At 47.3% G+C, this 89,863-nt stretch carries 77 protein-coding genes and 2 riboswitches; of the genes, 24 read left to right on the forward strand and 53 right to left on the reverse strand.

Annotated elements, in window-relative coordinates; genetic code table 11:
* Nucleotides 1–720: 720 nt before the first annotated feature.
* Entirely contained in the window at nucleotides 721–2,097 is a 1,377-nt protein-coding gene (locus tag H7T88_RS26740) for an NCS2 family permease (protein WP_221791389.1), read from the reverse strand.
* Nucleotides 2,098–2,284: 187 nt separating this feature from the next.
* A riboswitch (purine riboswitch) is annotated at nucleotides 2,285–2,384 on the reverse strand.
* Between the two features lie 347 nt (nucleotides 2,385–2,731).
* On the opposite strand from H7T88_RS26740, the gene H7T88_RS26745 reads away from it, so the two are divergent.
* Complete coding sequence (locus H7T88_RS26745; RefSeq protein WP_221791391.1) at nucleotides 2,732–4,000, forward strand: Ig-like domain-containing protein; 1,269 nt, start codon at nucleotides 2,732–2,734, stop codon at nucleotides 3,998–4,000.
* A gap of 178 nt (nucleotides 4,001–4,178) precedes the next feature.
* Here H7T88_RS26745 and guaA read toward each other — a convergent pair whose 3' ends face one another.
* The 5 genes from guaA to H7T88_RS26770 all read right to left on the reverse strand — a co-directional run bounded on the left by guaA (nucleotide 4,179) and on the right by H7T88_RS26770 (nucleotide 12,651).
* Nucleotides 4,179–5,717, reverse strand: a complete 1,539-nt coding sequence (gene guaA / locus H7T88_RS26750) for a glutamine-hydrolyzing GMP synthase (protein ID WP_090924524.1) — start codon at nucleotides 5,715–5,717, stop codon at nucleotides 4,179–4,181.
* A gap of 545 nt (nucleotides 5,718–6,262) precedes the next feature.
* Nucleotides 6,263–8,926 carry a DUF4129 domain-containing transglutaminase family protein gene (locus tag H7T88_RS26755; protein ID WP_221791392.1) on the reverse strand — a complete coding sequence of 888 codons (2,664 nt, stop codon included), beginning with the start codon at nucleotides 8,924–8,926 and terminating at the stop codon, nucleotides 6,263–6,265.
* Entirely contained in the window at nucleotides 8,868–10,253 is a 1,386-nt protein-coding gene (locus H7T88_RS26760; protein ID WP_221791393.1) for a DUF58 domain-containing protein, read from the reverse strand. Before H7T88_RS26760 ends, H7T88_RS26755 begins: the two co-directional genes overlap by 59 nt.
* Nucleotides 10,250–11,242 (reverse strand): AAA family ATPase, encoded by a 993-nt coding sequence (locus H7T88_RS26765; protein WP_221791395.1) that lies wholly within the window; start codon nucleotides 11,240–11,242, stop codon nucleotides 10,250–10,252. Before H7T88_RS26765 ends, H7T88_RS26760 begins: the two co-directional genes overlap by 4 nt.
* Before the next feature lie 104 nt (nucleotides 11,243–11,346).
* On the reverse strand, nucleotides 11,347–12,651 hold the full coding sequence (locus H7T88_RS26770) for a polysaccharide deacetylase family protein (RefSeq protein WP_221791398.1): 1,305 nt from the start codon (nucleotides 12,649–12,651) through the stop codon (nucleotides 11,347–11,349).
* 252 nt (nucleotides 12,652–12,903) lie between these two features.
* On the opposite strand from H7T88_RS26770, the gene H7T88_RS26775 reads away from it, so the two are divergent.
* From H7T88_RS26775 to H7T88_RS26800, 6 genes are all read left to right on the forward strand, one after another.
* Nucleotides 12,904–13,560, forward strand: coding sequence for a DedA family protein (locus H7T88_RS26775; protein ID WP_154960367.1), 657 nt, complete (start codon nucleotides 12,904–12,906; stop codon nucleotides 13,558–13,560).
* A gap of 174 nt (nucleotides 13,561–13,734) precedes the next feature.
* On the forward strand, nucleotides 13,735–15,249 hold the full coding sequence (locus H7T88_RS26780) for a spore germination protein (RefSeq protein ID WP_221791400.1): 1,515 nt from the start codon (nucleotides 13,735–13,737) through the stop codon (nucleotides 15,247–15,249).
* A 20-nt stretch (nucleotides 15,250–15,269) separates the two neighbouring features.
* The gene (locus H7T88_RS26785; protein WP_221791401.1) at nucleotides 15,270–16,469 is read left to right on the forward strand and encodes a Ger(x)C family spore germination protein; all 1,200 of its coding nucleotides are present in this window, start codon (nucleotides 15,270–15,272) and stop codon (nucleotides 16,467–16,469) included.
* Nucleotides 16,470–16,475: 6 nt separating this feature from the next.
* Entirely contained in the window at nucleotides 16,476–16,712 is a 237-nt protein-coding gene (locus H7T88_RS26790; RefSeq protein ID WP_221791403.1) for a hypothetical protein, read from the forward strand.
* A gap of 19 nt (nucleotides 16,713–16,731) precedes the next feature.
* Nucleotides 16,732–17,841: a GerAB/ArcD/ProY family transporter gene (locus H7T88_RS26795; protein ID WP_154891947.1), complete on the forward strand. Its 1,110-nt coding sequence runs from the start codon at nucleotides 16,732–16,734 to the stop codon at nucleotides 17,839–17,841.
* 25 nt (nucleotides 17,842–17,866) lie between these two features.
* On the forward strand, nucleotides 17,867–18,991 hold the full coding sequence (locus H7T88_RS26800; RefSeq protein ID WP_221791405.1) for a GerAB/ArcD/ProY family transporter: 1,125 nt from the start codon (nucleotides 17,867–17,869) through the stop codon (nucleotides 18,989–18,991).
* A 113-nt stretch (nucleotides 18,992–19,104) separates the two neighbouring features.
* Here the strand turns inward: H7T88_RS26800 and bcp are convergent, their stop codons facing one another.
* The 4 genes from bcp to H7T88_RS26820 form a co-directional block, all read right to left on the reverse strand.
* Entirely contained in the window at nucleotides 19,105–19,575 is a 471-nt protein-coding gene (gene bcp, locus H7T88_RS26805; RefSeq protein WP_423246160.1) for a thioredoxin-dependent thiol peroxidase, read from the reverse strand.
* A 64-nt stretch (nucleotides 19,576–19,639) separates the two neighbouring features.
* On the reverse strand, nucleotides 19,640–20,425 hold the full coding sequence (locus H7T88_RS26810) for an ABC transporter permease (protein ID WP_090924536.1): 786 nt from the start codon (nucleotides 20,423–20,425) through the stop codon (nucleotides 19,640–19,642).
* Nucleotides 20,426–20,429: 4 nt separating this feature from the next.
* Nucleotides 20,430–21,224, reverse strand: coding sequence for an ABC transporter permease (locus H7T88_RS26815; protein WP_090924537.1), 795 nt, complete (start codon nucleotides 21,222–21,224; stop codon nucleotides 20,430–20,432).
* A gap of 1 nt (nucleotide 21,225) precedes the next feature.
* Complete coding sequence (locus H7T88_RS26820) at nucleotides 21,226–22,272, reverse strand: ABC transporter ATP-binding protein (RefSeq protein WP_154891940.1); 1,047 nt, start codon at nucleotides 22,270–22,272, stop codon at nucleotides 21,226–21,228.
* A 227-nt stretch (nucleotides 22,273–22,499) separates the two neighbouring features.
* Between H7T88_RS26820 and H7T88_RS26825 the strand changes: the two genes are divergently transcribed.
* The gene (locus H7T88_RS26825) at nucleotides 22,500–23,540 is read left to right on the forward strand and encodes an LCP family protein (protein WP_221791408.1); all 1,041 of its coding nucleotides are present in this window, start codon (nucleotides 22,500–22,502) and stop codon (nucleotides 23,538–23,540) included.
* A gap of 336 nt (nucleotides 23,541–23,876) precedes the next feature.
* Nucleotides 23,877–25,193: a glutamate-1-semialdehyde 2,1-aminomutase gene (locus tag H7T88_RS26830; protein ID WP_145336195.1), complete on the forward strand. Its 1,317-nt coding sequence runs from the start codon at nucleotides 23,877–23,879 to the stop codon at nucleotides 25,191–25,193.
* Between the two features lie 893 nt (nucleotides 25,194–26,086).
* Here the strand turns inward: H7T88_RS26830 and H7T88_RS26835 are convergent.
* Nucleotides 26,087–27,478, reverse strand: coding sequence for an aminotransferase-like domain-containing protein (locus tag H7T88_RS26835; protein WP_312027663.1), 1,392 nt, complete (start codon nucleotides 27,476–27,478; stop codon nucleotides 26,087–26,089).
* 159 nt (nucleotides 27,479–27,637) lie between these two features.
* On the opposite strand from H7T88_RS26835, the gene H7T88_RS26840 reads away from it, so the two are divergent.
* From H7T88_RS26840 to H7T88_RS26855, 4 genes are all read left to right on the forward strand, one after another.
* On the forward strand, nucleotides 27,638–28,573 hold the full coding sequence (locus tag H7T88_RS26840) for a DMT family transporter (protein WP_221791410.1): 936 nt from the start codon (nucleotides 27,638–27,640) through the stop codon (nucleotides 28,571–28,573).
* 129 nt (nucleotides 28,574–28,702) lie between these two features.
* Entirely contained in the window at nucleotides 28,703–29,818 is a 1,116-nt protein-coding gene (locus H7T88_RS26845) for a GerAB/ArcD/ProY family transporter (protein WP_221791412.1), read from the forward strand.
* Nucleotides 29,793–31,268: a spore germination protein gene (locus H7T88_RS26850; protein ID WP_090924543.1), complete on the forward strand. Its 1,476-nt coding sequence runs from the start codon at nucleotides 29,793–29,795 to the stop codon at nucleotides 31,266–31,268. Before H7T88_RS26845 ends, H7T88_RS26850 begins: the two co-directional genes overlap by 26 nt.
* Entirely contained in the window at nucleotides 31,268–32,422 is a 1,155-nt protein-coding gene (locus tag H7T88_RS26855) for a Ger(x)C family spore germination protein (protein ID WP_260511172.1), read from the forward strand. Before H7T88_RS26850 ends, H7T88_RS26855 begins: the two co-directional genes overlap by 1 nt.
* A gap of 141 nt (nucleotides 32,423–32,563) precedes the next feature.
* Here the strand turns inward: H7T88_RS26855 and H7T88_RS26860 are convergent, their stop codons facing one another.
* The 14 genes from H7T88_RS26860 to H7T88_RS26925 form a co-directional block, all read right to left on the reverse strand.
* The gene (locus H7T88_RS26860) at nucleotides 32,564–32,959 is read right to left on the reverse strand and encodes a sensory rhodopsin transducer (RefSeq protein ID WP_221791415.1); all 396 of its coding nucleotides are present in this window, start codon (nucleotides 32,957–32,959) and stop codon (nucleotides 32,564–32,566) included.
* 659 nt (nucleotides 32,960–33,618) lie between these two features.
* Nucleotides 33,619–34,803, reverse strand: a complete 1,185-nt coding sequence (locus H7T88_RS26865) for a rhamnogalacturonan acetylesterase (protein WP_221791463.1) — start codon at nucleotides 34,801–34,803, stop codon at nucleotides 33,619–33,621.
* A 191-nt stretch (nucleotides 34,804–34,994) separates the two neighbouring features.
* Nucleotides 34,995–35,834: a carbohydrate ABC transporter permease gene (locus tag H7T88_RS26870; RefSeq protein ID WP_090924547.1), complete on the reverse strand. Its 840-nt coding sequence runs from the start codon at nucleotides 35,832–35,834 to the stop codon at nucleotides 34,995–34,997.
* A gap of 2 nt (nucleotides 35,835–35,836) precedes the next feature.
* Nucleotides 35,837–36,739, reverse strand: coding sequence for a carbohydrate ABC transporter permease (locus tag H7T88_RS26875; protein WP_090924548.1), 903 nt, complete (start codon nucleotides 36,737–36,739; stop codon nucleotides 35,837–35,839).
* A gap of 139 nt (nucleotides 36,740–36,878) precedes the next feature.
* Nucleotides 36,879–38,168 carry an ABC transporter substrate-binding protein gene (locus H7T88_RS26880; protein WP_154985754.1) on the reverse strand — a complete coding sequence of 430 codons (1,290 nt, stop codon included), beginning with the start codon at nucleotides 38,166–38,168 and terminating at the stop codon, nucleotides 36,879–36,881.
* A gap of 256 nt (nucleotides 38,169–38,424) precedes the next feature.
* The gene (locus H7T88_RS26885; RefSeq protein ID WP_154985755.1) at nucleotides 38,425–39,978 is read right to left on the reverse strand and encodes a response regulator transcription factor; all 1,554 of its coding nucleotides are present in this window, start codon (nucleotides 39,976–39,978) and stop codon (nucleotides 38,425–38,427) included.
* Entirely contained in the window at nucleotides 39,953–41,740 is a 1,788-nt protein-coding gene (locus H7T88_RS26890) for a sensor histidine kinase (protein ID WP_312027664.1), read from the reverse strand. Before H7T88_RS26890 ends, H7T88_RS26885 begins: the two co-directional genes overlap by 26 nt.
* Nucleotides 41,741–42,177: 437 nt before the next feature.
* Nucleotides 42,178–43,503, reverse strand: coding sequence for an SGNH/GDSL hydrolase family protein (locus H7T88_RS26895; RefSeq protein WP_221791417.1), 1,326 nt, complete (start codon nucleotides 43,501–43,503; stop codon nucleotides 42,178–42,180).
* 269 nt (nucleotides 43,504–43,772) lie between these two features.
* On the reverse strand, nucleotides 43,773–44,090 hold the full coding sequence (locus tag H7T88_RS26900; protein ID WP_154985757.1) for a hypothetical protein: 318 nt from the start codon (nucleotides 44,088–44,090) through the stop codon (nucleotides 43,773–43,775).
* 33 nt (nucleotides 44,091–44,123) lie between these two features.
* Entirely contained in the window at nucleotides 44,124–44,987 is an 864-nt protein-coding gene (locus tag H7T88_RS26905; RefSeq protein ID WP_221791419.1) for an inositol monophosphatase family protein, read from the reverse strand.
* A gap of 109 nt (nucleotides 44,988–45,096) precedes the next feature.
* Entirely contained in the window at nucleotides 45,097–46,098 is a 1,002-nt protein-coding gene (gene uvsE, locus H7T88_RS26910) for a UV DNA damage repair endonuclease UvsE (RefSeq protein ID WP_221791421.1), read from the reverse strand.
* Nucleotides 46,099–46,291: 193 nt separating this feature from the next.
* On the reverse strand, nucleotides 46,292–46,615 hold the full coding sequence (locus tag H7T88_RS26915; protein ID WP_090924555.1) for a hypothetical protein: 324 nt from the start codon (nucleotides 46,613–46,615) through the stop codon (nucleotides 46,292–46,294).
* Nucleotides 46,616–46,674: 59 nt separating this feature from the next.
* A complete protein-coding gene (locus H7T88_RS26920) occupies nucleotides 46,675–47,775 on the reverse strand; it encodes a D-alanine--D-alanine ligase (protein WP_154891913.1) in 1,101 nt (366 codons plus the stop codon).
* A gap of 138 nt (nucleotides 47,776–47,913) precedes the next feature.
* Nucleotides 47,914–48,912 (reverse strand): amidase domain-containing protein, encoded by a 999-nt coding sequence (locus H7T88_RS26925; RefSeq protein ID WP_418792677.1) that lies wholly within the window; start codon nucleotides 48,910–48,912, stop codon nucleotides 47,914–47,916.
* Between the two features lie 362 nt (nucleotides 48,913–49,274).
* Between H7T88_RS26925 and acnA the strand changes: the two genes are divergently transcribed.
* Nucleotides 49,275–51,989: an aconitate hydratase AcnA gene (gene acnA, locus H7T88_RS26930; protein ID WP_154891911.1), complete on the forward strand. Its 2,715-nt coding sequence runs from the start codon at nucleotides 49,275–49,277 to the stop codon at nucleotides 51,987–51,989.
* A 194-nt stretch (nucleotides 51,990–52,183) separates the two neighbouring features.
* On the opposite strand, the gene H7T88_RS26935 is transcribed toward acnA, so the two are convergent.
* The 7 genes from H7T88_RS26935 to H7T88_RS26965 all read right to left on the reverse strand — a co-directional run bounded on the left by H7T88_RS26935 (nucleotide 52,184) and on the right by H7T88_RS26965 (nucleotide 57,378).
* The gene (locus tag H7T88_RS26935; protein ID WP_221791423.1) at nucleotides 52,184–52,498 is read right to left on the reverse strand and encodes a hypothetical protein; all 315 of its coding nucleotides are present in this window, start codon (nucleotides 52,496–52,498) and stop codon (nucleotides 52,184–52,186) included.
* 12 nt (nucleotides 52,499–52,510) lie between these two features.
* Nucleotides 52,511–52,918, reverse strand: a complete 408-nt coding sequence (locus tag H7T88_RS26940) for a hypothetical protein (RefSeq protein WP_221791425.1) — start codon at nucleotides 52,916–52,918, stop codon at nucleotides 52,511–52,513.
* Nucleotides 52,919–53,586: 668 nt separating this feature from the next.
* Nucleotides 53,587–53,781, reverse strand: a complete 195-nt coding sequence (locus H7T88_RS26945; RefSeq protein ID WP_221791428.1) for a hypothetical protein — start codon at nucleotides 53,779–53,781, stop codon at nucleotides 53,587–53,589.
* Nucleotides 53,782–53,936: 155 nt separating this feature from the next.
* A complete protein-coding gene (locus H7T88_RS26950; protein ID WP_221791430.1) occupies nucleotides 53,937–54,578 on the reverse strand; it encodes a VanZ family protein in 642 nt (213 codons plus the stop codon).
* A 53-nt stretch (nucleotides 54,579–54,631) separates the two neighbouring features.
* On the reverse strand, nucleotides 54,632–55,501 hold the full coding sequence (locus tag H7T88_RS26955) for a M15 family metallopeptidase (protein WP_221791432.1): 870 nt from the start codon (nucleotides 55,499–55,501) through the stop codon (nucleotides 54,632–54,634).
* A 79-nt stretch (nucleotides 55,502–55,580) separates the two neighbouring features.
* Nucleotides 55,581–56,687, reverse strand: coding sequence for a HAMP domain-containing sensor histidine kinase (locus H7T88_RS26960; protein ID WP_221791434.1), 1,107 nt, complete (start codon nucleotides 56,685–56,687; stop codon nucleotides 55,581–55,583).
* On the reverse strand, nucleotides 56,680–57,378 hold the full coding sequence (locus H7T88_RS26965) for a response regulator transcription factor (protein WP_090924565.1): 699 nt from the start codon (nucleotides 57,376–57,378) through the stop codon (nucleotides 56,680–56,682). The genes H7T88_RS26960 and H7T88_RS26965 overlap by 8 nt, the downstream gene beginning before the upstream one ends.
* Before the next feature lie 304 nt (nucleotides 57,379–57,682).
* Here H7T88_RS26965 and H7T88_RS26970 point away from each other — a divergent pair, with 304 nt between their 5' ends.
* The 5 genes from H7T88_RS26970 to H7T88_RS26990 all read left to right on the forward strand — a co-directional run bounded on the left by H7T88_RS26970 (nucleotide 57,683) and on the right by H7T88_RS26990 (nucleotide 61,585).
* Nucleotides 57,683–58,633, forward strand: a complete 951-nt coding sequence (locus tag H7T88_RS26970; RefSeq protein ID WP_090924566.1) for a helix-turn-helix transcriptional regulator — start codon at nucleotides 57,683–57,685, stop codon at nucleotides 58,631–58,633.
* Nucleotides 58,634–58,714: 81 nt separating this feature from the next.
* The gene (locus tag H7T88_RS26975; RefSeq protein ID WP_221791437.1) at nucleotides 58,715–59,557 is read left to right on the forward strand and encodes a zinc ribbon domain-containing protein; all 843 of its coding nucleotides are present in this window, start codon (nucleotides 58,715–58,717) and stop codon (nucleotides 59,555–59,557) included.
* A gap of 498 nt (nucleotides 59,558–60,055) precedes the next feature.
* Complete coding sequence (locus tag H7T88_RS26980) at nucleotides 60,056–60,223, forward strand: hypothetical protein (RefSeq protein WP_186809853.1); 168 nt, start codon at nucleotides 60,056–60,058, stop codon at nucleotides 60,221–60,223.
* Nucleotides 60,224–60,362: 139 nt separating this feature from the next.
* The gene (locus tag H7T88_RS26985) at nucleotides 60,363–61,037 is read left to right on the forward strand and encodes an aspartate/glutamate racemase family protein (RefSeq protein ID WP_221791439.1); all 675 of its coding nucleotides are present in this window, start codon (nucleotides 60,363–60,365) and stop codon (nucleotides 61,035–61,037) included.
* 104 nt (nucleotides 61,038–61,141) lie between these two features.
* Nucleotides 61,142–61,585, forward strand: a complete 444-nt coding sequence (locus H7T88_RS26990; protein WP_221791441.1) for a hypothetical protein — start codon at nucleotides 61,142–61,144, stop codon at nucleotides 61,583–61,585.
* Nucleotides 61,586–61,663: 78 nt separating this feature from the next.
* Here H7T88_RS26990 and thiC read toward each other — a convergent pair whose 3' ends face one another.
* On the reverse strand, nucleotides 61,664–63,457 hold the full coding sequence (gene thiC / locus H7T88_RS26995) for a phosphomethylpyrimidine synthase ThiC (protein WP_423246161.1): 1,794 nt from the start codon (nucleotides 63,455–63,457) through the stop codon (nucleotides 61,664–61,666).
* 426 nt (nucleotides 63,458–63,883) lie between these two features.
* A riboswitch (TPP riboswitch) is annotated at nucleotides 63,884–63,997 on the reverse strand.
* A gap of 161 nt (nucleotides 63,998–64,158) precedes the next feature.
* A complete protein-coding gene (locus H7T88_RS27000) occupies nucleotides 64,159–64,902 on the reverse strand; it encodes an IclR family transcriptional regulator (protein WP_090924571.1) in 744 nt (247 codons plus the stop codon).
* 428 nt (nucleotides 64,903–65,330) lie between these two features.
* Here H7T88_RS27000 and H7T88_RS27005 point away from each other — a divergent pair, with 428 nt between their 5' ends.
* Complete coding sequence (locus H7T88_RS27005; protein WP_221791442.1) at nucleotides 65,331–66,353, forward strand: alpha/beta hydrolase; 1,023 nt, start codon at nucleotides 65,331–65,333, stop codon at nucleotides 66,351–66,353.
* A gap of 253 nt (nucleotides 66,354–66,606) precedes the next feature.
* The gene (locus tag H7T88_RS27010; protein WP_221791445.1) at nucleotides 66,607–67,911 is read left to right on the forward strand and encodes a Fe-Mn family superoxide dismutase; all 1,305 of its coding nucleotides are present in this window, start codon (nucleotides 66,607–66,609) and stop codon (nucleotides 67,909–67,911) included.
* Between the two features lie 80 nt (nucleotides 67,912–67,991).
* Here the strand turns inward: H7T88_RS27010 and H7T88_RS27015 are convergent, their stop codons facing one another.
* The 9 genes from H7T88_RS27015 to H7T88_RS27055 all read right to left on the reverse strand — a co-directional run bounded on the left by H7T88_RS27015 (nucleotide 67,992) and on the right by H7T88_RS27055 (nucleotide 77,447).
* The gene (locus tag H7T88_RS27015) at nucleotides 67,992–70,388 is read right to left on the reverse strand and encodes an S-layer homology domain-containing protein (RefSeq protein ID WP_221791446.1); all 2,397 of its coding nucleotides are present in this window, start codon (nucleotides 70,386–70,388) and stop codon (nucleotides 67,992–67,994) included.
* Between the two features lie 207 nt (nucleotides 70,389–70,595).
* Nucleotides 70,596–70,820 carry a hypothetical protein gene (locus tag H7T88_RS27020; RefSeq protein WP_090924575.1) on the reverse strand — a complete coding sequence of 75 codons (225 nt, stop codon included), beginning with the start codon at nucleotides 70,818–70,820 and terminating at the stop codon, nucleotides 70,596–70,598.
* Nucleotides 70,821–70,892: 72 nt separating this feature from the next.
* The gene (locus H7T88_RS27025) at nucleotides 70,893–71,645 is read right to left on the reverse strand and encodes a lipoate--protein ligase family protein (RefSeq protein WP_418792772.1); all 753 of its coding nucleotides are present in this window, start codon (nucleotides 71,643–71,645) and stop codon (nucleotides 70,893–70,895) included.
* 236 nt (nucleotides 71,646–71,881) lie between these two features.
* Complete coding sequence (gene folE / locus H7T88_RS27030; protein WP_090924577.1) at nucleotides 71,882–72,475, reverse strand: GTP cyclohydrolase I FolE; 594 nt, start codon at nucleotides 72,473–72,475, stop codon at nucleotides 71,882–71,884.
* Between the two features lie 56 nt (nucleotides 72,476–72,531).
* Entirely contained in the window at nucleotides 72,532–72,795 is a 264-nt protein-coding gene (locus tag H7T88_RS27035; protein ID WP_123066848.1) for a YneF family protein, read from the reverse strand.
* A 178-nt stretch (nucleotides 72,796–72,973) separates the two neighbouring features.
* Nucleotides 72,974–73,999 (reverse strand): HD-GYP domain-containing protein, encoded by a 1,026-nt coding sequence (locus H7T88_RS27040; RefSeq protein ID WP_154960399.1) that lies wholly within the window; start codon nucleotides 73,997–73,999, stop codon nucleotides 72,974–72,976.
* A 15-nt stretch (nucleotides 74,000–74,014) separates the two neighbouring features.
* Nucleotides 74,015–75,937 (reverse strand): tRNA epoxyqueuosine(34) reductase QueG, encoded by a 1,923-nt coding sequence (gene queG, locus H7T88_RS27045; protein ID WP_221791450.1) that lies wholly within the window; start codon nucleotides 75,935–75,937, stop codon nucleotides 74,015–74,017.
* Nucleotides 75,938–76,121: 184 nt separating this feature from the next.
* Nucleotides 76,122–76,706, reverse strand: a complete 585-nt coding sequence (lepB, locus tag H7T88_RS27050; protein WP_221791467.1) for a signal peptidase I — start codon at nucleotides 76,704–76,706, stop codon at nucleotides 76,122–76,124.
* A 315-nt stretch (nucleotides 76,707–77,021) separates the two neighbouring features.
* Nucleotides 77,022–77,447, reverse strand: a complete 426-nt coding sequence (locus tag H7T88_RS27055; RefSeq protein WP_090924581.1) for a GNAT family N-acetyltransferase — start codon at nucleotides 77,445–77,447, stop codon at nucleotides 77,022–77,024.
* Between the two features lie 418 nt (nucleotides 77,448–77,865).
* On the opposite strand from H7T88_RS27055, the gene H7T88_RS27060 reads away from it, so the two are divergent.
* Entirely contained in the window at nucleotides 77,866–78,477 is a 612-nt protein-coding gene (locus tag H7T88_RS27060) for a superoxide dismutase (protein WP_123066845.1), read from the forward strand.
* Nucleotides 78,478–78,538: 61 nt separating this feature from the next.
* On the opposite strand, the gene mutY is transcribed toward H7T88_RS27060, so the two are convergent.
* Both mutY and acpS read right to left on the reverse strand, forming a co-directional pair.
* The gene (mutY, locus tag H7T88_RS27065; protein ID WP_221791452.1) at nucleotides 78,539–79,810 is read right to left on the reverse strand and encodes an A/G-specific adenine glycosylase; all 1,272 of its coding nucleotides are present in this window, start codon (nucleotides 79,808–79,810) and stop codon (nucleotides 78,539–78,541) included.
* A gap of 89 nt (nucleotides 79,811–79,899) precedes the next feature.
* A complete protein-coding gene (acpS, locus tag H7T88_RS27070; RefSeq protein ID WP_221791454.1) occupies nucleotides 79,900–80,310 on the reverse strand; it encodes a holo-ACP synthase in 411 nt (136 codons plus the stop codon).
* Nucleotides 80,311–80,415: 105 nt separating this feature from the next.
* Between acpS and H7T88_RS27075 the strand changes: the two genes are divergently transcribed.
* On the forward strand, nucleotides 80,416–80,553 hold the full coding sequence (locus H7T88_RS27075) for a hypothetical protein (protein WP_221791456.1): 138 nt from the start codon (nucleotides 80,416–80,418) through the stop codon (nucleotides 80,551–80,553).
* Nucleotides 80,554–80,589: 36 nt separating this feature from the next.
* Here the strand turns inward: H7T88_RS27075 and nadE are convergent, their stop codons facing one another.
* The 3 genes from nadE to H7T88_RS27090 all read right to left on the reverse strand — a co-directional run bounded on the left by nadE (nucleotide 80,590) and on the right by H7T88_RS27090 (nucleotide 83,912).
* The gene (gene nadE, locus H7T88_RS27080) at nucleotides 80,590–81,399 is read right to left on the reverse strand and encodes an NAD(+) synthase (protein WP_090924930.1); all 810 of its coding nucleotides are present in this window, start codon (nucleotides 81,397–81,399) and stop codon (nucleotides 80,590–80,592) included.
* Between the two features lie 162 nt (nucleotides 81,400–81,561).
* Nucleotides 81,562–81,996, reverse strand: coding sequence for a BrxA/BrxB family bacilliredoxin (locus tag H7T88_RS27085; protein ID WP_090924929.1), 435 nt, complete (start codon nucleotides 81,994–81,996; stop codon nucleotides 81,562–81,564).
* Nucleotides 81,997–82,217: 221 nt separating this feature from the next.
* Nucleotides 82,218–83,912, reverse strand: coding sequence for a two-component system sensor histidine kinase NtrB (locus H7T88_RS27090; protein ID WP_312027665.1), 1,695 nt, complete (start codon nucleotides 83,910–83,912; stop codon nucleotides 82,218–82,220).
* 194 nt (nucleotides 83,913–84,106) lie between these two features.
* Here H7T88_RS27090 and H7T88_RS27095 point away from each other — a divergent pair, with 194 nt between their 5' ends.
* On the forward strand, nucleotides 84,107–85,375 hold the full coding sequence (locus tag H7T88_RS27095) for a BaiN/RdsA family NAD(P)/FAD-dependent oxidoreductase (RefSeq protein WP_154985869.1): 1,269 nt from the start codon (nucleotides 84,107–84,109) through the stop codon (nucleotides 85,373–85,375).
* Between the two features lie 730 nt (nucleotides 85,376–86,105).
* On the opposite strand, the gene H7T88_RS27100 is transcribed toward H7T88_RS27095, so the two are convergent.
* The 5 genes from H7T88_RS27100 to H7T88_RS27120 all read right to left on the reverse strand — a co-directional run bounded on the left by H7T88_RS27100 (nucleotide 86,106) and on the right by H7T88_RS27120 (nucleotide 89,550).
* On the reverse strand, nucleotides 86,106–86,516 hold the full coding sequence (locus tag H7T88_RS27100) for a hypothetical protein (RefSeq protein ID WP_154985868.1): 411 nt from the start codon (nucleotides 86,514–86,516) through the stop codon (nucleotides 86,106–86,108).
* Between the two features lie 209 nt (nucleotides 86,517–86,725).
* Nucleotides 86,726–87,982: an ABC transporter permease gene (locus H7T88_RS27105; RefSeq protein ID WP_221791458.1), complete on the reverse strand. Its 1,257-nt coding sequence runs from the start codon at nucleotides 87,980–87,982 to the stop codon at nucleotides 86,726–86,728.
* 16 nt (nucleotides 87,983–87,998) lie between these two features.
* Nucleotides 87,999–88,736 (reverse strand): ABC transporter ATP-binding protein, encoded by a 738-nt coding sequence (locus H7T88_RS27110; RefSeq protein ID WP_253497657.1) that lies wholly within the window; start codon nucleotides 88,734–88,736, stop codon nucleotides 87,999–88,001.
* Between the two features lie 164 nt (nucleotides 88,737–88,900).
* Complete coding sequence (locus tag H7T88_RS27115; RefSeq protein WP_221791460.1) at nucleotides 88,901–89,308, reverse strand: type II toxin-antitoxin system death-on-curing family toxin; 408 nt, start codon at nucleotides 89,306–89,308, stop codon at nucleotides 88,901–88,903.
* Nucleotides 89,305–89,550 (reverse strand): AbrB/MazE/SpoVT family DNA-binding domain-containing protein, encoded by a 246-nt coding sequence (locus H7T88_RS27120; RefSeq protein WP_260511177.1) that lies wholly within the window; start codon nucleotides 89,548–89,550, stop codon nucleotides 89,305–89,307. The genes H7T88_RS27115 and H7T88_RS27120 overlap by 4 nt, the downstream gene beginning before the upstream one ends.
* Nucleotides 89,551–89,863: the final 313 nt, after the last annotated feature.

The raw sequence follows: 89,863 nt of genomic DNA on the forward strand, positions 1-89,863 counted from the left end.
TCCTGAGCCAGGATCAAACTCTCCAATAAAGTATTGAAAAGAGCGATAAGCTCATTTTGAATCTGACGAGATTAAACATCTCATTTGTGTTCCGGTTTTCATACAGCCAGATGACATGTACCAAAACCTTCACGTCATTCTGCAAGCAGAATGTTTACTCACTCGTTGTTCAGTTTTCAAAGATCAAACTTGTTCTCGCTGCTGTAACCAGTTCGTTCCATCAACTCTTATATAATATCATGTCCAAACCAACTTTGCAAGCTCTTTTTTTCAAGTTTCTTTCGAAGCTTGTTTTCAATTGCTTGCCGCACCGTGTAAGCTGTGTTTTCTTGGCCGGAATAAGAATATACCACGTATCACCACCACATGTAAAGCATTATTTTAAAAACATCTGAATAATTCATCATTTTCACGAGAATATGCATTTCAGGTTAACTTTACAGCACTTTTATTCTAATTCGGAAATGTAGTGTAGCAACAATGACCACTTCTTCCGTATACGTTTCTACTTAATCTCGCTGATGTTCCTGAATTATCTTTTCCATTTTAATGACCATATCATTTCATACACGACTCTTTAGCCTTGAGTTCGAGCAATTAAAAGGTTCTGAACTGATCCACTTTTCATCTCACGTTACAGACTCTTATTATAGAAGAAACAAAAAAAGCGAAGCTCGATGTGATATCGTAGCTCCGCTTTCTTCATATATAAATCAAAATTTATTCTCCGCCGATAAACACGTAACGGCATATAACGATAATGGCTAGCACCCACATTAACCAATGCACTTTCACTTTACGCTCAGTAACCAAGTTACTGAACACAGCCAAAATAACATAGGATACGATCCCTGCAGAGATCCCGTTCGCAATCCCGCCTGTAAATGGCATCAGTACAATAGTAAGGAATGCAGGGAAAGCCTGCAGAAAATCATCCCACTCAATACTACGAACTTGGCTCATCATAAGTACCCCAACAATGATCAGAGCCGGAGCCGTTGCAGCAGAAGGAACAACCAAAGCAAGTGGCGCGATAAACAAAGCAAGAATGAACAACAGACCTGTCGTTACCGAGGTTAACCCTGTACGCCCACCAGCTTCAACACCCGAAGCACTTTCAACATAAGCCGTAATCGTACTTGTACCCAGTGCCGCACCTGCGCTGACACCGACAGCATCGACGAGCATGGCTTTACCAATCGTTTTCTCACCTTTAGCTTTATCCTTCATAATCCCCATACGTGTTGCCGTTCCAACCATCGTACCGAAGGTATCAAACAGTTCAACGAATGTGAAAATGAAGATGATTTCGAACAACCCAAGGCTAATTGCACCTTTCAGATCAAGTTGCCCGACAGCCAGGTCACTGAAGTTAGGCAGCCAGCTTGCACTGGACAGACCACTTAAATTGGTTACCCCCATTGGAATACCAATCAGCGTCGTTGCTACGATACCAATCAATAAAGCACCTTTAACACGCATTACCATAAGGACCGCAATCAGTAGCAAACCAATCAACGCGAGTAATGCATCATGATGTGTAATAAAGTTCCCAAGAGACAAGTTGAAGCTGCTACCTGGGATCGGCTGGCTCAAATCTGCATCCGGTGCAACATTCACGGTTACTGCCACCAGATTGGCGAGTTTAAAACCGATAATCGTAATAAAAAGACCGATACCTACGGTGATTGCCATTTTAATGGATTGTGGAACCGCAACAAGAAGCATTTGCCGAACTCGGGTCACGGTCAGAATAATGAACACGATACCCGAAAGGAATACAGCACCGAGGGCTGCCTGCCAGCTGATCGCACCATTGGAGCTCAAAACCACGGTCATAAAGTATGCATTCAAACCCATACCCGGAGCAAGTGCAATCGGAACGTTCACGAACAATCCCATAATAATTGTCATCAATCCAGCGCCGACGGCTGTTGCAAAGAATACTGCATTGTCGGACATCCCTGCCCCATTTTGTCCTAAGAACAATGTGTTTACAAAAAGAATGTAAGCCATTGTCATAAAGGTGGTCAGACCCGCAACAATCTCCGTTCTAACATTCGTTCCGTTTTCTTTGAGTTTAAAGAAACGATCCATAATTCACTAACTCCTCCTTAGAGATGTTGAAGCCATAAGTTATATTGAAAAACGACAAATGACCCTGAGAAGTACTTTCCCCAGAGTTCAGCTTGACCAGAAGCAGGCACACGGCCCGTTAACCAAGAACAAAAAAAATTCTAATGTGCGCGGGTGATGTCCCACCGCAGTCATGTAGAATTCATGTGCTTAGCCTGCTCCTCTTCGTAGCCAGATCATTAGGGTGATCTCGTAGAGACTCCCGGGCCAATCCCCAGGATTATACGAATTAGTATGCGCTATTTGTTTGTTTCCCATCATCATTTTAGGAGGGAGCTTCTATTTTGTCAATGATAAAAACGAATGTTATATCTATATCATACAATTAACGTTCGTATTATTTAACAAATCAAACCAGTTTAGCGATTTACATACCAGATAAATATGCAATTGATAACGGATTCAAGGCCGGATATGTTCATATTTTCATTTTCATTCAAGGAAGATAATCTTTCTTCAATTAGCTACCCATTGCAATTCAGTTACAGTTCTAAATTAAGGCTTATTGCTTTTCCGGCACCTACGCTGCGCTTCATTTTGTTACATCTTATACCGATATATTAGGGGATAAATCACTTATACTGGAGGTTAAGAAATGTTTTTCTCAAAAAAGATAATTTTAGGGTTTCTTGGAATTACCCTTGCAATGGCAGGCATAGCGAACGCTGCCTCCGCCGCTGAGTCAGGAGAATTATCCGTAACCCTGACAGGCAGTTCTACCATAGTTCCTGGTGATGTCGAGTGGGTAGATCTTGCAATCTCTAACAGCCTAGATACTCCAAAAATTAAATCGGCAACTATCGTTTTGAGCTATGATGAAAACATGTTTACCCTTAATGAAGAGGATGAAGAAGACGGATTACTCCGATTTGATGAGAAGTTAAAAAAATACATATGGAGAGATGATACCTTTTACATCCCAACCCGTCAGTATGAAAACAAAGACAACTATACCATTCAAAATCCTTATCCTGAGGACCTTGTCCCAAATGATGGAAAACGGGAGATTGTATTTTCAATTACAGCCAAGGATGGTCATTTTCTGGATTCCGCAGCAGGCGATCCTATTGTATCCTTCACGCTTATTACTAAGGAAAGTAGTTTGAATATGCAATCTTCCATTCAGGTTCTTAGGGATAAGACGGTATTGACTGATGTTGCAGGAAACATAGTAAAAGATTATAAAACAGCCTCAGTAGATGTTTTGATAGCTTTACCTAAAGAAATTTTTATCGTAGAGGGAACAATGCGGCCCAGCTTCTTACCATTCATCTTCCCTATTAAAACAGGGCAAGAATTGAATGCACTCGCCTACTTCGAGAATGGAGATGTATTCTACATAACAGATGCTGCAAAATGGGAGTCAAGTAATCCCGCAGTGTTAAAACCACATGGAACTGGCAATGTTCAAGCTGTCGGTCTCGGTACAGCGAATTTAAAAGTCACTTATGGTTCCGTCACTGGTGAACATGAAGTTAAAGTGGTGACTGCTGCGACAGCAGCCAAATTAAATGAAGAACCCCAGCCCTATGCTTCGATCATTAGATCTGATGTCAAACCGGAAAAAATCAAAATTATCATTAATGACAAATTAACGCACACCGGCCTTCTCTACACTGGAACAGTGTATATTCCAATTCGTTCTGTGAGTGAAGCATTCAATGTTTTCATAGGATATGACCCTGTTAAAAAATTACCGCTTCTCTTTGGGAGTCCAATCACACAATCCAGAAATTTTGCAGGCACAGCTTATGTTGAGGCCAAAAATCTTCCTTCATTACTTGGCGCCAAAGTAGTCAAATGGGATAACAAGAATAAAACCCTATATCTCGAGTACAATCCAAAGAAAGAAGCTTTCAAATAACAGATTTTAAATTTAATGATATCTCTGAAAACTCCCTTTGATTGCATCTTATTGCAGACGAAAGGGAGTTTTTCACCTTTCAATCTATGAAATCCATGCGATAAAAAAATGCCGAAAAACTTGGATAACCAAGCCCTTCGGCATTTCATGATATTAAGTTTTAACGTGCTGTACTAATCTATTCCCACTCAATCGTTGCAGGCGGTTTGGAAGTTACATCATAGACGATACGGTTTACGTTGTCCACTTCGTTAACGATCCGTACGGAGATTTTCTCCAGTACATCCCAAGGGATACGTGCCCAGTCGGCCGTCATACCGTCGATGGATGTTACGGCACGGATACCCACAGTGTAGGAATACGTACGTGCATCACCCATAACGCCAACACTCTTCATGTTAGGCAGGGCGGTGAAGTATTGCCAGATTTCGCGGTCAAGACCGGCTTTGGCGATTTCTTCACGCAGGATGTAGTCGGAATCACGAACAATTTTCAGCTTCTCTTCCGTCACTTCGCCAAGTACACGGATCGCAAGACCTGGACCTGGGAAAGGCTGACGGTGTACGATTTCGTCTGGCAAGCCACACTCCGTACCTACTTTACGAACCTCATCCTTAAACAGGGTGTTCAATGGTTCGATCAGTTTGAAGTTCATGTCTTCTGGCAGACCGCCCACGTTGTGGTGGGATTTGATAGTTTGAGCTGTTGCTGTACCACTTTCCACGATGTCCGTGTACAGTGTACCTTGAGCCAGGAATTCGAAGTCATCGAATTGCTTGGACTCTTCATCAAATACGTAAATAAACTCGTTGCCGATAATTTTACGTTTTTGTTCTGGATCATCCACGCCAGCCAGCTTGGACATGAAGCGTTCTTGTGCATCGATTTTGACAACTTTCATATCGAACTTGCCGACAAATGTCTCCATTACACTCTCTGCTTCACCTTTACGCAACAGACCGTGGTCAATAAACATACATGTCAGCTGATCGCCGATTGCTTTGTGCAACAATGCTGCTACAACGGAAGAATCCACACCGCCGCTGAGTGCGCACAACACTTTGCCGTCGCCTACTTTTTCACGAATATCTCTAATCGTGTCATCAATGAAGGTTTCCATCGTCCAGTTGCCTTCGCAACCACAGATTTCGAACAGGAAGTTACGAATCATGTCGTTACCGCGAACGGAGTGACGTACTTCCGGGTGGAACTGCACTGCATACAATTTGCGCTCATCGTTACTCATCGCTGCGATTGGCGCACTTTCCGTTCCTGCATCCAGTTTGAAGCCCGGAGGCAATGTGACAACGTGGTCACCATGACTCATCCATACGGTATGTTCACCTTCGATACCTTGAGCGAGTGCTGCACCGGCAGCAAACTCAAGATCTGCTTTGCCATACTCACGCTTCTCGGAACGTTCTACTTTCCCTTCAAGCTGCTGAGCCATGAGCTGCATTCCATAACAGATACCAAAGATTGGCAAGCCCAGGTCATAGACACCCGGATCAACGTGTGGTGCATTTTCAGCATATACGCTGGATGGACCACCAGAGAATACGATTCCTTTTGGCGCCATTTCAGCAATTTTCTCCGCTGGTGTGTTATACGGCAAAAGCTCGCTGTATACGCCAAGATCCCGGATTCTTCTGGCAATTAACTGGTTGTATTGGCCTCCAAAGTCAAGGACAACCACAATTTCATTTTGCTTATTCATTACCGTGCCTCCCTCAATTCAATGAAACTAATTATACGCAACGACAAAACCTACCGTCAAGGAAAGACGAAACTCCATTTTTCAGGCAAGTAACGGGAAGATGTGACATAAAGCGACAGTCAATGCCATTCCTTAAGGCGAGTCTACAGGATGAAATTTTGTTCAATATACCATGCACATATGCTCCACCTCATGTGTACTCTTATAATTGGATAAAAGAACCGATTTCATCCGTCGGGTGGGTAGATTAAAAGCCACCGTAAAGTCATCGTTATCAGTGAAGATGGTAAGTTGGTATTAAAGTAGCAAAGCAAATGTGCCAAGAGGCAGCGCCAAAAGCATCTCAACACGCTAACGATCACAGCGAACCTTATTTCGCATGCTAAGCGGTGTTTGAAAATCTAACGATCCTCAGAAGCGCTATTTGGACTAAAACTACCAAAAACCAGGTTCGTTTACCTCCGCTCCGTTGCACCTCGATAGAGTGTAGTGGTGTAAATTAAAAAATCTCGTTCACCCTTGGGCAAACGAGACTGGTCAGAAACTTAGCGCTGGCGTTTGGGGGAACGCCGGGCCAGGCGAAGTGCCCGGCGCAAAAAATCGAGACTGTCCGCGCGCAGCGGACGGTCTGGCCCGTATAGCAGCCGCTCCCAGTCGGCTGCAAAGCGCGCGATGTCCGCGCCGTCCGTGCCTTCGGCCACGGCGGGTGACGCTGCGTATTCCCGCAGCGTCATGCCCGGCGGCCGCGGGCCGTACCGGCGCGCAAGCGCGTGCCAGACCGGAGCGGCAGCCTGTAGCAGCCGCTCGCGGTCCGGGAAGCTGCTGCGCGGCCACGCCAGCAGCAGCCCAAGCCGCAGCGCGGGGCGAAGCCGCCGCGTGCAGGCCCATGCAGCGGCGCATAGCAGCGCCGCTGCCGCAAGTGCCGTCGCGGCCGACCACGGCGCCGCGACAAGGGCACGTGCGTGCGCGGCAAGCCAAGCGCCCGCACACTCCAGCCCGCTGCCTGCACCCGGCAGCGTGGCTTCGTCGTCTGGCTGCGCCGAGGCGACCCCTGCGGCGCTGGCATCCAGAGCCTGCGCCGAATCAAACCCCGGCGTAGCCTCAAACGGCACCCAGCCCACGCCGGGAAAATACACCTCCACCCAGGAATGGGCATCCCCCTGGGTGACAACCACTTGCCCCGGGTTCTGCGGGTCCGCTTGTCCTGGGGCGTAGCCTTTCACCCAGCGTGCCGGGATACCCTCGGCACGAAGTAACACAACCATGGCGGTGGAAAAATGGTTACAATACCCCGCACGGGTCACAAATAAAAAATCATCCACAAAATCCGTCCCTCGTGGCGGCATTCGGGTATCCAGCGAGTAACGGGCATTCGCTTTCAGATAACTGCGCACGGCCTGCACAGCATCATACCGTGTTGTACTTGAACCGATGATCTCGGTAGCAAGGTCCCTTACCCTTTGCGGAAGTGTATCTGGAAGCTGTAGATCCTTTCGGCGAATAGAGGCAGGATCGGATGTATTTTTCCCGCCAGCATGATTCTGTTCGCTCACGCTAGAGTCCTTGCCTTCCTTGGCAGTACTCTTCCCATCCAATCCTGCACGTTGCCGAAGCTGTTCCGGTGTCACATTCGGCACCATCACATCTACCGTATAATGCTGGACAAGCTCATTCCTGTCCCTTCCTCCTGCAAGCCACAAGGTGCCCGTATCTTCATTAGAGAGCAGTCGCTTCTCATTTTTTTTATTAAGGACATCACCATCTTGAAAAGACAAACTTACCGGTAACCCTCCCGTAAAAAGTGGATTCGGACCACGCCACTCCCGTTCCATCGTGATGATCTGACGAACACGCTGCCAGTACGGATGCTCCTCCCATCCATCGGAACGTAGCAGATCCGATGAGTTAACATAACGGAAGCGCTGCTCCGTATCACTCCAGGCACTGCCATTGTAGTAAGAACGGGTCTCCCCACGCCAATACGTAGAGACAGGCGTTTTCGCTAAAAATACAGGTTCATTCCCTTGTACCAGAGGTGCCCCCATAGGTGCATCAACGGTGCTATATCCCGTCACACTCAGAGAAGCCGGTACACTGCCTGAAGGAATGTATCCTGCCCATCTAGCCAAACGTTCGACCGTATCCATAACAGAGAGTTGTCCGACAGGTGACACAACACTGAGCCGTGCAGGAAGTGTAGATATCAACACCACACAGACCGCCGTGCCCACAGATACAGCCATCCAATATAGATAAATCTTACTCCGTATCCGATGAGCGCTGTTCTTTTTACTTCGTGCCGCCTTGTTGTGAGTGTTTGGATGTACACCTTGGTTTTCGCCTTGGTTTGTAATCTGGTGTTTACTTTGCTTTATGCCCTGGTTTGCACCTTCGTTTGTACCTTGTTTTATACCTTGAAGTACACCTTGGATCATGCCTCGATTTTCAGTTTCATGTGCAATTTTCTGATCCTGCGCATTCCGTTCATGACCTGTGCCTTCCGAAAGGCGCAGCAGGTGAAGCATGCCCTGGATGCACAGTAACCAGCATACCGAACGAACCACCGAGCCATAAGCATCATATCCGACAACAGTCTCCAGCAGGATCAGATAAACTAATGTTCCCGTGCCAAACAGAGATATGCTACGACGAAGCAATACCAGGTACTGTACCGAGGCGAGTAGCATGCTCCAGCCGCACAACATAAATAACCCTCTGGTTTCCCTGCTCATCACACGAAAACGTCCTGTATCGATCCACTGTCCCAGATCAGCATTAAGTATCCCCGGGTAGGATAAGCCCCATTCGATCGGATGACTGCCCCCGTACATTACACACAGTGCAACGTATATCATAGGGATGCGTAGCGCAATACTGGCCATCCAGCCTGTACGCAGCAGGCCAACGGATAGAAGGATGGCTGAATAGCCAACCATGACAGCCGAAAATCGCTCACTGCCTGCTTGACCATCAGATGTCACAGGATATATCCATTCCATGCACAATACGAGCAATCCCGCTGTGATAAGCCATAGATATAACACAGGAGTTGTTAGATACATAGACGAAAATAACGGCGAATTCAATTCCGATCGCTGTGTCTGCACTGCCTGTCCAGACAGAACTGCAGATTCGGGCTGCTGTTTCATTTTACGCTCCCACATCAACAATCCCTGCCTTTCCGCCATGCCAAGACCCAACGGTTCCAACAGACTCCTGATAGACAATCTTTACCCCTTTGGATACAAGGCGTTCAGTCCACACTTGCGAACGGTTGGCCTTTACGACTGACGAATTCAACACAGCTGATGCACCAGATTGTTCCTTCCCGTCACCCGCCGTTCCCCTCATCTGTCCGCTCATGGTTAGATGGACTCTCGCCTGGAAGCCAAGTGCCGACGCATATTCAAGCCATGCAACCAATCGTTCATCCAGCTGTCCGGTAAAGACCAGAATACTTGACCCGTATGGAAGATGCTCCAGTCTGTCAACGCCAAGTTGCTCTCCAATCGATCCCTGTTCCTGATGTAAACGTGCATAAGCAAGCCGTCTTAACGCATAGTCCAGACTGTTGGCTTGTTGCCCGTGAACACTCCGGCTTCCACCAGCATCATTACGACTACGGTTTGTTTGTGCTTCATGCCTTGCGTCCTCTTCTAACGGCATGTCCTGTTTACTTGCGAGTTCATCTCCACTTAACCAAAGCTCACAAGGCGTTTGTGCATCTGTTGCCTCACGTACCCAACTCGCCGCACCAAACACTGCTCGTTCGAACACTTCGTGACTTTCCTGACTACGTCCTCCCGCCCCAACCCCCTCATATCCTGAGTACTCTTCGTATACCATGATTGCGAGTGAGGTACTTTGCGGCATATCAGGAAGCAGCGTATGCAACTTTCCGCTTCTCGCTGAGCTTTTCCAATGAATTCGGTTAAACGAATCCCCCTGTTGATATTCACGAATTTCTGTTCCGGGTATACCTTGCAATGGATGTTGCACTCCCACGCCTTCGCCATGATCCGTCCAGACTTCCGGCCAGATTGATGTTGCAGCATTCCCGATACCGGGCACCACCACAACAGGCTCTTCACCCTTAATTGTGGTGTAGGCTCTGCTCCACCCAAAAATATCCCCCCAGTATACTCGCCCTTCCTGCCAAGCATGTACTCCTCGGGTAAGACCTGTTATCTCATACTGATAAGACCATCGTCTTTTCAAGCCTGGAAAAAGCAATTTACGATGTATACCCCCAGGGGTGTTATCGCATACCACGAGCCATAATAGTGGAAGCAGACACCTCATCTGTAACTCAACCCGGACGCGGATACTTTCTCCTGCTGTGATCTGCCCTTGTCGTAAGTGTCTGTTTATAACAATCTGACGGGGACCAAACACTCGCAGGAGTATTCCATATATCACAACAAGCACGGATACCGTTGCCAAGAACAACGCTGATTTTCCACCATGCCAGAAATAGAGACCACCCAGAAGAACAGCCATTAATATTTGAGCTATACTTCCGCGAAACACTCTCATGCGCGTCGTCCCCTTCCCTGCCCACTTATCTGCACGGGTACAGGCACAGAAGACAATACTTCACGGATGACTTGCTCTTGCACTGCGCTTCCGTCCGCTCTATTCATTGATTTCAACTGAATTCGGTGGGCGAGAACCGGTACAGCGAGGGATTGCACATCATCCGGCACAACGTAACTACGACCTTGTAAGTAGGCATAAGCCTGCACAGCCGTCATCCAGGCCAGCGTTCCCCGGGGACTGATGCCGAGTCTTACGGCGTCATGACTTCTCGTAGCCACAGCGACAGCGACAAGATATTGCTTGATCACGGCATCCACATGTACCTGCCTCACTTCACGTTGCATGGCCACCACTTCTTCAGCCAGCATAATCGGACGCATGTTCTCCAGCATATCCTTGCTACGCTCACGAGAAAGCAGTTCTACCTCCTGCTCCGGCTCAGGATATCCCAGTGTAATCCGCATCATGAAGCGATCCAACTGTGCTTCCGGCAAACGATAGGTGCCTTCAAACTGCAACGGGTTCTGTGTTGCAAGCAGCAGAAACGGCTTCGGCAATACGTGAGTTGTGCCGTCTACGGTCACACTGCGTTCCTCCATGGCTTCCAATAACGAAGACTGTGTACGGGGAGATGCCCGATTAATCTCATCCGCAAGCACGATATTGTTCATCAGCGGCCCCGGTCTGAAGCTGAACTCTCCTGTAGGGGCGTGATATATAGATACACCCGTCACATCGGCTGGCATGACATCGGATGTACATTGAATGCGCCCCATCGCACAGCTTAATGATGAAGCCACGGTGCGAATCAGCATCGTTTTTCCTGTACCCGGTACATCCTCCAACAGAACATGGCCTTCACTAAGCATTGCAGCAATGATATATTGAATTTCCTGTTTCTTGCCAATGATTACATCAGCAATTCGATTGCTGAGCCTTTTTAACAGTTCGGTAGCATGATCATGCTCTATTCGCACTCTGGTCATCTGAACCACACTCTCCTTCCTTGCCTATGAATCGTAATTATCATAATCTATGATTCATTGTTGCCCGGAAGTAGAGAGAATAGTCAGATAAACTGCTGTTTCTTTCAAATTATGCTATAAAAATGCCCATGTTCCATAGACTTCCAAGGTGGCTCCACGGTGATTACCCACTCACTGTCCTTGGATTGGACTGTATACTGCTTTGCTCCAAGCTGCTCTATCAAATCACCTGCTGACACCCAGATTGTGCCTTCACGGCTCTCCATCACAGCTTGAACCGTCAGGCCATCCTGATCATGCAATCGCTTGGACGTCAATGTACCCATCGCCGGGTTAATTTGGACTATGCGATCTTTCCACCATGTGGTTGCAGTACCTGAGGTTTGATCCCAGCTTATACTGCCTTCCAGCTGGTTCATATAACTTCGCAAGGGAACCATTATCGTCTGGTCTTTGAAGCGATATTCGTCCGGCTTGAGTTCGACGGTCATATATCCCAATTCAATTTTGAGCGGTTTGGCTACGATCCATTGCGCAGCGTTTGCGTTTACATGTTTGGCAATCCAGCTAGCAGATGGAGACTGGCGAACCTTATATTTCACCGCAGGTTTGACCTGGAATTGCACAGGTTTGTCTGAAGCCTGCATCACTTCAAAATGATACCCCTGCTGTTTGTAGTAATGAATGATATCCGGCAGTGCCTTTACTGTCTCGGCATGCGCACCTCCATCATGCATCAGCACAACAGCAGAAGACATTCCTGCTGGCACATCTGTTGCACGAGCGACAATGTCGCTAGCGGGCACATTTCTCCGCTTGGAATCACCGCTGTCTACGTTCCAGTCCATGACAGCGTATCCTCCCTTTTTCAACAGATCAAAATACGTATGGTCAAAATGTCCGTATGTTCCACCAGGCGCTCTGACAAGTGCAGGGCGAAAGCCTACAATGTTGTTAATGATATCTTCCGTGCGCTTAATCTGCTGCCAGAACGTTTCAAAGTTCCGGTACAACTCGTTATATTCATGGTTATATGTATGATTGCCGATGGCATGTCCTTCACTTACGATTCGTTTGATCATTCCCGGCATACGTTCTGCATGCTCTCCCAGCACATAAAAAGTAGCAGGAACATCCTCATCGCGTAAAATATTCAATACCTCAGACGTATGTTTGCCCGGGCCATCGTCAAAGCTCAAATAGACAACCTTGTCTGATGTTTTACTTTTCCCCGCTGCTGCGGCAGACGGCACGCTTGCTCCGAACATATCTGTCAGCAGTAATGCAGCGAGAGTAAACCATATGGATAAACACTTCCACATACGTACCTTCCCACAGGAACGAGTTGAAGTTTGCTGCTCCATAAGTTGTCCATTTCGTTGCATCATTTCGTGAGATTCCTGCGCCATTTGTAATTCACCCTCCAGCACTCTATTGAATTTGCTGATAGACTTCAGCAGATTTGTTAGAATTATATGGAGGCAGATCGCAAAAAAGACATCATTTTATCTATTATTTTGCAACAAATAACCTTGGCTTCGATATGGGATTATTGATTCTTAATCAGCAATTCGGTAGCATTAGGAAATAACGAACATGAAACGGGCAACCATCTACTTCTAAAGCCTGATTCATATGACACCATCAGGAGTGTGAATCTATTGGAATTACTTGAGAAGGTCCAGCAGCTATTTGGGTCTTACGGATACAGTGTATTGTTCTTCGGCCTGCTACTGGAGTTTATTGCACTTCCCTTCCCAGGCGAAACGACGATGGCATATGCGGGTTATTTGTCCTACAGAGGTCAGCTTGATTTCGGTACACTTGTCGTCTTAGCGTTTCTCGGGACAACGATTGGCATGACTATTACGTATTTCATCGGAGCCAAAGCCGGTCTACCTTTTATTGTGAAGTATGGAAGATGGTTTTTACTTAAACCGGACAAGCTGGACAAAACGCAAAAATGGTTTGCTAAGTATGGATACGGTCTGATTTTTATTGGATATTTCATTCCCGGTGTTCGTCATTTCACAGGGTATTTCTCTGGTATTGCTGCAATTCCGTTTCGCAAATTCGCCCTATATGCTTACTCTGGAGCCTTGTTCTGGGTTGTGTTATTCCTTGGGATCGGTAAGGTGTTCGGTCCTAGCTGGAGCGCTGTATTCACACTCGCCCATCAATATACAGCATACATTCTTGCCCTAGTTGCATTGCTTGTGATTGCTGGCATCGTCTATCGTTACCGCAACGCCTTGTTCGCTCGTTCCCGTCGCAAGCATTCCCCCGCTCGTCAGCGTCAAAAACAAAATGCGGACTAATGATGAGTCCATCTCCCCTTTATAAATATAGAAGCCGTGAACATACGGCTTCTTTTTGTTTGCTTTTATTGGGATATGAAGACCAAATATCCTTTCATTCATATTTTTTTCATAAACTAAAACACTCCCGGTCATACTACTTGCAAATAAAGGATGTTTGAGGGGGAGAAATGGATGGCTACAGATACTCAAATTGCACACGAAACGCATGCCATTCATCCGGATCTGGCTGATAATATTGCTTATTGCAAAAAGATGATGGGAAATAGCAATGACTTGATGATTCGTCCATTACAAAGCATGCACAAATGGCCTTCGATGCTGTTATACATTGATGGGCTTGTCGATACACAGGTGATCAATCAGGCTGTCCTGCAACCCTTGATGCAAGTGCGTAACTTGCCTGATTTCTCAGCGGACGATGAACACCTGAGCTATCTTCAGAACGATGTTCTTACCGCTAGCGAAGTGCTGTTCATTGATGATATGGATGATGTGTTGAAAGCGATGCTGGCCGGTGAAGTCATTCTGCTACTGGACGGCTCTACTCGGGGACTCAAAATTGGCGCTGCTGGTTGGGAAGACCGTCCTGTAGGTGAACCCGTTTCTCAAACCGTTGTACGTGGTCCAATGGAAGGTTTTACGGAAAATTTGCGTACGAATACCGCACTGATTCGCAAGCGTATTCGTGACCCGCAGCTTTGGATCGAGGAGCGTGAGATTGGACGTGTCACCAAAACTCGTGTATCAATAGTATTTCTCGAACATACGGTCAACGAAGATGTTGTTGATGAGCTCCGCAGACGGCTGGATGAAATTGATATCGACAGTATTCTGGAGAGCGGGTACATCGAAGAACTGATTCAGGACAAAACCACGACAATCTTTCCGACAGTTTACAATAGCGAACGTCCAGATACGGTTTCTGCAGCACTGCTCGAAGGACGTGTTGCAATCATTATAGACGGTACACCCTTTGTACTGCTTGTGCCTGCATTATTCATGCACTTTTTTCAATCTCCTGAAGATTATTATCAGCGTGCCGACATCAGCTCTCTTGTTCGCTTGTTGCGATATTTGTCGTTTCTGATTGCCATGCTAGCTCCATCCTTTTATATCGCTATTTCGACATTTCATCAGGAGATGTTACCAACTACCTTGTTGATCAGTCTGGCTGCACAACGGGAAGGTGTCCCCTTTCCAGCTTTTATTGAAGCCGTTCTGATGGAACTGACCTACGAAATTTTGCGAGAAGCGGGCATTCGAATTCCGAGAACGGTCGGACAGGCCGTATCCATCGTAGGCACACTTGTTATCGGGCAGGCCGCGGTAGAGGCAGGCGTTGTGTCTGCAGCGATGGTTATTATTGTTTCTATAACTGCCATTTCCAGCTATGTCATTCCGGAGAACGGATTATCTATTTCGGTTCGTATTTTGCGTTTTATTCTGATGATAGCGGCGGCGGCGTTTGGTTTCTATGGCATTCTGATTCTGCTGCTCATTACGCTGACTCACCTTTGCAGCTTGCGCTCTTTTGGGATCTCTTACATGTCTCCTTTTGCGCCCTTCATTCAGAATGATCTGAAAGATACGCTGTTCCGTGTTCCCTGGTCGCATATGAGAACTCGCCCATTATCCAACGGCACTTCAAACGTAACCAGGCAGAAACGTAAAAAAAACAAGCATTAGTGAAGGCAGGAGAAAAGGTTATGATGAAATGTTTACGTGTCATGCTATCCATCATCGTTATACTGCCGTTACTAAGCGGGTGTTGGGATCGCCAGGAGTTGAATCAACTCGGGATTATGCTGGGTCTGGGTGTAGATCGAGACGGTGACCAGATCAGGGTTAGTGCACAGGTTGTTGTGCCTCGTGAAGTCGCCAAAGGTCAAGGCGGCAATGGAACACCCGTTACCCAATATCAAGCCAGCGCCCGCACACTGCTGGAGGCTATTCAGAAGCTTACCCAGACAAGCCCGCGTGCCATTTTTATGGCTCATATCCGGGTGTTGGTTTTCGGAGAAGAGTTTGCACGCAAAAACGGTATATATGATGTGATCGAAGCTCTTTTAAGAGAGCCTGACGTGCGTCCGGACTATTATGTAATGATAGCTCGCAAAACAACGGCTTCTAACATTTTGAACGTACTCACACCACTAGAAAATCTTCCGTCAGAAAAACTGTTCAATGCACTCGATATTTCTGCTAAAAGCTGGGCTCCAACGACAACCGTGACCAGTGACAAGCTGATGCAGTATATTCTCACACCCAGCATGTCCCCTGTTATTACTGGTATTGAGCTTGTTGGAGATCAAGAGAAAAGCGGTGAGACCAAAAATGTCCAGAGTATCGAACCCCCGGCTACTCTTCAATTTGCCGGTCTCAGCGTGTTTCAAAAAGACAAACTGATCGGTTGGCTGAATCAGGATAACTCCAAAGGCTACAACTATATTCGGGACAACGTGAAATCAACGATTGGCCCAACCAAATGTCCAAAAGGAGGTTATGTCACCCTGAAAACGTTGCGTACCTCCACCGACCACAAAGTCAAACTGGTTCGGGGCGAACCCCAAATCAGTCTGAAAGTCAACACCGTCTCCGTTATTGGTTCCGTAGATTGTGAGATGGAGATCGGTTCAATGGAGGCCATCAAGCAATTGGAGCAACTGGCACAGGATCGGATCGTTGAACTGATGAAAGGAACGGTGAGTCTCGTTCGCAGTAAATATAAAGTGGACATCTTCGGTTTTGGACAAGACATCTATCATAAATATCCGAAAATCTACAAAAGAGAAGAAAAGAACTGGGATAAGTACTTTCAAAATTTAGATGTCACATATGAAGCAAACGTACAGATCCGTCGTATAGGGACGTTGGATAATTCATTTAATAAAAAAGCCAAGGAGTGAGCACGCTTGCTGCTAACGATTGCAGTTGTCATTGTCGGGTGCCTGATGGGGGTGATTGATCTACCTAATTTATGGAAAAAGAAGGAATGGAAAGAAATCACCGTCTATTCCTGTTTACTGCTGACAAGCATCTTTTTTGGTGTTGTCGCGGTGAATCTATGGGAGTTTCCAAGCCCGCTATACATTATCATCTGGATTTACAAACCCGTGAATCAATTACTGGCCTATATTACAGGGAGTTAGCCAAAAGGGAGTTGACAACATGCTGGAACAAGGTCGCCTTGGCATTAGACAATTATGTATCTTGACCATTTTGATCATTGCCGGTGACATGATGATGATCTACCCCTCGGTTATCGCAACCTTTTCGGGGCAAAATGCTTGGCTTTATGCTTTTATCGGTGTTCCTCTTGGCATGGGGTTGATGTATCTTTTCGTCAAACTTGCAGACACGTATCCCAATGAAAATTTGATAGGCGTATTTCGCAAAATCCTTGGATTTTGGCCAGGTACGGTGTTAGCCCTGTTCTACCTGATGTATTTTATTTTTAGCTCTGCAGCACAATCACGGGTCGTTGGTGATTTCATGACCAGTCAGATTTTTTTGTATACGCCCATTCGGGTTGTGCTTCTTATTTTTGTAATCCCCATCGGTTGGGCTCTATATAACGGACTAGAGAATATTGGTCGAAGCAGTGAAATACTCGTACCTATTATTACTACTTTCATGTTTATTTTAGTGGTCTTTTTGTTGCCCGAGGTACAATTAAACCAACTTGTACCCTTTACGGACACCACCTTCAGCCAGTTTACGCATGGGATTGTGATCGGTTTTATCTATCCGGTTGGTGAAGCCCTTCCCATTCTGATGATCCTCCCCTATGCAAATCAAGAAGCCCATCGTACTCGTGATCTTATGATATCTGCCGGATTTGGCAATCTGCTCATGGCTATTCTGGTGACGATCTCCATGCTGGTTATGGGACTTTTTCTTACACAGCACACGATCTTTGGTTCATTTGTATTATCCCAAAAAATCAATATAGCCAACTTCTTTCAACGAATTGAAGTGCTCATGGCCTCGTCCTGGCTGATATCCACCTATTTTAAATCCACCGTTTATCTGTATGCCTTTGTTCTTGGTATCGCTGAACTTTTTCGCCTTAAGAGCTACCATTTTCTCATTCTGCCATGCGTACTGATTGTATATGCGCTATCTAACCTTGTGACACCCAATATCGTTTTTTTTAACACAACGGTCATTCCCTATTGGCTGGAGTGGGATTTAACGGTGAGTCTGATCTTACCTGTCCTGCTGTTAATCATTCATCAAATCAAGTCCAAATTATCATTTAATAAAGGCAGAACTTAAAGATAATCGAAGGAGGGTACAGATCATGCTCATCAAAGAGAGACTTACCGTGCGGCAATTTGCAGTCCTTGCCTTTATGGGCATGATTGGAGATATGATGCTAATCTACCCAACATTACTTACTTACTCTGGAAGACAGAATGCTTGGATCTGCTCGATCGTCTCCCAAGGTATCGGCATGTTGATCTTATGGCTTTCCTATAAGCTGCATGAAGCTTACCCCGGACTTACACTCATCGAGATCTGTTCCAAAGCACTTGGTAAATGGATAGGTGCAATTTTGGCTGCCGCATATCTGTTTTATTTTCTGATGGGTTCAGCTATATGTATCCGTGAAGTTGGAGATTTTATGACAACTCAGGTTTATCTCCATACTCCCATTCGGGCTATCATTCTTCTTTTTGTTATAGCCCTAGGTTGGTCCGTACTGAAAGGATTGGGCACGTTCGGTAAAATGGCAGAGATTCTGGCCCCCTTCGTTATGATCAGCTTGATTATCCTAATGCTTTGTTTGTTGCCCAAAATGGAAGTATCGAACATCCAGCCGTTCTTTGATACTCCCCTGTTTTCATTTATAAGCGGGAGTGTTCGAGGGGCTACAGCTTCATATGGAGAACTCATTATCATCACCATGATTTACCCCTATATTACTCACGGCGTGCATAAGCGGCGAGAGCTGTTATTAGCCGCATTACTTGCAGGAATCATGTTAACCCTCATTCTCCTTACCTCTCTACTTGTGCTTGGAGCTGAACTGACAGAGCATAATATTTATGTATCGTATATTCTTGCACAAAAGATTAACATTGGCGGCTTCGTTCAACGAATTGAAGCCATCTCTTCGACAGCTTGGCTCGTGTCTACCTACTTTAAAACTTCGCTATACACGTTTGGATTCATTCTTGGACTTGCACAACTGTGTCGTCTCAAATCTTACCAGCCGTTAATTCTGCCAACGATGCTCTTGTTATTCGGTATGGCTATTGTGATTTCGCCGGATGTCCTCTTCTACACCCTCGGCATCATGTACGCCTGGTTCGATTGGGATTTTACGGTCAGTATTGTCATTCCAGCTTTCCTACTACTGATTCACCTTATAAAAAGTCGATTTAAACAACGTAATAATGCAAGTACTCTTTCGCAGAAATAAACAGACTACATCTCAATGGGAGTCGTGTCCATAGATGTAGCCTGTTTATTATTTTTGACCATGCCCGCTTCGTGCATGGCTCGTTTTATTTTCACAAGATCGGAACCGATGGATTACAGCCCTTTTACCGTCTCCAATGCCTCTTCGATATGTCCCTTCACGCGCACCTTTGTCCATTGTTTAATCAGCTTGCCCTCTTCATCCAGCAGGAAGGTGGAACGCACAATGCCCATGTACTCCTTGCCGTACATCTTCTTCAGTTGCCATACGCCGAACTGCTCTGCAACCGTGTGCTCCTCATCCGATAACAAGATAAAAGGCAGTCCGTATTTGGCAATAAACTTGTCATGTTGCTTCATCGGATCAGTGCTGATCCCCAGGATGACTGTATTCAGCCCTTGAAAATCCTCATGTCGATCCCGAAAGTCACAGGCTTGTTGCGTACAAGACGAGGTCATATCTTTCGGATAGAAGTAAATCAGAACTCGCTTGCCACGAAAATCAGACAGCTTCACAGACTCACCTGTGCTTGATGGCAGTTCAAAATCCGGAACTTGTACACCTTCTGTTAAAGTCATTTTCATGTCCTCCTTGGAATTCAAGTTATATGATCCTTCAGATTTGCGTGAAGTAATCCTGTAAGCAGGGTCAAGACCCCGCTCCCCGATACCGCTTCACACCGAAGTTCCACAGGGTAAGGCCAATCGTTGCAAAGACCAGCCCCATGACCGGAGTGAGCAAAGCCATCCGATGCATCTCTGCTCGCTCTAGGAACAGCGCTGCCGGATAGATGCCAACAAAGGCAAACGGGATAATCCAGGTGAGCAGTACTTGAATGGCTCTGTTATAGATTGTTACCGGATAACGTCCATATCCTTGAATATTGTACATCAGCGGCAAAATACCTGTCGGCGCATCCGAGTAAAAGGATAGTGACGTCAATGTAGTATAGATACCCGCGTAGATTAGCACTGAACTTAGTGCCAATATAATCAATGCAGGGATGTGCCACCATTCCAGCACGAGCCCCATCTCTGCACCACTGAAGATCATAATGATTAACCCGATGAACGAACCTACGAGAGAGGGCGGGTCTACATTTTCCAGCAGAATCTGAAACAGGTTGTGTGCCGGTCTTGTCAGAATGCGATCCATCTCACCTTTGACAATGTAACGCTCGCTGAACCCCCACAGGTTGATAAAACAGCTAAAGATGCCGTATGGCACCATAAAGTACCCGTAAACAAATAATACTTCCGCCTCACTCCAACCGCCAAGGTTGTCGGTATGCCGGAAAACGACAAAGATAAAGATCAGATTGGTCGCCTGAAACAGCAGATCCGAGATAATCTCTACCCAGAAGTCGGCGCGGTACGTCAGACGTGTCTTCATGTAATTTTTCAGATATTCCCAGATTAGACCCATATAGTACATTCGCTTATCCCCCTTGCACGAACAGACGCTTGCGAGCCTGCCGCCAGATCAGCACCATGGGTATGAGAAGCAGGACAAACCAGAGCACCTGAATCCCGAGTACATTCCAGATGCCTGTGCCTTCCACTCTGCCAGTGAAAACCGAGCCGGGCAGATACGTGATCGCCTGAAACGGCAGCACCTTCATGATCGTGGACAACCAGTCCGGGTACAAACTGATTGGAATGATCAGGCCTGAAAAAAGATCGACTACCACACGTTTCATACGCATCATACCTTCGTTATTTTCCACAAAAAACGCCGCCAGTCCCGTAATGACATTAATCTGGGAATTAATGATGAAACTGAAAAACAGCATAACGAGAAAACCGATCCATGCCGAAGGCGCTGTTGGAAGCTCCACCGGGAACAGCAGGATGGCAATAATCATGCCCGGAATCATGAGCAACAAGAAGCGGAAAATACCTTCGCCAAGCCCCTGCATCATTTTGACCATCACATAGTTAATTGGCCTTATAAACTGAATCGCAATGGAGCCATCCCGAATGTCGGCGGCAATCTCCCGGTCCAGATTGTTAAAGTAAAACGCACGCGCCATCCAAGAGACAGCAACATACGTTGTCATCTGTGCTGCCGTAAAACCGCCAATCTCTCCGCTGCTTCCATAAATAGCTTGCCACGTAAAGTAATACACGCCAATATTCAGCGTATATATCAAAATGCCGGAATAATAATTCACTCGATACGCGAGCATCGTCAGAAAACGAATACGCATGAAATCGATAAATGCACTGTTCATCTTAGGTAGCACCTACCGCTTCTTTATCTGCCGACACAATCTCCGGGCGCTCAGCCGAACCGGACTGGTAGATACTACGTACAATCTCATCCGTGTTGGTCTCAATGATCTGAATATCCGTAATATCTGCCTGACCGACCACACGTGCCAGAACATCCGAAACGTTCAGTTCCAGCGGAATCCACACGGAGGCCGACAATTCGTTCTCCACGGTCCACCGCACAGGCATCGCCGCTGTCCATTCCTGCATCTGATTCATCGTATGACCTGTACCGAATTTGAACCGAACCTCACGCTCTGTGCCCCACTGGGACTTGAGATGATCCAGACCTCCATCATAGATGATACTTCCCGCATCTAACATGATGACTCGCGAACATAAGGCTTCGATATCCTGCAAGTCATGTGTCGTAAGCAGGATGGTTGTACCATGTTGCTCATTCATGTCTTTCAGGAACTCGCGGATTTCCGACTTTACCACGATATCCAGACCAATGGTCGGCTCATCCAGAAACACAATGCCTGGATTGTGCAGCAAGGCCGCCACCAGTTCACAGCGCATCCGCTGACCGAGACTAAGTTTGCGCACCGGGCGACTCAGCAACTCCTGTAATTGCAAACGCTCAACGAGCTCGTCCAGCCGTTTACGGAAGTCCTGCTCCCCAACACGATATACTTTGCGTAGGAGATGAAAAGATTCAATGACACCGATATCCCACCATAACTGGCTACGTTGTCCAAACACTACACCAATATTTTTGACAAACTTCTCCCGTTCCTGATACGGAACATACCCACCTACCGATAAATGCCCGGATGTAGGCACCAAAATGCCGGTCAACATCTTGATCGTTGTTGATTTGCCGGCACCGTTCTCTCCAATATATCCGCAGATTTCACCTTGCGGTATCTGAAATGAAATATCATTCACAGCCAATACTTCCTGGTATTGACGTTTGAACAGATCCTGAAACGCGCCCTTCAGCCCACCGCGGCTTTTCTGGACATTAAACGACTTTCGCAAATCTTTTACATCAATCGCCAGCATGTTTATACCTCACTTGGATTTTGTTGAAATTGCTTGTAGCCCAAAAAGAAATTATAATAGTAACAGTCAAAATTCAGCAAGCTTTAAAAAAAGTTCGAAGTGGCCTCCTCTGCCTTGAGGTCTGGAGGGAAGGCGAACGGAAAGCTTCGACTTATACGCAAACTCAACGCAACTTTACATGTACTGAAATCGTTTATTTTTTATCTCAAATACAAAGGAGCGCTAGCATGACCAGAAAGACGAAGAGAACCCTATGGATCTCTCTTGCCGCCTTCGTGTTAATTGTTGGAGGGGCAGTGGCCTACTATTTCGGTTCTATTCTTAATCAGTTGGATGGATTGCAGAAAAAAGGCGAGGATTCGCCATTTGCCAATATTGAAAATGTAGAGAAAGTGAAGACACCCGACCCTCCGAAATGGGAAGGTACCGAGACCGTGAACATATTGGTTATGGGTGTTGATGCCCGTGGTCTGAAAAAGGGTGAAGTGCCACGTTCCGACAGCATGATGGTGGTATCACTTGACCCGCTGACCAAAAAGATTAACCTGTTCTCCATTTTGCGTGACACGTACATTAACATTGATGGATATGGTAAGGATCGCATTAACACCGCGATTACCCACGGCCCGAACGTAGCGATGGAAGCCGCAAGTGACTTGCTCGGTATCCCTGTTCAATATTATGTGTATACCGATTTCCAGGGATTCATCAAACTGGTTGACGCGGTTGGCGGTGTAGACTTTGATGTCGAGAAGGACATGCATTATACAAGTAAAGCCGACAATAACGAGTATGATATTGATCTGAAAAAAGGCTACCAGCATCTCGACGGCAAAACAGCCTTGATGTATGTTCGTTTCCGTCATGATGCGATGTCTGACTTCGCCCGTTCGGAACGTCAGCGGGAGTTGCTCAAAGCCGTGACCGCAAAAATGCAATCCACGACAACCATTGCCAAACTGCCTTCCATCCTGGAAGAAGTCAGCCCATTTGTGGATACCAATCTTACCCTTTCCGACATGTGGAAACTGGGGGGACTTGGTTACCAAAGCAGTATGAATGGCAGTGAGCAGGTTCCACCAATGAACCTGTTGAAAGAGGAACGCACACCAGGCGGTGCACAAGTTTTGTCCGTAACCAGTGAAGAAAAACTGAAACAACATGTTCAGGACATCATTCATCCACCAGCACAGACAGAAGACCAAAAAGCCAAGGAAGACAAAACGGCTAGCGGTAATGATAAAAACACACAGCAACCGGCAGAGTAATTGAGCTCGTGATATGAAGCAGTATTTGTGCTTTTAGGCAAAGGTATCGATTTGAGCTTTTAGGTTTGAGCTAACTTGGTAAATAGTTGGATGGCTAAAACATCAATCTAATACAGCAGTAAAAGTCACCCTACACGGTTACTCGATAATAGTACTCGCAGCCTGTGACTATAAAATAAACCGTTTATACCATAGCGATGATCTCATTCATTCTCAGAAGGGCAGCCGACATGCTGCCCTTTCGCTATGCCTGTACGCCAAAGTATGCGAAAATAATCATAGCATGTCATTGTTTTGCCGGTTTAAACTATTGGAATCACGAAAGGAAGTTATCTCATGAATACACGTACGAACTCGGAGTTGTTATATACAGAAGCCCTGGAGCATATTGTAGGCGGTGTAAACAGCCCTTCTCGCTCATTCAAAGCGGTGGGCGGCGGGGCACCCGTTTTTATGAAAAAAGCGCAAGGTGCTCACTTCTGGGATGTTGACGACAACAAATATATCGATTACCTCGCGGCATACGGTCCAATTGTGACTGGACATGCCCACCCTCATATTACGAAAGCCATTACGGAAGCTGCTGCGAATGGTGTTCTGTACGGTACGCCGACGGAGCTTGAGATCAAGCTTGCCAAAATGCTCAAAGAAGCGATCCCTTCCATGGACAAGGTTCGCTTTGTGAACTCCGGTACAGAGGCCGTGATGACGACGATTCGCGTCGCTCGGGCATATACGAAACGAAATAAAATCGTGAAGTTTGCCGGATGTTATCATGGTCACTCCGATCTCGTACTGGTCGCTGCAGGCTCAGGCCCGTCTACGCTTGGCATTCCCGACAGTGCAGGTATTCCGACCAGTATTGCTCATGAAGTCATTACCGTTCCATACAACGACCTGGATGGTCTGAAGGAAGCGCTCGAACGTTGGGGTGACGATGTAGCCGCGGTTATGGTAGAGCCGATCGTTGGTAACTTCGGTATGGTTATGCCAGAGCCAGGCTTCCTGGAAGGTCTCTGTGCAATGACACGCGCGAACGGTTCACTTGTTATTTATGACGAGGTTATTACCGCTTTCCGTTTCCACTACGGTTCCACTCAGACGTATGCCGGATTGGACAATCATGCGGAGATTGAACCTGACCTTACTGCACTTGGGAAAATCATTGGCGGCGGCTTGCCGATCGGTGCCTACGGCGGACGTAAACATGTCATGGAGCAGGTTGCTCCACTCGGCCCGGCCTATCAGGCCGGAACGATGGCAGGCAATCCGGCATCAATCTCGGCGGGTATCGCTTGTCTTGAAGTCCTGCAAGGTGCTGGCGTATATGAAGAAATGGAACGTCTCGCCATCGATCTGACTACTGGCTTGCAAGCTTCCGCGGACCGTCATGGCATTGATCTGACGATCAACCGCATTCGTGGCGCGTTCTCCACGCATTTCTGCAATCATCCGGTGACGAATTATGATCATGCACAAGACACGGACGGCGAACGCTTCGCGTCCTTCTTCCGCCACATGTTAAACCGTGGCATCAATCTGGCTCCTTCGAAGTATGAAGCTTGGTTCCTGACCACCGCTCATACGGACGAAGACATTGCTGTCACGCTCGAAGCGGCTGAAGCTTCTTTTAAAGCAATGGCACAGGAGTAAGAGTTGGAGCCATCAGGCAGCCTACAGAGTAAGCGTTGAGCTCTGGAAATAGTACATTGGGTAAAGCGCAGAGTGATGGAGTAGTACATCAGGAAGCGTAAAAGTACATGGTGTAGTACTGTCGGTTTGAGTATAGCGTATGCGTATATTACTGGGTAGTTCATGGCATTAATGCTGAGCCTTCGAGTAGCGGATAGAGTATCGGTAGGACTGAGAAATGGCGAAAAGAGTAGCGACAAAGAAACGAAGCCTAGCCCTTTAGGCTAGGCTTTTTTTATGCTGGAAACTGGAAAAGGTGTCAATCTGGATACACACCTCGCCGCTGATCAACCAAACATAACCGCTTTAATTCGCACTTGGTTCACAGTCGGCTAACACTCTCACTCTAACTTTGACTCGCACGTTGAATTGCTAATCGGTCAGCACTCTCGCTATTCAACCTGGTGGGCATACTATTCACCATATCATGCCCCTCCATGCTGCCGAAATTTCTAACGATCACAGGAAACCTTATTTCCCGCTTTTTGATCAGTTTTGAAATCTAACGATCACAGGAGACGTTATTTTGCAAAATGGAGCCAAATTCCCCCCTCAAAGGGCCATTTTGGACGAAATAGCGTCGCTGGGGATCGTTAGAATATACCTAGGCTGAAAACTGCCCAAATAAGGCTTCTCAGGATCGTTAGAATTTTCCATTCCTAGAATACGGGATAATGCAAGGCTGCAATCTCGTTTGATTCCGCAAATACCTCGCCTTTACTTCATCATCCCAATAATGTTTTGGAGATGACTTCATCTCAGGTGCGATGATAGCCCCCACATTAATACTCACCTTTCGCAATATATAATTTAAAAATTCAAGATAGATCAGCCCATTAAAGGCTGGTCTATCTTCACGTTGTCGATCTGATCTGCAGCTTCATAATCTCCTCCCGGATGATCTGCATCCCCTCTGCAATACGCTGTTTCGGAACATTAGAGATGTTCAGTCGCAACATCTGATCTGTAAATGCGCGGTACGTCCCTTCGGGATAATATCGCTCTGTTGTATCCGCAATAATTCCGCGGTTCTGTAAACGGGACAGCAAGGTACGGACAGGTATATTCCCTGGCAAAGGGAGGGCGGTATGTTCTCCGCCAGTTCGTGGCGCAATACGAAATGGTTCGAAATCGGAATAAGCCTCCAGCTGTTCTTGCACAACTTCCATCCGCGCGGCATAGCGGCTACGAATGATTTTGCGATGGTGGGCAAACATTCCGCTATGAATGTACACCTCAAGCGCAGCTTGAGATAACAGTGAGGTGTCGATATCCAGCATTCTTTTCATTGAACCGAAAGAGGCGATCAAGGCCACAGGCGTTACGGCTACACCCATACGAAGTCCAGGGAACAGAATCTTGGAATAACTTTTCAGATAAATAACGCGGTCATGTGTATCATAAGCCCATAAAGGATCTTGTCTCGCGTTGTCCTCCAAATCGGCCAGATAGTCGTCTTCGACCAGATAAACATCATATCGCTGTGCTAACCGAAGAAGTCTCTTCTTTTCCGCCGCCTTCATGGAAGTCCCGATCGGATTGTGGAACCGTGGGATCACATAGAAAAACTTGATATCCCCCTCCGCAAACTGGCGTTCGAGCGAATCCCAGTCCAGTCCTTCGTCAAACGTTCTTCGTACACCAGCAATCGGCACGTTCAAGCTCTTCAACAAGGTAGGCATGTTGTGATATGTAGGCAGTTCCACCATGACTTTGGTTCTTCCACCGGGAAAGGGCATCAAGGCCAGCGCCGCAAGCGCCTGCTGCACACCCGATGTGATGAAAAACTGTTCCGCTCGTGCAAATATCTGATAATCCGCAAACTGTTTCTGTAATAGCTCAATCAGCGAGGGCAATCCTTGCTGCGTACCATATAAAAAAAGCTCGTCTTGCTTCTGTTTCATCGCGAGCTCCACACAATGCCGAAAATCGGCATAAGGAAATACCCTTGGATCTGGAGCCGCAGACGCAAAATCCAGCGGCTCTTGCCAATCCATATCCTGTATACCTAAGCCGTTCTGAACGGCATAATAACCGGATTGGGGCACGGCGTACACCAAATGTCGCTGTTCCAACCATTCATACGCACGAATCGCTGTACTCACACTGCATTGATATTGCTCCGCAACACGGCGAACCGCTGGCAACCTTATTCCTTTGTCATCCCACTGGTGGCTTCCCTGCTGAACCATTTGCTCCTGTATCCACTGTTGCAATGCATGAGCGATTACCTCATATTTTTTCACCTTTCCACCCCTTATCTACAAAACTGTACCGGTACAATCGCTTGTTTTCCGTATTGTAGCACAGCGGATGTAGAAGTATATTAAATAAGGCTAATATATTCCATCGCTTGATAGGTAACAGTAAATCTAGTTCATATCGCATTACTGGAGGTAAATGGAATGAATACTACACATAACCGAACCTATGCTTATATTGCATCTGTTGTATATGCTGCCATTATCGGACTATCTTTTTTATTTGTGAAAATGACCGTCACCATTGCTCATCCCTTAGATGTGCTTGCACATCGTTTCGCTCTGTCACTCATTGTGGTCAGCATTCCTGTGCTATTCGGCTGGATTAAAATCAATCTCCATTGGGCTGACCTGTGGCGAATCATTCCGCTTGGACTGCTCTCGCCCGTACTCTTCTTTGCCTTTCAAGCCTTCGGACTGGTAACCTCCAATTCTTCGGAAGCGGGAATTATTCAGGCGATGGTGCCTGTGTTCACCCTTGTTCTGGCCTCGGTCTTTCTGAAGGAACGTACATCTATTGTGCAAAAAATGTCTCTGCTCCTTTCTGTCGCTGGCGTCATCTTTATCTTTGCCATGAAAGGTAGCGGCATGTCGATGAGTAATATGCAAGGCATTGTGCTACTGGTTCTATCAGCCATCAGTTTTGCAGGATACGGGGTACTGGCCAGACCACTTACTCGGCAATATAAACCGCTGGAACTGACCTGGGTGACCTTAATGGTAGGGTGTATTGTGTTTAATGCGATTGCATTAATACGTCATGCATTCACAGGCTCAATGGCTGATTATGTTCAGCCGCTTGGAGATCTATCCTACTTGGGCGCACTCGCTTATCTGGCTATCTTATCTACCATGGTATCCACCCTGCTGTCCAGCTACGCCCTGACTCATCTGGAGGCTTCACGTGTCAGTGTGTTCAGTAATCTGTCTACACTCATCTCCATCGCTGGGGGTGCTCTGATTCTACATGAACCTGTCCGGAGTTATCACTATGTAGGTGCAATCCTGATCATTATCGGTGTACTTGGCACCAACATGAGTGGTCGCAAACGTACGTTGGTCAGTCATGCTAAAGCATGATATCCGTCAAGCCAGAAATACCGCAAAAGGTACGATGATTAACGTACCTGAGGCGATGATCCTGTATGAAGCTTCCCAAACACGTTAACACTGCTGAGGATACTCTACTCTGAAAAGGAGTTCCTCCGCATGAAGCGTACACAACCTTCGTTCTTGCAAGCCATGATGTTAATCATGTTATCTGTAGGCCTCATCAGCCATGTATTAATTATACCCGCCCTTCTGAGTGCGGCCAAAAGGGACTCATGGATCTCAGTTTTGCTATCTACCGGCCCACTCGTGATCTTTGTACTGATGCTGGCCTACGTGTCACGCTTTCTACAACATCAGACTCTACATGATTGGCTGTCTTCCCATCTTGGTAAACCCGTAGGTTTTCTGTTGCGGGTGGGAAACAGTCTCTTTTTTCTATGCGTCATCTACTTTACGTTACGTGATACCACGACTTGGGCCAAAACGAACTATCTGACCGAAACACCTGTGATCGCAACAACAATCGCACTTATGGCTTTGTGCGGATATGCTGCCTATAAGGGTATGCGTTCGCTCGCCTTCACAGCAGGACTGATTCTGCCATTAGTTGTGTTGCTCGGCTTCTACGTCGCCATTGTCAATTCCCAGTATAAAGATTACAACCGTCTTCTGCCTGTGCTGGAGCATGGATGGTCACCTGTATTTCAGGGCATGATTTACAGTCTCGCAGGCATGTTTGAACTGCTTTTCCTCTGGTACATTCAGCCTCATCTCTCCAAACGTATCAAGCTATGGCAGTATCTAATGCTTGCATTGATCATGGTTGGTTTAACGACAGGTCCGCTCATTGGAGCGATCGTAGAATTTGACCCTTATGAAGCAGCCAAAATGAGATACCCTGCTTTTGAAGAATGGCGCATTGCCTCCCTGGGCAAATATATTGCGCAGACCGATTTCTTTTCCATCTATCAGTGGCTCGCAGGTTCATTCACCCGGATTAGTCTGGCCATGTATATTGTGATAGAAATATGGAATATTAAGACCACTTCCAGAAGGATGGTTACTTGTGCGTCTTTGGCTACATTTTTTATTCTATCCATGCTGTACCCTCTGGACGATATTACTTTCACGAAGATTCTGGTTGATTACATCTTTCCATATAATCTCGTGTATCTGAGCGGATTTGCGGTTCTGGCAACAATCGTTGCCTTCATCCATTCACGCCAGCAGAGGAGGAAACAACACCATGGAGAAGGAGAAACACCCGATTGACACAACATCCTACGAGAACCTGCTTGCCTCCCTGAGAAAAAACTTTGAATCCTGTGCGGATGTGGTTATCCAGACGTTTTCTGCCCAAGATGAGACCGTTCGTTCTGTCATTCTGCTCTATTGCGACGGGCTGGTGGACAGTAAACAAATCAATCAGTTCATCATTCCACGGTTAGAAAAACATACATTGATTATGGAAGAGGCTGTACCCAAGGAGCTTGGGCTAACCCTGAAACCCATAGATGACATTTCCGATCTCCAAAACATAAACATGCTCCTGTTTAGCGGGCAGCTTCTACTTATTTTTGAAAATGGTGTACAGGCTTGCAGTCTGGATATTGCCAATATTCCGGGACGCACACCAGAAGAGTCTGCCATCGAGACGTCTGTAAAAGGACCGCGCGATGGTTTCACCGAAGAGCTATCCACCAACATCGCCTTGGTTCGCAAACGATTGAAAACGTCATCCATGTGTTATGAGAAAATTATAAAAGGGGACCGCACACAGACAACGATCGGCCTCTTATATGTCAGAGATATTATTAACCCCGAAATTCTAGAGACTGCTCGTAGCAATCTAAATCAGATTAACGTCGACGGAATCATGGGCACGTCCATCATGGAACGCGCGGTCATGGGAGGCGTGAGAAGCATCTTTCCGCTCACGGATAATTCTGAACGTCCGGACTATGTCGCAGACTCTTTAATTAACGGACGCTTTGCTGTGCTCACGGATGGGTCACCTGTAGCCGTCATCGCACCGACAACACTGTTCAATCAGTTAAAATCACCTGAAGACGAGAGCACTCCCTTTTTCATCGTGACCTTTGAACGGATATTACGAATTGCCGGGCTGCTCATTGCCTGTTTTTTTCCGGCCTTCTACATCGGTCTGACCAGCTTTAATCTGGAGCAGATTCCACTGCCCCTGCTCGCAACGATCGCAGGAACGCGGATGGGATTGCCCATGCCGGTTACGCTTGAAGCTTTCCTAATGATCTTTATGTTTGAACTGTTCAATGAGGCTGGAAGAAGGCTACCGCGTGCGTTGGGACAGACCGTCAGCGTAGTCGGCGGCTTAATTATCGGGGATGCGGCCATTCGTGCCGGGATTACATCTCCCACTATAATTGTCACGGTAGCAATCTCCGTCATCTCCAGCTACATTCTGGTGAATACGGTTCTGGGGGGAGCCACATCCCAGGTTCGCATCGGAATGTTAATTGCTTCTTCGATCTTGGGGTTATTCGGATTTATGGTTGCTCTGTTTGCCTTGTTAGTTCATCTCGTATCTCTGGAGTGTTACGGCGTATCCTACCTCTCCCCTGTATCACCTTACATTCCGGGAGATTTCACACAGGCCGTATCCATGCCACCTTCCATGACACGCACCAAACGCCCAGCTGTGTTACGCACACAGGATTCTACCCGCCATAAGGACAAACCTTGATGAGATGGACTTGCGTAAGTAGCATCGTTGCGGTTTGTGTCATGCTGCTGACAGGATGCTGGGATTCCAAGGAAGTGCAAAGCATTAACTTTATTACAGCCATTGGCATCGATTATGCGGATAATCAATATACGACATACGCCCAGTTAATCGATTTTTCCAGCATTGCAAAGCAGGAAGGGCCGACACCAAGAGAAGGTAGTCAAATATGGATCGGAAAAGGTACCGGTACAACGTTAAGTATGGCAATCAACAATCTGTATGAGACATCGCAGCAGCAAACGTTGTGGACTCATGTGAAAGCAATTGTGCTATCCAAAAATGCGTTGGAAGGGCGACTGGAGGATGTTTTTAACACGTTACTTCATTCCGGGCAACTGCGATATACACCATGGATCTATGCGACAGAACAAGATCTGTCCACTTTGCTCTCTCCCTCCGCGATCCTGAACCAGTCGGCTCAAACGATTGAGTTGTTCGAACCGATGAGACTGTACAGGCAGCATTCCGGGTATGAGCCCATTCGCCTGCATCAGTTACTTGATAGTCTGAGAGAACCTGCATCTGTGGTGTTGCTGCCTTCCGTTTCCACTAAAAATCAGACGTGGCATAACGGCGAAGAGACCCCGCCGCTGATTCGAATGGATGGATTTTACGTCGTGAGCAATGGAAAAAGTCAGGGGAAAGTCTCTGGTGCCGAAGCAGACGGCGCCCGTTACGTGAATTATGACCATGTGTACCAATATCCGCTGTATGTTTATGGGAAGCATGGCAATACTCCTGACCTTACATTGACTCTTCACAAACCCAAAACGCGTATAAAGGCGAAAAAAAGTGCTAGCGGTATCACCTTTGATCTGTTCACTTCAGTGAAAGGTTCGATTGCTGAGGATCATGGCTCTTTTCGTTCTCCCCGTGTAATGGAGCAAGAGGCAAGCAAGCAGATGGAAGCTCAAATACGAAGCTCATTTGCCACAACCAAAGCGCGGAATGTAGATTCATTCGGTCTTGTAGAGCATCTCTACCGGCATCATCCCGATTGGTGGAGAGCTGAGGTTGCCCAGCGGGCAGAACCCCTTGCTCGTATTCGCCTCGGCAAAGTTGAGGTCGACGTGAAGATTCTGAATGCCAGTACGTATAAATATGGGGAGTAAACCGAAGAGTAAAGACCTGTAATCCGGCATCAAACCAGGTGCAGATTACAGGTCTTTCTGTGCTTGGTCAGTGCTTGTTAGCTTGGCAAGATGATTAAGGCACCGTACAATATTCATTTATTTTTTGTTGGCTTACTTCGTTTATGCCAAAGGGTACGCCATGACACTCATTAAGGCCAGTTCCGGCTGGGTTGTATCCAGGCGGCTGTACTGAATGATGACGGGTACATTACTTGAAACCGTGATGGCATATGGTACACCGGAAGGGATGCTTTCTTCCCCGGCACGTAGCGATGCGGTACGGATATGTTTTGTTCTTCTAGCCGGGACTTCCGCTTGCATATGTTCCAGCGGATCGCGGTCTTCAAAGTAAATTGTAATCTCCAGCGTTGCATCCTCACCTCCCGTGTTTAACACACAGATGCTCTCATGACTCTCCAGTGCACCTGAGCTATCCGGCGGGATGTACCCATCCGGGATAACCCAGTACGTATGACCGTGGGATGAGGATTTCGGAAGGCTTGATTGATCTGGCATGATTCTCCTCCTTTTTGCGATACGCCCTGAAAATTAAAACCTTCGGTGGCTCGCTGGCGGACGCTCGGTGGGCGGATCGGGCTTTGGGCAGCTGTTGGTCCGGGATTTCTTCTATTCCCCTCCAAGGGGGAAAGCCCGTGCCAAACGCGGGCGCTTTGCTCCCTTTTCCCGATTCCGCCCACCTCTCTGCCTTGCTCACCCTCCACTGCTTTTAAAAGGCATGGCCTTCGCTTCGTTGGGCCATTTTTTTGAGCTCGTTGCTTCGCTCGACTCGCGTTTATTAAAATATCGGGTGGCTCGCGGGCGGACGCTCGGTGGACGGATCGGGCTTTGGGCCACTCATTGGTCCGGGATTTGTTCTATTCCCCTCCAAGGGGGAAATCCCGTGCCAAACGCGGGCGCTTCGCTCCCTTTTCCCGATTCCGCCCCCCTCGCTGCCTCGCTCACCCTCCACTGCTTTTAAAGAGCATGGCCTTCGCTTTGCTGGGCCATTTTTTGTCGCTCGTTGCTTCGCTGAACTCGCGTTTTATCTTTTAACTGTTGCAGTTCAAGTTAACTCTCAGACGCACAGGACTTAAAATCCTGCGGTATCAAATCACAGCAACTTAAAAATCAGAGCCTCACCAAAACAGTTAGTTCCTTACTCGCTACATTTGCTCTTATCTGAGGTACATCTGCAATGGTTGCAAATGCATCTCGCGGATAGCTTCAGCCACCTGCTCTGCCAAGCGGCGTGCGCCTCGCTCCTGAAAATGTGTATTATCTTCCATCCCTGTTGGGAAGTTGATATATTCGCCAGGCAACACCCACATAAAATCATCTTTGGTTCCTTCTTCACCCGCCTGCTCAAACATCAGGCGGCTGCGTTCGGCCAGATCGATTAGCGGCACTTCTTCATCTGCCGCAAGTTCACGCACGGCAGTGATATAATCGCCGTGTGTATCGGTCAATGTGCCGTCTTTCGCAAAGTATCGGCGATGCACTGGTGTGATCAGCACCGGACGCGCCTCAGCCTCGCGTGCGGCATCAATATATTTTTTCAAATACTGCTTATAAGTGGTAAAAGGATCTGTCCCCCGTTCCGGGTCAGGCTTCTCGTCGTTATGTCCAAATTGAATAAATAGAAAGTCATCGGGCTTTATTTGCTCCCTAATTGCATCCAAGCGGCCTTCATGAATAAAACTACGGGAACTCCGCCCTGACTGTGCATGGTTATCCACGGCAACGTCATGTTTGAACTGTGCAGGCAGTAGTTGTCCCCAGCCGCAATACGGGTATCCGCTCTCTGGCTGATCTGTTACCGTTGAATCCCCCGCGAGAAACACGGTCATCGTTTGATTGGCCAGCGTTATTTCCATTGCATTGATCCGAGGTGCAGGTCCCGAGAAGGTCAGGCGAAGCTTTCCCCCGCGAACAACAACGGCAAACCGCATTTCTGCGCATTGCCCAGCCACCGTGCGAATCGTGGGTAACATCAGCCGACCTTCTCCTGCTTTGACACGCGTGATTGTATCCGCAAGCGGATCTCCGGCAATCAGTAACACCTGATACGTCCCGTCGGGCACATCGACGACAAACGATGCCTTAAGCGGGATGCAAAAGCTGGAACGCAAGCGGGCAGACATTGTTGCCTTCCCCTGCGGTGGATAATCCCCTTTTGAAGAAGGTAACCTAGCTTCCTGCTCTTCAACCCGTTGCTTTTCATACACCAGCGAACCGGGTTCAAATCCGAATCCTTGGCTCTCATCGTATATCGTTGTAGACGAAACAGCCACATAGCCATCTGCTTTTCTTACATTCGTATGGATGCCTTCTCTGCAAGCTTCCTTATCGGACTTCCTCATGCTTAACGTGGATTCCGATACGATTTCTGATCTACCATCAGATTGAGCTGTGATCGGGCCAAAACTAAACTTCCACGAGGACCTCTTTTGTTCTACTTGTTCTACTTTTTCTGCATGTTCTGCGTTTTCCAAGTCTGCTGCATCCACTAATTTTCTCCTCCATGTATTATTGGTTTGATGCGCTCGCCTCGTTACCCCTTCAAACCACTCGTACTCATACCTTGCACAATCTGCTTCTGGAAGATGAAGAATACAGCCACAACCGGCACCAGACTGACAATCGACATCGCGAACATCGCCCCCCAGTTGGAGGCAGATTCACTATCGAGGAACATTTTGAGCGCCATGGATACGGTGTACTTGTCAGGCGAATTCAGATACAGCACCGGCCCGAGCAAGTCTTCCCATCTCCAGTAAAAGGAGAAGATTGCCGCTGTTGCCAGCGAAGATTTGATCAGGGGCATGATAATCTGAATATACAGCCTGAATTTGTTACAGCCATCAATCGTTGCGGCCTCATCCAGCTCTTTCGGAATCGTGCGAATAAACTGAACCATCAGGAAGATGAAAAACGGCATTCCGAAAAATGTAGGTACAACAATCGGCAGAATCGTGTTCAGCCAGCCCAGCTTGGTAAAAATGATATACTGCGGAACCAGTACGACGTCGTGCGGCAACATCAGCGTAAGCATCATCAGAGAGAACCAGAAGGTACGTCCTTTGAAATTCAGTCTGGCAAAACCAAACGCGATCAGGGACGAGGAAAGCACTGCCCCAATCGTAGAGATTACCACTATGATCAGTGAATTGGTGATGTAATCCATAAACGGCCTTCCAGCTGTTCCTTTCCAGCCATCCACATAGTTGGACCAGATCCATTCGGTCGGAAACAGGCTTTCTGCCGTTACAAAAATCGTACGGCTCTCCTTGAAAGAACTGAACAGCATCCACAGTACCGGGTAGAGCATCAGGAGGGCAAGTGCGGCAACGAACAGATGATAGATTGGCCATTTTACATTTCTCCACACCATGATTACTTCCCTCCTTCGGATTCATAAAATACCCAAAACTTGGATGTCAGGAACACAGCCGCTGTAAGCACACCAATCATGATCAACATGACCCAAGCCATCGCAGAAGCATAACCCATGTTGTTAAACATAAATGCCTGGCGAAACAGATATAACGAATAGAGCATCGTTCCGTCCATCGGGCCGCCCTCTCCTTTGGAGATGATGTACGCAGGCACGAAGGTCATAAATGCACCGATCGTCTGCATGATCAGATTGAACAGCACGATTGGACTGAGCAATGGCAACGTAATGCTGAAAAACTTCCGAACAGGATTCGCACCATCCACCCCTGCGGCCTCATACATCTCGGGAGAGATGTTTTTGAGTCCTGCCAGGAAGATCAGCATCGATGAACCGAACTGCCATACGGACAGGGAGATCAGCATCACAAGCGCCGCATCCGGGTCACCGAACCAACTGATCGGCCCAATGCCGATGGCGGTCATCGCACTGTTAATGACACCTTCGTTACTGAACAGGTTACGCCACATAATAGATACGGCCACGCTACCGCCGATGATGGAAGGCAGATAGTACAATGTACGATACGTTCCCACCATACGAGAGCCCGTGTTCAGAATCATTGCGACAAAGAGGGCAAAGATCAGCCTTAACGGCACCCCGATGAATACATATAAAAACGTAACCTTAACCGAATTCCAGTATTTCGGATCATCAAAAAACATCTTGGTATAGTTGTCCATCCCGATCCATTTGGGAGAGGTGAACAGGTTGTAACTCGTAAACGACATGTAGAGAGAAACGAACATCGGGATGAGCGTAAATCCAAGAAAACCAATAATAAATGGGCTGATAAAAGCATATCCCGTCAAGTTTCTGCGCAATGAAGAATACTGCCTCAAGTGGAACGTACCTCCTTCATGGATCAGCTTGCTACCGTCTTCATGTTGCAGACAGGACGGGGAAAGGCCCTCGCCTTCAGCGAGCAGCCCGGTTCCCGTCCATCCCTGCAAGCGGGACGAGCAAGCCATCATTCAATTGTTATTTGTTGTTGGCAAGCACGGATTCTGCATTTTTGCGGAAGGTCTGTGCTGCCTGTTCGGCTGTAATTTTGCCAAAGTTCAGCTCTTCCACTACATCCGCCAAGGAGGAGATTACCTCAGGTGATCCAACCGGTGGTGGTGGGCTCATTGGAGAAGCTTTCGGCTCCATCGATGCCACGAATTCAAATACCTGTTTCGTTGCATCGCTCAGTTCAGGAGCAATAGCCTCTTTGATTTTTCCGGAGATCGGCACACCGCGCTCCCCTTTGATCAGTTTGTTCGCTTCTTCGTCATTCACCCAGAAGTCAATGAACTTCGCTGCTTCTTCCTTCACCTTGGAGTTGGACGTTACACCCCAGTACATACTTGGTTGCATATAAAGTCCTTTTTCCATATCCGGTCCCGGCATTGGTGCAAAGGCAAGCGGACGGTTAGCTACCTGTTGCAGAGCAACGAACTGGTTCGACCATTGCCATACCCCGACGCCTTTTTCTTTGACCAGATCCGACTCTTCAATGATGCCTTTCGTCTGGTTAGCTACATCCGGTGATGGTGCTGCCTTCTGCTCGATCATGCGTTGCATTAATCCGAAGAACTCTACGAACAGAGCATCGTCATCATATCCAAGCCCGGTTCCTTCCGGGTTGTAGAGCGATTTGCCTTTGGTACGCAGGAAATAGTGGAAGAAGATATCCGGAGCTACACCGCCATCCAGATACAGGCCCTTCTCTGCTGCTTGTTTACCAAGCGCTTCGTAAGATTCCCATGTCAGATTTTCAGGCATGGCATCTACGCCAGCTTTCTTGAGCAACGCAGGGTCATATTGGAACCCTAGTACGTTAACCCCGGCAGGTACACCATATTGCTTGCCGTTAATTACACCTGTGCTGATGACATTCTCAGCCACATCATCCACCTTGATCTGATTGCCCAGATACGGTGCGAGATCTTCAAGCTGACCGTTCTGTGCATATTGGCTGATATAGGAAATATCCATCTGAATAATGTCAGGCAGCTGGTTGGCTGCGGCTTGCGGGGCGAGCTTTTTCCAGTAGTCGTCAAAAGAAGCATATTCCACATCAATTTTGACGTTTGGATTTTTCGTTTTATACAGGTCGATGACCTTCTGTGTATATTCATGCCGTGTATCCGAGCCCCACCATGCGATACGCAGATTTACCGAATCACCCTTGCTCCCGGACCCCTGTTCGCTGCCTCCACCTGAGCTACACGCTGCTGTAAACACAAGTAACGCAGCCATCATCAGGAATATTGCCTTTTTCACCATGCCAATCTCCCCTTTTTATGCTGATATGGTATTGTGAACGGGTTATCTCCATCTTGTTAACGATATACTGATAACGCTTTCACAAACTTGATATTGTCATTTTCGCAAAAGTACGATCCAAGTTGAATACACAAAACCGTCTTGTTGGTTCAAAAAACAGAGGAGGACATCCCTGACGCTCCAAGCGCCGGTTATCCTCCTCTTGAGATATGGTATGACCTCGCATTATCATAGCTTTGCCATTTCTAATCCCCTGTTAGATGCCGAATCTGCGGTATTCCGTAGGTGTCATGCCGGTCCATTTTTTGAATACCTGACTGAAATATTGCGAGTTACCTCCAAAACCGAACAATTCGGCCAGCTCAAACACCTTCACATCCCCGCCTCTGCGGATATGTTCACACGCCCGTTCGATGCGAAGACGATTAACGTAATTGGAGAAATTTTCGCCGGTGACTTTTTTGAAAATTTTGCCGAGATAGTCTGGATTCATATATAACATTTGATGTGCTACTCCACTCAGGGAAAGGTCAGCCTCACCATAGTGACGGTCCACGATGTCCATCATTTTCTCCACTGCCGATGATTGACGACTGATGTAATTTTTATAATAACCAGCAGTTAAACGGGTAGCACTGTCTGCTACAAATGTATTTAAATCAGCTAGCGTATCCATATGCGTCAGTTCCGCCATCCGCTGCGTGAAATCGGTTGCCTCCTCTGGCGGGCAGACTTGAATCATGGCAGAGTATAACTGCACAACATAAGCACGTGTCACCTCAATATCCAGCTTTTGGTCTGCCAGTTGCTCGAACAGACGATGTACCTCGGCCGCAGCCTCCTCCGTATTCCCCGATTTAATTAACTGGCACAGTTGCTCGGCATCCTGCTCCACATTCACACCGTCACACTCCCCTGCCAGCACCACATCATTCTTGGTTATAAGTTTGCCCTCTCCAATGAAAAAGCGATGATTCAAGTACTGCATCACCTCGCGGAACAACCGCCGGGACTGGGTCATATGATCCGCTTCGCTGAGCGCAGCCGTCAGCTCTAATCTGTATAGACGGGTAAACGTCTGGCGAACCGCTTCAATCCGCTCCTGCAACATATGCACATCTGCTGGTTCTGCTAGTACAATCAAGAGCTTGCCTTCAATCGTTGTGCTTAACAGTACACCCGGAAGCAGGTCAGCCGCTATATTTTTAATCGCAAATAAATGGCTGTAATCATGCTCATCCACAATCCGAAGCAACAGTAAACGGACGCTATTCTGTTGAAGCTCCATATTAAACAGATCCTGATAATACGCCAAATCCCCAGGTCCATACGTACGATTGGTCATGAACTCCAGCAGAAACTGTTCCTTCACATGGGGAAGTACTCGCTGCAGACGCTGCTTGATCTCTCCTGCAACATGTTCTTTCACCTGCGCATCCTGACGCTCCTGCAAGAGTTCAACCAGGGCATCATGAATCTGATTCTCGTTACAGGGTTTCAGCAGATAGTGCTTAACCCCATATTGCATCGCCTTGCGAGCATATTCAAACTCCTTGTAGCCGGACAACATGATAAATCTTACCGCGGGATAAGCCTCGGACGCCTTCTCGATCAGCCCCAGTCCATCCAAACCCGGCATGGAAATGTCAGTAATGATGATATCGGGTTTGACGCTTTCGATTTTGCCCAGTGCTTCTACTCCATTTCTGGCCGTATCTACAAGCTCTGTCCCTGCAGCTGCCCAGTCAACCACCTGAGAAATCCCCTCCAGTATGACACGTTCATCATCTACGAGCATCACTTTGTACATCGTCATCGTCCTCTCTGATCCAAGGTATGCTGATCGATACTACAGTTCCTGATCCAGGCTTGCTATTTATGCTCATGGTGCCTTCATCGCCAAAGGTCAACCTTAGACGTTCCTGAATATTCGTAAGCCCTATGCCCTGTCCTCTGGTCTGAATCTGACCTTCCTGTAAACGTTCCATAAATTCGGAGGTCATGCCCGGCCCGTTATCCTCCACCTCGATCCGAATATACTCCCCTTCTGCTCTGGCACGGATTCGAATCTGGCAAGGTTCGATGCTTGGTTCAAGTGCATAGTGAATGGCATTCTCTACAAGCGGCTGTAATGTTAACTTGGGAATTCGAGCTGTTCCGACCTCAGGCGAAATATGCATGTCAAAATCAAGTCTTTCCTCGAACCGGGTACGCTGAATAGTAACGTAGCTACGCACGATGTCCAGCTCCCGTTCTAGCGTAATCCACTTCTCGGACATATTGACCGAGCTACGTAGCAGGAAGCCAAGCGCTTCGACCATCTCGGAGATTTGATGCTGTTTCTGCACTTTGGCAAGCCAGTTAATGGATTCAAGCGTGTTATATAAAAAGTGTGGATTGATCTGTGCTTGAAGCGCTTTCAACTCTGTTTCACGAATGACGAGTTGCTTCGCATAATTCTCATCAATCAGCTCTCGAATCCGCTGTAACATCATCTTGAACGTTCGATGTAACAGTCCGACTTCATTTTGCGGAGATAAGGGAATGTTGCCAAGGGCTGCTTCCTCCAGTTTATCCAGATCCCCTTTTTCAATATTACGCATTTTCTTGATTAATTGAGCAATCGGATGGGTGATGCTGCGAGAGAATTTAGCTCCAATCACAAGGGCCACCAGAAAGATCATAATAAAAATGACCATGACTAACTGTTTGACAAATTGAATCTGTTTGAACATCTGATCAAATGGCGTGGTATATAAATAATTCCAGCTGGTATAGGATGAATGTGCTCTTGCAACAAAATATTTGCCCTGCTCCAATGTGGCAATTCCGTAAGGTTGAGTCCGCTTCATTTCTTCCGCAATTTCGGATTTGCTTACGGTCGATTCGGTTGGGTAGATGACTTCCGTCCCATCAACGATCAGCAACTGTGAGTCCTCTGCCGGTTCCTGCATCTGATCCTGTACGATACGATCCAGCCGTACACGGATAATCAGGGTCCCCAGCTTTTCCAGCGTAAATGATCCGCCCGTAAAGGACTTCACCTGTCTGACCGACAGCAACCTCGCCTGTTGATCTCCACTTGCCAGCCATACGTTGGAACCGGCATACTGCTCACCGAGCGAAATCAGCTCCTGTTGTTTCGTCTCTGAGATGCCTTCGCGATTACCTGCCGCCATGACATTGTTATCGTTGTCGATAAAGATCATGGAGTACACATATTTCTCGGAACCAGCGTAGGCAACGAGTCGGTTTGTAATCTTTTTACGAAGACTATTCCGCTCATATCCGGTCTCCGCCTTCTCCAGTTGCAATAGATACTGTTGTAGCGGCTCATCCGACATTACTTTGAAGGACAGATTGGATAACTCGCGTAGCTTGTTCTCGATGCCGACGGACGACATATTCAGTACTTGCGATGACTTCTCGTAGATCTGACGGTCATAAATATTCAGCACGTACTGCATGACAGATACGTAGAAAGCAAAGCTGATCAGCATTAAAAATGCAATCAGCAACATCGTTTTGTGGTGAATGGGTAGTGTGGTGAAAGCGTTTTTAAATTTACTCACTCGGAGCTCTCCTTTGCTTGGCGAAGGGTTGCTGGATTAGAGGGATACCGGCCTACGATGAAGCTGATAAGGGTCTGAATTGGATTGCATATGCCAGTTTACTTGTAAGTTATTTTCATATTTACACATCCATGGTCGGATGACAAGTCATATTTATACAACATTTTGGGTCATCTGAGAAGGTATACAATCATCAAGATAGCTGACTATAACACTTTTTAGTGGAACTTGTTTATCTGCGTGGCAACGTTGGTTAGCGTGTGAGTGAATTATAATGCCAGGAGAGTTGCGTTACTCAGGAGAGCAATGTTAGGTATAGCACAAAAACAAAAAAATGACGAGTCAGGAACAAGTCCCTCCTCGCCACTAATGATATCTTTGGAATAAAGTTCACTCCTTACGAGTTCACCTTATCACTTTTAACCCTATTAAAAACTTTATGGATTTACAAATACCGTTTTGAGCTTCGCGATATACTGCACATCAAAGCCCAGACCTTCGGCTACCATAGCCACAGGTACATACGTTTTGGCTTCTTTGCCTACTTTGTTCAGTAAGGCCGGAGTGTCCACTGCAACGGATGCGCCGTTCACTTTCACGGCATTCGCTCCGATCTTCACAGCTACTGTGCGGTCACCGTAGGTAATGGTTGCCGTTGACGTTTTGTTATCCCAAACGGTTTTGGCACCCACCGCATTCACGATATCCTGGATCGCGACGAAGTTTTTGCCGTTACGAATAACCGGTTTATACGGTGTGTTCAACATCTTGCCACTTACGATGATGTTCATCGGCTGGCCTGCATCTGGCGCGGTCAGTTTCGTGAAGTCACCCCAGATTGTTTTCGCAAACTCTTCAGCAATAGCAGCATATCCAAGCTGATTCGGGTGGAAATCACGATTTTTGATCATATGTGTCATCGTGCCTTCACCGCCCACAAAATCTTTGGCTACATGAGCTACTTTCACATCAGCACCTTGAGCTGTGAACTGAGCAGCAATGCCGTCAATCGTTTGTGTGAATCCCTGGGAAGCCTGCATCAGCTTGGCATACAGCTCTTTGCCCGCTACTTCTGGCATCGGCTGATACTGGTCAGCAATAACAATCCGGGCAGATGGATTAATCTCATGAATATCATTAATAATAGCAGTAACATTGGTTGTATACGTTGATAGCAGCTCTTTCACTTTCTCTTGCAGCTCTTGGTCGCTCATCGTAGTCGCTGTACCAAGGAGCTCCGAAACATCATTGCCGCCAATCGTCATCGCAACGAGATTAGCCTGTGCAATGCTTTCACGGATCGCAGCCGTATTAGCTCCGATCTGTCCTGCTCTTGGATCAGGCAGACTCGGTTGAATGGCTTCAGAAGTCAGCGTCTTGCCTTCCTTGATCGCATCGGTGAAGTTCTTCAAACCGCTCGTTTTAAGTCCAGCGATGCCGAAGTTATCTACTTGTGTACGCCCATGGAGCAAGCCTTGTTCTTGCAAACGCTCAACGTAACCGTAAGGCAATGTGGTCATCTTTGGCTCATATCCTACAGTAATGGAGTCACCCAATGTGACGATCCGGAACTCTTTGGTTACCGCAGTAGCATCTTTCTTAGTTGCCGTAAGCGATGCTTCATTTGAAGCCACAGGTAATATGCCCGTTTTGGCGTCAGCAGCATGTGCCGGTAATGTGGACGGTGTAAGTAGCAGCATACCTGCCAGCATGCTGGCACTCAGCCCTGCGGCGGTGTTTTTCCAAATACGTTTACGCTTCATTCTTGTGAACACTCCTTTAGTTAAATCCAGCATTTACACGATTATATAGTACACCATTCATTCCGATGACATATGCTTGTGTACCTCTATTCTATCACTACAAATATAGCTTTGTCCTCTTGCCTAAATGTGCGCGCAAAATAATAGACTTCCCTATGCCGGGAAGTCTATTATTGTTAGAATCCGTCTCTATCGTATGAGAGCAATCCTATTGAGAATGTATATCCTTATGATGGTATGTCCATTAATGGTCATATGTTTCCTGTATGTTACGCTTCGCTATCCGATCCTGAATTTCTAACTTGCTCTCGATCCGCACGCTGACCTGGCTTCAGTCCGCCGTCCGCCTTCGATTTCTGTCCGGCAGCACGATCCAAATACCGGTCATATCGATCATCCAGTTCACGAGCCATCGTACGAAACTTTAACGTTTCCTCCACAATCGGATCTCGTTCTGTCTGAATACGCACCTCGTACTTCGGAGGAATGAGCTGACGTTCTTGCTCTTCAGCATCACCAGACGCTTCCATATCTCCTTCCGTCAGCATGTCGCTAAGCCGTCGTTCCAGTTCTTTGGATTCATCCATCGTTATTCGCTCCTATAATAAAGTGGTATGTGTTTACTCCAGTCCGGTGGCCTTGGCTTTTTTAAGTACATCCGTCAATGCCTCATGAATCTTGCCATTGCTGGCAACGATATGATTCACGGCTAGCGTATATGGTGTTCCGATTGTATCTGTCACCTTGCCGCCAGATTCCGCAACCAGCAATGCACCTGCCGCGATATCCCACGGCTTGAGCCCCACTTCCGTATAAGCACTCAGACGACCAGCAGCGACATAAGCCAGATGAATGGCAGCCGAACCGCCTGCGCGCAGATTGCGCACCTGCGGAGCAAGGGCCTGAACAGCGGCCATATTCAGTGGCAACGCAAATGTTGTATCTGCCGGGAAGCCTACTGCCACAAGGCTCTGTGCCAATGTTTCTTCACCCGATACCGTCATCCGGTTTCCGTGCACATAGGCTCCTTTTCCTTTTTCTGCAACAAATAATTCGTCACGGGAAGGATCGTAGATGACACCCACAATTACTTCGCCCTTATGTGCAAGCGCAATGGAAACTGAATAGAATGGGAATCCGTGCACAAAGTTCGTCGTTCCATCCACCGGATCAACAATCCAGAGGTACTCTTCCTCTGCTGCCTCTTTCAGCGCTCTTGCTGAAGCTTCCGGCCCCGGTTCAACTCCCTCTTCCCCCAGAATGGCGTGGTCTGGAAAATGGGTCAGAATCAGGCGTCGAATCATCTGCTCTGCCCCTTTATCCACTTCGGTCACCAGATCTTGAGGAGAATACTTCGTTCCGAGTTCACTTACCGTACCCAGACGGCTCTTGATCCACTCGCCCGCCTTGGACGCAGCATTAATGGCAACGGCAGTATAGCTTTTGCTTGTCACGACATAAGGTACCTTTTCCTTTTCACTCAAAGCGTTCACTCTACTTTCTATATCAATCTACGAAAAAGTTAAAAATACTTGTTAGAAGTATACGTCTGAGCATTCGTAAAGTTTCTTGCTGTCCAAGCCCCTTTTGGCTTCACGGATGAATTCGTACCGTGGACTCGTCCACCCATTCAACACCTTCATCCTGATAAAAGGCCAGTTTCTGCATCAGCTGCACCAGGGCTTCATCCTTGCGCTTCGCCTCGATCATGACATCAAGGGCCGGTGTATCCGCTGCAATATGGCGCAGAAAATCAAGTATGGGCTCAACCTCCACTCCATCCGCATGACCACGAGGGTCCTTTTCGCTCTTCGGGCTGGATACATGGATTTTGGGGACTAATGGCTGGTTTGGAGGTGCATCGGCCTGGGCAAGCGGTGATTGCCAGGTTTTTAAAATATCCGGCCACAGCTCCCATGGCTGCTCGCCTTCGTTATTCACCCACTGGTGATGAATATCCAGCACCATCGGTAACCCAATGTTCTGACATACCGCGAGTGTCTCAGGTGAATTGAACGTTTTATCATCATTTTCAAGCGTCAGTCGCTCCTGAATATCCCGATCCAGCTTCAGGAAATTTTCTTCAAAACGCCGTGCAGCTGAAGGCTTGTCCCCGTATGCACCACCAATATGAATATTATTCTTCGCTGTCGCATTGAGGCCCATGGCATCCAGCATTCGGACATGATGACGAAGATCCTTCATCGAGTTACGCAACACCTCTTCGCGAGGGGTGCTTAGTACGGTAAAATGATCTGGATGAAAGGATACGCGCATCTGATTTTCCTTCACGAAGTCGCCAATGGCTTCGAAATCCGGTTTCAGTGCCGGAAACGGGTCCCAGTCACTCAAATCTTCATGGGTAGCCAGTGGAATTAATTTCGAAGAAAAGCGATATACATGAATATGGCTACCTTTATTATGCCGAAGTAAACGTAAGGTATTGTGCAGGTTCTCGGCTGCAATGCGTTCCAGCTTGCGAATGGCCGCTTCCCTGTCATCAATTTTATTAAAACTGGCCATTGTCATCGTCTTGGAAGGCGAAGCATTCTCCACCAGCACCGACATCGCCACGTAACCGAAACGTACAAGCATGAATTTCTTCCTCTCTGTTTAGGACGGACAGACTTGCACGACTGAAGACAGCCGCGAAGCTAAGCCGACATGGTATATAACCAAGTTTTACCCTAAACAGGGGAGCGTAATCCCGTGATTGCAAATCCGGCCGATCGCTCTCTTACAGGAGATAAACCCTATAAGGCTCTACGATTGTACCCAACGGTAGACTCTAACCCTCAGCCTGTTCCCCAAAGAACATCTCATCGGCAAGCGCCGTCTGGATGCGTGATTCTTCCTCGGTCAGCTTGCGAATAAGCTGCATCTCTACTTCCGTTACTTCTTGGTTCTGAAAATTGATTTCCGCAATGGAAGCCACAATTTTCACAATAGCCACGGCGACATTATCCGGGGTGTAAGCAATGACCTTCTGCCCGGTCGGGAACACCCGGAAGCCTTGTTTGACCATTTTGCCGCGGCCGTATTCCAGCAGTTCAAATAACTCTTGTTCGCTCTTGAATTTACATACGGAATTAAACTCTGTCTGAAATCCCATGCACATTCCTCCCAATCTCCTGATAGTGGAAATCTAGCTTGGATAGCGGATCGTCCAGGCTATGCCTGAACGCCGTTTTCGTAATTCAGTGCCTGTTTGCGGTTATACCGCTCCAGTCCCAGTTCGATCATGCGATCCAGCAATTCAGCATATGACACACCTGTCTCGCGCCACAAGAGCGGGTACATGCTGTACGGGGTGAAGCCAGGCATCGTGTTCACTTCGTTAATCAGTAGCGCTCCATCCGACTTGCGAATGAAGAAATCTGCGCGAGAGATGCCGTTACCCTCAATGGCACGGAACGCCTGCAAAGCCGCTTCACGAATGCGATCTGCTGCCTCAGGGTCGAGCGGTGCAGGAATCAGCATCTGGGACTGGCCATCGATGTATTTGGCTGCATAATCGTAATACTCACCAGAGGATACTATCTCGCCTGGAACCGAAGCCATCGGTTCATCATTTCCGAGCACACTAACTTCAACCTCACGTGCTTCCACAAATTCCTCAATGACTACTTTGGTATCATACCGGAGTGCAAACTCAATCGCTGTTTTCAGTTCATCGCGGTTACGCGCTTTGGAAATACCTACACTAGAGCCAAGGTTAGCCGGTTTGATGAAACACGGGTAGCCCAGCTGGTCTTCGACCTGTACGATCATTTCGTGTTCCGTCTGTTTCCATTGTGTCGCGTTAAAATACGTGAATGCACACTGGTCAATCCCGGCTTGAGCGAACAGTTTTTTCATAACTACTTTGTCCATGCCGCCTGCCGAAGCTAGCACCCCTGCGCCAACATACGGCATATCCGCCATCTCGAACATACCCTGGATCGTGCCATCTTCACCAAACGTGCCGTGAAGCAACGGGAACATAATGTCCAGCGCCTCCGCTCCACCGTACAATCGTGCGAATAATGCGTTCAGTGCGTCCTGTGTGCCGCCCGCAAAGTTTTCCAGTTTAAGATCTTCAATACGTGCAAAAGGTGCATTCATCACGGCTCCTTTTTTCCATGTCCCCTGCTTGGAGATATAAAAAGGAACCAGTTCATACTTCTCGTAATCAAATGCATTTGTTACAGCAAACGCCGTTTGCAGCGATACCTCGTGCTCACCTGATTTCCCGCCATATACGACGCCTACTTTTAATTTATCCATACTCATGCGTAACCTCCGATTATATCTGTACGTGATGCTATCTGCGCAGCCGTTACAGGCTATTGTCCTGCTGCTTCCGGTCTCTGTTCTTATTTTACACGGAACGGGCTGTCTGCGTCACCGAATCTCGCAAATCTTTCCCTGTTAAAATTCGTCCGCGATATGAAAAAGCCGGTATACCGTCTGCTCCGTCCAGGCATAGGAATCCCGGTAATCCCAGTAACGATGGCGACTGCTCACCGTATGTGCGTTCACCAGCGGCATTCCCCCCGCGTCAAAAGCGGTAACAACCGTGCTGTGCTGGAACCTTCCATCGCCGTCCCAATCATAGAAAATGACATCTCCGAGCATAAGCTGCTCAGGACGATCCACCTCGGTGGCCGTCAGCCCCCAGCTGCTACCCGATAGATATCTTGCCAAGCTGTTGGATACAGCCCAGCTGTAACTCCACATTTCCACGCCGTTTACATACCCTTTATACCACCAGCCCGCTTCTCTTCTACCAGTATAGTGGATGGGTGCTTCCCCTGCAAAGAGACACTGGGACACATAATTCGTGCAGTCCACATCGAATTCTTCATACGCCGGATTACCCGCATTCCACCATCGATCTGCGTAGGCCACAGCCAGATCCCGACGATATATATGCCTTTTGGCACTTCTGCCTTGACCCAATACTTCCCGATTCAGAAGCGGCCGATTCACCGCCTGTACAAAATCAGCTTGTTGATACGGACGCCCTTCTCCCGCTGGACGGCGCTCCGGCACTTCTCGTTCCACACGCGCTATACTCCAATGCCCATTTTCGCGCAAAAAGGTTAATCGCTCCCGTTCGATCCGATCTTCCCGGTGGGTGATGCCACTCTTCTCATAGAACAACCTGCTGTACAGTTGCACTTCCACCACCGCTTCTTCAGATCCATCAATGAGTGTACGCACAAGCTTGGCGCTGGTCTCGCTGCGAAGAGGTACGGCGCGCCGTTTGCGATACCATTCATCCAGCCTTGCCATGCGTTCTCCCCGTTCCACCACAAATTCGGGATCGGTTACGATCCGTTCACTCGTCTGTGGACGGTAATCGATCTCACAGCGATTGTACTGGTTGACGTACGTATATAAGGCACTCTTCCATTCGCGTTCCAAGCTTGTGTCCCCCTTTGGCATGAGTTCAGTCTGCTCCTATTATTCATATGAAAGGAACCTCGGTTGTATGTGCACAGCTCAAATAACGCAGCTAAATCTGTGACCTGAAAAGATCAAAATCATCCACGCTCATGCCAGAATGTAGAAAACGCCTTCATCCTTTCAAACGCTTGCTTGAACAGGCAAAAAGCCCTTTACGTACGGATGTGAAAACGGTATACTTAGAACTAAAGTTATGATTTTGAAATTATGTTTCATCTGATGAAACCACTGAACAAGAACACGGAACGGTGAAGGCCTGTTCTTCATTTAGAAATGAACGTTTTCTTCATCTCACCGACACATTTTAAGGAGGTACATGTATGTCAGCCAAGAACCATTTCTCCGCCGCTCGTACGCTTGAGGTTGGAGGCAAGTCTTACCGCTACTACAGTCTTGACGCTCTTCAGGAAGGCGGCCACGGCGACCTTTCCAAGCTTCCCTTCTCGATTAAAGTTCTGCTTGAAGCAGCGATTCGTCAATACGACGGACGTGCTATCACCGAAGAACACGTTAAACAACTGACTGGCTGGGCTGAAGGCCGTGATAATAATAAGGAAATTCCGTTTATCCCTGCGCGGATCGTATTGCAGGATTTCACGGGTGTACCGGTTGTTGTTGACCTTGCAGCAATGCGTGACACCGTGAAAAAAGCAGGCGGAGATCCAAAACAGATCAACCCGCTCGTTCCCGTTGATCTCGTTATTGACCACTCCGTTATGGTTGATGCTTTCGGAACCAGTGATGCACTTGATTACAACATCAAAGTTGAATTCGAGCGTAACGAAGAACGTTATCGCTTCCTTCGTTGGGCACAAACGGCATTCAACAATTTCCGTGCTGTTCCACCATCCACAGGGATCGTTCACCAGGTTAACCTGGAGTATCTTGCTTCCGTGGCTGCAACCAAAACAGTTGATGGCGAAACGGTTGTATTCCCGGATTCCCTCGTGGGTACAGACTCCCACACCACTATGATCAACGGTCTCGGCGTTGTCGGCTGGGGTGTAGGTGGTATCGAGGCCGAAGCAGGTATGCTTGGCCAACCGCTTTATTTTGTAACACCAGACGTTATCGGTTTCAAATTGACAGGTAGCCTGAGCGAAGGCGCAACAGCAACTGACCTCGCGCTCACCGTTACTCAAATGCTTCGTAAAAAAGGCGTTGTCGGCAAATTCGTTGAGTTCTACGGACCAGGGCTTGCCAACATTGGCCTTGCTGACCGTGCAACAGTTGCCAACATGGCACCGGAATACGGCGCAACGATCGGTTTCTTCCCGGTAGACAGCGAAACGTTGAACTACCTGCGCAGCACTGGACGTTCCGACGAGCAAGTAGAACTGGTTGAAGCTTATTACAAAGCTCAAGGCATGTTCCGTACTTCCAGCACTGTTGATCCGGAATTCACGGATGTAATTGAACTGGATCTCGGCTCCGTTGTACCAAGTCTTGCAGGACCAAAACGTCCACAAGACCGTATCGAGCTGACACAAATGAAAGAAAGCTTCAACAGCATCATCCGTACTCCTGTCGACAAAGGCGGATATGGACTGAGCGATGAGAAGATTGAACAAAAAGTGCCTGTGAAGCACCCTGACGGTTCCACTACTGAGATGAAAGCTGGAGCTGTAGTCATCGCGGCGATCACAAGCTGTACGAATACATCCAACCCTAGCGTTATGGTCGGTGCTGGTTTGCTCGCAAAAAAAGCGGTTGAACTTGGTCTCACTAAACCAGGATATGTGAAAAGCAGCTTGACTCCAGGTTCCCTCGTCGTTACCGAGTATCTGGAAAAAGCAGGTCTGATCCCTTATCTCGACCAACTCGGATTCAACGTAGCCGGTTACGGCTGTGCAACATGTATCGGTAACTCCGGTCCACTGCCGGATGAAGTGAGCGAAGCGATCTCTGCCAACGATATGACTGTAGCGGCTGTATTGTCCGGTAACCGTAACTTCGAAGGCCGTGTACACGCACAAGTAAAAGCGAACTACTTGGCTTCTCCACCGCTGGTTGTTGCTTACGCACTGGCAGGTACAGTCGACATCGACTTCGAAACCGATCCAATCGGTCACGACCAAAATAATCAACCTGTATTCCTGAAAGACATCTGGCCTAGCTCCGAAGAGATCAAGGATGCGATTGCAAGCTCCCTGAATGCACAGATGTTCCGCAACAAGTACGAGAACGTATTTACTGCCAATGAGCGTTGGAACCAAATTGCTGTACCGGAAGGCGAACTGTACGAGTGGGACCCGAACTCCACTTATATCCAGAACCCGCCATTCTTCCAAGAGCTTGGTGACAAGCTGAACGATATCTCCGATATCCGCGCTGCACGTGTAATGGCATTGCTGGGTGACTCCGTAACAACGGACCATATTTCACCAGCAGGTAACATTGCTCCGTCCAGTCCAGCTGGATTGTATCTGAAAGAGCATGGCGTAGAGCGCAAAGACTTCAACTCCTACGGTTCACGCCGTGGTAACCATGAAGTCATGATGCGTGGTACATTTGCCAACATCCGTATTCGTAACCAGGTAGCTCCAGGGACTGAGGGTGGTATTACGAAATACTTGCCAACAGACGAAGAAATGTCCATCTACGATGCTTCCATGAAGTATCAGGATGAAGGACAGAACCTGATCGTTATCGCAGGTAAAGAATATGGTACAGGAAGCTCCCGTGACTGGGCAGCCAAAGGAACGTTCTTGCTCGGCGTCAAAGCCGTTATCGCAGAAAGTTTCGAGCGTATCCACCGCAGTAACTTGGTAGGTATGGGCGTTATGCCATTGCAATTCCAGGAAGGTCACGGCTGGTCCAGCCTCGGCCTGAACGGACGTGAGACGTTTGACATCACGGGTCTGAGCAACGATGTGAAACCAGGTCAAGAATTGAAAGTAACCGTAACTCGTGAAGACGGTACACAGTTCGACTTCCCTGTTATCGCTCGTCTGGACAGCATGGTTGATGTGGATTACTATCACAACGGTGGTATCCTGCAAACGGTACTGCGTCAAATGATGAAAAAAGCGTAATCCCCTTAATCTTTCATGGGATAAAATGAAATAGCAAAGCCCCGCTTCATTGTGCAGCCTGCACGATGAAGCGGGGCTTTTGATTTTGAGATTCGTGGATGACCTTGAATTTAATATGTTGCTTTGCTTTAGTTCTTTTCACCTTGACTTAATCATTTTCACTTTGCTGTTGATGCTTCCCTGCGGCAAGCTAATCAAAAATCGATCCTGATTCCCACCTCTGAATCATCCAGCGGTTCAGGTATACGATAGATTCCCCTGCTTTTCAACTTTTCGACGTTGATCCAATCCATAAAATCATCCCCGCCGTAACTGCGAATAAACACCCCATATTCCAGTTCATCATCGAAATTAATCGATTCCATATATTGAGTGAATGGATGTTTACCTTCAATGCTTTGCAGAAAATCAGAAAATTCATTTCTCCACGCTTCGATCTGCTCTGCATGCTGGTCAGGGACATAATAATAGAAACCGTCAGGGGTGTAATACGAAATTTTCATAATCATCCGATCTGCCTCCTAGAGTTTCAAAATAGCCATACCTTCCTTCAGTTGTTCAGAAACAGCCGTATAATACTCCATTCTATCTGCAAGCTCATGTTCTGTTTTATGTACCAGATAATATGAATACTTCTGCATCAACTCATGCTTGTTCAACTCAATAGGCAGGTGAATGATCTCATAATAATCTGTGTTCTCTGAGTTGGCATAATAACGATAACCTCTTTCGCATCGGCCAATATTCATAACCGTTTTAATGACCAATAATTCATCACGCATGAAACTACGAATCTGTGTGGATCTCTCCTTTTCCAACGCTCGTATGGCCTGTTCCTCTTCTTGTCTATGTGTTGCGTCTGCGATCTCACTTTCGATAGCGATCAGCGCTCTCATTCTTCCGGCAAGCTGTTTAGCTAACACAATCAAAGCGAGCCCTCCTCCAAGTATAGTGAGCAAACAGGTAATAGGTGAATCGGCTTTTCTTTAAGATAAGAAATGAGCATCTCATTGTGTCTTGCAACTAAACGTTGAAGAAGTATCACAAAAAGCTCCGCTTAAAACGAATCAAATCAATACTCTAGAATGTAACTTTCAGGTAAAAATCCCCGTTGCGAACAAAGCAAAATTGTATACGTCGCATGGAAAGGTTCTGAAGTTAAAAAATCGATACCAAGGAGACCGGCAGCCGAAATGCTAATGACTCTAACGATCATGAGAAGCCTTATTGGGCGCCAAATAGGCCTTGTGAAATTCTAACGATCCGTAGGAACGCTATTGAAGTAAATCCTCCCCGATTTATCCCGATTTCAGCTAAAATTGAGAAAATAGCGTTTCTGGTGATCGTTAGAAGTTATAAGCTGGCTAAATCAGCCAAATAAGCTCTGTTATGATCGTTAGCGCTACGAGAGAGACAGAACATTGATAACTATAGGGTTAGGTTTTTTGGGTTTTGGGTTTTGGGTTTTGGGTTTTGGGTTTTGGTTTTGGGTTTTCGAGTTTCCAGGGTTTTTAAAAATCCCCGCCACCTTCGTGTCTTTATAAAAAAACTCCCTCTCACGCATCGCTACAAGCTGTGCGTTCATAGGGAGATTTGCTTAATGCCCGATATAATGTGAGGATTGATCGAACAGTTGCATGGTTCCCATCATCAGAAATAAACACGACATGACGATCAAAGTTACTCCTATCCACCTCGCTAGAAAACGACGATCCTTGATTTGCTGATCTGTGGCACCTGTTGTACTCTGCGGATATACCAGAAACATAAACCCTGCACTAATCAACAGCACAGCGATAATAATCAGTGTAATCCCTCCTTAGGCAGGCCACGAAACATGGGCCTCTCTCCCACAGTTATCACGATCACTCTTTCGCTTAATTACTCTCCCAGTGATTTACATCGCGATTCTCACAGTTACTCTCCTGTGATTTCATCGCCAGTCGCCTAATTATTCACCACTACTCTCGATCTTCCTCCAGTGAATAGCCTGTTCAATACCAGTAACACGATATACAACACATATCCGATCATTCCACCAAGTGTATTCAGCATAAGATCATCCACATCAAAGATGCCCATCCCCGTCAGCAACTGTGTCACTTCATACCCCAGGCTAAGTAAAAAGGATAGGAACAGCACATGAATCCCGGCGAAAAAAGAATGGCGTACCAGACCCGTAATCCATACACCAAACGGTACAAATGCAAGAATATTACCCACCAAGTGAATGGCTGTTCCTGATCGGTGATGAACGGAGAGACTATGCCAGTCTCGTTTGATCTCCTGAAATGGCGTCAGATTTACAGTTCGTGTATGAATCAGATCTGGTTGACGCAGTAACGCCATCAGTCTGTCCCATACCAGCCCTACATCCATGGGCCCTCCTTTAAATAAAATCAGCTTGGTTAGCATATAGAGGTAGACCACGAATAGGGCAATCCAGACGATTCGAAGCGGACTGGGGTTGATCCCATTGCGATGGGGACTATGATTCTTATGACGTTGGTTGTCATCAAAAAGTTTGATTTTTTGGTGATTTTTTTGACCCTGTTGCCTAACCTGCTCGTCCGGCTCGTTCTGTCTCATGCTGTCTCTCCCTCCTCCTCCGTCAGGCCGTCCTCTTAGGTTGATACTCATCATCAAGACGATTTTTCAACTGTAACAATAACTCCTTGCATATTATCACCGGAGATGTCATAGGCATCATTCTCTGGCAGATATATCTTCGCATCCTGCGACACCTGATAATAATGGATATCATATGTAACGCCGTCCAGATCGACGCTTACGTCTTTCTTTTCTCTTAACATCTCCAGATACTCTTCCAAAACCATATGGTTCTTGTACATTACCGCACTATGCGGCATGCCAACATATCTGAAATGCCAGGGTTCATACTGAATGCCGGTCACGTTCACTTTATCTTTCGGATATCGCAAAATAAAACCGTATCTCCACGCGTTCTTCTCCAGCCATGCCCCCTCAGGAGCTTCGCTCATCGCGGCCAGACTTGAACCTATATCCAGGGATAAACCCAGATTGTGCTCGCTGTAGCCTGCAGGCAAAGCGTAGTCTGAACCCTTTTGCCGATACAGCTCGTCCTGCTTCTCAAAATCTCTGTACCCGCTGCTCATCAGGAAATAGCGCACTCCCTCTTTACCCGCAGCCTCAACCATCTTCTGAAATTTTGCTGTGACCTCACGGGACAGCATCAACGTCTGATCCATGATGCCATAACCCTGAAGCAAATCTTCTTCATCCGCTACATATACAACATCGGAGCGAATACCCTCCGGGTGAATCGGATGTTTGGAATTGACCAAAACAAGATTGCCTTTATGTATTTGCTGTTTCATATCTTGAGTTGTAGCTTCATGGTACCCCCTGTATTTCTCATCGGTATCCAAAATAACAATCGGCACCCCCTCTTTTTGCTGTAAAGCTGCCGTTGATTGCGTTACGATATATCCAATCAAAATGATGCATAGTAGAAAGCCCCACTTTTTCATGATTGTTCCTCCTTCCTCTCATGATTCAAGGATAGACAAAACAATTTAAAGAAAACGCAGGGCAATGTTTAAATTTTTCTTAAGTTTCATGAGAATCCTGCTGGAAAACAGGCAGACGAACCTCAAACATCGTGTGCACCACATCACTTACAGCCGATATTATACCTTCATGCTGCTCCACGATATTACGTGCGATAAACAGTCCAAGCCCCGTACCTCCCTCTTGCACGGTCCGTGCCCGATCTCCGGTGTAATACATGTCGAAGATGTGCGGCAGATCATCGGGATGAATATGTCCCCCATAGTTCGTCACCTGAATGACAACTTGACCTCCATCGTGAAATCCTTTGATGTCCACGTACATCCCGTCCTTGCCATGTCTGGCAGCGTTAATTAGCAGATTTTCGAATACACGGGCGAGTAGCTCCCCATCTCCGGATACGGTAAGATCGTTATCGATATGTAAACGGGTGACCAGATTGTTTTTTTCAAAAACAGGATAAAGTTCCTCATTCATCTGCTTCAACAGCTCGCTTAGGTCCAGCCGCGTTTTACGTACAGGTAACATGCCGTAGTTCATTCGTGTAATCTCAAACAGATCATCTATTAGCTTCTCAAGCCGCTGGGACTTGGTAAACGCAATCGCGATGAAATGCCGCGCCTGTTCCTCAGTCAACTGCTCATCCTTCATCAGCAAATCCAGATAACCCAGTACAGAGGTCAGCGGTGTGCGCAGATCATGCGCAAGATTTACGATGAGCTGGTCTTTGCTGTTCTCGGCAAAATCCCCTCGTTTCACCGCTTCTCGCAGTTTCTGGCTCGCCATATTGACGCTTTCCGCAATCGTACCCAATTCGTCTTTGGCTACAATCTGTACCTGATGATCAAAATGCCCGTTAGCCAAGTGATTAATGCCCGCGGAAATCTCTTTGAAATACGTGACATAGCGTCTGGTAAACAAGTAGAAAAATAAAATCGCAAGCGGGATAAAGAGCAGCATAAAAACATATAAATCGCCAATACTTCTCATCATATTGCGATATTCCGCCAGCGGGTCTTCCCGCCTCACCCCTGCGTAGTACATCTGTAACAGCTTATACACGATAAATGTTACGACGCCAGAAGCCAACATACTCAGACCAAGCATCATAATCATCGTTGTGCGAAAACTTCTCCGTTTAGTCATTGAACGTGTACCCCACACCCCAGATGGTTTTGATGAACTTGTTCTTGTTCACATCTTCTCCGAGTTTCTTGCGCAGTGTTCGAATATGTACCATGACAGTATTACCGCTCTCGAAATAAGCCTCGCCCCATACCTTTTCAAAAATGATTTCTGTGCTGAATACCTGTTTGGGATTGCTGGCAAGTAACACTAAAATGTCAAATTCCTTCGGTGTTAACTCCAGCGGTTTACCGTAAAGAGTTACGCTATGTTGGTCGGGGACAATAACAAGTCCGCCCTTTTCCAAAACAGAACGCTGCGCCGTAGCTGTGGACTGACTGAACTGCAAAGCACGCCGTAGCTGAGAGTTGACGCGAGCCACAAGCTCCATCGGATTAAATGGCTTGGTCATATAATCATCGGCCCCCATCACGAGTCCTGTAATTTTATCCATGTCCGACGTTTTCGCACTCAGGAAAATGATTGGAAAATGATGCTGCTCCCGAATTTTGCGGGTCACCTCATACCCGTCCATACCCGGCATCATAATGTCCAGAACCGCCAGATCGATGGCGTGTGTCTGAACGGCCTGTAGTGCCGACTGTCCGTCAGAAGCCTTGACGGTATGATAGCCTTCTTTTTGTAAATGTAAAGCAACCAGATCCGCGATCTCTATTTCATCGTCCGCAATCAGAATCGTAATTCGCTTCATTGCTTATTTCACTCCTATATGGGATGCTGAGCATATAATACCTATGAATCTAACAGATAACTCCCAGATAAACAATTGAAAGCAATGTTATATAAGCAGAACAGATTTTACACAGTCCACTCCGATGACAGACTAACCCTCCGATCGCTGTTATCCCCAGATTTTTTTGATTCCCTTCTCTATAGGGAAAATCCGGTGATAAAGGCGACCGCTTTGCTTCTCCAGGTTTTTTCTGTCCTCTCCGTTCAAGTGTAAAAGAAATATTCCACTTATACAGACACTAATAAAAAAGGAAGATATATCTATGAAACTGGAGCGTTTGTTAGCCATTGTGGTACTGCTCATTAATCGCAGGCGATTACAGGCCAAAGACCTGGCAGACATGTTTGAAGTGTCTATTCGTACAATCTATCGAGACATCGACACATTAGGCCAAGCTGGAATTCCGGTGGTGACCTATCAGGGCGCAAGCGGTGGCATCGGGTTGGCAGAAGGTTACCGGCTGGATCGCAATCTGTTAACCGACAAGGATCTCGCTTCCATCGTCACGGCGCTGCGTAGCATCTCAACCACTCATACGAATACTGCGCGTGAGTTATTGGTAGAGAAGCTGAGCAGTATCGTGCCGGAAGCCAAAAATGAAGATTTTCAGGCCAGCACACACCGATTCATCGTGGATTATTCAACGTGGACACACCCTGAAGCACTGCAACAGAAATTAAAGGTCATCGATCAGGGAATCGATCAACTTCAATGCATTCATTTTGCCTATTGCAGCGCCGAAGGTGCAGAGACCTGTCGCACGGTTGATCCACACACCCTTGTGCTGAAAAGGCACGCGTGGTATCTGTACGCCTTTTGCCATGAACGGAATGAATTCCGTATGTTCAAGCTGGTTCGCATGAAAGAGGTTGTGCTTGCCGAACAACATTTTGAACGTCAATCCATCAATCTTCAGGACAGACCGTGGCAGCAGGAATGGAGCCGTCCGAACAATCACATTGGACTCACGCTGAAATTCCATGCCCGTGCCCGTCATCTCGCGGAAGAATGGTTTGGGATTGAGAATGTACTGCCTGACGGGAACGGGTATTATATCAGCCAGATCGCTTTCCCTGAGGATAACTGGCTATATGGATTTATTCTCGGTTTTGGCGCGGACGTGGAGGTGCTGGAACCTCTGCATATTCGGGACAATGTATGCCGGATGGCAGAGCAGATTGTGCAAAATTATAAAACCTCAGCTCAAACCTGACAGACAGCTGTCCAGTTCCTCCCCGTATACTTCAACTATGTTCAGGTTGAAGTTGTACATATAACCGAGGAGGAATGAATAATGAACGTTACCGTATGTCAAAGCTGTGGAATGCCACTCACAAGTACTGATCAATTTGGTACAGAAATGGATGGCAGCACCACCCGTGAATACTGCATTTATTGTTACAAGGATGGCAAGTTCGAACAACCAGGCATGACGCTAGAAGGCATGATCGAGATGTGCACCGCTATTCTCAAAGAAGAAGGCATGGACGAGGAATCAGGCCGCTCGATGCTACGCAACCAACTACCTTTTCTGAAACGCTGGCGTAATGAAGGAAATGTAGGAAACGGTCCGGACGGGACAGCGACTGTCGCTCATGCACCTATTCATGCTGGAGCACCATCATCTGACTTTGCTTCTGCGGTGAACGATACTCTGCTGACCAAGGAGCCTGTTCGCTATGTCACCCTTCCAGGCAAACGCTTAGCCGGATTGTCCGCACGTACAACCAACGCAATTGAGATGAGCGGCCAAGGCAGCATCGGTGCGTTGTGGGGCCGTTATTTTGCCTCCGAACACATTCCGGATACTGAGGCTGCACGCTATGGCTGTTACACGGATTACGCGGATGGCATTGCTGGAGAATATACCATTTTGATCGGACATGAAATCGGCGAGGAAGAACGACTACCTGAAGGTTTCGACGAGGTACAGTTACCGCCTGCTACCTATGCAGTGTTTACTTCGAGAACCGGACCCATGGTTGAGGTGGTCAGCGAAGTGTGGGGAGCGGTGTGGGCGTGGAGCCATCAGCAAGACCGTACATTTACCGGCGATTTTGAGTACTATGATGAACGCAGTTTAGACCCGGAACATACACAGGTGGATGTATATATTGCGGTAAACGAACGTAGGTAACGGAAGTAATACGAACGGATACCCCTCTTCAGAAAAGAATTTAAAGAGAGAATCAAATGAGGAAACCTGTAGCTGCCAAGTGGTCTTGGCAGCTTTTTTGACATTTTTCGATCAATATACCCCGACCATAGAACCAAGTTAGTTAGCATATACCATACCTAGTCACTTGGACATATGTCTTAGAGGCAAGCACCATTGACTTCCCTAAAATTAGGACCATTCACATAACAACCGATACCATGCTCCCATGCCTCGCCTTTTATATCAGGTTCTTTGTTCCTGAATTTCCCTAAAACCGTTTACATCTTCTGAATACCGGGTAAAATCACTACATCCGAGTCGGAATAACGATTGAATTTCCGCTTCTTCATGTAACAAGTCATATGTACCTATATGCGTACAAGGTGAATTCATTTTATTTTCACCAACAAAACGAATGTTGAATATACATTCAAACTAACGATGCATGTCCATCATGCATGTAAGGAGGAAACCAAGATGATCCGCATGCCTATTCAGCAAATGATCCCGTACCACCACCAATATCCGCGCAACACGGAGACCAATGTGCCCAAAAAGGAAAATGAGAACACTCAAGGCCTATCCTTCCATGAAATTTTACAGCAAAAAATGGCGAAAAAGAACGTATCCATGAACATGAGATAACGCTTTACATCTTTCCGGCTACTCCCTATACTACGTGTAAAAGGTGACATTTCAGGCGCGAAGTTTCTTAACCGATGGTTCACTCTAATTGTGTGATCTAGGCGCGTCTTGTAGCCACTCTACATAAAGGGGATTGCCTATGAGCACCATTGCCTGTTTCCACGCGCATCACTCCAATATCAGGTTGATTGAACAAGCCTTGACTTCCTATAATATCGAACTGGTTCACTATGTAGACCCCGGTCTTGATCGGCTCAAGCATGATGAGCATTTCAATAGTGCGCTTGTTCGGGAAAAAGTAAATCAGACATTGCAATGGATGAGCCGCTGTCACGCTGACGCCATTCTTGTAACATGCACCTTGTTCGCTGCCGTACTGGAACAAATACAACCGTTACCGATTAAGGTAACGGGTATTGACGATTCACTGCTCGCGATGATGGTAAAATATCCGAAGCGGTATTTGCTTGCGTTTACCAACCCTGCCACCGTAGAGCCGACGATGGCTCGATATCGTGACTATATGGATCGACACTTGGCAGGAAAGAACAAGCCTGAGCTTGAATCCGTGTTGCTCCCTGGTCTATTCGACATGATCATGCGAGGTGACCAGGAAGGCTACATCACCGCGTTAGAAGAAGCATTGCAGCAGCTTGCTCTTGAACGCAAGGATACTTGTCTTGTCGCTGCTCAGCTTTCCATGGCTCCTGCCGCTGAGCAGGCATCTTCCGATACAAGTATGACCATCTATACGCCGCTTTCATTATTAGGCGCGAATCTGGAGCGGGATATCGGTATCACGAAGAAAGTATAAGCATTTTCGCACTGTTTGCAGTTTCTAGTACGCGGTACCCTGCTTCATGACAAGGTTGGTCAGCCACAACTATGTAGACTTTTTATTTTGGAGGGAATGTAACCATGAAACATCTCACTGTAGAACCAGGTCAATCCATCGGGGGTATCCGTTTAGGCATGACACAAAATGAAGTTGAACAAACGGAAGCTTTCGGCTTTGATCCCAACGTGGAATATGATGCTCAAGGCAAAGTACATTTTATTGAATTTCATGAAAGTGATGAGTATAAGTGTATGCTGGGAGAACTTGATCTGCTTGGCACCGAGGCTGACATTTTGATACCGCAGTTGGACGCTATTGCGCCATATGACCGTGAAGATCCCGAGCTTGGTTGCAGTTTCCAGTTCGATCAGATCGGTTTGATCCTGTGGCGTCCGGTACCCATGACCCGAGAAGATATGAAGGAGCCGTGGTTCCTGGAGATGCCGCCTGAAAATCAACAGGATGAAATGAAACATCTCTGCTTCTCAACCGCAGCCGTCTATGCAAAAGGATATTACGAGTAACCTACAACTTAACATAAAAAAGTGACCCAAGCTCAGGCACTACAGTCCTGTCGGGTCACTTTTTTCAGTTGTGGAAGCTTACGACCTCGCCCGATACTCCTCAGCCTTCGCCTGCATCCCGGCGGCTACTGCTTCATCATCGTTCAGGCCGCGATCTGCGGCAAAGGCACGGATGTCCTGCGTGATGCGCATACTGCAGAACTTCGGTCCGCACATGGAACAGAAATGTGCTTCCTTCGCCCCTTCTGCGGGTAACGTCTCATCGTGGTAAGACAGTGCCCGTTCTGGGTCAAGTGACAGGTTAAACTGATCTCTCCAGCGGAACTCGAAGCGTGCCTTCGACAGTGCATCATCCCGGCGCTGAGCGCGTGGGTGGCCTTTGGCTAGGTCTGCGGCATGGGCAGCTATTTTATAAGCGATAACCCCTTCACGTACATCATCCTTGTTCGGAAGCCCCAGATGCTCCTTTGGAGTGACATAGCAGAGCATAGACGTACCAAACCAGCCAATCATCGCTGCCCCAATCGCAGACGTAATATGATCATATCCCGGTGCGATGTCTGTGGTCAGTGGCCCGAGCGTATAAAACGGCGCTTCCTGGCAGATCTCCATCTGCAAATCCACATTCTCCTTGATCTTGTGCATCGGCACATGCCCCGGCCCTTCAATCATCACCTGCACATCATGCTTCCATGCAATCTGCGTTAATTCCCCAAGTGTGGCGAGCTCCGCCATCTGTGCTTCATCATTGGCATCGTAGATGCTACCTGGACGCAGTCCGTCCCCGAGGGAGAAAGCAACGTCATACCTTTTCATAATCTCGCAGATTTCTTCAAAATGAGTGTACAAAAAGTTCTCCTGATGATGTGCCAGGCACCACGCCGCCATAATTGACCCGCCTCTAGACACTATTCCCGTCATCCGTTTCGCTGTCATCGGAATATATCGGAGCAACACACCCGCATGAATTGTAAAATAGTCCACGCCCTGCTCCGCCTGTTCAATCAGCGTATCCCGGTACAACTCCCAAGTGAGGGCCTCCGCCTCGCCATTTACCTTCTCCAGTGCCTGATAGAGCGGCACCGTACCAATCGGCACTGGGGAGTTACGGATGATCCATTCCCGTGTGGTATGAATGTCTTTGCCTGTGGAGAGATCCATTACCGTATCCGATCCCCAGCGAACAGCCCAGGTCATCTTCTCCACCTCCTCCTCGATAGAGGAAGATACAGCGGAATTACCTATGTTGGCGTTGATCTTCACGTGAAAATGACGCCCAATCAGCATCGGCTCACTCTCCGGGTGATTGATGTTGGATGGAAGAATAGCCCGGCCGCTCGCCAGCTCCTGCCGCACGAATTCAGGCTCTACGCCTTCACGAATAGCGGCGTACTCCATCTCGGGCGTAATCAAGCCCTGCCTTGCATAATGCATCTGTGTGACAGAGCGTCCAGCCTGAGCACGTAGCGGTTGACCGCGGAATCCCGGGTACTCCTCTGCCCCGGCTCTCCGTCCTCCCGCCTTCAATCCGTTATCCTCCGGCTTCACTGCGCGGCCCTCATATGCTTCAACGTCACCGCGCTCCATAATCCAGTGATTTCGGAGCGCAGGTAATCCCTTCCGAATATCCATCTGGAATTCGGGATCGGTCATCGGGCCGCTCGTATCGTAGACACGCAGCGGCTCATTATGCTCCACCCCTTGGGGAGTATTCGTATCATGAAGGGCAATTTCACGCTCCGGTACAGCAATGTCCGGTCGTGAGCCCTGAATGTAGACTTTGCGGCTGCCCGGGAAGGGTTGTACCCCTCCAGCCGCTCCGGTTTTCTTTTCCACCGGATGACCATCGCGCCCTGTTTCCTCTATTCCCATCTGTTGCCCTGTTTGGTTACCTGTATTCATGTCTCCTGTTTCCTCCTCTGTGATCTTCATTTGCCCATATCGTCCACCAATGTGACAGCTTTGACTTACCACACCTGTCTGGAAAAAGCAGAGCACAGAAGCACAGCAGGATTGACCCTGCATAAGCAGCTAGAATGATCCAAAAGACAACTTTTATGTACAATCAGCATGAGCACGAAACACGAGATCACTTCTCTTAGAAGTCCAGGCATATATGCCGCAATTATTGTGCTGTCACTTCCAAGGTGAAATACAACAACTGAATCTCTGCTTGCCGCTGTAAATAAAAAAAGCCGGTTCCGAAGGAACCGACTAATGTCCATCACCATACACGCAACAAGGGCCACCTGCTGCAATACAGCATGGATCCCGGGTTAACGTCTGTGGTGTCTGTGGTCATATGGCCGATTACTTCCCTACGCTGGTATGATCCAGATCAGGTGCAAAGGGTCCGGGATCTCATGCGATCCCGTCTCAGTCCGGACAATTCGGACTCCCCCAGTAACGTAAACGTATTGCGACAATCAAGCCGCTGTTCAACTTAAAATATGACATTCAACCGACCCCGCTGGGTCGTCCATTACAGAGTAGCGTAATCTGGGCTTAAATTCAACCTTAATATTCCAGAGAGGAAATTCCCTTCGAGCAAAACTTCATGCAAGAGCCTTCCCCTATGGCAACATAAGTCCCATTTGTACAGCTGCTTCTTTCAACACAGGCGCGTACTCATGTAATGTCTCTTGCGAGAGCCTGCTAACAGGTCCAGACACGGAAAGCGCTGCTGCAATGTTGCCTCTGCGATCCATAATTGGCACAGACACAGCGGCAGCTCCCGGCTCGCGTTCCTCATAGCTGGTTGCGTAGCCACTCACTCGAATGTCTTCCATTTGTGCCAGATAGACGGCCGGATCGATAAATACTGGCCATTCCGGGCCGTTCATCAGTTCCTCCCGATCCTCATCAGCGGCAAAAGCCATTAATACTTTGCTGGAGGCTCCTACGGAAAGCGGCAGTCTGACCCCTACAGGTGCAACCCGCCGAATCGCCTGATCACTCTGCACAGCCTGAATCCGAATCCGTTCACCGCCGTCACGAAGGTAGAGACTTACGGTTTCGCCCAAGCGATCACGCAGCCTCTCCATTGCAGGTAACAGCAAAATTGCAGGATCGTCACTACGTGACATATGCGCTGACAGCTCCCAGATCCGAATACCTAGCCGATACTTTTCGGTTGCCGCATCACGTATTACGAACCCCCGATCCTCCAGTGTAGCCATCAATCGATGTACCGTACTTTTGTGCAAACCGATCTGACTAGCAATTTCAGTGAGTCCAAGATCACTGCGCGTGGTAAAACATAATAATATATCCAGCGCCCGTTCTACAGCCCGGACGGTTAACTTGCGGTCTTCCATGGCATGATGCCCTCCTCATGTTTCATCACATGAAACTTGGTTACATAAATTATATGAGAAACGGTCTCATCTGTAAACCAAAAAGAACCGTTTTGAAGATGATCTGAAAACAAAAAAATGAACAAGGATATCCAATTGGCACATCGTAATCTCCTGTAATTTACACACTATGGAATTGTTACCTCTACATCTTAAGAACTATATAACAATTGCGTAACAAATACCTCCAATCAATTGACTTTGACTATATCGGGACATACGATAAAGATAGAAACGAATTTAGATAAAATATCAAAAGCGTGACTTTAGCATTAGGATGCCATTGTCATGAATACGTGCTAAAAAGTACCTATATGCTATTTTCATATCGTTATGATCTTGTCCTTGTCCATATTAATCCTCAACCGAAACTCAAAGGAGGGGCGTGCATGTATCCGACATCCCAGAGCGAAGCCCCGCTGCATACCAAAGTGTCCGATCTGCCCTCTTCGTTGTCACCGAGGCTGATTCGGTTCAAACATATTGTCGTAGCGTTGCTGCTCTCCGTTGTATTTTTTCTGTTGTTTTGTTTTATTGCCTTACACGGTTATATTGCTTGGGTGCTCTCCAACCCTACGGTCGCACCGGTGTTTTCGAACCCGATGCAGGCCAAAAACATGAAATATGAGGACATTACATTCCCTGCGGCCGACGGTAGCAGAACCATGCAAGGCTGGTATATCCCTGCGAATACCGATACGGGCAAAACCATCATCTTCAGCCACGGTTATGGAGCCAATCGGGAGGAAACCTGGGTGCCTATGTATGACCTCGCCCATTACGCGCACCAGCTCGGGTTTAATGTGGTGATGTTCGATTACGGCTTTGCCTCTCAGGTCAACCGAGCGGTAGCAACAGGTGGTAAAGCTGAGTCTCAGCAATTGCTGGGAGCTATTCAGTTTGCTAAACAGCGCGGAGCACAGGAGCTGGTCGTCTGGGGATTTTCCATGGGAGCAGGCACGGCTCTGCAAACCGGACTGCTAACCAAAGAAGTGGATGCCATGATTCTGGACAGTACATTCCTGCTGGAGCCGGATACGCTGTACCACAACATTCATAATCAGATCAATCTGCCGCGTCAGCCTACGCTCGAGATTATGAAGTTGCTCTTCCCGATCTTGAACGGTACCGGCTTGCAGCAAATCCCGTATCAGGAAGTGAAGAAAAAGGACTATCCGTTCCCAATCTTCTTTATTCATGGTACAGAAGATGAGAAGGCCCCTTATCCGATTGCCGAACAACTTGCCGCTAATCAGACGAATCCTTATTCAGAAGAATGGATTGTACAAGGCGCGCATCATGAACTGATCTTCCGGGAGCATCCGAAGGAATATCTACGCCGTGTGTCGATTTTCCTTAGTCATGTGACGAAAACAAGCAGTGAGGATGTGCAACAAAACCGGCAGGAATAAGCTAATTTCGTCCGTAGTCCTGTTATGTTATCTTGTTAGCTGGCAGAAATCTGCAGGTAACGAGCGATTAGGAATATGCTTTTCACCAATCCAAATGATATACAGCATTTCGATGTGTTTAGAGCCCTCCGGGGCTCTTTTTTTATACACATAGGACAATGCGTCCCAAGAATACACTGTTGAGACAGAGCAAAGGTAATTGGACGAAGAGCGGATTCGAAAAATAATCTGAAAGATTGGAGGTATAACGCATATGAACTGCGATGGATACGGTCATCTGCTTCCTCTACGGACGCTGGAAGAAATCCGTTTCTGGAAAGAGCAAGAGAAAGAACATACGCTCATCATTCGCACACTGGTTCCTGACCTTGAGCCCTCCTACGTTAAACTTCTGGAAGAATGGGAAGCAGCCTTTGCGAACAGTGAGCGAGTGGCGAATCAGTTGATAAAACAGCTGTTGCCTGCAACCCAGCCGCCTGCCCCCTATATCATGCGAAGTATCGATCAACTCGTCCAGACAGCAAAACATCAGTCCAAAGAGTTTATCAAGCAGCTTTATATTATGCTGGAGCGCAGTGCAGCGGTGCGTGCGGTCCCACTTGCTCAAACCTTCATCTTGCATATCATCCGCGAATCAGAATATTTCCTGGGGGTATTAGAAACCCTGAGCCAGCCCGGCATTTTGCGTGAAACAGAACCACCCTCATCGATGTTGCTAGAGAATGCACTACACAACATTAAATCCAAAGTTGCCCAAGACACGCGTCTAGAAGCAACGGAATTACAAGCATCTTTAGCCGGGCAAACCAATACCAATACCAGTATATCCCCTTCGGCTTCCGCGCAGGTGCAATCGTCGTCACTCCAACCATCAACGGCTGGGACGGCTCCTGCCGAAACGCTGCCTGCATCTGCCCCGGTAAGAGAAAAGCCGGTTCCTATTGGCGGACACACGTTACCTCCCCTCCCTTACGCGTATAATGCGCTGGAACCGCACATTGACGAGCTGACAATGCGCATTCATCATGACAAGCACCATCAGTCCTATGTGGACGGTTTGAACGTTGCGGAGAAGAAACTCGCCGAATCCCGGAAAAAGAATAATTTTGAGCTCATCAAACATTGGGAGCGTGAGCTAGCTTTTAATGGAGCAGGACATTATCTGCATACCATCTTCTGGACCATTATGAACCCAGCAGGCGGCGGCAAGCCTACCGGAATGCTTGCAGAGCAGATCAAACGTGATTTTGGCAGCTATGAAGCATTCAAAAATCAATTTACCGAGGCAGCTAACAAGGTGGAAGGTAGCGGGTGGGCAATGCTGGTCTGGAGTCCGCGAGCACATCGTTTGGAAATTTTGCAGGCTGAAAAACATCAAAATCTGTCCCAATCGGATATCGTTCCACTCCTGCCACTAGATGTATGGGAACATGCCTACTATCTCAAGCATCAAAACGAACGCAAAAAGTACATCGAAGACTGGTGGAATGTCGTCTACTGGCCCGCTGTCGCTGAACGGTACGAAACCGCGCGCAAGCTCCTATGGCCACCTTACTAAGGTAATCTGGTTCCAGCAAACATAAAAAGAGATATCTCCAGTCAAAGACTGAAAGATATCTCTTTGAAACGTGCTGGTCGTCAATCCTTTATGGATGCGGCCTGAATCGCTTGGTAAGCCCAATGGGTATCAGGTACGTCCGACCAGGATTTTAGCGCTGTTGCTGCAGGTTGAAGACCAATCAATTTATTAATCATAGTCACTGCTTCAGCACGCGATACCAGTTTCTCAGGACGGAAGGTACCATCCGTATATCCTGTAAGAACTCCTGCAGCATCAAGCCGAGCGATCGCTTCCTGTGCCCAGTGTTGCTTCACATCCGTGAATGCAGTTGTTGCTTCGGATGTCACTGCTTGTTCAGCTTTCAGCAAATGTTGTAATACGCTCGCCATCTCTGCTCGTGTAATTCCTTGCCCCGGTTTGAAGCTACCGTCTGCGTAACCTGTGAAGTAACTAGCTTGAGTAGCAGCAGAGATACTGTCATAAGCCCAGTGGCCAGCTCTAACATCAGTAAATGATGCTTTACTATCAGACTCCACAGTACCTGTTACACGCGTAATGAGTGCCGCCATCTCTGCTCGTGTTACGAACCACTCCGGTTGGAAACGACCATCTGCATAGCCGCGAATATAAGGTTTGGCTGTTGCCGTGTCATCAGCCCAGTCTTTGACCCGTACCACGGAAAAGGTACTGAACTGATCCACATTGATCTCGATGCCTTGCTGGTTATTATCTTTATTCAATGTCACTACTTTACCGTGTACCAGCTCTTTTGTTCCATTGCTGTGTTCGATATACACGCCAAGATCCGCTGGTTTCACACCTGCAAGCTGTTTGCTGTCTACTGGCAGGACAAGCGTTACAGGACGGCTTTGCAGATTCGTTTCAATCGTCATCGGACGTCCCAACACCTGAATGTCTTTGGTGCCGGCGAATTGAGTAATCGTCTCGTTAGCCAGCAATCGTTGTTCGATAGCCAGACGTGTCTCCTGTTTCTTTACAGGCACGAGACGGAAATATACATCATCTGTTCTGTCTTTCATAGATGTGGCTGGAATAGTTACTTTCACGTTTGGATTGGAAATAACCAACTCGATTCCTTGTTCAGTGAACAACTTAGTCGATTCCCGCGCTAGTTTCACGTCCCACTGAGAGACTTCATCTTTCGCATCTGGAATCAAAACAACAGCTGTACGTGAGCCGGTTTTCTTTAACTGATCAATAACCGACTGTGCTTTACCTGGATTTAATCCAAGCTCGTCTTTTATCGTACCATCTGTTCCACGAGTCCGGCTGATTTCCAAGGAATCAATGGTGGAGGCCAGCTCGCCATTTGCCACATCCACTTTAATAATCTCCTTCTGTGGAGTCGATGAAACCGGTGATGAAGGCGAAGAGCTAGATGGTGATGGAGAAGGTGTCACAACAACTTCTCCCCCACTATTGCCAGGAGATTGCGGTGTTACCGATGCGGATACTTTAAACTTTGACATTCCCGCGTTGCTTGAAGATCGAACAGCAAATACATAAGGCAGACCGCTCGTTAGATTTGAAACGGTATACTGCAATTTATCCATCGGCCCAGCTACTTTAGTCCAATTCTCAGGATCTTGTGGCGCAGTACTGCCCTGATACATATATACGACATAACCGTCTACCTCAGGTACACTATTCCAGTTTAACTGAACTTGTCCATTAATAGCCTGCGGAGTTAGTGCCGCAGGTGCAGCAGGTAAACCAGGTGTGATCACGTTAGAAACGACATAATCGGACTGGGTATGATCATCGTTGAATGTAGATTTAACTGCAAAAACATAAGGCAATCCGTTCGTCAAACCATGGATGACCTTTTCACCGTCTAACATACTTGTGATATCAATCCAGCTATCAGGATCAATTGGCTCTTTGGAACCTTGATACATATAAACAGCATCCGTAACGGAAGAGTCTGAACTCCAGCTAATCTTCGCTTGAGCATCACCAGCAACAGCCTTCACTTGGGAAGGAGTAACCGGTGAGCCTGCGCTAGTCTGATAAAGTTCACTCCCTAGGTCAACCAATTCATTGTTTGGCCCATCTGCTGTAAAATATATAAAGTGATCTGTAGAGGGTTGAAGGTGATTGAAATAGAGGTCTCTTTCCTCACCTGCCTGTAAATCAACATAGGTACCATTACTTAGGGCATTTTCCTTTATCGATGACAAATCTGGATTCGTATTTGCCCAATCCACCACCCTGTTATCATAATATAAACGTGCACTTTCCGTTAACTTCACTTTTAAGTTGAATGTTGTTGCAGTGAGTTTTCCATGAAGGGGATAATCTGGATCACCACCGACAAAATCTATTCCGACTGAAGCATGTGCTTTTCCTGAGAAATAAACGTTATTCGCCATACCAAGTGTTAACACAACCATCAAAAAGAATTTCATTGGACGAGACATCCATGATAACTTGTTTTGCACTGACTTTCTCATCGTATAAACCTTCCCTTCCTTGCAGGCTTTTTGGATGAGTATAACAATGTATTCTGAACATTTTCTGAACAAAATACGACATATTTCACGATTTATCGATGTTATCTGACTCAAAAAATGAAATCCACGTAAAAAAAAGCGAATCTCTCATTAGAGATTCGCCTCAATATCGACTTCATATTACAATCCATACATAACATACCTATGTTAAGAAGCACAGCCCTCGCACGCTACATAGTTGTCGCCAACCTGTTTGCTGATGGCGATCAGATCGCCCAGTTTGATATCGGACTCTTCTGTGAACTCCAGATCGGCAATACGTGCCACAATCAGGGCAGCCGCCTCTTCTTTACTTGTTGCCATTTGGCTGAATTCTGATTTTTCACCTGTTGAAATGACTTCATACAGGTATGTATATCGCAATGTTTCCACTCTAAATCCTCTCCTTCCGAAATCACATCATACCATCTCTCTTCACCAATTCCAAGCCTATTGATAAAGAACTCAGTCGTAGCGCTGTTTCATCTGTTCTGCCGTCCGCAACACATCATCCGCATCAACAGAAAGCACCCGTTCTGTCGCTGCATGAGGATACCTGTTGCGCAATGTGCGTACCAGCGAAGCCGTATACGCAGCCGTGGAAGGCACCCCTGCCAGCTCCTGCAGACTTGCCATAGTTCCATGCTTTACCTCAGGATATCCTTCGGCTATCCCTCCTGAGGCCGCTTCATAGAATTTACGCACCTCCGCAGCAAGCCGATCCCCCTGACCTTCCACAATGATAAATGCCGTGATGATGTACGCTTTGGCCTGACGCCGCTGAGCAATACCGCAAAATTTCAATCCACCCACGCTGACATCATAATCCCCAGGACAGAACGCCCCCTGCACTTCTCCTGTCTGCGCCTGAGTTGACCAAGGAGTTAACGACTCGGCAATGATCGAAGCCATCTCGCGAAAATCATCATGAATATTAATTGCGTGCCCTGGATTGGGCAAGATCAGCGACACGTTCACAACACCCGGATTCAACGGAACTGCGGCCCCACCAGAAGGCCGTACACATACGGCTGTCCCCTGACCTTTGATAACATCCATCGCTTCGACTGCCCGCGGCAGCCTTCGGTCGCGTAAGCCGGCCACAAAAGCATCTGGGTGTCGCCATATATGAGCAACAGGCAGATGGCCTGCTCCCACACGTCTGCACATCACTTCTTCCCATGCAAAAGCATCAAGTACACTGCTGCCAAGGCGCATAAGCGGTGTCTCCCAAATTTGCAAACGCAGCGATGAATGCTGCTCAGCGGATATTCTTTGTACAGTCAACTCGCTCTTCTCTGACTCAGGCAATTGGTTGAATTGGGAAGGTATATTCATCGTCCATAACCTCCGACTATCGAATTCATATGTAGTTTCAGTCCCTCCGACAAATACGAAAAAAAATGCCCTATATAAATAAGCCGGTTCCCCAAAGGAACTCGGCTTATTTATAATTACTCTTTGACCAGAGACAGAAACTCCGCACGCTGTGCAGGGTTATCACGGAAAGATCCACGTACAGCAGACGTTACCGTCTTACTTCCCGGTTTCTTCACGCCGCGGGAGCACATGCACAAGTGCTCACCTTCTACGACAACCATCACACCATGCGGTGCAACTGCTTCGGTCAAGATGTCCGCAATCTGCGATGTAATACGTTCCTGTACTTGAAGACGGCGTGTTACCGCTTCAACCAGGCGTGCCATTTTGCTTAGACCCACAATTTTCCCGCTTGGTATATAGCCAATATGGACTTTACCAAAGAACGGTGCCATATGGTGCTCGCACTGGCTGTAGTACACGATATCTTTCACGATGACCAGCTCTTCGTGATTCTCGTCAAAGGTGACACCCAGCACGTCACGGGGATCCACTTCATATCCACCAAAAATCTCTTCGTACATCCGGGTTACACGCGCAGGCGTTTCCAGAAGCCCTTCACGTGTGCTATCTTCTCCAATCAATTTGAGAATTTGTTCGACATGATACTCGATCTTCTCCCGATTGTCGGATACTTTGGAATTCAAATAATCTTTCACGCCAGCCACTGCCAAGCGCCTCCTTTCGAACCACATCCTGCAAGCGATTTAATCACCCACAGCTATTATTTTCGGCGGCCCGAGTTTTTACGCGCAGGATGTTGAGTCGGCTGAGGCATTTTTGCGCCTGGTTGCTGGTTCTTCATCATCTGCTGGGCACGCTGCATTTGCTTGCCATTCAGGTTATAGCCCATTTGCTTCGCCATTTTCTGTAACATGTCAGGGTCGCTTTGCATTTTCTCAAGCTGTTTACGCAGGTAGAACACCCCGATGAAAAATCCACCGACCAGACCCACAATCAATGTAATAATCGGTATTACAATCTCCATCTCTTAGACACCTCTGTATGCAATATGCAATCTTAAAAAACGGATGATCAGTGCTTGTACACATCATGAATGATGAAGATTTATACCATGATGCAAACATAACACCGACCGGATTTCCTGAGAGTTATCATAGCATTTCCACACGTCCTGAGCAAACGCATTTTCCAGTTTTCCTGCTTTAAGTCAGAACACCTTCGATAAAGACCGTTGTTTGTTTTGCCAGATCGATCTCAACGACATCTAAAGAATAGCGTGTGCTACCGCGAGCCACCCGAATGATCGGTCTGCCCGGCAGACCACGGTGCTGGCGAACAATGACGCCCGTTTCCTTCGTAGACAACCGAACAGCAGTCCCGTTGGGATATACGGATACACTTTTGTTAAACTCAATCAGGATATCCCGGTCCAGCTTCGTTCCGGACATTGCCATCATCTCCTCACACGCTTCATGCGGCAGCATGCTACTGCCTGACAAACCGTTAATGAGATTATCATAGATGTTAGCCGCACTTACAATTTTGGCGAATAGATGGATATCTTTGCCCCTGATGCCTCTTGGTACACCACTGCCATCCTCATGTTCATGATGCTGTAGCGCAGTGTGTGCAACTAGCAAGCTGAACTCACGTTTATTCTTGATCACTTCAAAGCCGCGCCATGTATGATGCAGCTTTGAAGAAGGCATCGTGCCAGGAATTTCGCCTACTTTTCCAATATCATGTAACAGAGCGCCTACAGCCAGATCCTTGAGCTGATTGTAGTTGAGCCCCATATTTAACCCGATAACGGAAGACAACAAACAAACATTCATCGCATGAACATATTGTGCATTGTCTTGGGTTCGGATATCGGTTAACTGCACCAGCAGTTCTCGCCCGTTTAGCACATCATTCAATAATTTGTCTATACTGAGCGCGACTTTCTTCGGACTCCAGTCTTTCCCGGATCGTACCGCTTCAAGCGTAACGCTCATCTCATTGATAATGGCCCGTTTCGTGGCTTCATCCAGAATATCTTCTGTATCCACATCTTTAAACGCTTCATCCTGGATGTACAGCGTGGTTACCCCGATACGCTTCAGCGTATTGACCATAAACACGGTGAGTTCGACTCCGGCAGACAACAATACCGTACCGTTACTGGAGTACACTGTCTTGCCCAGAATCTCTCCCGCCTCCACGCTTTCCACGTTTACATACTTCATGAACGTCCCCCGCTCTTACGATTGCTGCTCCAAAGCGAGCAATTGCTCCTTGGTTTGCAGACCGCCTGCGTAACCCACCAGGGTGCCGTCTTTACCACTCATGCGATGACAGGGAATAATAATCGGGATTGGGTTCTTGCTAATAGCATCCAAAACTGCACGTACAGCCTTGGGCCTGCCGATCTTTTCCGCAACCTCTTGGTGGGTTAAGGCTTCTCCATAAGATATATCGGACAGAACCTCCCAAACTTGTAGCTGGAATGCAGTACCATACTGCTTAAGCTGCAAGTCAAATGTCGTTCTTTCCCCAGCAAAATACTGCCCTAGCTGCCCCGCAGCTTCGCTGAGTTTCTCTTCGTTTTTCTCATATCGGTATTCACCGACCCACGTACGGGCCCATTGTTGCAGATGAGCTTCCCGAACATGAAAAGCACCAAAATCGATATGACACAGTCCCTCATCGGTTGCACATAAGGTAAGTGTCCCGATCGGTGTCAACACCTCATCATAATACACAGGTTTGCCGTGAAGCCCGGTTACTGCAGATGGCTTCCATGCAGCTGCTTCGGATCTGCCCGAGGCGACGGACTGCTCAGGTTCACCGTCACTTTCACTTTTAATAACGTTCGCAGTCCGCTGTGTCTCCTCCCCGAACTCCGTATCTCTTGCTTGAGAAAAAGATGCTGCTTGTGTATATTGCACAGCTTCCACTGTATCTGCTTGTTGTTTCTTCACTTGCTCCGCCTGCGGTCGATCGGGTAAGGTCTCGGACGATAATAATCTCTCCTCGGCCTTCTGCAGCATACTTAGCACGTTCCCATCTTGTTCGATCGCGGCAGCTTCCCCAATAGCTCTCATGGCGTCTTCTCCTCCAATTCTACTCAGCGCCCAGGCAGCGGTTCCCCGCAGTTCCGGACGCGGATCACGCTTCAGTACCTGCGTTAGTTTCGGTACAGCGCTTTTGTCTTTGAAATTGCCCAGTGCAATGACCGCATTGCGCTGGATCGGCTTTTTGCCCCGCCAAGCGGCAGAGCTTTGACCGAAACGTTCTTTGAATTCACGGTTACCGATATCCAGTAGCGGCAACAACAAAGGCTTTACAACCTCCGGATCGGGATGAAACTCGGGATGATGATCCCAATTTTTGCCCCGATTTTTCGGACATACAATCTGACATGTATCACAACCGTACAGACGGTTGCCTATTTTCAACATAAACTCTTCATCCAGGAACCCTTTAGTCTGGGTCAGAAAAGAAATACAGCGCTGTGCATTCAATTGCCCAGGTCCAACCAGCGCGCCTGTAGGACAAGCATCGATGCATTTCGTGCATTCCCCGCAATCCTCAGTCACGGGAGTATCTGGCGGGAATGGAATGTTCGTGACAAGCTCACCGAGGAATATCCATGAACCGAATTTTGGCGAGATAATGGCGCAGTTTTTGGCACTGAACCCGATCCCCGCCCGTTGGGAGACGGCGCGATCCACAAGCGCACCTGTGTCCACCATACTTTCAATGATCGCTTCCGGTACGCGTTCACGGATGAAATTCACCAGCTTGTCCATCGCCGCGCGAAGCACCTGGTGATAATCCTGCCCCCAAGCCGAACGAGCAAAAATGCCGCGGTACGCGCCAGGCTCAGACTTCGGCGGATTGACCATTTTGGACGGATAAGCTACAGCTATGGCGATCAGGGAAGCAGGTTCGCTATCCGGGAGAGCGGGATGCACTCTTTTTTCAATATCCGGTTCTTCAAATCCTGACGCATATCCCTTATCCCGAGACTGCTCCAGCAATGACTTCAGAGAGATGAAGGGGTCCGCTGAAGCAAATCCAATATCATCTATTCCCAGTTCCGGGCCTGCCGCCTTGATCTCCTGCTTTAACGCTTCCCATACGGAGGCGGCCTGTGCTGCCCCGGTCCGTACGTTCGTCATTGTTCTTCCCTCTCTTCTATAAGGCACGTAATCTCGTTATCTTTAAACAATGAACGCCCGCCTCACTTAAGAGACCAGGCGCTGAACTATAACGATATAAGTCTTGCATACGATTAAATGTAAAGTCTACGTGCCTGTATGGTTAAACGCAAATTGCGCTTCGAAGTTGTTGTGGTCCAACATTTTACAGCTTTTTCATCTCGGAGAATGGCCAAAAAATAAACTCGGCTTTACCGACAATCTCGCTGGAAGTTATACTCCCAAACACACGGCTGTCCTTGCTTTTGCCTTCATGACGATTATCTCCCATGACGAAGAAATGATCCGATGCCAGGGTAAGCGGCCCAAAATCAGGGTCCTGTACCTCAATGTCGGTGTAACTCTCTGCCTGCTGAATACCATTTACATATAGATGATGGTCTTTGACCTCAATTGTATCTCCAGGAAGTCCAACGATTCGTTTCACCAGAAAATCTTTCTTGCCTGCATCTTCACTCGGATCACGAAGAACGATCACATCCGACCGGGCCGGTTCACCGAAATGATAGACCATCTTGTTCACAAACAGACGATCAGACTCGACCAGCGTGGGTTGCATAGACTGTCCTTTGACCATCGACAGATTAAACACAAACAGGTTAAGTAGCATCATGATCACAAAAGCCAACACAATCGTCTTCACCCAATCCCACAATTCGGCTGGCCAGGACTTCCCTGCCTGCTTGGGGACAGGCTTCTGATTTTGCTCCTCAAACGTCGAATGCTCCATAGAAGGCATATTAGAATTCAAAGAGACACCTCATTTATCAGTTTGTAGATTTATCATATAACCTTGGTCGTACTCCTTTTCAGTCTACTCTATTTGGAAGAGCGAAACAATTGGAGATGCCCACCAGCATACAGACAATTACAATCTTTTATACACGCTTTGGAAAAAAGGAAACAGGATGCATATCAGCCGCTCCCTCCTCATACAAATAGAAAGGCATATCTCTCACGCCATGATGCGTGAACAGATATGCCTAATATGAAATGAAAATCTCTTTATTTCTTTGTCTAACTACACCGAATTTACCTACATCGATTAAGCCTTGGACAAAATACTAAGTTTCTGAAAAGCACTCAGAATCTTATTGGCCCCATATCCCATTGCTTCATACAAAGGCATGGCTGCTTTGTTGTGCTCATCACCAGCCACCCAAATCTGGCTGACTTTACGCTGCTGGAACCGCTGTTCCATAGCCTCGACAAGTGTTTTACCGACGCCACGGCGACGATAGTCTGGATGAACCGCAATACGGTAGATGCATCCCTGGTTTTGATCAATCGTACCAATCAAAGCGCCCACGAGGTCTCCCTCTTCTTCCGCAACCATGATCAGGTCAGAATCCCATGACAATTGACGGGCAAACGGGCCCATCGTGTTCTCATAACACTCTTCCGATAGTGCAACCTGGAGAAGCTCCGTCATCTGGCTTGCATCACTCAACTGAAAGGAACGAACGTGCATGTTTTAAATCTCCCTTTTCGTTAGCTTAGATGAGGTTTTACCAAAAAGGGAATCCCCTTTTACCAAAAACCCGATGTTCATATAATGACAAAAAACGAGAAAATACCGCTTCTTCGTCAATTAAACCATACTTTTCTCCATAAAACACGCATTTTCTTCTGAAAGCGCTTTATTGTAAACGTTTACATTGATTTCACTTTAATTTTAACGATTTTTTCCGTCTAAATCTCATAATTTTATTCATAATGGGTAAAATATGTTTGTTATCTCTGGCCTCGCTTTTGGTTAACGGTTCGGGGGACTTAATAAACAAAAATGTTGATTAATTATCCCGAATGCGGTTTAATAATAATGGCAAGGGTATTATTACATATGTACCTTAACAACAAATCACAAAAATCTCAGGAGGTATTTCACTATGGCTTTTCAATTACCAGCACTTCCTTACGCTAACGATGCACTGGAACCACATATCGATGCACAAACGATGGAAATCCACCACGATCGCCATCACAACACTTACGTAACTAACTTGAACGCAGCTCTGGAAAGCGCTCCTGAACTGCAAAACAAAAGCTTGGAAGATCTGATCGCTAACCTGGACAGCGTGCCAGAAAGCATCCGCACAGCGGTTCGTAACAACGGTGGCGGACATGCTAACCACAGCTTGTTCTGGGAAATTATTGGACCAAACGGCGGCGGCGCACCAACAGGTGACATCGCAGCAGCAATTGATAGCGAACTGGGCGGCTTTGACAAGTTCAAAGAAGACTTCGCTAAAGCAGCTACAACTCGTTTCGGTTCTGGCTGGGCATGGCTCGTTGTAGGCAAAGATGGCAAATTGTCCATCACTAGCACACCTAACCAAGACAGCCCGCTCTTCGAAGGTCTGACTCCAGTTCTGGGTCTGGACGTATGGGAGCACGCTTACTACCTGAAATATCAAAACAAACGTCCTGATTACATCGGTGCATTCTGGAACGTAATCAACTGGGATGAAGTAAACAAACGTTACGCAGCAGCGAAATAAGACGCTGTTCGAATAAAAGAGCCTGAATCGATCCTTGTGATCGATTCAGGCTCTTTTTTGTTTATTGCTCCGTTGCCTCATCGTAGGCTCCAGCAAAATAGTTGCGAAGAAGCTTCAGAAATACATTAGGGAACGCCAGCTTCTCCATATCTTCCGGGCCGATCCATTGGTACGTGAGACCATCACCTTTGCCTGTCATTGCTTCCTGCGCCGCTTGAGCGGCGGTGGATGAAGATGATTCTGCAGCTGGTGCTGATTCTGCCATTGATGCCGCCTGTGCATGATAGGCGGCTCTGGCTTCCGCGGCGATCAGCGGAAGCTCACTGCTCTGGTCCTGCTCGGTGCACTTGTACACCTGCAGGCTCCAAACAATGTGGCTGAACACATGCTCCGCATGGGTAGCCAGCCCTTCCGGGCGGGCAGCGAAGCCTTCCGCCCACAGACTGCCGGCCAGCAAAGCCATGGCCGGCTCATCCGCCAGCGGCGCTGCCGCCTTACCCGCTGCGGCAGGCGCCGCCAGCACATGCGGCAGCTCCCACATCCGGGCCAGCAGGCCTGTCTCTGGGCGCTGGCGCACAAGCACACGGCCGCGATGAGCACCGCGGCCTTCCACCAGGGCAACCAGCCGCTGCTCAGGGCGCGGCGGCTTCGCTTTGGTCTTGACCGGCAACGTAAGCTCCCTTCCGGCAATTCTGCCGGAACATTGCTCCATCACCGGGCAAGTCAAGCAATGCGGCGCTTTGGGTGTACATACCAGCGCGCCAAGTTCCATCAGCGCCTGATTGAAATCACGCGCCCGCCCTTCCGGAATGAGCTCTCCCGCGAGCTCTTCCATCAAAACCCGGGTGCTACCCTTCATAATATCCTCATCAATGAGGAAATATCGAGACAGCACCCGCATCACATTGCCGTCCACCGCTGGTTGTGGCTGGTTGAAGGCAATGCTGAGGATAGCGCCGGCTGTATACGGGCCGACTCCTTTTAATGCAAAGACGCTCTGCTTGTCCTGCGGCATCTCTCCGCCATGCAGCTCCATAACTTGCCTTGCTGCTGCCTGAAGGTTACGCGCTCTTGAATAATATCCGAGCCCTTCCCAATTTTTCAGCACCTCTTCCTCCGGTGCCTCGGCAAGAGCCTGGACGGTCGGGAAATTCCCGATAAATCGGTTAAAATACGGAATCACCGTATCTACACGCGTCTGTTGCAACATAATCTCCGAAACCCAAGTAAAATACGGATTGTTGTGGCGACGCCACGGCAAATCCCGACGATTAATCATGTACCAATCCAGCAAATTCACGCTGAAATGTCGTTTCTGTTCTTGTAAACCCATATGCCCTTCCTTTCCTGTACCCACGTTTCTCCCGATCTCAGCGCGAGGCAATTCCTCGCCTCATTTTAAATGACGCATCTATACGTATATCACTCAAGCGGTTCACCCGCGCCCTGCTCAATGATCGCAAATGCCGCGGCCAGCTCCGTCTGATGTGTAATGCTTAGATGAATCTGGTATCTCTGACCACACGGTAGCTGAAGCCGCTCCCAGGCCTGACTGGACAAAGTAGCGACTGGACGACCGGACGGATCTGGCAACACTTCGATATCATGAAAACTCATGACAGCGCCGATCCCGCATCCGAATGCTTTGGATACCGCCTCTTTGGCCGCAAAACGCCCGGATACAAACTCCGCCATCCGTTTCCCGCGCCTAGCTGCAATTTCCTGTTCAGCCGGAGTTAAAATACGCTTCATAAATGCCTCTGCCTGGCGGCCAGACAGCAACCTGCGTAACCGTTCTATCTCTAATACATCGTTGCCAATGCCATATATCATAACGATTCACCCGCTTAATCTTTTAGGCTGTAAAAGATAATTCTTACTTCAACGAATCCGTTGCTTTCCGAACACGTATTCTATTGTAGCAGGAGGCGTGCATGGATGCGAGTACCTGTTATCCGTATTTCCACTTTTGCTAAAATTTTCTCCCTACGAAATGGCGGTAAGTTAGAACAACAAAAAGAGCCGCTGCTCAAGGCAGTGACTCTTTTTGTTAGCAACGACTCATTTGCAAAATAAAGTACGCTACTCGATTACACTTTTAAATCCGCAACCTTAGATACCAGGAATCGCATTACGTTTGTGATGTGTGCGTGTGTAAAAGGCCTCCAAACGCTCTTGCGCAGCCGGGTCAATCTGCTTGCCTTCAAGGTAATCACTGTTCGCCTCGTATGAGATGCCCAGCTCGTCCTCATCCGTTTGCCCTTCCCATAGTCCGGCCGAAGGTGCTTTGTCCAGAATGGATTGTGGCACTTTCAGGTAAGCGGCCAGCTGACGAACCTGACGTTTGTTGAGAGTGCTCAGTGGTGTGATATCCACGGCTCCGTCGCCCCATTTGGTGTAAAAGCCCGTAATCGCTTCGGATGCATGATCCGTACCTACGACCAGCAGGTTTTCTTCAAAAGAAAGCGCATATTGCATCACCATACGTGTTCTTGCTTTCACATTGCCCTTGCCTTGATGAGTCATATGTCGCGGACTGCCAAGAGATTTGAAGCCCTGCTCTACTTCCAGCGCGATTTCATTCACGGCATCCTCGATGTTTGTTTCCACAACATGCTTCAGATCGTATGCTTTGGCTACAGCATAACTATCCTGGATATCTGCTTGCTCTCCATAAGGCTGGAACACACCCAGCGTTTTGTACTCTTGATTGTTTTCCGCGGTAAGCTCGTCCGTAGCTTGTTTGCAAAGCGCTGTCGCCACAGCACTGTCAATACCGCCGCTAATGGCGATCAGCAATCCTTTGGTACCGGAATTTTTGACATACGTCTTCAGAAAATCCACACGCTTGCGTACTTCCTCAGCTTCATTAATACTCGGTTTAACCTTCAATTCAGCGATGATCTGTTGTTGCAAACTCATCGTTCATACACCCCGTTTCTACTATAATAGAATTTTGATGCTCGTTTGAAAGGTATGTTGGTGTCCAGCTAGAAAGGTTCGAATGGTTCAATAACCTGATCTGTCCAAAATGAAACGCCCCGGCATCGGGCATCCGAAGTGCGGGGCGTTCTATGAAGCGGATTAACGGCAGTAACGTTCAAACGCACTTGTCAGGTCAGCCGCGATTTCCTCTGCAGAACGATCTTCCACTTGGTGACGCTCGATAAAGTGAACGAGTTCTCCGTCTTTCAGCAAAGCGATGGACGGTGAGGATGGCGGGTATGGTGCAAAGAATTCACGCGCTTTCGCCGTAGCTTCCTTGTCTTGACCAGCAAATACGGTGTAGAGATGATCTGGTGTTAAATCGTTCTGAAGTGCTTGAGCAACCCCTGGACGACATTGACCTGCTGCACATCCGCATACAGAGTTAATTACGACCAGTGCTGTTCCTTTAGCATCAGGCAAGCTTGCTTCGACCTCTTCCGGTGTACGCAGCTCCTGGATTCCCAGACGAGTCAGCTCATCCCGCATTGGCTGAACCATATCTCTCATGTATTGATCAAATGACATCGACATTCAGTTTCACTCCTTATAATGGTTGTTCTATGATCTCGTTTGAAAAGTTAGAGGACAATAGCTATGCACCAACGAATGCGTCCATATCGAAAAAAATGGATACACGCTGTGCTATTCCTATTATACATCCCCGTGCAATGAAAGCAAGGTTCAGACAACACCTGCGGAACAGCTTTCTCTCACTTATTATGGCTATTGGTCTGGCAAAATATGCTGACGCTCTAACGTTGAAAGGCAACCTTAAACGTCGTTCCCTGCCCTTCTTCAGATTCAACGGTGATTGTGCCATTATGGCGTTCGACAATGCTCAGACACATGGATAATCCCAGTCCGGTTCCTTTTGCTTTGGTTGTATAGAATGGTTCAAATAGCTTTTCCTGCTTCACTGGCGGTATTCCCGGCCCTGTATCGTGTACACACAGTTCCACCCGGTCATCAACCATCCGCGTTTCTAAGGTAAGCACACCTTTTTCCGTCATGGCTTCCATTCCATTACGAGCAAGATTCAATACGACTTGTTTAATTTCTTTTGCATTCAGATGTAGCTTCGGCACATTATGGGCCAGCATCAGTTCGATGCTCTGACCTCGCAGATTGGCGTCTGCCCATAACAAAGGACTTAGCTCATGAATAATATCGTGTAATTGTGATTCTTCTTTTTCTGCTATACGGTTCTGAGCCAGGGACAGAAAATCATTGATAATGCTGTTGGCTCTGTCCAATTCCTCCATAACGATCCGATAATAATGATTCAGGGATTCAGGACTCTTTTCCTGCATTAACTGGAGGAACCCTCGCACCACAGCCATCGGGTTGCGCACCTCATGCGTGATGCTCGCCGCCATCTGTCCCACCAAGCTTAGACGATCCACATTATCAAGCTCACTACGCAACATCTCAAGCTCGGTAACATCCTGAATAGTAATCATAGCTCCCGAGACTTCCTTCGAGCCTTTTGCAGCATAAGCATAGATCGGCACCGTTCGGGAAAGAAATACATGCGATCCGTATCGCACGGTCAGCACACTTACTTCACCGTGAACAACCGCTTGCTGGATGCTGTGTTCCATCTTATCCGCCTGTTCTTGCTCGACAAATTGACTGGCATGTTGCCCAATCAAGTTATGCGCCAATGTACATGGAAGCTGTTCTTTTGCCGTTTGTTTCATCAGTTCGTTTACAAACACAACTTTGCCTTCGACATCTACCGTGGCTATAGAAAGAGGCACTGCATTCAAAATCTGGTGCAGTTTCTCTGTTTCACTCATGTAATGGTGATGCACTTCGGATAGTTGCTGTTCCATTCCGCGATAACGTCCCATCCGATCCAGCCACAGCTGGCTCATGCCCCCGGCAGCCAGTGCGCCTACTGTATATCCAAGTGCTGACAAAATCAGATGAAGCTTGGAATATGTGGTGTCAGGATAGACATAAACCACCCATAACAGACTCGCAACAGCTAGTTCGGCGGTAATCAGCGCGATGACCGTATTCATTTTGCGTGAACACGTATTATGCTTGAATCGTTTGGCAGACAACCATACAATAGGATAGAGAAGTATTCCCGTATGAAGAAGAAATCCGTACAGATCATAGGGATGTGCTAATAGAAAATAGAAGAGAATATGTAGAATGGACAAGGCAGCGCCTATGTGGGCTTTACAATATAGAATCGCAAGAGTAACCGGGATGATACTCAGGGATATAGGAACGGTCTCGGAACCTACGGATAATGCAAAAATCAGACAGAGTAACATACTGATGACACTTGTTGCAGCAAAGCTGAAATTGACTTTACCTGCATGATCCATCCGCATGACCTGTTGTTTGGAGAGACCCAAATATAATAAGGGAATCAGGAATACTGCCGATCCGGCCAGCAGTACTTGTAAAAGAATGTCCTTTAACGCAACCACAATGTCATCTCCTCCTCTGCCTGTACATTCCCTCATTTAATTCTGATTAAAACATAGGCGACAGCTTATTACAATATATCGCTTAAGACTGCAAAATAGAACACCGAATCACCCTGTCTGATTTCAGAAAGAGGCAGTAACAGACATTGTCTATAAAAAACAGACAAAATCAATCAAAAAGAAGGTAATTATGTATGTATGACGTTATCGTAATAGGTGGCGGTTCCGCTGGTCTGATGGCTTGTGTGGCAGCTGCCGAGCACGGAGCATCTGTGCTTTTGCTGGACAAAGGGGATCAATTAGGCCGCAAACTGGGCATCTCCGGCGGAGGACGCTGCAATGTAACCAATGCCAAAGAAACGGATGAGCTTATTCGACATATTCCGGGTAATGGACGTTTTTTATACAGCTCGTTTCAAAATCTGGACAACCAGGGCATCATGCGTTTTTTTGAAAATCTCGGCATTGCCTTGAAAGAAGAAGACAACGGAAGAATGTTCCCTGTCACGGACAAAGCCAAGACGGTTGTTGATGCGCTTGTCGGGAAAATTGTTTCTCTTGGCGTCGAGATTCGTACGAAAGAACCTGTTAAAGAGCTTATTCATAACGGTCAGCAAGTGCAGGGTGTTAAGCTAGCTTCAGGCAAAATCATTCACGGCCGCTCCGTCATTATTGCAACAGGCGGCAAATCCGTGCCGCAAACCGGTTCCACAGGTGACGGATATCCTTGGGCTGAGGCGGCTGGTCATACTATCACAGAATTGTATCCAACGGAAGTGCCAATCGTATCTGGGGAGAGCTGGATTCAGTCCAAGGAATTACAGGGCTTGTCTCTTCGTGACATTGCCCTGTCCGTACTCGATGCCAAAGGCAAAACTGTCATTTCTCACCGTGGAGATATGCTCTTCACCCATTTTGGTGTATCCGGCCCGGTTGCCCTACGCTGCAGTCAGTTTATTCGCAAAGTTCAGATGAAATCAGGGAATACACAGGTCACCATGAGTATCGACCTCTTCCCTGACTTTACCCCTGCTGCGCTGGAAGCACAAGTGAAGCAAGGCCTAGAGCAGGAGTCACGCAAGGCTGTCAAAAATATTTTGAAAACATGGGTGCCTGAACGTCTGGTTCCGCTACTGATGAAACGTGCCGAGATCGGGGACGACCTGACATTTCACCATTTCCCTAAAGGTATGTTAAACCATCTGTGCGAACTGATGAAATCCTTCACCTTCCGCGTTGACGGCACAAGATCACTTAAAGAAGCCTTTGTTACCGGAGGTGGAGTTCACTTAAAGGAAATATACCCTAAAACAATGGAATCCAAGCTGCTGCCCGGACTATTCTTTTGCGGAGAAGTACTCGATATTCACGGTTATACCGGAGGTTATAACATTACCGCTGCATTCTCTACAGGGTATACTGCGGGCATGCATGCCGCGGAGTACAGACATGTTAATGCGTAGGTAAGCTGGTGGTTGGTTGGTGTTCAGTTGCAAAGATAATTGGATAGTATGTAAGCACCTCTTGGGTAAGCGGCCTATCTATTAGCTCTGGCTTTTGGGAGATGTGTTCATGTATGAATTGCGGGCATAGTATGGACTGAGGCCCACTTATTTAAATGAAATGTTGCGTTGACTGTACTCTACTGTACTGTGTTTGTGTTGTGTTTGTTCTTGTTTGTGTTGCATTGTACTGCATTGTGTTGGTGTGGCTGACCACCCTCGTCATGAAGCAGTGCACTGCGTGCTGGGCAGGCATAAGGTTTGAATGCTAACGATCACCACGAACCTTATTCCGTGAAAATTGACTCTTTTTAAAATCTAACGATCACCAGGAACGCTATTTGCCACAAAACAGGCTTTTCCAGCTTGAAATGAGCTATTTCTACTAAAATAACGTCTCTGGAGATCGTTAGCTTTTCAAACACCTCTAAATCGTGCAAATAGCGTTTCCTGTGATCGTTAGAAAATGATCAGGTACAAACTGGCCGTTGGGACACTTACATAAAATGCATCATACGTTTGCAAAAAAAGGCACCCTATATGTCATTATCCATGACCGGGGTGCCCTTTGCTTTGTTTTAACTCTTCTTTACAGCTCTAATTGGTGTTCCAGATACACATTTCCCTCTAATGCAACATCGTTGCGGACTAGTATGTTGTTTCCCGATCTCCCCTGTTTCGTGTTCTATCCTCAAGCTTTAACACTGCCGGAAAATCCATCCGCCGAGTCATCATAAACAGGATCATCACTATAATTATGTTCGCCCTGGTCTACTCCTTGATCAACGTTTTGACCGTAATTCACCGTTTGGCTTGCGCCTCGTGCATAGCCTTCGTTCCAGTCCTCATTCACCAGATGTGCCGGAATGGATACGTTTTGGAACTGATCCAGTTGATCAACAGAAGAAGCAAACACCGCACTCCCTCCATGTGATTGCACAATCTCTACTGCGGATTGCGGGTCCTGCCGATCCGTCGGAATATATAATTCAAGTGGTGCAGATTGATATGGCTTATAGCCTAATTCCTCCAAGGTTGCTTTTGCCTCAAGCAGTGCCGAAGGATCGGAAAAATGTACTTGAAGCTCACCGTTATCCATCATGCTCTATTCCTCCTCACTATAGATAATTCTATCCTCAGTCTGTGAAACCTATTAAAATCAAGACATCCATGAATCCAGAGATACATAAACAGGACGCCCTAATATTCATGTGCTTCACATCCCTTTTCTTCTATAGCATGGGCAGTTAAACCAAGTGATATGCGCCTCGGATAGCAAATTCCTTTCACTCATCGTGATGCAAAAACAAATTATGAACGAGTCTGTCTGATCAAGCCTGCAACGGACACTGAACCATAACCCAATGCCACTGTGCATGCAGCCGTCAGAAAACCGGAAATCCAGTCCAGCCAGAACACTCCCATGACATACCCCATCAGCGCAACAAGTGGAAGCAACAACATACGCACCATGATGGAGCTTGCCTCATGCAACGCAGCAGAATCATACGTGACAAGCTGGACATACTCCGACGTAGCCAATCCATCCCAAGCACGGTACAACATCACGGTTAGCATAATAACCAGTAACCCACATAAGATGACATTGACCGGAAACGGCGGCAAAGCTACTGCTACGATAGACAACCCACCCAGTTGCAGAATCAATTTCAACGTCTCGGAATTCCGAAAAAATGCTTTAAACGCGATCTCTGCTGTCCGATTCGGAATGGAGCGTTTACGAAATAGTTTGCGAGGTTTACGAAAAACAATTGTTCGTGTCTGTGGAGACTTGGGCTTGCTCACGGCCTGACTTAACATCAGTGCTGTTAACCTGAGTCTGCTTCGCAAATCCTCACGCACATCGCCTTCAAATGTACCTTTCATACGTAATCTCATCTGGATCATCGTAATGAGCAGCAACAGAACGGCGGCAATACTGAGCATGATTTTCCACGTATACATGTCCCCTAACATCCAAGCTGATGTGCGGACAGTCATCCATCCCATGGCGATCACAAGTGAGGCCAATGAGAGCCAGCGCCGCCATCCCGTATATCGAACTTTGATAGTATGTATAGCAATGACTTGAAGTGACGCTACGGTTCCCAACCAGAAACATGTCAGCACAATCTGTAAAAGAGACATTTCATACACACGAACGAATAGCGGTGCAACCACTGCAGTAATAAGTATCATTTTTCCAAGTTGTAACACCGTCAACCGTACAAGTCCTCGCATGATCAGAGTTCGCATCCAGACCCTTCTCGATTTCAGGAACAATACATCGGCTTCTTCGATAAAAAGAAGAACTCCACCCGTCAGGATGATCAGTTCGATAATCCCTGTTAGTAAAGGGAATGATATGCCCCCGCTTGCCCATGCTGGCAATGCTTTTGTCCACAGACTGACGTAGTAGCCGATAAAATATAACATTCCTGGAACTAGCAGATACAGCCAGACTGTCCAGTCCACCACAAGCTTGAGATTGCGCCATTGTTCCCGAAGATGCTCTCTCTTTCTTCTCTGATATAGAAGATGCGGGGTATAACGTTTGGGCTCCACCATCAGGCCTCTCCTCTCTTCAATCGGATGTTAACGTGTCAAAACAATCAAACAACGACGCTTCCGGCATTTCCGCCGTAGCCCGAATCTCATCCAACGTTCCTTCCGCAGCCGACCTGCCGGCAGCAATCAGAATGAAACGGTCACAGATCCGTTCCGCCGTATCCAGCACATGTGTAGACATTAACACGCCCGCCCCGCGGCGGCGCTCATCATCAAGTAATTTCAGAAAGTCCTTCGTTGCACGCGGATCTAAACCGATAAATGGCTCGTCCACAATATAGATATCCGGTGAGGAGAGAAATCCGATCATGAGCATCATTTTCTGACGCATGCCCTTCGAGAAACTCGCTGGGAGATCATTACGGACATGATCCATACCAAAACGGACTAACAATTCCTCTGCTCTCGCAACAAACACTTCTTCTTCTATTTCATACGCTGCAGCAGCTAGATCAAGATGTTCCCACAAGGTCATATACTCGTAAAAAACAGGCTGTTCGGGAATGTAGGCATAACGCCCTTCCCCACCAATGGTTACATCATAATCGGCATGCTCCAGCAGGCCAAGCAATGTTTTAATGGTTGTACTTTTACCCGCGCCATTAGGCCCGATAATCCCGACCAACTCTCCCGGTGCCACGTGCATCCGAATATTCCGGATCGTAGACTGTCCTGGCGCGTAACCAGCTTCGCGAATATGTACGTTCAGAATGGAGTCGGGTAAAGCTGTTTCTTCCATCGATGCATGCTGCATGGCTTAACACTCCTGTTCTTGTCCTTTTTATACGTGATGAACTATTTATATTGTAAATGAGTTTTGTTTATCATGTTTGATCAAATTGAGCAAAAAGTGGGCAAACAAAAACAATAAACCATTAAAACTCCATGATTTATTGCTCATACATTCTTTGATCCCTATTATGTTTTCTCCTCAGACCAACAGTGAGTTTGAATCATCGAAGTAAGATCTTCAAATGAATATTTGTGGTTGACCATATCAACCGTAAAATTCTCAGCTAAGGCCTGTTCCATTTTAAAGTAAATATGATTGTAACGTAAAAACATGACTAATGCAGTAAAGGCTGTTCGTTTATTCGCATTATGAAAAGGATGGTTTTGACCTAACGACTGAAAAATTGCAGCCGCCTTCTCATAGACTGTCGGAGACGCTTCGTCACCAAAAGCAGATGATTGCGGTCTAAGAACAGCAGATTCAAGCAGATTAGAATCTTTTACACCAATCTGCTCTCCCGGGCTATACCGTTTTATCATCGCAACATTAATCGCAATTACTTCTTGAATATTTAAATAACGAATGAGACTCATCTGTCTTTAAGACCTTTCAGAGTTCGATCATACTCATCCATAACAGAAGCTAACGTATCCATAAAATCATTACTTATTCCGTTAGGCAGATTTACCTTGACCGACTTTTTAATAATAATTTCTCCGCTCGTTTGGTCGACCTCTACCTGAACCATATCTCCTTGTTCAAGTCCGATTTGCTTGAATGCTTCTGTCATCGTTATTCCAAGGCTGTTACCAAATTTCGTTACTTTTCGTTCCATCTCTCTCACCCTACTCACTTAGATTCCTCCTATAATTATACTATTCAACTGTTATAACAATTATACTATGATTCACCCATTGTATTTGGTTAAATATAAAAAAAGAAGCAGGGGCTCCGGAGCCACTGCTTCTTCATATTACAGTGAAAAACTCATATTATCGATTGCTCTCCACCATGGTCATCGTTTCGCTTTCTGCATCCGCTTTCGCGTTCAGACCCAGATCCAGCATGCCACGGCTTTCGCTGGCATAGCTGCTGCTTGCGGTACGCTCACGGTCGTTCACGTTACTGTTGCGTTCGGATTGAGCCAT

Source organism: Paenibacillus cucumis (ex Kampfer et al. 2016) (assembly GCF_019748695.1).
In the GTDB taxonomy this organism is placed as follows: domain Bacteria; phylum Bacillota; class Bacilli; order Paenibacillales; family Paenibacillaceae; genus Paenibacillus; species Paenibacillus polysaccharolyticus.

Excerpts from the sequence above, each read along its gene's own strand:
- H7T88_RS26960 (WP_221791434.1), bottom strand. The coding sequence starts at position 56,687 with ATGACTAAACGGAGAAGTTTTCGCACAACGATGATTATGATGCTTGGT.
- H7T88_RS27105 (WP_221791458.1), bottom strand. The coding sequence starts at position 87,982 with ATGGTGGAGCCCAAACGTTATACCCCGCATCTTCTATATCAGAGAAGA.
- H7T88_RS26885 (WP_154985755.1), bottom strand. The coding sequence starts at position 39,978 with ATGTACAAAGTGATGCTCGTAGATGATGAACGTGTCATACTGGAGGGG.
- H7T88_RS26915 (WP_090924555.1), bottom strand. The coding sequence starts at position 46,615 with ATGGGATTTCAGACAGAGTTTAATTCCGTATGTAAATTCAAGAGCGAA.
- H7T88_RS26895 (WP_221791417.1), bottom strand. The coding sequence starts at position 43,503 with ATGAAGCGTAAACGTATTTGGAAAAACACCGCCGCAGGGCTGAGTGCC.
- H7T88_RS27075 (WP_221791456.1), top strand. The coding sequence starts at position 80,416 with ATGCGAGTACCTGTTATCCGTATTTCCACTTTTGCTAAAATTTTCTCC.
- H7T88_RS27115 (WP_221791460.1), bottom strand. The coding sequence starts at position 89,308 with ATGAGTCTCATTCGTTATTTAAATATTCAAGAAGTAATTGCGATTAAT.
- H7T88_RS26740 (WP_221791389.1), bottom strand. The coding sequence starts at position 2,097 with ATGGATCGTTTCTTTAAACTCAAAGAAAACGGAACGAATGTTAGAACG.
- guaA (WP_090924524.1), bottom strand. The coding sequence starts at position 5,717 with ATGAATAAGCAAAATGAAATTGTGGTTGTCCTTGACTTTGGAGGCCAA.
- H7T88_RS26980 (WP_186809853.1), top strand. The coding sequence starts at position 60,056 with ATGATCCGCATGCCTATTCAGCAAATGATCCCGTACCACCACCAATAT.
- H7T88_RS27060 (WP_123066845.1), top strand. The coding sequence starts at position 77,866 with ATGGCTTTTCAATTACCAGCACTTCCTTACGCTAACGATGCACTGGAA.
- H7T88_RS26880 (WP_154985754.1), bottom strand. The coding sequence starts at position 38,168 with ATGGTGAAAAAGGCAATATTCCTGATGATGGCTGCGTTACTTGTGTTT.
- H7T88_RS26760 (WP_221791393.1), bottom strand. The coding sequence starts at position 10,253 with ATGAGAGTGTTTCGCGGAAGTATAGCTCAAATATTAATGGCTGTTCTT.
- H7T88_RS26765 (WP_221791395.1), bottom strand. The coding sequence starts at position 11,242 with ATGACCAGAGTGCGAATAGAGCATGATCATGCTACCGAACTGTTAAAA.
- H7T88_RS27095 (WP_154985869.1), top strand. The coding sequence starts at position 84,107 with ATGTATGACGTTATCGTAATAGGTGGCGGTTCCGCTGGTCTGATGGCT.
- H7T88_RS26900 (WP_154985757.1), bottom strand. The coding sequence starts at position 44,090 with ATGGATGAATCCAAAGAACTGGAACGACGGCTTAGCGACATGCTGACG.
- H7T88_RS27015 (WP_221791446.1), bottom strand. The coding sequence starts at position 70,388 with ATGAGAAAGTCAGTGCAAAACAAGTTATCATGGATGTCTCGTCCAATG.
- H7T88_RS27025 (WP_418792772.1), bottom strand. The coding sequence starts at position 71,645 with ATGCGCCTTGGCAGCAGTGTACTTGATGCTTTTGCATGGGAAGAAGTG.
- H7T88_RS27005 (WP_221791442.1), top strand. The coding sequence starts at position 65,331 with ATGTATCCGACATCCCAGAGCGAAGCCCCGCTGCATACCAAAGTGTCC.
- H7T88_RS26935 (WP_221791423.1), bottom strand. The coding sequence starts at position 52,498 with ATGATTATGAAAATTTCGTATTACACCCCTGACGGTTTCTATTATTAT.
- nadE (WP_090924930.1), bottom strand. The coding sequence starts at position 81,399 with ATGAGTTTGCAACAACAGATCATCGCTGAATTGAAGGTTAAACCGAGT.
- H7T88_RS27100 (WP_154985868.1), bottom strand. The coding sequence starts at position 86,516 with ATGATGGATAACGGTGAGCTTCAAGTACATTTTTCCGATCCTTCGGCA.
- H7T88_RS26865 (WP_221791463.1), bottom strand. The coding sequence starts at position 34,803 with ATGAGGAAGTCCGATAAGGAAGCTTGCAGAGAAGGCATCCATACGAAT.
- queG (WP_221791450.1), bottom strand. The coding sequence starts at position 75,937 with ATGACGAACGTACGGACCGGGGCAGCACAGGCCGCCTCCGTATGGGAA.
- H7T88_RS27035 (WP_123066848.1), bottom strand. The coding sequence starts at position 72,795 with ATGGAGATTGTAATACCGATTATTACATTGATTGTGGGTCTGGTCGGT.
- thiC (WP_423246161.1), bottom strand. The coding sequence starts at position 63,457 with ATGGGAATAGAGGAAACAGGGCGCGATGGTCATCCGGTGGAAAAGAAA.
- H7T88_RS26840 (WP_221791410.1), top strand. The coding sequence starts at position 27,638 with ATGAATACTACACATAACCGAACCTATGCTTATATTGCATCTGTTGTA.
- H7T88_RS26795 (WP_154891947.1), top strand. The coding sequence starts at position 16,732 with ATGCTGGAACAAGGTCGCCTTGGCATTAGACAATTATGTATCTTGACC.
- H7T88_RS26785 (WP_221791401.1), top strand. The coding sequence starts at position 15,270 with ATGATGAAATGTTTACGTGTCATGCTATCCATCATCGTTATACTGCCG.
- H7T88_RS26985 (WP_221791439.1), top strand. The coding sequence starts at position 60,363 with ATGAGCACCATTGCCTGTTTCCACGCGCATCACTCCAATATCAGGTTG.
- H7T88_RS27120 (WP_260511177.1), bottom strand. The coding sequence starts at position 89,550 with ATGGAACGAAAAGTAACGAAATTTGGTAACAGCCTTGGAATAACGATG.
- H7T88_RS26810 (WP_090924536.1), bottom strand. The coding sequence starts at position 20,425 with ATGTACTATATGGGTCTAATCTGGGAATATCTGAAAAATTACATGAAG.
- H7T88_RS27000 (WP_090924571.1), bottom strand. The coding sequence starts at position 64,902 with ATGGAAGACCGCAAGTTAACCGTCCGGGCTGTAGAACGGGCGCTGGAT.
- H7T88_RS27085 (WP_090924929.1), bottom strand. The coding sequence starts at position 81,996 with ATGTCGATGTCATTTGATCAATACATGAGAGATATGGTTCAGCCAATG.
- H7T88_RS26920 (WP_154891913.1), bottom strand. The coding sequence starts at position 47,775 with ATGAGTATGGATAAATTAAAAGTAGGCGTCGTATATGGCGGGAAATCA.
- lepB (WP_221791467.1), bottom strand. The coding sequence starts at position 76,706 with ATGGAGCATTCGACGTTTGAGGAGCAAAATCAGAAGCCTGTCCCCAAG.
- H7T88_RS26860 (WP_221791415.1), bottom strand. The coding sequence starts at position 32,959 with ATGCCAGATCAATCAAGCCTTCCGAAATCCTCATCCCACGGTCATACG.
- H7T88_RS26855 (WP_260511172.1), top strand. The coding sequence starts at position 31,268 with ATGAGATGGACTTGCGTAAGTAGCATCGTTGCGGTTTGTGTCATGCTG.
- acnA (WP_154891911.1), top strand. The coding sequence starts at position 49,275 with ATGTCAGCCAAGAACCATTTCTCCGCCGCTCGTACGCTTGAGGTTGGA.
- H7T88_RS26990 (WP_221791441.1), top strand. The coding sequence starts at position 61,142 with ATGAAACATCTCACTGTAGAACCAGGTCAATCCATCGGGGGTATCCGT.
- acpS (WP_221791454.1), bottom strand. The coding sequence starts at position 80,310 with ATGATATATGGCATTGGCAACGATGTATTAGAGATAGAACGGTTACGC.
- H7T88_RS26955 (WP_221791432.1), bottom strand. The coding sequence starts at position 55,501 with ATGAAAAAGTGGGGCTTTCTACTATGCATCATTTTGATTGGATATATC.
- H7T88_RS26975 (WP_221791437.1), top strand. The coding sequence starts at position 58,715 with ATGAACGTTACCGTATGTCAAAGCTGTGGAATGCCACTCACAAGTACT.
- H7T88_RS26850 (WP_090924543.1), top strand. The coding sequence starts at position 29,793 with ATGGAGAAGGAGAAACACCCGATTGACACAACATCCTACGAGAACCTG.
- H7T88_RS27010 (WP_221791445.1), top strand. The coding sequence starts at position 66,607 with ATGAACTGCGATGGATACGGTCATCTGCTTCCTCTACGGACGCTGGAA.
- H7T88_RS26820 (WP_154891940.1), bottom strand. The coding sequence starts at position 22,272 with ATGCTGGCGATTGATGTAAAAGATTTGCGAAAGTCGTTTAATGTCCAG.
- H7T88_RS26800 (WP_221791405.1), top strand. The coding sequence starts at position 17,867 with ATGCTCATCAAAGAGAGACTTACCGTGCGGCAATTTGCAGTCCTTGCC.
- H7T88_RS26815 (WP_090924537.1), bottom strand. The coding sequence starts at position 21,224 with ATGAACAGTGCATTTATCGATTTCATGCGTATTCGTTTTCTGACGATG.
- H7T88_RS26770 (WP_221791398.1), bottom strand. The coding sequence starts at position 12,651 with ATGGCGCAGGAATCTCACGAAATGATGCAACGAAATGGACAACTTATG.
- H7T88_RS26830 (WP_145336195.1), top strand. The coding sequence starts at position 23,877 with ATGAATACACGTACGAACTCGGAGTTGTTATATACAGAAGCCCTGGAG.
- H7T88_RS26970 (WP_090924566.1), top strand. The coding sequence starts at position 57,683 with ATGAAACTGGAGCGTTTGTTAGCCATTGTGGTACTGCTCATTAATCGC.
- H7T88_RS27110 (WP_253497657.1), bottom strand. The coding sequence starts at position 88,736 with ATGCAGCATGCATCGATGGAAGAAACAGCTTTACCCGACTCCATTCTG.
- H7T88_RS26965 (WP_090924565.1), bottom strand. The coding sequence starts at position 57,378 with ATGAAGCGAATTACGATTCTGATTGCGGACGATGAAATAGAGATCGCG.
- mutY (WP_221791452.1), bottom strand. The coding sequence starts at position 79,810 with ATGGGTTTACAAGAACAGAAACGACATTTCAGCGTGAATTTGCTGGAT.
- bcp (WP_423246160.1), bottom strand. The coding sequence starts at position 19,575 with ATGAAAATGACTTTAACAGAAGGTGTACAAGTTCCGGATTTTGAACTG.
- H7T88_RS26845 (WP_221791412.1), top strand. The coding sequence starts at position 28,703 with ATGAAGCGTACACAACCTTCGTTCTTGCAAGCCATGATGTTAATCATG.
- H7T88_RS26870 (WP_090924547.1), bottom strand. The coding sequence starts at position 35,834 with ATGGTGTGGAGAAATGTAAAATGGCCAATCTATCATCTGTTCGTTGCC.
- H7T88_RS27055 (WP_090924581.1), bottom strand. The coding sequence starts at position 77,447 with ATGCACGTTCGTTCCTTTCAGTTGAGTGATGCAAGCCAGATGACGGAG.
- H7T88_RS26825 (WP_221791408.1), top strand. The coding sequence starts at position 22,500 with ATGACCAGAAAGACGAAGAGAACCCTATGGATCTCTCTTGCCGCCTTC.
- H7T88_RS26745 (WP_221791391.1), top strand. The coding sequence starts at position 2,732 with ATGTTTTTCTCAAAAAAGATAATTTTAGGGTTTCTTGGAATTACCCTT.
- H7T88_RS27040 (WP_154960399.1), bottom strand. The coding sequence starts at position 73,999 with ATGAAGTATGTAAACGTGGAAAGCGTGGAGGCGGGAGAGATTCTGGGC.
- H7T88_RS26780 (WP_221791400.1), top strand. The coding sequence starts at position 13,735 with ATGGCTACAGATACTCAAATTGCACACGAAACGCATGCCATTCATCCG.
- uvsE (WP_221791421.1), bottom strand. The coding sequence starts at position 46,098 with ATGCTTGTACGTTTCGGTTACGTGGCGATGTCGGTGCTGGTGGAGAAT.
- H7T88_RS26950 (WP_221791430.1), bottom strand. The coding sequence starts at position 54,578 with ATGAGACAGAACGAGCCGGACGAGCAGGTTAGGCAACAGGGTCAAAAA.